The following is a 115343-nucleotide window of genomic DNA, read 5'->3' as shown; positions in this document are numbered from 1 at the left end:
CCAGGCGACCCGGCTGACCGAGTCGGAGGCGCGCGCGGTCCCCCTTTCGCTGGAAGCCGTCGCCATGCTGGGACTCCAGCCCGGGGCGACAGCGACGGTCGAGGCACTGAGCCTGAACCCGCTGGAGACACTCTGCCTGGTGCTGACCTTCCCGGACCGGTTCCCCCACACCGTGGCGTCGCTCAACGATCTGATCAACGGCGGCACCCCTGCCCCCGCTTCGAGCCCCGCCCCGGGCGCTGCGGCGGAGGCGGACTCGCCGACGCCTGAACATGCGTAGCGGGCGACCCGCGACTCGGGACCGTCGCCGTCTTGAGCGACGAGGACGGGCCTGGTCGTGTGCGGGAAGCCGGCCTCTCGGACAAGCAGGCACAGCAGGCCGAGGTCGACAAGGCGATCGAGCAGGCCGCCGGGGAAGCAGGCGTGCCGGTGTCCGCCTTTGCCTCCGACCCGACCGCGGGAAGAGCCGCAACGGAGAAGTCTGCCCATTCCGGAACCGGTGTTCCCGCCGCTCGCGGTCCTGCCCGGAGAAACGCATTTCCTGCCCGGGCAGACTGGCCTGTCGTGGCACCTGCACGCTCGTGAGCTGCTGCGCAGAACCGACCGGGAGCGCCGCGCGATCCCCCTGCGTGAACTCCTGCCCGAGAGGGACTGGACCGTCACCCCGAGGCAGAGGGGCTGCTGGTGTATCCGTCCCCGGCGGGTGAGCACCACGCTGCGTACACACAGTTCACCGTCGGTGTCCCCATCGGCGGGGTGAGCCATTTGTCGGCGCTGGTACAGGACCGACTCGGTGCGTCTGATGATCTGGCGAACGCAATGGCCTCGTCCCGCGAATTCGCTGAAGACCTCACAGCGCGGCCTCGCCTCCGGCATGCTGGGCCGAGATGTGAGAGCGATGCAGCTCCCCTACCTGTCCCGGGTCGCCGGGGTGGACGAACTGTACGGCTATGCCTGGCTGATGTTCAGCCACGTGTCCGCGTACCCCCTTGCGCAGCGGTTCTTCCCAGGCCTTACGAAGAACATGCTTCCAGCGGCGCTGCGGAATCCCTTCTCAACGCTGCGCACGTCGCTGAGCCGACCTGTCAGGTCCTTCCTGAAGAGGAACGAGCTGTTCATCGTCGAGCGGTTCGAGCAGGTTCTGCGGAGGACGGTGGCCGAACACCGGGAAGACCTGGGCGTACGGGCCAGCACGCGCAACATCATGGACGAGACCGCAACGGGCGGGGTGAAGGCCGACGTTCGCGTAGGGGCGGTAAATCGGCCCTAGCGTGCTGCTGCCCTCGTACAACCAAATCGGGAAAGCTCACAGGTGGTTCACAGCGCGGACGTCCTGTAACAGCCGTGTCGCCTGCGGGTGTGCCCGACGTCCTTGCTGACGGATTTCCACGCCGCCCCATCCGTGCTCGTATCCCAGGAATGTGAGCGGGTGTCCGGCCGCATTTTTGCCGTCGCACAATAGTGTCGATGACTAACTTGGAAACTGAACTATGCGACGTGGAGGGGCAGTCGGGCAGCACATCGTGCCCTAGAGATCTCAAAGCGAACCGCTCGCGATACGGGTGTTGGGTTCAGGCGGTCGACAGGCCCTGGTCTCCACGCGGGCCGGTGGCGCCCGCTGCAAGCTGGACCGAGACAGCTCCGCGCTCTGACAGCGGTGTTGGATGCCGGTCCGTCCGCTTCCGGCTGGAGTGACCAGTGCTGGACGACGGCGAGAATCGCCGAGATCGTGCGCCTCCGGTTCGGCGTCGACTACACCGTGGCCGGGCCGGACCTGCTGCTGCACCGGATCGGCTGGAGTGCGCAGGTCCTGTCCCGCACGGCCACAGGGCGGGATGAGGCGATTATCGCCCTGTGGAAGGACGAGCAGTGGTCCGTCATGAACAGAGGGCGGCGGACTTGGGCGCCTGGCTCTGCTGCGAGGACGAGGCCGGCCAGCGCTTGAAGCCGCCCAAGGGCCGAACCTGGGGCCGACGACCACACCCCGGTGGTGCGGGTCACCGCGACGGGCACCGAGCGTGTCTCGACGGCCGCACTGTCTGCACCAAGCCCGGCCACCGGACACGGCTGATCTACTGCGGCCACCTCGACCGCGGTCCCGCCAGAGGCCGATGCGGCCTCCTCTTGCCGTGGCGTGAGACGCGTGACCTGCGGACTCAACAATCGTCACTGGCATGACGATGAAGATTCAGTGCTTTCGCCCTGCGCGTTACCAGCGGGACCGTGTTGTAGGTGCTGGGGTGATCTCGTAACCGTCGAGCTCTATGTCGGTGGAGTACGCCCAACACAATTCACCATTGGGTTTAAGGTAGGGGACAAGATCTCCCACAGAGTCCCCGAATTCCAAGGCCTCTGCCACCTGGAATAGATACGCCTCCAACGAGGGCCAGCCCCAATCGCCATCGAAATTCCCATTACCGTCCAGAAGTGCCAACCCAATTCTGCCCTGTCCTGGACCTGGCCGCATATCAATAACCTGCGCGTCACCGTCGGTGGCGGCCCATGGAATCCATAGCCGGTGCCACCAGTGTTCTTCGTCTTCATTGAGTGATTCAGTTGGCTCCTCCTTCCTTTCGATGATGGTCATTCGCGTGCGCCAGAAATCGACGATCCCCGCCAATGAGAGAGGAGTTTCCTGAGGAAGCGCGGTGGTGTATGGCTCTGCCCCGTTGTGGCAGTCCAAAGATTCCAAGAGGCCTGCAGGAAAACGCAGTCCCATTTCTTTCTGTGCCAAGTCGTATTCATGTGGGTCCGCCGGCGGAGCCAGTTGGGCGAATGTCGCTGGGGCGTGGTGCTGCAGCCACGCGTCGATGCGGGCCCAGGAGGTTCGGACAGAGGTATGTGCGTACGTCATGTACACGATTCTGATACACCGCATACACCTTTGGTGCCGCTTCTCAAAGCGGTGGGTGCATTAGGGCAGTGTTCTTGGTTCTCACGGGCACTGCGGCGGACACGGTAGTGGATAGGAGTGCTTCCAGGCTGTGAAGAATGAGGGTGGCATGGACGAGTACGAAAGCCGCCGCCGGGCCATCGCTCGCCGCTGTCATTACCGACGACGCAGCTCGGGACACGACACGCTGCGAGAGTACTGAGGGGCATTGCCTGAAACCTTTTGTGGCAGGGCTTCGTAGTTCCGTGCCAGACGGCGGTGCGGCGTTGGTCAGCCGAAGGTCCGCTCGATCACTCACCGCTTTGGCGGCGGCTCGAACCCCTTCGCCATTAAAGCGTGCTGCAGAAGGCTGAGTTCAGTGCCTCTCCCTTGTAAGGCCGGGCTGTTGAGGGCTGAGCGGGTGTGGGTGGAGACGTTCACGGGCCTGCGGGTGGATCAGTTCGGGCGGCTGTTGAAAGCGGTCCGTTAGCGTGGTGGCGAAGGCTGTGGACGGGGACGCCCGTGGCGGCTGACGCTGGCCGAGCGGGTGCTGCTGGCGGTCTACTACCGCACGCATCTCACGATGCGGCAGCTGGCGCCGTTGTTCGGCGTCTCGCCGGCGACCGTGTGCCGGGTGACCCAGTGGGTGGGCCGATGCTGGCACTCGAGCCGGTCCGGTCCCCTCATGAGGGGGTCGAGCGGTGTGGATCGTCCAGCACGCCGTGACGGCGCTCGTGTCAAGGGCCGATGGGTCCTCTTCCGGCCCGATCAAAAGGGCACCCGACCTCGTGACGGATCACAGTGGCCACCACAGGCGCTAGCCTCCGAAGCAGGAGTGCCCAGCTGGCCTGGTGTGCATCGCGGAGGCCGCAGTGTCACGTACCAGGGCCCTCCCACCCCGCTGTAACCCTCACATCTCTTGAGGCCCGGTGTCTGCCATCGAACTCAGGATGTTCCAGTACACACGCCAGTTCACGCGAAGGAGCATGAATGTCCACGGAACCCTCGGCATCCCCCGGGGCTTCACCCGACGGGGCGTCCGCCGAGGCTCGTTCGTCCTTGTCCGCAGCCGCCGCGCGGTTGGCGCGGCTGTCGGCTGAGCTGAGCACCGACAGTTCCTCGTCCTCGCCCGCCGTGCCGGAAGGGGCCGCCCGCACGTCCCCAGGGGGTGCCTCCACGACAGCGGCCGAGGGCACCGGTGGCGCCACCGGGACCATGCCGGATCCGGACAGCCGGGAGCCCGCCTCCGGTGGATCCACCTCGGCGAGGCCGGGTCGACCGTCGTCCGGCTCCGGAGACTCCGACTCCGCGGACGGCGACTCCGCGGACGGCGACTCCGCGGACGGCGACTCCGCGGACTCCGACTCCGCGGACGGCGAGTCGGCGGACGGCGAGTCGGCGGACGGCGAGTCGGCGGACGGCGAGTCGGCGGGCACCGGTTCCGGGGAGAGCCGCCGACGAGGCCGACGGTTCTTCGCCCTTGGCCTCCACAGGAATTCCGAGCCGCAAACGAGCGCTGACGCGGTCGGAGAGGCGGACGGCCGCGACTCCGCCGCTGCCGCCGCTGCGGCGGGGGAGAGCCAGGCAGCAGCGTCGGCCGACGCCTACGCCGCCGGTGACCTTGCGACCGCGAGCAGCACGACCGCGGACGATCCCGCACGGGTCAGGAAGAGCCTCCTGGCCGGCGCCGCCATCGCCGGCGTAGGCCTGATAGCCGTACCGTTCCTGGTCAGCGGAGGCAGTGACGAGACCCGAAGGACCTCGTCCGCGGCGCCGACCGACGGGACGGTCCTCAGCGGAGGCGCGGCCGGTGTCGCTCCGGCCGATCTCGGCTCCGCCGCACCCACTCGGCACGGCACGCCGGGCAGCGCAGATGGGGCGGGCGCGAAGGCCGGGAGCCCCGGCTCCTCCGGCAACCCCGACCACTCCGGCAACCCCAGCGGCGAGGCCGGTGACAAGACAGCACCGGGCGGCCGGAATCCCGCCCCGGGGCAGAGCGCGACGCCGTCGGCCACGAGGACGGCCTCTGGGAGCGCTCCTGGCGCGGGCCAGGCGTCCGTGCCGAACGCGCAGAGCACGACGGAGGCCCCTCCTAAGGTCGCGGGAGTCACCGTGTTCAGCCACGACTCCAACCGGTGCATCACGGTCAGCGGCGGCACGAGCAGGGACGGTGCCCCCCTCCAGGTCTGGGACTGCAACGGTTCCGCCGCTCAGAAGTGGGAGTTCAAGTCCGACGGCACGGTCCGCTCCATGGGCAAGTGCATGGACGCGGCCGGGGCTTCCACGCAGAACGGCACTGTGATCCAACTGGCCACCTGCAACGGCGGACCGGCCCAGCAGTTCCGGCTGAACGCCGCCCACGACCTGGTCAACCCGCAGGCCGACAAGTGTGTGGACGTCAGGGACCTGGGGACCGCGAACGGTACGGGGCTCCAGCTGTGGAGCTGCGCCGGCACCGACAACCAGAAGTGGAGCAAGCGCTGACCACCGCCGCGTGAGCGACGGCCCGTCCACACCCTGGGCGGGGACGGGCCAATTGCGCTGTACGCGCGTTCGGAACGGACCGGCGCTGTGCGGGACACGCATGGTCGCGGCACGAGCGACGGGCATGTACCCAACTCCGTTGCCGATGGGCCAGTGGATCGACACCGTCCAAGCCATCGCCGGCCTGGTGTCCCATCAGCAGACCATGGACTGCGCGGAACTCGCGCCCGTACTCGACAACAAACTCCCACTCCTCGTCGTCTTCACACTCGTCCCGAGTAGTGGTCGTCACCACCAGTAGCGGCTGGTCGACGGCCTCCATCGTCAAGCGGTCGGCGAGGAAGACGACTCGAAGGTGTTTGCGCAGCTCTTCGTCCGCGGCGACAGCGGCCAGGACGTCGTCGACACTCGCGCCGTCCCACTGGGGGTCGTCGACGAAGCAGGGGACGTCGGTGTCCGCATCCTGCGCAGGCGGCAGCAGCAACTGCTGCAGGGCATCCCACGCACGGTCGTCGCCGTAGTGAGTCCTCACGATGAGCGGGTCCAACTCGTCGCGGTCACTGAGGTTCGGCAGGGTTCTCCTTGCGTGTCCTTCCTGTTGACCGGCGCGCAGGTCGCCGGAAGCGCCGTGTTGCGGCGGTCGGACCTCGGGCCGTCGCCGACGCGCGGGCGGCACGGCGCGATGGTGTGGAGTGCCGGGTTCAGATCTCCAACGTGCCCCGATGCCGTGCTTGCCGGCATTCCTGCTCCTCGAAATGGGTCCGATGAGCAAGTGCCGTAAGGGCAAGGAAAAGGACCGAGCGGACATCCCCGGTGACGCCTGCCCAATCCCACCAACCTGATGAATGCGAGGCGCCCGGTGGCGGGTGGTCGGCGGGGTGATGCACCGACAGCGCATGACGTGGACGGCCGTCCGGCGACGGCTCCGCACTCCGCAAGGGCGCTGGAAGGACATCGAGCTGGACGGGATCAGACTGTTCTCCCGCGGGGCCGCCGCATCCTTGCCTGCCTCCGCGCCGCAGGACGTCCCTGAACGCCCGCGCCGTCACCGCACCGGATGAGGAGCAGGGCTTTGGGATACGTCACCGGCGAGGAATGGGGAGCAGCACTACGCGGACGGCGGGGCTTTCGACCGTTGGGCATGACGAGCGGGCCCTCCTCGCCGAGTACACCCCGGCCCGCAAACGAGAGGTTGCTCGAGTGCGCATCTTCTCCACCGGAGGACACGTAGATCTTCACCAAGTCGCGGCTTGAACGAGCTACTTGACGGTCCGTCAGCTAAGCCGAGTGGTATGATCCTGGCACTTGCCAAGCGGGCCACGGGTCCGTGACCCTGCTGGCTGGCCCACCGAGCACTGCCGCCTGCCGGGACACATACGGCAGGTTTTCGGCTACTGGGCTTCAGTCGCTTGAAGAGAGTCATATGACGCAATACATGCTGGATCCTGCGGTCTGGGCGCTCGTTGCCGGTACCCCTGCCGCAGCTACGGTCATTGTTCGCCAGCGAAAGGCGATACGCGGGTTAAGGAAGGGAAGCGACGAGCTCCAGGCCTCGAACGCCCAGTTGGAGGGCGGCTACGCTGAGGTCGTCCGACAGGCCGAAGAGCGGGCCGAGGACGCAACGAAGACGGTGCTCAAGTCCGCCATGCGGACGCTCCAGGGACTCGCTGCCGAGCAGCAGCTGGTCATCTCCGAGCTGCAGGCGAAGTACGGAGACTCGCTGATTCTCCAGGATCTGCTGGAGATCGACCACATGAACTCCCAGTTCGGGAGGCGGGCTCAGTCCATCGCTGTCCTGTGTCAGGGTTGGCTGGGCCGACAGCGCGATCCTGCTTCGGTGTACGACGTGATCCGTAGCGCGCAGGGACGGATCCGCCACTTCCAGCGGGTCGAGATCCTCTCGCAGGTCGACTTCGCCATCACGAGCCGGGCCGTCGAGCCTGTTGCCCTGGCCATGGCCGAACTGCTCGACAACGCGACGAGCTATTCGGCTCCGGAAACCGTGGTCGAGATCAATGTTCGGTCTGTGCCCAAGGGCATCTGCATCGTGGTTGACGACGCGGGTGTCGGCATGAACGAGGAGGAGAAGGCCAAGGCAGGGGAACTTCTGTCCGGCGCGCGCGCCGCGGGCGTCTCCGGGCTGGGGAACCCTCCGCAGTTCGGCTTTGCGGTGATCGGTGCGCTTTGTGAACGCTACGGCTTCACCGTCTCCGTCGACTCCACATCTCCCTATGGGGGTGTCCGCGCGGTGGTGCTCGTCCCGGAGGAACTGCTGACCAGCATGCCGGAGCCAAAGAAGCCGATGGCGGCTCTCCAAGAAGGAGATGGCTCGGAGGGGGCCGATGCCAACGCTCCGGCGACAACGGCCGACGGGCTGCCCAAGCGCCGGCGCAAGCAAAGGCCCATGGCTGTTGTGCCGAGCAGCCCAGGCAGACAGCGCCAGCCTGCCCGCTCCACTGAGGAGACCGCGTCGATCATGGGCGCCTTTCAACGGGGGACCGAGACCGGCCGCGCCGCACCGCTGGACGCGATGCGCCGATCGAGCCAGGAAGCACGCAAGGGACCGGAGACCTCCTCGTGAAGAACGACCTGTCATGGATGCTCGACAGTGCCCTGGAGATTCCCGGGGCCCTTCATGCGGTCCTGGTCTCGGCCGACGGTCTGCTGATGGCCCGTACGAAAGATCTCGGGCGGGACTCGGCCGACACGGTCGCCGCCGCGATGAGCGGTGTGCAGTCACTCAGCCGGAGCCTGGCCTTCTTCTGCGACGGTGAGGACCTGCAGTGGCGCCAGACCCTGGTCGAGTTCGACGGCGGCTGGGTCTTCCTCATCTCTGCCGGTGAGGGCGCCTACCTCGCGGTCTCGGCGGCTGCCGACATCGACATGGCAGACATCACGTTCCGTATGCAGCAGCTGGTCGGCCAGCTGGGCAAGGAACTGGCGACTTCGCCCCGCGAGGACATCGGTCACCTCTCATGACTGACAACACCCCCGATGAGCCTGAAGCCGCAGAATTAGTACGGCCCTACGTCATCACCCGCGGGCGTGGTCTGCCTGCCGAGGACCAGTTCTCCCTGATCACTCTCGTGACGACGGCCAGCGACCAGCGGCAGCGCCCCAACCGGCTCTCCCCCGAGGAGCAGACGGTGCTGGACATGTGCTCCGGCGGTTACCTCTCCGTCGCCGAGCTCGCCGGCCACACCGAGCTCCCGCTGGGTGTGGTGAAGATCCTCCTCAGTTCCCTCGCAGAGGGGGGCTACCTGATCACCCGAGCGCCCGTGCCCCGGGCGCGTCTCGCTGACGCACAGCTTCTCCAGGAGGTGCTGGATGGACTCCACGCGCACTTTGGATGAGGCCGCCTATGTCCGGGGCGGCGCAGAGCAGACCGCGGTGAAGATCCTGGTCGTCGGTCACTTCGCCGTCGGCAAGACGACCATCATCCGCACCCTTTCCGAGATCCCGCCGCTGTCCACCGAGGAGAACATGACGCGGGTGGCGGAAGCGGTCGACGATCTCAAGGGAGTGCAGGGCAAGACCACGACCACGGTCGCAATGGACTTCGGGCGCCTGACCATCAGCGACCAGGTGGTGCTCTACCTGTTCGGCACGCCCGGGCAGCAGCGGTTCATCCAGATCTGGGAGGACATGGCGCGTGGCGCCCTGGGAGCCCTGGTTCTGGTGGACCCTGAGCGGCTGGCGGACTCCTTCGCCGTCATCGATCTGATCGAGCAGTACGGGCTGTCCTACGCCATCGCCGTCAACCGTTTCGATGGCACGCCGGTACGCACCGAGGCTGCGCTGCGAGAGGCGCTCGACCTGCTGCCTGACACCCCGGTCGTCGTCATCGACGCTCGCGACGAGAGGTCATCGGCGCAAGCGCTGATCACTCTCGTTCGATACCTACACGCACGCGCCGCTCTGGAGCACGCATGACCAGCGAACCGACCCCCGTCCCGCCGCCCGGCTGCCCCGCCCACGGCAGCGGTCAGCCGATCCCCATGTACACATCGGAGTTCGCCGCCGATCCTCACTCGTACTACGCCTACATGCGCCATCACGGCCCGACGGCACCCGTCGAACTGGCCCCGGGTGTGGAAGCGACTCTGGTGACGGACTACGCGGCGTCGCTGGACCTGCTGCAGAATCCGGGTGACTTCCGCAAGGACGCGCGCCAGTGGCGGGATCTCAACGAGGGCAGGATCAGCCCGGACAGCCCCGTCCTTCCCCTGCTTGCCTACCGGCCCAACTGCATGTTCACCGACGGCGCCGAGCACCTGCGGCTGCGCCAGGCCGTAACCGAAAGTTTCGCGCGTGTCAGCAGCCACCGACTGAGCCAGAACGTCGATCGGGTCGCTCGCTATCTCATCGCCCAGTTCAGCGCCCGCGGCTCCGCCGACTTGTTGAACGATTATGCCAAGGAGCTTCCGCTCCTTGTCTTCAACGAGCTCTTCGGCTGCCCGGCGGAGGTCGGCGACCGGGTCATGTTCGGCATCTCCGGCATCTTCGACGGCATCAACGCCGAGAAGGCCAACGAGGTCCTGTTCCAGGCCGTGAGCGAACTGGTGGCTCTCAAGCGGACGCAGCCAGACGACGACGTCACGTCCTGGCTGATGCAGCACCCAGCCCAGCTGAACGACCAGGAAATGGCCCACCAGCTGGTACTGCTGCTCGGCGCCGGCGCGGAGCCGCTGCGCAACCTCATCGCCAACACCCTGCACCTGCTGCTGACCAACGACCGGTATACACAGAGCGGGCTGGTGGAAGAGGCACTCGACGACACGTTGTGGCACAACCCGCCCATGTCCAACTACGCGCCTCACTACCCGGCCAGGGACATGGAGTTCGCCGGGCAGAAACTCAGCGCCGGCGATCTGGTGCTGGTCAGTTTCCAGGCCGCCAACGGCGCCTCGGCGCGGTCCGCAACCGGACAGGGCAGCAACCGGGCCCATCTTGCCTGGAGCGCAGGGCCGCACGCCTGCCCCTCCAAGGAACCTGCTCGGCTGATCACTCTGGCAGCCATCGAGCACCTGTTCAACGAGCTGCCCGATGTCGAACTCGCCGTCCCCGAGGAGAGCCTGACCTGGCGGCCCGGCCCGTTCAACCGGGCCCTGGCACAACTGCCGGCCCGCTTCACCCCCGCCACGCCGCGGCACAGCGCACAGCCGCAGCAGGCGCAGGCAGTGCAGCGCCCGGCATCCCCAGCGGCCCCGACCAAGGAACGCGGCGGCATGTGGAGCTCCTTCCTCACCTGGCTGAGGACGTGAGACACACTGCGACATGGGGTGACACAGGTCATGGGGTGGCAGCCACCGCCTACTGCATGAAGGTTCAACCGCTGGGGTAGAGCTGCGCAGGGTACCTGAGTCGTCACACGGTAAAGGAGGGACAGTGGAGCCGAACGCCGCTTCCACTCTCACTCAGCATTCCACCCCCCGGCCGCTTCACCCGTTCTCCCAGGAGGAGATCTTCCTCATAGGTACTGAGACAGGCAGGCCGAATGGCCGGATACCCGCCCTCACCGGCGGGTATCTTTTTGCCCCTGCCGAGACCGTCCCCTCGCGCGCTCCTCGCCGCCCCGTGCTCCAGGGGGCCCGATGAGTACGGCGCCGGCGACCGACACACCGGCCACAGACGCACACAGCCTCACACTCGGCAACCACGTCGTCGGTCAACTGCTGCGCCTGAGCGCTGTCGTGGGCCTGACGGACACGGACGCGGCACTTTACGCACAGATCCTGGTGGACTCTCTCGGGAGCGCGTCCGGGCGTCCGTTGGCCCTGCCGCCTCCCTCGCCGAGCTTCATCTCCGATGACCACACGCCGGTCGAGTTCTCCCTGACCTTCCGTCCGGGCGCCGCCCCCGCCCTGCGGGTACTGGTCGAACCCGGCTGCACCGCCGCCGGCATGGCCGACAACGGGCGCCACGGGCTCGCCGTCATCCACGATATGGCCCGCCGCTGGCACTTCTCCACCGCCCAACTCGACTGCCTCGAGGACCTGTTCCTGCCCCCCTCCCCCCAAGGGACCCTGGCCCTCTGGTATGCGCTGGACTTGCGCCCCGGCGGCATCCCAGGGGTGAAGATCTACCTGAATCCCGCCGCGTCCGGCCCCGAGCAGGCCGCCGCCACGGTGCAGGAGGCACTGCACCGACTTGGCCACCGCCAGGCGTTCGCCGCGCTCCCCGACACGGCCGCCTATCCCTTCCTCGCCCTCGACCTGGGCGCCTGGGAAACCCCCCGCGTCAAGGTGTACACGACTCATCCCGGACTCTCGGCACCCGACGCGTGCGCGTTGAACCGCGCGGAGCCCGGCCCCGCACCGCAAGACGTGGCGACCTTCTTCCGTATCGCCGCAGGAGGACGCCGGCCCACCGGAGCGGGCAGCGAACCCGAGACACGACTGGGCAGGCGGCCGGCGCTGGCCTGCCACTCCTTCACCGACAGCGCATCCGGCCGACCGAGCGGTTTCACCCTGCACATCCCCGTCCGCGACTACGTCCGCAACGACGAAGAAGCCCTCGCCCGCGCCACCGCCCTGCTGACCCACTTCGGCATGGACCCCTCGGTACTGCGCCGCGCCCTGGCCGCCCTCACCACGCGGCAATTGTCCGACGGTGTGGGTCTGATCGCCTACCTGGCGCTGGCTCACGAGCGCGACCGCCGACCCCGCATCACCGCGTACGTCTCCTCCGAGGCATACGCGGTGCGCCCCCCGCTGCCGCACCTCCCACGGCCAGGCGCCGACTAGTGACCGGCCGGCCGCGGCCGCCACTCAGCCCCCCCACGCAGTGATCCACGGAACGTCAGAAAGAAGGACCAGTGGAGCCTTACCGCATCAAGGTCGTCGAGCCCATCCCCCTCACCACCCAGCAGCAGCGTGAGGAAGCCCTGCGACGGGTCTCCTACAACCTGTTCGATCTGCGCGCCGACGAGGTCACCATCGACCTGCTGAGCGACTCGGGAACCGGCGCGATCTCGGCCGCCCAGCTCGCCGCCGGCATGGACGGCGACGAGTCCTACGCCGGCTCCCGCTCTTTCTACCGCTGGCACGAAACGGTCAGCGAGCTCACCGGGTACCCGCACCTCCTGCCGGTCCACCAAGGACGCGCAGCCGAACGCATCTTGTTCTCCTCGCTTCTCACACCTGGCAGCACCGTCCTGTCGAACACGCACTTCGACACCACCCGCGCCAACGTGGAGTTGGCCGGCTGCCTGGCCCGTGACCTTCCCTGTCCCGAAGCCAAAGACCTCGACAGCCAGCACACCTTCAAGGGCAACATCGACCTGCAGGGCCTGCGGCACGCACTGGAGAGCGCCCAGGACTCGCCTGTGGCTGCCGTGGTGATGACCATCACCAACAACGGCGGCGGCGGGCAGCCGGTGTCCATGGACAACCTGCGGCGGACCGCCGAGTTGTGCCGCCGCCACCGCGTTCCCATGATCCTCGATGCCGCGCGGTTCGCAGAGAACGCCTGGCTCGTGACCCGTCACGAATCCGGCTACCAGGACCGCACCCCCCGCCAGGTCGCCGAAGAGGCCTTCCGCCTGGCCGACGGGTGCATCATGAGCGCCAAGAAGGACGGAATCGTCCACATCGGCGGCTTCATCGGCCTCAAGGACCCCGAACTCGCCCAGAGGTGCGAACGCCTCCTCATAGCGACCGAAGGCTTCGCCACCTACGGCGGCCTGGCCGGACGCGACTTGGACATGATGGCCCAAGGGCTCGTGGAGGTGACCGAGCCCGCCTACCTGGCGGAGCGCGCCGACATCGCCGGACACCTCGCCGACCGCATCAGGACCGCCGGCGTCGACATCGTGGAGCCCGCCGGCCTGCACGCCCTCTACCTCAACGCCGGGCGGCTCCTGCCCCACGTACCGCCCCACCAGTACCCCGGCCACGCATTGGCCTGTCAGCTCTACCTCCGCGGAGGCATCCGCTCAGCAGAACTGGGATCCCTCTACCTCGGCGAGGAAGACGATCAGGGCAATCCCATCAAGTCGGCTCCCTACGAACTCGTGCGCCTGGCGCTGCCCCGTCGGGTGTACACCCGCAGCCACTACGATCACGTCGCCCAGACTCTGGCAGACATCGCCAAGGAACCCAGCTCCGTGCACGGCTACCGCATCGTCGACCAGTCCCCGATCCTCCGTCACTTCAGCATCAAACTGGAGCCGGTCAAGCCCAGCGGGTTCTGAAGGACGCCGCATCCACGAGACAGGAGGACAGACGACGCGGCGACTGGAAGGGAGCCGCGTCGTCGGCGCCGGGCATGGCTGCGAGGAAACTCGTGGCCAGGGAGTGTGACCGGCGCCCGTACCGTGGACCCTCAGCACTGCCTGGCATGTCGGGTCGGCTTACGGTGTGGCGATCCACTGGGCGAGATCCTTGCCCTTGACGGCGGCGTCATGCGTGGCCTTTGCCCAGGACGCCTCGGCCAGGGGCACGAGTTCCGCCATGGCCGGATTGGAGGACGCAGCGGTCAGCTCGGGGGCGATGAAGTCGAGGTCGAAGCCCATGTACTCGCCGAGGATGGCCTGCAGATGGTTCTGAACATACTCGTGGTGCTCCCGAGGGGTGCCCGGGGCGTAGGACCCGCCGCGGCTCGCGACGATGGTGGCCGGCAGACCCTTGACGCTGGAGGCGTCCCCTGCGGTACGGCCGACCAAAAGCACGTGGTCGATCCAGCTCTTGAGTGTCGAGGCGATCGTGGAGTTGTACATCGGAGCGCCGATCAGCACGGTGTCCGCCCGCTCCAGCTCCTCGATCAGCTTCAGACGCCCGGCGAACCCCGCGGCCTGCTCGGGAGTGTGGACGAGCTGTCCGTCGGCGCCGCAGAAAAGGCGTGCACGTCCATACAAGGCAGTTGGTTCGCTGCGAGGTCGCGGTAGACCACCGTGCCGTCGGGATGCTGTTCCTGCCACGCGTCGCGGAAGGTCAGCGCCACGGTCCGGGAGGCGGAGTCGGAGCCCGGGAAGAGGGAGGAATCCAGGTACAGCAGAGTTGCCATGGTGACTTCCAGGTATCTAGGGGGATGTTTTCGTGCGTCGTTCTGGCACGGAACCGTCGGCGTGCTCTCGGCGCCCATGCCACGGGCCCAGCGTCCAGAAGCGACACCGCAGGGCGTCGGGCTGGGTCGTGCGGCTTGGTGCTCGGCCCAGCGGCGGGAGGCACACGTACACGATCCGACAGCGGTGTCCGCCTCCCCAAGCGGGCAGTTAGACACTAATCAAAGTAAGTTACTTCGGATGTTGAGGTATCTGCGTCGCAGAGCCGTGAAGGGCGGCTCTGTCGGGGCCGGTCGGGCCAGTTACCGACGGCATCGGTCGAGCCTGTGGGACTGGATCCATCCGCCGCCACTCACGGGTTGAAGGCCTGGAGTGAGTCGGTCCGCCGTCGAAGTCGCGACGGCGAGGACTGTGCCTGGGGCTGATCCGGGTTGGGCGAAGGGCTTACGATAAGTAAGTAAACGACCCCCGGCTTGGAACGGGGTGCAATTGTGGCAAGACTCGACGCGCGAGCAACGTGTGGAAAGCTCAGGGGAGGTACGGCGCTCACGAGTCGGCCGGACCCGAACGCCGAAGCTCTGGCCGATGAAGCGTCTCGGGTCACGTCCGCTTGCTCCTATGCCAAGCAGCTGCTGCAAGGCGGGCTTTGGCGAGGAGTTCGCGGCCCATGTAGCGGCGGCTTCGGTCCATTCGTCGTTCTGCTCGGCCAGGACCGCGCCGACGAGCCGGATCAGGGCGGTGCGGTCGGGGAAGATGCCGACCACGTCGGTGCGGCGGCGGATTTCCTTGTTCAGCCGCTCCTGCGGGTTGTTCGACCAGACCTGCCGCCAGATCTCGCGCGGGAAGGCGGTGAAGGCCAGCAGGTCATGCTGGGCGGCGTCCAAGTGGGCTGCGGCTTTGGGGAACTTGGCCTCCAGCGCGTCCAGGACATGCCGCATCTGGGCTTGGACCGCGTCGGCATCGGGCTGTTCGAAGACGGTCCGCAGCAGCGTGGCCACCCAGGGCTGGGCCGACTCGGGGACCTGGCTCAGCAGATTTCTGGCGTAGTGAGTGCGGCAGCGCTGCCAGGAGGCGCCGGGCAGTACCGCGCCGATCGCGTCGACCAGGCCGGCGTGGGCGTCGGAGACAACCAGCCGGACGCCGGACAGGCCGCGGGCGATGAGCGAGCGCAGGAAGGCGAGCCAGCCGGCGCCGTCCTCGGCGGTGGCCACGTCCAGGCCGAGGATCTCGCGGTGGCCGTCGGCGTTGACGCCGACCGCGATCAGGGCGTGGACGTTGATGATGCGGCCGCCTTCTCGGACCTTCTGGGTCAGGGCGTCGACCCAGACGAACGCATACGGCCCGGTGTCCAGGGGCCGGTTGCGGAAGGCGGCGATCTGCTCGTCCAGATGCCGGGCCATCGCGCTGAACTGGGACTTCGACAGTTGGGTGACGCCTAGTAGGGCTTTGTTAGGTACCCCGATTGATCATCGTCAGGTAGATTGTGATGTTCTGTCAGGTGTGACACCTGAGGAGATGGAGACGGTCCGCCCGCGCCTGGAGGCGTTCGCGGCGGAGATGCTCGGTTCGCTGGCGCGTCGGGACCAGCGGGCCAAGGGCGAGCTGTATCTGCGCGGGCTGATGCTGGACGGCAAGCGCAAGTCCATGCAGTCGATGGCCGAGCGCCTGGGCGTGGACCACCAGCAGCTGCAGCAGTTCGTCTCATCGTCCACCTGGGACTACTCCAAGGTCCGTGAGCGGCTGGCCCGTTGGGCTGCCGCGCACATTTCTCCCGAGGCGTACGCGATCGATGATGTCGGCTTCCCCAAGGACGGCTACGACTCACCGGGGGTGGCGCGGATGTACTGCGGCGCCCTGGGTAAGCGCGGCAACTGCCAGGTCGGCGTCAGTGTGAACCTGGTCAGTGACCGTGCGTCATCGGCTGTCGACTGGCGCCTGTTCCTGCCCGAGAGCTGGGACGACACCAAGTACGGCGAGGACGCGCTGATGGCCGAGGCGATCCGGCGCCGCCGCGCCAAGGCGGGAATCCCGGACACCGAGCGGCACCGGGAGAAGTGGCGCCTGGCGCTGGACATGCTCGACGAGGTGCGCGACAACTGGGAGTTGCCCGACCTTCCGGTCGCCGCCGACGCCGGATACGGCGACGCCACCGGCTTTCGCGAGGGCCTGACCGAGCGCGGCCTGACCTACGCGGTCGCGGTCAAAGCCACCACGACCGCGCACCCCGGCAATGCCACACCCCAACGCCCGCCGTACTCCGGGCAGGGCCGCCCTCCCGTGTCCGCCTACCCCCAACCGCACACCACCCTGCGCGCCCTGGCCCTGGCCGTCGGCCGAGCGGCCACCCGCACCGTCACCTGGCGCCAGGGCAGCAAGGCCACCAGACGCAACCCGAACGCCGAGATGCGCTCGCAGTTCCTGGCCCTGCGGGTCCGACCGGCCAACCGCACCATCCGCCGCGCCGCCGACGGCTCCCTGCCCGACTGCTGGCTGCTCGTCGAGTGGCCACCCGACTCCGCCGAGCCAACCGACTACTGGCTCTCGACGCTTCCCGCCGACACCCCACTGCGCGAACTGGTACGAATCGCCAAGATCCGATGGTGAGTTGAGCACGACTACCGCGAGCTCAAGGACGGTCTGGGCCTGGACCACTTCGAGGGCCGCAACTACCTCGGCTGGCACCGCCACGTCACCCTCGCGTCCCTCGCCCAGGCCTTCTGCACCATGCTCAGGCTCGACCCAAAAGCCCCTGCGCCGGCCTGACCCTCTACGCGGTCCTCCGCGAACTCCAGGCCCTCCTGGCCACCTGGACCGGCGCCTGCTCGATATGCGGCCAACCCGCACCAGCACCCGAACCCCACCACAGGACCTAACAAAGCCCTACTAGGGACTCGGCGAGTTTCTCGACCCTGCGGGTGGAGACGCCCAGCAGGTAGGCGGTGGCGACCACCGAGACGAGGGCCTGCTCGGCCCGGCGGCGCCGTTCGAGGAGCCAGTGCGGGAAGTAACTGCCGCTGCGGAGCTTGGGGATGGCAAGTTCGACGGTGCCTGCGCGGGTGTCCCACTCGCATGGGCGGTAGCCGTTGCGGTGGTTGACGCGTTCGTCGCTGACCTGCCCGTATTCCGCGTTGCAGAGGGCGTCGGCCTCGGCGGACATGAGTGCGTCGGCGAACGTCTTGACCATGGCGCGCAGCAGATCGGGACTCGCCGCGGCCAGGTTGTCTTCCGCGAGGGCGTGCAGGGGCACACTGTCAGGTGCGGTCATCGTGCTGATCTCCTTCGAAGACTTGGTCGTCTTGAAAGATCAGCCGGTGGCCGTTCACCTATGCGGACCTCATCCCGATGCCGGAGAAAACCCCTGGATCAGGTCGAACCCGTACACCATCTCGATGGACGCAACCCTCTGCCCCGCCAGCGCGGCTTGACCGAGCAGGCGGCCGATGCCGCCATCGACACTGCCTGCCGCATGCTGCGGCTGCCGTCGATCCGCAAAGAGTTCTCCGACATCGCCGAGCGGGCGCTGAAGGAACAGATGAGTTACCGGGGCTTCCTCGCCGAGCTGCTGATGGCCGAGTGCGACGACCGGGCACGCCGCCGTTCGGAGCGGCGGATCAAGGCGGCGAACTTCCCGCGTGAGAAGTCCCTGCGAGCCTTCAACTTCGACGCGAACCCCAACATCGACGCAGCCACCGTCCACACCCTCGCCAGCTGCGAATGGATCAAGCAAGGGCAGCCGCTGTGCCTGATCGGCGACTCCGGCACCGGCAAGTCGCACATGCTGATCGCTCTGGGCACCGAGGCGGCCATGAAGGGCTACCGCGTTCGCTACACCCTCGCCACGAAGCTGGTGAACGAGCTGGTCGAGGCCGCCGACGAGAAGCAGCTGACCAAGACCATCGCCCGCTACGGCCGCGTCGACCTTTTGTGCATCGACGAGCTCGGTTACATGGAGCTCGACCGCCGCGGCGCCGAACTCCTGTTCCAGGTTCTGACGGAGCGGGAGGAAAAGAACAGCGTCGCCATTGCCTCCAACGAATCCTTCGGCGGTGAAGTAGGCCGCCGACGAGGTTCCCCTGGCTGGGGTCCTTTTCCGACGGCCCCTTCCCGAACGGTACGGGCGCCTTTCAACGCATACCGCTCTCCAGTGACGTTATCTCCGGGTTGAAACTGTGGCCCGTCCTCTACGGATGTCCCAATGGCAGTCGTGACAGACCACGAGGGTCTTGCGTCGACGCTGCGCCATGAGCCTTATCCAGGGCGAGGGTTCGGGCCGACCAGGCCGGTTGAGATCTGCCATCTTACGGATGTGGTGGACTTGCATACCATTCCGCGACCCGCAGATCTCGCATTGCCCCGCCAAGAGCCGGTGGATCAGCTCGTTGCTGCCGGTGTATCTCGTTGACGGTTTTCTGTCGACCAGGTCAGCAAAGCGTTGCCGTTTCAGCGGAATTCCGCCGAAGCGAGCGACCAGTGGTTTCCTTCCGTCACTGCGCCTGACTATGACTTGCATGCACGTCCGTGGTCCGTCGGGCGTTTGGACGGTCGCCCTGTGTCGGCGAGCCATCCTGGAGACGGTGGACTGATGCTTCCTGGCCAAAGTCTTGAGCATGGACGATTCCATGACCCAGTGCAGCAGGCCCAGACGTCCCACGTCTTGGGCCAGAAGGTAGTACTGGACGATTCCCCGGTACTCCGCTTGGTACTTCGCCACGATCGAGAAATCCTGATCGTGAATCAGTGCCCCGCGGAACGCCGGTTTCCCGCGCTTCATATACAACGCGCACCGTTTCCGGATCACATCCCGTGGCACGTACAGGCCGATGCAGCCATTGACCGCTCGACGCCCGCGAGTGATCTTCGTGTCGGCAAGCTGGGTTCGCAGCTCGTAGCCGAGGAAGCGCGACGCCTGGCTGGCGGCGTGCGTGATCAGGGTTTTGGATTCGGAGAGTTCCAGCTTGAGTTCGTCATGCAGGAACTCCTTCATCCGTTCCTTGATCTCCAGGGATTCCCGCTTTGGCCCAGCGAAACCGAGCAGCCAATCGTCGGCATAGCGGATGTACCGCAGCCGCCGGTAGTCCGGATCATCGGGATCGGCACTGGGTAGGCGTCGCAGCTGCTGCCGAAGCGCATGCACCGCCGCCTTGTCCCCGCGCTGACTTGCCCGCTTGATCCTCGCCTCGACGCGCCAGTACTCCCGGCTCCGCCGGCGCAGCCTGCCCCGGTTGTAGTCCGGTAAAAGGTGCTGTTCAACGAACTGATCCAGCCGGTCCAAGTAGATGTTAGACAGGATCGGGGAAGCCACGCCGCCCTGCGGCGCACCGCTGAGCGTGGCCTGCCATCGCCAGTCCTCCAAATACCCGGCCTTGAGCATCTGGCGGATCAGCCGCAAAAATCGCCCGTCGTGGATCTTCTCTCCCAGGATCACGAGCATCACCTCATGATCCAGACTGCCGAAGCAGTCGGAGATGTCTCCTTCGACGAACCAGTGTGTTCCCTTCCAGACTTCCACCACCTCATTGAGCGCGGTGTGACATCCCCGGCCAGGGCGAAATCCATGGGAGTGGCGGGAGAACTGGACGTCGTAGTGTCTTGTGATTCTGTTTGTGGAACCTGAGGCCTCTGTGATCGTTGAGTCTGGTATGGATCTCTCCTCTGAACAGATTGCTGAGCTGCGGGAGTTGGCGGGTTCGCGGCATGTGCCGGCTGTCGTGGCGCTTCGCGCGCGGGTCGTGTTGTGGTCGGCCGAGGGGCGGCGCCGAAAGGGCATCGCCGAGCTCGCCGGTGTGGCTCCGCTGACGGTGGACCGGTGCAAGTCCCGCTATGCCGAGCGTGGTGTTGCCGGGCTGGAGGACAAACGCCGGGGCGGGCCGCGGACTCAGGTGCCGCCTCGGGTGCGGGCGCGGGTGATCGCCTTGACGAGGATGTCCCCGCCGGCGGATTCCGGGCTCTCGCACTGGTCGACGCGAACGCTGGCCGACCACTTGAAGCGGCGCGAGGGCATCTCGGTGTCCTGGCATTACGTTGCCCGCATCTGGCGTGAGGAGAATCTGAAACCGCACCGTTCGGGCACCTTCAAGATCTCGAAGGACCCGGCGTTCGCGGAGAAGGTCGCCGATATCGTCGGCCTGTACCTGGCCCCGCCCGGTGGCGCCGTGGTGCTGTCGGTCGACGAGAAGACGCAGGTGCAGGCGCTGGACCGGACCCAGCCGGTGCTGCCGGTGGCCTTCGCGGCCACCGAGCAGCGCACCCATGACTACGTCCGGCACGGCACCACGAACCTGTTCGCCGCGCTGAACGTCGCGACCGGTGAGGTGCTGGGCGAGTGCAAGCCGAGCCGGAACGGCGCGAACTTCCTGGCGTTTTTGAAGAAGGCCGTCAAGCCGCATGCGGGAAAGGAGATCCATGTCGTCCTGGACAACCTGTCCACGCACACCACCCCGGGCGTGAAGGCGTGGCTGGCGAAGAACCCGCACGTCCACTTCCATTTCACCCCTGTCGGGTCCTCGTGGCTGAACCAGATCGTGCGACACGAAAGCCGCTTGAGAAGAGCGGACTCACCGAAGGAGGATCGACTGATGTCGAAGGTGTAGCTCCCGAGCCAGTGCACAGGGCTCGTTCCCGCCTCAGCGTGCGTCGTGAGTAATCGCGGGGTGCGAAGCCTGGGGAAATGCCCAAGGATCCTCGTTCCATCCGGGGGTTACAGGCTGGGAAATGCCGGACGGGTGAATGCGAATGAACCCTTGATGATGCCTCGTCATGAGCACTCTCGCCGATGGGTCGTTTCAGCGAGAGATAGGGACTGGCCGCTGGAAATCGGCAGGCGCCGACTGGGGAAATCTGGCCAGTCGGGAGTGCACCGCCGTCCCCGGGGTGCAGAGGGCCCCCTCACCGGCAGCATCTCTCTCATGCGGAACGTGACAACCCCGATGGAGTCCAGGCAATGCAATTCTGACCTGGTAAGCCAACCGCAAGGAAGGCCCAACTCTCCAGCGGGCGCAGGAAGACCCAGCAAGCGAATGCCGGTCGCCGAAAGGCAACAGGAAACCGGGAACCATGCGCTGACACCTCCGTCGGTGGTCCCCGCATAACTGGCCGGATAGGGGCCGATGTCCCGGCCTGAAAGGGCGCTGACGTGGGTCTGGTGAGCCCGTGAAGAAACGATGACCAAAGACACCTGAACCGAAGGGCAAGTTGGACGCCGTGACGACACACGTGGCTGGGGCGGCGCAAGCCGCTGCGACCGCAGCCGGCATGGCGAACGGACCGGAGGACGAGATCACCGACTGGCCGTCGATCGACTGGCGGACCGTCGAGGACGACGTACGGCGTCTGCGGCAACGCATCTTCACGGCATCGCAGGCAGGAGACCTGGCCAAGGTCAGGAATCTGCAGAAGTTGATGCTCCGCTCCCGCGCCAACACACTCGCGAGTGTGCGGCGGGTCACGGAAGTCAACGCTGGCCGCAAGACGGCGGGCATCGACGGGAAAGTCGTCCTGCTGCCCCAGGGAAAGGCCGAGTTGGCCGACTGGGTCCAGCATGGCGCGGCCCCGTGGAAGCCCAAGCCCGTCAAGCGGGTGTATATAGCCAAGGCGAATGGGAAGCAGCGCCCACTTGGAATTCCTGTGATCGCCGACAGATGCCTTCAAGCTCTGACGCTGAATGCACTGGAGCCCGAGTGGGAGGCACGGCTGGAACCGAAGGTCTACGGTTTCCGTCCAGGCCGTGGCTGTCATGACGCGATCGTTGCCATCCACACGACGGCGAGCGGCAAGAACGCCAAACGCTTGTGGGTGCTCGACGCGGACTTGAAAGCGGCATTCGACCGAATCGACCACGATCACCTGCTCGCGTCATTGGGCTCCTTTCCCGGGAGGGGAATGATCGCCGGATGGCTGAAGGCGGGTGTGGTCGAGAAAGGTTGGTTCACCCCCACGGTGGAGGGAACTCCCCAGGGCGGGGTGATCAGTCCCGCGTTGTTGAACATCGCCTTGCACGGCATGGGAAAGGCTGCTGGAGTCCGCTACCAGAATCTCGGCAGTGATGCCACGATTCTGGCGCGCGATTCTCCGGTTCTGGTCGTCTACGCCGACGACCTTCTCGCCCTGTGTCATTCTCGGGAACAGGCCGAGCAGGTCAAGGCGCGGCTGACTGTGTGGCTCGCGCCCCGGGGCCTGGCCTTCAACGAGGACAAGACGCGCATTGTCCACCTCGATGAGGGCTGCGACTTCCTGGGGTTCAACATCCGACGCTACCGCAGCAAGCTGCTGACCAAACCGAGCAACGCGGCCTTGCGGCGGATCCGGGAACGGCTTGCCGCCGAGGTGCTGGCCCTGCGAGGGGCCAACGCCGACGCGGTGATCGCCAAGCTCAACCCGATCATCAAGGGCTGGGCTGCCTACTACCGGATCGGGGTGTCCAAGCGGGCGTTCAACTCGCTGGACGCCTACGTGTGGAGACTGGTCTACAAGTGGGCCAAGTTCTCCCACCCGAACAAGCCGATGCGCTGGGTGACTGCCCGGTACTTCGCCATGTTCAACCCGTTCAGGCAGGACACATGGGTATTCGGGGACCGCACCAGCGGTTTCTACCTCTACAAGTTCGCCTGGACGCCGATCGTCCGGCACCGGATGGTGCCAGGGAGGGCGTCAACCGACGATCCCGCCCTGGCCGACTTCTGGGCCAAGCGGTGCCGCCGCGGCAAACTCCCGCTGGGCAAGGGCACCTTGCATCTGTTGCAGATGCAAGACGGCCGATGTCCGCTCTGCGGAGGGCTGCTGCTGCACGCCGACCACGAGCCGCAAACTCCCGACCAGTGGGAGCAGTGGCTCAAGGTCACCCGCATCGCGATCCGCAAACACGCGGTCACCGCCGAAGCGGGCAACGGCAAGCCGGACAAACCCGCCGCCTCACGCCTGATACACACCCACTGCCGGCGTCGGCTGGCCACTGGCCCCGGCCGGTGACCAGCACTTCTGTTCGCCCGCGAGCCCAAGGGGCTTGCTTGAGCCGGTTGCCTGGAAAGCGGGCACGGCCGGTTCTGAGGGGGGACCGCTGCAGCAATGCAGCGGTCCTACCCGACGAGATCTGGTTCGGGATCATCACCCGGCAGTCCATCCGCCGTGGCACGTTCTCCAGCGTCAACGTCCTGGTCAAACAGATCCGCGACTACATCAACTCCTGGAACGAGAACGCGAAGCCCTTCACCTGGACCGCCACCGCCGACGAGATCCTCGCCAAGGTCCGACTCGTCCAGACCAGCGTGAAGAAACTCGTCAATAACAACTCGAAGTAACACAATCAGGATCACGAGACAGTAGTACGCCTCCAGCAGGAGACGGACCACCTCGGCGACCAGCTTGTCCGACCAGGTGGGCAGTCCGAGCGGACGTTTCTTCCCGTTCTTCTTCGGGATATAGGTCCGCCGCACTGGAGTCCACCGGTACGTCTCGGCGCGTAACCGGCCGATGATCGCGTCGATTTTCTCCAGGGACATACCATCCACGGTCTCCCCGGTGACCCCAGGCGTCATCGCACCCTTGTTGGCGTAGATGCGCCCGTAAGCCATCAGGAACAACTGCGGGTTGAACAACTGCCGATACAGCCTTTCCAGCGGCAGACCTCGCCTGCCGCGTTCCCGGAGGACGTCCAGCACCGTTGCGGCGTTCTGCATTACGCATACCTCCCATCGCCGGACGCCTCAATCACCTGTGCCCCTTCGCCCTGTGACCGGCTTTCCCGGCCTCCCTGGCAGGTCGTCACGCCTGCGACTACTACGAGCACTCCGTCGCCATAGGGCTCGCGCCCCGTAGGCGATCCCGTGGTACGTCTTCGTTGTACGTATCGAGCGCGACGTAGGCCGCCCATTCATTCCCTTGGCCGCCCTCGCTGGGAGGCGCTCTACGCCATGGAGGTTGCCCCGGCCACCAACCGAGGACGAGGCATGGCGTGACGTCGATTATCAGGCGTCATTTCGACGGGTGTCTTTCGCACCGCTGGGAATTGGGCTTCAAGCAATCAAGCCTTAGCCATATCGCTCGGGTCTTGCGGCACCCCGCCCTGGACGCCTCCGGACGGACACCACTTTCCGGGCATGCTGTTGTCCCCTCACGCTTTCGCGCTCAAGTAAGCCCGGCGACCCAAGAACCTCCCTCCAAGTTCATCCCGACTGCGTCGGGGATACAACGAAGCGCCTCACGGCGCACGCTGGTCCAAAACCTTCACCGACCCGAGGCTCTGCGCGGCGATCGTGGACCGGCTCACCTTCAACGCCACCCTCATCGAGACCGGCACCGACTCTTACCGCCTCGCCTCCACCCGGGCACGAGCCGAGGAGCCCGCCAAGACCGGCTGACCCAGAGAGCTACCTGCCTCGATTGCCAGCCGCCTTGGCAGGCGGCCGGCAATCCCATATTCGCCGTGCTACCGCCAGGCACTTCCGGTCCAGGCCGCGCTCGGCCACCGCGTTGTGTCAATGGACCTCAAGAATCGAGCACGGCGGCGACGGCCTCAATCTCGACGAGCTGGTCCTTATAGCCGAGGACAGTGACGCCCATCAAGGTGCTGGGGACGTCATGGTCAGCGAACGAGTCCCGGACTACCTGCCAGGCAGACACCAGGTCCTCCCGCCGGGCCGATGCGACGAGAACCCTTGTACTGATGACGTCCTGGAGTGACGCGCCAGCGGCAGCGAGAGCAGCCCGCATGTTCTCGACGGCTTTCAGCGCCTGACCCGCGTAGTCCCCGATCGCTGCGGTCGAGCCGTCGTCGTTCAGGGGACACGCCCCGGCGAGGAAGATCAGGCGGGAGTCGGCGGGCGCCGTAGCTGCGTAGGCGTACTCGGCGACGTCGGACAGGGAGGCGGAGCGGATCAGAGTGATGGCACGAGCCACGGTCGTGGGGTCCTTTCCCATCGAGTGTTGAGCGTGGACATCCTGCCAACGGCCCGTTGGCACCCGCCTTCCCTTTTTCTCGCCGCGCCCACGGCAACGCCGTCATTTCTGGTCGACACTCGTGGTGAAGTTTCCCCGTGATCTTGGACACGGTTCTGTCACGCGGCGAGGGCGTGCTCTGGTTTCGTTCCGTGGTGGCGCTGGCGGGTCTCGTGGGGCGTGAGGTAGCCCCAGTCGGGATGTCTGCGCAGGCGCCTGCGGTTGTAGTAGGTCTCGATGAATGTGAAGATGTCGGCTCGCGCGCTCGCCCGGTCATTCCAGATGCGGGTGCCGATCTCCTCCTTGAGGACGGCGAAGAAACTCTCGGCAGCGGCGTTATCGAAGCAGATCCCGGTCCGCCCCATGCTCTGCCGTAGCCCCAACTCGCCCAGCCTGTCCCGGAATTGGGCCGAGGTGTACTCCGATCCGCGGTCGGTGTGGATGATGCAGCCGTCCTCCAGGAGGCCCAGGCCGGCAGCCATGTCCAGGGCGTCGACGACCAGGCCGGCGCGGTGATGATCTGCCATGGAGTAGCCAATCACCTCACGGGTCGCCAGATCGAGCCAGGTCGCCAGGTACAGCCAGCCCTCGGCGGTAGGGACATAGGTGATGTCGCCGACCACCCGCAGGCCCGGGGCGGTAGCGGTGAAGTCGCGCCCGATCAGGTCCGGAGCGGGAGCGGCCTTGCGGTCGGCGCGGGTGAGGCTGCGACGCCCGGTGCGGCGGCTGTGACCGGCGATGCGGTGTTCGCGCATGAGCCGCTCGACGCGCTTGCGGTTCACCAGGCGCCCCCGGCGGCGTAGTTCGGCGTGCACCCGGGGAACGCCGTACGTCTTCTTCGACGCGACGTGGATGACGGTGATCTCGTGGACCAGGGCGAGGTCCTCGCGCTCGCGTACCTCGCGGGCCTGCTCTCCGGCTTCCCAGGCGTAGTACGAGGAGCGGGCCACGCCGAGGACGGCGCACAGCAGGACGACGGTGAAGTGGGCCTTCTCCACGCGGATGAACCGGTATATCTCGCTCACCGGTCGCTCTCCTTCGCGAAGAAGGCCGTCGCTTTTTTCAGAATCTCGATCGTCTTGGCCTGGTCGGCGGCGAGCTTGCGCAGTCGCTTGAGTTCCTCCCGCTCGGCCGCATCCAGCCCGCTCCCGGCGGCCACCAACGTCCCCGCTCCGGTCTGCCCGGTGCCGTTCGTCTTCTTCACCCAGCCCCGCAGACTCTCTGGTCTTGCCCCCAGTGTTGGCCTTCTGCTCGCGAGCCTTCTGTTTCTTGATCGCCTCAGCTGCCCTGGCGGTGCGCTTCTTCAGCGGTGTGATGGTGATGGTGGCGTCGCCGGCCTTGGTCGTCCTCTGCTTCGGGGAGAGCAGGGCGGGCGCGTCCTGCTGGACGGTGCCCGAGCTGGTGACTGTGTTCCAGCCGTCCCAGCCGAACGCCGGGTAGGGGTTGTTCCAGTCGGCCGGATCGACCGCGGCCGGGTCTGGCTTGTTCAGGGTGATGTCGACCTTGTGGGCCCGGGTCGCCGGCGCAGTACCCGCAAGGAACCCGTACTCGTTGGTGGTCCCGACATTGTCGGCACGGTCGATGGCCCGGGTCTCGATGTGATGGGCGCCGTCGGTGGTGGGCGTCACCGCGAACGAGCCGGTCGTACCAGAGGTCGTCGAGGTGGTGTTGACCGTCTGCCATGTACCGCTTCCGGTTGCACCCGCGTCGGGGTCGGGGTCCTCACCATCCACTCGGTACTGGAGCCGGTTCGCATCATTGACGGTGGTTGCCGTCCACGTTCCAGCTTGTCCGGCGCCGCCACTGTAGCTGCCCTCGGGGTACTGGGCGGACGTCACCGGGGACGGCTCCCCGGGCGCCGTGGTGTCGACGAGGAACTGCGTCCACGGTGACCAGCTGAGGTTGTAGTGGGTGCCGTCGTAGGCGTTGGTGCGGAACTTGTAGGTCTTGCCGTCCTGGAGTTGGCCCGCGGGCACGACCACGCTGACCGGCTGTCCCTCGGGGCCGAAGTCGGAGACGATCAGGCCTTCGCCGGCCGGGGTGGTGATGGGTGTGTTGGTGGCGGCGTCGTAGACCTGGAAGGTGCCGTTGACCGTGTCGCCGTCGGGGTCGGTGAAGGTGTCCCGCAGTGTCGGGGTCGTCGTGTTCACCGCCCACACACCGGCATAGGACTTGAACGGCGCGCCAGCCTGGCGGTCGGTGCTGTCCGAGGGACGGTAGTTGTAGGTCACGGTCAGCTTCGGCTGGTTCGTGGTGGCGTTGCCGGAGTTGACGCGTTTCCAGGCGCGGGTGTCGTCGGTGGCCGCGCGCAGGCCCATGAAGCCGCGGGTTACCTTGGCCGAGGCCCAGGTCTGTACGAGGGTGTCGACGTCGGCGTTGATCCATCCGTCGGGCTGCGTGCCGGTGCAGCTGGGGTTACCGCGAGTCTGGGTGGAGGAGTGGTACTCCTGGTTCCAGGTGGGCTGGTTCGTCCACCGCGAGGAGGTGGAGGCCTGGGTGGTGTCCCAGATCGTCCACTCCTGGTTGGTGCAGTCGGTGTTGCCGGAGTGGAAGTTCCACAGCGCCAGGTTCGTGTCGATGATCAACGCGTCCTGGATGGGCGTGGTGTTCCAGTGGATGAAGGACCGAGCCACGCGGGTGGTGCCGTCCGGGTTGGTGGTGCCCGGGTTGCCGAAGTCGAGTTCGGTGTCGGCGGACCAGTCGACCGTCTCGCCGCGCTGCACGTAGGTGTCGAAGGTGGAGGCCAGGGCGGAGGTCGAGGGGTCGACCGTGACCGGGTACTGGGTCTTGGGGTCGGCGAGGAAGTCCGCGCTGGGCGTGACGACCAGGTCGATGCGGCCGGTGCCCTTGTTCACGACCTTCATGGCGACGCGGGCCCGGCGGGTGTGCTCGCCGGACTGCTTGTCCACCGAGGCGTCCCACATGACCGGGGCGGGCATCGTCGCGCGCCGTTCACCGGTCTCGGCGTCGGTGAACGTCACCGACCCGTCCTCGTTCGCCTTGGCCTTCAGCCCCTTGGCTTTGACCGGCAGCGTGTAGGAGTAGGCGCCGGAGGGCTTCTTGTCGATCTCCACGAACTGCTCGAAGCCGGTCCGCGTGGCCTCCACGATGACGTCGGCGCCGGGCACGGCCTCCCGGTAGCGGGCCGTTGTGCCGTCCAGCTCCGGCGCGGGAAGACCGCCCTTCCACTGCAGCGTCACCGACTGGTCGCCGGTGCCGAGGGTGACGAGATCGCGCGGGGCGGCGTCCTGCGCGGCGGCCAGCGAGCGCGGGGCGGTGCCGCCCTTGCCCGCCAGGCGCAGCCCGTGGGGGTGCTCCTTCGCCTTCACGGTTCCGTCGCCGGCCCTGGTCAGGGTGGCGTCGACCTTGCGCCACTTGCCGGCCCGCCAGACCCGCTCAGGGCCGGAGGTCAGGTCGGTGGTGAGGGTGCCGTCGGGGTTGGCCACGGTGTACGAGGTGGCCGTCGTCTCGTCGTAGGCGACGACCTTCTTGCCGGTCTTCTTCGCCTCCCGAATCGCCCACGCCTTCGAGCCCTTGGCGTGCCGAGCGGCCCACTGCATGTCGGCCTTGAGGATCTCCGCCTTGGAAGGCTGGGAGACGTTGGCCGGCCCGCTGCTGCGCTCCGGGGCGGGAGCCGCGGCGGCCTGGCCGGTGACGGCGATACCCGCCTCGGCGATCAGCAGCAGCGCGGCGGCCGCCGCGAGCCGGTTGCGTCGTCTGCGTCTTGGCGTGGTCGGTTGTGTGGATGGATACACGAAGTGCCGTGTCCTTCCTGATAGGTCAGCTCAAACGCCTGTGCGAGACCGCACAGACGGGCAGGACCCTAGTGTCTTGTGATTCTGTTTGTGGAACCTGAGGCCTCTGTGATCGTTGAGTCTGGTATGGATCTCTCCTCTGAACAGATTGCTGAGCTGCGGGAGTTGGCGGGTTCGCGGCATGTGCCGGCTGTCGTGGCGCTTCGCGCGCGGGTCGTGTTGTGGTCGGCCGAGGGGCGGCGCCGAAAGGGCATCGCCGAGCTCGCCGGTGTGGCTCCGCTGACGGTGGACCGGTGCAAGTCCCGCTATGCCGAGCGTGGTGTTGCCGGGCTGGAGGACAAACGCCGGGGCGGGCCGCGGACTCAGGTGCCGCCTCGGGTGCGGGCGCGGGTGATCGCCTTGACGAGGATGTCCCCGCCGGCGGATTCCGGGCTCTCGCACTGGTCGACGCGAACGCTGGCCGACCACTTGAAGCGGCGCGAGGGCATCTCGGTGTCCTGGCATTACGTTGCCCGCATCTGGCGTGAGGAGAATCTGAAACCGCACCGTTCGGGCACCTTCAAGATCTCGAAGGACCCGGCGTTCGCGGAGAAGGTCGCCGATATCGTCGGCCTGTACCTGGCCCCGCCCGGTGGCGCCGTGGTGCTGTCGGTCGACGAGAAGACGCAGGTGCAGGCGCTGGACCGGACCCAGCCGGTGCTGCCGGTGGCCTTCGCGGCCACCGAGCAGCGCACCCATGACTACGTCCGGCACGGCACCACGAACCTGTTCGCCGCGCTGAACGTCGCGACCGGTGAGGTGCTGGGCGAGTGCAAGCCGAGCCGGAACGGCGCGAACTTCCTGGCGTTTTTGAAGAAGGCCGTCAAGCCGCATGCGGGAAAGGAGATCCATGTCGTCCTGGACAACCTGTCCACGCACACCACCCCGGGCGTGAAGGCGTGGCTGGCGAAGAACCCGCACGTCCACTTCCATTTCACCCCTGTCGGGTCCTCGTGGCTGAACCAGATCGTGCGACACGAAAGCCGCTTGAGAAGAGCGGACTCACCGAAGGAGGATCGACTGATGTCGAAGGTGTAGCTCCCGAGCCAGTGCACAGGGCTCGTTCCCGCCTCAGCGTGCGTCGTGAGTAATCGCGGGGTGCGAAGCCTGGGGAAATGCCCAAGGATCCTCGTTCCATCCGGGGGTTACAGGCTGGGAAATGCCGGACGGGTGAATGCGAATGAACCCTTGATGATGCCTCGTCATGAGCACTCTCGCCGATGGGTCGTTTCAGCGAGAGATAGGGACTGGCCGCTGGAAATCGGCAGGCGCCGACTGGGGAAATCTGGCCAGTCGGGAGTGCACCGCCGTCCCCGGGGTGCAGAGGGCCCCCTCACCGGCAGCATCTCTCTCATGCGGAACGTGACAACCCCGATGGAGTCCAGGCAATGCAATTCTGACCTGGTAAGCCAACCGCAAGGAAGGCCCAACTCTCCAGCGGGCGCAGGAAGACCCAGCAAGCGAATGCCGGTCGCCGAAAGGCAACAGGAAACCGGGAACCATGCGCTGACACCTCCGTCGGTGGTCCCCGCATAACTGGCCGGATAGGGGCCGATGTCCCGGCCTGAAAGGGCGCTGACGTGGGTCTGGTGAGCCCGTGAAGAAACGATGACCAAAGACACCTGAACCGAAGGGCAAGTTGGACGCCGTGACGACACACGTGGCTGGGGCGGCGCAAGCCGCTGCGACCGCAGCCGGCATGGCGAACGGACCGGAGGACGAGATCACCGACTGGCCGTCGATCGACTGGCGGACCGTCGAGGACGACGTACGGCGTCTGCGGCAACGCATCTTCACGGCATCGCAGGCAGGAGACCTGGCCAAGGTCAGGAATCTGCAGAAGTTGATGCTCCGCTCCCGCGCCAACACACTCGCGAGTGTGCGGCGGGTCACGGAAGTCAACGCTGGCCGCAAGACGGCGGGCATCGACGGGAAAGTCGTCCTGCTGCCCCAGGGAAAGGCCGAGTTGGCCGACTGGGTCCAGCATGGCGCGGCCCCGTGGAAGCCCAAGCCCGTCAAGCGGGTGTATATAGCCAAGGCGAATGGGAAGCAGCGCCCACTTGGAATTCCTGTGATCGCCGACAGATGCCTTCAAGCTCTGACGCTGAATGCACTGGAGCCCGAGTGGGAGGCACGGCTGGAACCGAAGGTCTACGGTTTCCGTCCAGGCCGTGGCTGTCATGACGCGATCGTTGCCATCCACACGACGGCGAGCGGCAAGAACGCCAAACGCTTGTGGGTGCTCGACGCGGACTTGAAAGCGGCATTCGACCGAATCGACCACGATCACCTGCTCGCGTCATTGGGCTCCTTTCCCGGGAGGGGAATGATCGCCGGATGGCTGAAGGCGGGTGTGGTCGAGAAAGGTTGGTTCACCCCCACGGTGGAGGGAACTCCCCAGGGCGGGGTGATCAGTCCCGCGTTGTTGAACATCGCCTTGCACGGCATGGGAAAGGCTGCTGGAGTCCGCTACCAGAATCTCGGCAGTGATGCCACGATTCTGGCGCGCGATTCTCCGGTTCTGGTCGTCTACGCCGACGACCTTCTCGCCCTGTGTCATTCTCGGGAACAGGCCGAGCAGGTCAAGGCGCGGCTGACTGTGTGGCTCGCGCCCCGGGGCCTGGCCTTCAACGAGGACAAGACGCGCATTGTCCACCTCGATGAGGGCTGCGACTTCCTGGGGTTCAACATCCGACGCTACCGCAGCAAGCTGCTGACCAAACCGAGCAACGCGGCCTTGCGGCGGATCCGGGAACGGCTTGCCGCCGAGGTGCTGGCCCTGCGAGGGGCCAACGCCGACGCGGTGATCGCCAAGCTCAACCCGATCATCAAGGGCTGGGCTGCCTACTACCGGATCGGGGTGTCCAAGCGGGCGTTCAACTCGCTGGACGCCTACGTGTGGAGACTGGTCTACAAGTGGGCCAAGTTCTCCCACCCGAACAAGCCGATGCGCTGGGTGACTGCCCGGTACTTCGCCATGTTCAACCCGTTCAGGCAGGACACATGGGTATTCGGGGACCGCACCAGCGGTTTCTACCTCTACAAGTTCGCCTGGACGCCGATCGTCCGGCACCGGATGGTGCCAGGGAGGGCGTCAACCGACGATCCCGCCCTGGCCGACTTCTGGGCCAAGCGGTGCCGCCGCGGCAAACTCCCGCTGGGCAAGGGCACCTTGCATCTGTTGCAGATGCAAGACGGCCGATGTCCGCTCTGCGGAGGGCTGCTGCTGCACGCCGACCACGAGCCGCAAACTCCCGACCAGTGGGAGCAGTGGCTCAAGGTCACCCGCATCGCGATCCGCAAACACGCGGTCACCGCCGAAGCGGGCAACGGCAAGCCGGACAAACCCGCCGCCTCACGCCTGATACACACCCACTGCCGGCGTCGGCTGGCCACTGGCCCCGGCCGGTGACCAGCACTTCTGTTCGCCCGCGAGCCCAAGGGGCTTGCTTGAGCCGGTTGCCTGGAAAGCGGGCACGGCCGGTTCTGAGGGGGGACCGCTGCAGCAATGCAGCGGTCCTACCCGACGAGATCTGGTTCGGGATCATCACCCGGCAGTCCATCCGCCGTGGCACGTTCTCCAGCGTCAACGTCCTGGTCAAACAGATCCGCGACTACATCAACTCCTGGAACGAGAACGCGAAGCCCTTCACCTGGACCGCCACCGCCGACGAGATCCTCGCCAAGGTCCGACTCGTCCAGACCAGCGTGAAGAAACTCGTCAATAACAACTCGAAGTAACACAATCAGGATCACGAGACACTAGTGATCCCTCTCCGTCAGTGGCGCCAGCTGAGTCGCCTAATTTCGCCCGCCTCGACGCCTACCCCACTGGCAGACCTCTCGCCCGCACCCGAGTCTCACCCTTCGCAGCAATCCGTCCCGCCGGATGAGATCCAGCGGGACGGATTTACCAACAGCGTTGGGAACATCCCGACGGGGCTTTTGCGGAGTTCGTCGTGGCCGCCGGTGACCTGTCGGCCTACGCGGACGCCGGTCCTGGCCTCCGCGGCCGGGAGCGCATCTGCTCGATGTCGGTCGGGCGCGGCGGCCCGTGGCGAGCAGCAGCCGTTCCTCCTGGGCGGCCTCTTCGTCGCCGTGCAGGGGCTTGTGCGGGGATGCGGGGCAGGGATCCGGAGCGAGTCGGGAAGGACGCGGCGATGGCGTCCACGACGGAGGCGAGAGCGTCGGCCTCGGCCTCGGCCAGTGTGGTAGGCACGGGGTGCGGGAGGCGTCCCGTACCGGGTGCATCGGGTGCGCGGCGGCCTCGCGCAGGCGGCGCCGGGCGTGTTCGGCCACGATGATCCGCGTGTACGTGGGCGTGTGCCGGGGCGATTCGGCGGCAGTGACGTGGCCGATCGGGGCCTGGGCGAGGGGTTCCGGGGAGCGGTGCAGGAACGCCTGCGCGAGCAGCCGACCCGCCGCACGACGGCACTTCCCGGTGCGAAATACTCTCCCGATGAGTTCACGCACTTCCCCGGTCAGCCAGCCGGTCACGATACGGAGGGCGGTCGCGCGGGATGCCAAACGGCTCACGCGGCTCGTGCGTGGCTCAGGCGCCTATGAGGGTAAGTACGCAGCCGCAGTCGCGGGCTACCGGGTCGGTCCTGATTACATCGAGGCCCACCGCGCCTTTGTGGCCGTCGGCGCCGACGAGCATGGAGGCCGGGTCCTCGGGTTCTACTCGCTCGTTCTTGCTCCACCGGAGCTCGACCTGCTGTTCGTCGCCGACGAAGTGCAAGGACGGGGTATTGGACGGCTGCTTGTGGCGCACATGCAGTCCGAGGCCCGTGCTGCCGGGATCGACCGTCTCAAGGTCGTGTCGCACCTTCCCGCCGAGGACTTCTACCACCGCGTCGGTGCAGTGCGGACCGGGACCGCGCTCGCGAACCCGCCCGCCGTGCCGTGGGACCGTCCCGAATTCGAGTTTCGCATTCCTTCGGAATGACGCGGTGTGCCGGTTCGCAGGGCACCGGCTTCGCCTGCATGGAGGGTGGCCGGCTTGCAGGAGCCGCTGGGCGCCGCGCGCTCCGTGCGTGCCGTCTCCTCTGCCCTGGCGCCGTGATCACCTGCGCCAGCGGTCTGCCCCCCAAGGCCCGGACGTCCCAGGCCAGGGCCCGGGCGGGATCTTCGTGAGATCTGCCAGGTAGTGAGCGAGAGAGCAGCGGTGAAGCGGGTCGCCCGTGACACCGACCGCGGACCACAGGGTCAGAAGCTTCTGGCGGGCAGAAGCGATGTCACCGGCTCGGCCTTCGGTGACGGCTTGCCTTATGGCTTCCATGGTCGGGGCTGGCGGGTGCGGTGGTCGTGGATGTTCCTCGTCGTCTTTCTCAGGCGGAGCGGCGGGGCTTGATGGGCATGGCCAGGGTGGTGAGATCGCCGCGGTCGGCGGAGCGGATCGTGACGGGCTGGTCGTTTCCCCTCAGGTCGGGCATCACGTCGGGGCTGATCGCGGTGCTCACGGCGGGATAGAGCGTGGTCAGCTCGAAGCAGATCTGGAGGGCCTGCCCCGTCGCGGTAGCCGGGAGCGGGATGTCGGGGTGCTCGTCATCTGCGGACACGACGTCCACTCCCTGGGCGGCAACGTGCAGCGCGATGCGCTCGCCGGGGTGTTCTTCCAGGGCTCGCAGGAGCAGTTCCTAGACCGTCACACGGGTGGTGACTCGCTCAGTGACGCGAGCATCAGCCGATAGTCGGGGAACTCCTCGAGCAGCAAACGGCAATGCCGGTCCTCCCGGTCGGCCACGCGGAGCCCGATCCCGTGCGGCAGTCGCACCAGCCCGCAGCGGCGGATCTCGGCGACCGCGGCCCGCATCTCATCGCCGTTGACCGTGCCGGCCCACGCCTGCCTCGGTGGTTCAGTCGGCACCAGGGTTCGGGTGGAGAGCCGGTATCGGTCAGTCGCGGTCAGCGTGACCGCCTCATGACTCGCCTCGATACGCAGGCCAGCAAGCACCGGCATGCCGGGCTCGCGTGCGGGCGCGGTCAGGACCTGCTCGACCGCATCCGCCAGCACGGGACCCTTCAGCGCCGTGATCGGAAGACCCGGCACGTTCCCGAGCGCGGACTTGATGACAGCAGCCTTCTGCTGTGCCGCCGCCGCGTCTCCCGCGTCCGGCTTGCTGACCTGCACCCGCAGCAGGGGCCTGCTGACCCGCCCGGCGCCCCGCTCGTAAGGCTCGATGCGTGGCTCGACAGCTCGCCCGTGGGGTGGGGCCGTTCTTCAAGGGGAACGGTTGTTCCATGCCGACCCGCTGCCAGCACCCGTACACAGGGGCGATCGGTATCAACGGCGCGAGGTTATGCCATGTGTTAGTCTCACGCGTTTGCGTGGTCGTCGCGGTGGGCGATTCTGCCTGTTCCGTTCGGCTTGTGCGTGGGCTGTTCAAACCTGCCGGGCCTTCCTCGGTACGTTCCCTTGCGGAAGGCTGTTTATGAAGCATCCCAATTACTCCGGCATCGCTCACGGCAGTCCCGCCCAGCCCGGGGCAACGACCCCGGCGCTGCTCCCGGCCGTCACCTTCGCCGGTCTGGAACTGCCGACGGAGGTGCTGCGGACACTGAGCGAACTCGGGGTGCGCGAACCCTTTCCGATCCAGGCCGCCACACTGCCCGATGCCCTGGAGGGGCGCGACATCCTGGGACGCGGGCGCACCGGATCAGGCAAGACGCTCGCCTTCGGCCTGCCGCTGCTGACACGTACAGCCGGGCGGCGCGCCGAACCGAAGCAGCCCCTCGCTCTGATCCTTGTGCCCACCCGGGAGCTGGCCCAACAGGTCACCCAGGCGCTGGCGCCGTACGCCGAGGCACTGCGGCTGCGGATCGCCACGGTCGTCGGCGGAACGTCGATCGGCCGGCAGGTCACCGCGCTGCGCCAGGGAGCCGAGGTGGTCGTCGCCACCCCCGGACGCCTGCACGACCTGATCGAGCGCAACGCCTGCCGCCTGGGACGGGTGAGAATCACCGTGCTGGACGAGGCCGACCAGATGTGCGACTTGGGATTCCTGCCGCAGGTTGCCGACGTGCTCGACCAGGTGCACCCCGACGGTCAGCGGATGCTCTTCTCGGCCACTCTCGATCGCGACGTCGATCAACTGGTCCGCCGCTACCTCCACGACCCCGTCGTCCACTCGGTCGACCCGGCCGCGGGCACGGTCACGACGATGGAGCACCACGTTCTGGTCGTCCACGGCCCTGACCGCTACGCCGTCACCACGGAAATCGCCGCCCGCGACGGCCGCGTACTGCTGTTCCTCGACACCAAGCACGCCGTCGACCAGCTCACCCGGCATCTGCGGGCCAGCGGGGTGCACGCCGGGGCCCTACACAGCGGCAAGTCCCAGCCACAGCGCACACGGACCCTGGCGCAGTTCAAGAACGGCCAGATCACCGTTCTGGTGGCGACCAATGTCGCGGCCCGTGGCCTGCACGTCGACGACCTCGATCTCGTGGTCAATGTCGACCCGCCCACCGATGCCAAGGACTATGTGCACCGGGCGGGCCGCACCGCCCGCGCTGGTGGGTCCGGCAGCGTGGTCACGCTCGTGCTGGCGGGCCAGCGCCGCGAGACGAGCCGCATGATGGCCGGGGCCGGCATCGAGCCGACCGTCACCAAGGTGTGCTCGGGCGAGGCGGAACTGAGCCGGATCACCGGCGCCAAGACTCCCTCCGGGATCCCGCTCGACGGCGGGCCCGCCGTCCCCCGACCCAAGAACACCAACGCTCCCTTCCGCGGCCTCGGCACCAGCAAGGGCACCTCCCGCGGCGCCGGCGGCAAGTCCCGAAAGGCCGGCGAGGCCCGCAAGCTCGCCGAGGCCCGCAGGGCCGCCCTCGTGCGTCGCAACGGCTGAGAGCCGTTGCCCTGGCAGCCTGGCCACGGGATCGACAACCCTCGGTCCGGCCCGAAGCCGTCCTGTGCGCCTCACCTACGAAGTCAACGCCTTTGGCCGCGAGAGGGATGCCCGCCGAAACGGAGCAGGATGACGTTGTCGGGGCCTCGCACTGCGCTCGGCATGACAAGCTGTGCTTGCCCATCCCCGAACCCAGGAGGTCACCATGACCGCAGAGCCCGTATCTACGGAAGGTTCGGAGCCGGCTGCCCCGGAGACGTCCCCTTTGGCGCCGGACAGCGACGGCAACTACGACCTCAAGCGGAAGTTCCGTGAAGCCCTGGCGCGCAAGCGCGGTGCGCAGGCGGACGCCGCTGATATTGCCGCCAAGTCCGATGCGTCGAAGGTGCGTTCGGCGCACGGCCCGGCTGCGAGCCAGCGGTCGTTCAGGCGCAAGAGCGGCGGCTGAGTCGATGAGTCCCGCGATCTAACCGCTTCACCGGCACTCGCGCTATCCACTCGCGCGTCCCGTGCAGTGGCCCGCGACGTGCGCATGCCCGTGCGCACGTTGCGGGCGGAGCGTAGCCGGCGGACTTGCCTGGGGGAATGGCCCAGATGCGGTTGGTTCGGGTTGGTGGCGCCGCCGAACTGGAATTCCGGGATGAGGGCACTGCCTTGTCCGAGGGTGCACGGCCGGTGTTGCGCGCCTTGCGTGCCCCTGTACCGCTGTGAAAATCGACTGCGGTTGTCCGGGGTGACGGTAGGCATCCGCGTGGCGTTCCCCGTCCTGCTGCGGCTGATCGACACACAGTCGGTCGCGTTCCCGGCAGCGGTCGCCTTCGTGCCCAGCCACGACGTGCAGTGCCGACCTGCCCCGAGTGAACGCTGTCCGATCTGGTGCAACATCTGGGCGGGGTGCACCGCCGCCATGTCACCCGGTCCTCCCGCGGCTTCGGCCGCGAGTTCGCGCAGGCGGCCCTGGAGCGCGGCGACAGGGCCGTCGCCCGCAACACCGACTCCCTCGCGGACCTGCTGGCCGCCCACGGCGAGGCGATCCGCCTCGTCGAGCCCGGCGGCTTCGCCACCGTCCGGTCCGGGCGTGCCCGACCTCGATGCTCGCGGGGCCGCGACCGGAATCGGCGACCGTGCTGCCGGGCTGTGGCTCAGGCGTCGATGATGACGGGGATGATGAGGGGCCGGCGGCGGTGGGTGCGGAACGCCCAGTTCGCCACGGCGCGGGCGAGGAGTTGTTCGAGTTGGCGCGCGTCCCCGACGCCTTCCTCGGCCGCGGTGGCCAGGGTCTTCTCGATGACGGGGATGACCGGCTCGAAGGTGGTGTCGTCGTGGACGAAGCCGCGGGCCAGGAAGTCGGGGGCCTCGGCGAGGGCGCCGGTGTCCGCGTCGACGATCGCCACCACCGTGACCACGCCTTCGGCGGCGAGGGTGAGGCGGTCCTTGAGGGACGCTTCGGTGGCGCCGCCGACTTCCATGCCGTCCACGTAGACGTTGCCGGCGGGGACCTTGCCGGTGATGGATGCGCGCCCGTCGACCAGGTCGACGACGACGCCGTCCTCGGCGATGACGACGCGTTCGGGGTCGACGCCGGTACGGATGGCGAGGTCGCCGTTGGCCCGCAGGTGGCGCCATTCGCCGTGCACGGGCATGACGTTGCGGGGCTTGACGATGTTGTAGCAGTAGACGAGTTCACCGGCGCTGGCGTGCCCCGAGACGTGCACCTTGGCGTTGCCCTTGTGCACCACGTGGGCGCCCCACCGGGTGAGACCGTTGATCACCCGGTAGATGGCGTTCTCGTTGCCGGGGATCAAGGAGCTGGCGAGCAGGACCGTGTCGCCCTTGCCGATGCGGATCATGTGGTCGCGGTTGGCCATCCGTGACAGCGCGGCCATCGGCTCGCCCTGGGAGCCGGTGCACACCAGAGTGACCTTGTGGTCCGGGAGCTTTTCCAGCTCCTTGGTGCTCACGACCAGACCGGACGGGACCTTCAGATAGCCCAGGTCACGGGCGATGCCCATGTTACGGACCATCGACCGGCCGACGAAGGCGACCTTGCGGCCGTGCTGGTGGGCGGCGTCCAGGACCTGCTGGATGCGGTGCACATGGCTGGCGAAGCTGGAGACGATGACCCGGCGCGGCGCGGTGCGCATCACCTGCTCGATCGCCGGGTTCAGCTCTCGTTCGGAGGTGGTGAAGCCGGGTACTTCGGCGTTGGTGGAGTCCGTGAGGAACAGGTCCACGCCCTCCTCGCCGAGGCGGGCGAAGGCGCGCAGATCGGTGATGCGGTCGTCGAGAGGGAACTGGTCCATCTTGAAGTCGCCGGTGTGCAGCACCATCCCGGCCCGGGTGCGGATCGCGACCGCGAGGCTGTCGGGGATGGAGTGGTTGACCGCCACGAACTCGCAGTCGAAGGGCCCGAAGCCACGCCGGTCGCCCTCCCGCACCCGCACCGTGCGCGGCCGGATGCCGTGTTCCTTGAGCTTGGCCTCCAGGAATGCCAGCGTCAGCTTGGAGCCGACGACTGGAATGTCGGACCGCTCGCGCAGCAGGTACGGCACGCCGCCGATGTGGTCCTCGTGGCCGTGGGTGAGTACCACGGCCACGATGTCGTCCAGCCGGTCCCGGATCGAGGTGAAGTCCGGCAGGATCACGTCCACGCCGGGCTGGGTCTCCTCGGGGAACAGCACGCCGCAGTCGACGATGAGCAGCTTGCCCGCGTGCTCGAAGACGGTCATGTTGCGGCCGATCTCACCCAGGCCGCCCAGGGCGACGACCCGCAGCCCTCCTTCGGGAAGGGGCGGGGCGGCTTTCAGCTCGGGGTGCGGATGACTCATACCCTGACGGTACCCGGAGAGCGGGACGGGGTGATCCGTGGAATGAGAACGGCCCGCGGAGCGACCTACGATCGTCTGTCATGGGTGTATACGCGAGCCGGAATCGGACGGATGCGGCGCCGAAGCGGGCGGCCGAGCCACAGGCCGAGTTCTTCGAGAGGGTCGCCGGTCCGTTCTGGGACCAGGTTCGGGATGTGATCAACGAATGGTGGTCGCGCTTCCCTGACCAGGCTCAACCCGGCCTGCTCAGCCGGCTGCGGGACCGAAACTCCGACACGAACGTCTACTCTGCGCTGTGGGAATTGTACCTGCACCAGATGTTGCTCGGTTCCGGTTGCAGCGTGGAGGTTGAGCGGCAAACGGGAACAGGTGGCTATAAGCCCGACTTCCTGGTTACGCGCGGTAACGAGCAGTTCGTCGTCGAAGCGATCTGGAAGGCTCAAAAGCGCGACGCTGGGCCTTACTCGCTCCCACCGCAGTTGAGCGATGCCATCGATCGCTTGCCGAGTCCGAACTTCTTCGTATCGTGCGAACTCCATAGCGCCGGTACGGCAACGCCGCCGCAGAGACGGCTGAAGTCCGGGCTCACGCGATGGCTTGCAAGCTTGGACCCCGACCAGGTCATCGCCGACCATGAGCGCAAGGTGCCGCTTCCCAGTCACACTTGGCAAGAGGCTGGCTGGTGCCTCAGTTTCAAGCGATCCCCCGCAGCCCAGGCAAACGTGGCAATCCATCCAGCAGGACAATCGGCGTCTACCCCTCGGCATGGGTGGTCGAGGACGGATCGGAGCGAGTGCTCGACGCCGTCACACACAAGGGTGGGAGGTATGGTGACCTGGAGCTGCCATTCATCGTGGCGGTAGGCCATGCAGCCGACTTCCCCGAAGATGAGGACCTCGAGAGAGCGCTGTACGGGAGTACGGTTGAGTACGCCTACGACAGCGGATCGACCTTCAGCCGAAAGCCTGATGGCTACTGGACTGCCACCTACGACCATGCCCACAGCCGTGTCAGCGGCGTGCTCGTCGTGAACAACCCAGCACCCTGGACCTGGACGAAAAACACTCCCGTTCTCTGGCAAAGCCCGGATCCCGCCTCGCTTCCTGCCCCCATCTTCTCTACCTGGGCAACCGCGCAACTGGCTGGGAACCAGGTCGAGCGCCAGCCCGCGATTCGCTCCGTCCACACCGCTCTTGGTCTGCCGGAACGCTGGCCGACCGGCGACGCCTTCCCCCGGAGTGACCCGAGATGACGGCAGCGGCACCGTCAGTCTCGACAGCGGCACCCCGGTGAGATCACCTCATGCGCACGGCAGCGTTCGGTGGGGGCCTCTGCGTGGACTGGGGAGGCCGCTCGACCGGGTTCGGGGAGCATCCGTCGTGCACCGGGTGGACGCCCTGATCGGCCAGCCGACGCTGTGCTGCATCCGAACGAAGTGGCCTGCGGCCGCGGGCCGAAGGCTGGGAGGTGGATGTGGCTTGCGGGCGGGTTCTCGCCCGCCGGGCCGCGCTTTTAGCCGATCAGAGCGGGTGCCGGAATCCGGCCAGCGCGACCGGGTGCCTGGCCGTCAAGGGACGCATCCCGTCGTGTCGCCGGCCACGTCCTGCGATGGCGCAGCAGGGTCTTGGGGGTAGCTCTGCGGCGCATTTCGATGGGGTGTGGGGTGACCGTGTCGGGGGCCGGCAACTGTGAGGTGGCGTGGGGGTGGCGGGTCTCCCGATGCCCGCTCAGAACAGTGCGAGGCCCTCGCCGCTGGTGTCCGCGATAACGGGCCGGGACTGGGCGGGGAGGCCGTCCAGGCGGTCGGGGCCGGCCGCGGCGGCCACGGCAGGGGCCGTCTCGGCCAGCCAGACGCGAAACCGCTCGGCGGCTTCGCGGTAGGGGACTTGTGCCAGCACATGGTGTTCGCCGGAGGGACAGAAGTCGACGGAGACCGTGAGCAGGCAGGAACGGGGCGCATTCTGACTGCCCGTCCAGGACACGCGCAGCACACCGCAGGGCTTGCGCCCGCGGGAAGCGCGGTGGGTCGGGCGCAGCGACCGGCAGGCTATGTGGGCGGTCCACGCGGCGAGGTGCGGCAACGGGAGGGTGGTGCGTGCGCGGCAGCCGGGGCAGCGATGCCAGTGGTGGAGCCAGGCGTCGGTGTCGGTGTCGAAGAGGCGTGTGTAGTGGTTGGCCACGCGGATGTCGTTGCTGTACAGGTGGTCGGGGCGCTCTTGTGTGTTGCAGGACTGGCAGACAGGGGCGCGGACGTAGCCGTGTTCGTGGCAGTGGTCGAGCACGGTGGCGGGCGCAGTGCCGCAGACGGCGCACATCCACCCGGCCACTCTGCGGGAGGTACCGGGCTTCCGGCTGAGCACCGAGTACAGCTGGCGCTCCAACTCCCCGTTGTACGGGCACAGTGAGGCGGTGGGGCCCTCGGGGCTCACCGTCTGCCGAGCGTCGGCGTCTCGGGCCTGCCTGGGGAGGGAGGGCGGTTCGGTGACGGCAGCGCTTGCCCGGCGGGTCCGCGCGGCGTGCACCCACTGCGTTTCGGCGTGCTCGGCCGCATCCAGCAGCCTGACCACAGCGCGCGGCAGCCACCACGTCCGCTGCGTCCCGTCGCGGGTCTGCTCCACGAGCATCTGCCGCCAGTCGATCCCCGCCAGATGGTACGGCCGGCCCACTTCACGTCGTGCTGCCCGCTCGGGGCCGCCCAGCTCCTGCAGTTCCCCCGCGATGCGCTGGCGCCAACGCAGCGGCGTTTCCTCATGGCCCTCCTGCCTCGGCGCCCCACGAAACGGACCGATGCGGACCAGGTCCTGCCGATCCATCCCCACCGCGTTCAGTTCCGCGGCCGCCCGGCGCACCTCAACCTCGCGAACAATCCACTGACCGCTGCTCGCCCTCACCGTCGCCACTACACGGCCACCGAGCAGGACGTACCCCACCCCGGCATGGGCAGGAGAGCAGGTGAATGCCCCAGAAGCCGTCGGCACAGCACTGCCGGCCGTCAAATCGACCCACAGTGCATTCGCGGCACCCAGGGTGATCAGGCCGTCCGTGCGACCGGGCATGACACGCTCCGACATACCGACAGGCTAACGGCCTGCAACACGGCAACGGGTCTCCAAGCACCTTGGTCAGCCGGGCCGCCGCCCACGCCGCACCCGCCGCCCGCAACTCCTATTCACGATCCGGGGATGTCGGCACCTGCCCGCTGTGGAACGTCTATGAGGCGTTCGCCGCCCCCGGACGCATCCACGTGCAGATCGCCGAAATGCTGGACGGACAGCTCTACTTGTGGACCGCCTGGGCCGTCACCTGCCACCGCGCCAGCTGGGGCGAGCCCGGCAAGACCTTCGCCGTCGGCCTTTGCTTGCTGCGAGGTCCGCCACGCCCACCGGCTCTTCTACTCCGACGGCCTCGACCTCGGCCGCACCGCGGCCGCCACCCCCATCGGGATCGGCTACCGGGTCTGCGGACGCTTCGAGTGCCCACAGCGGGCGGCGCCGCTGCTCGGCTACCCACTGCGGATCGGACCCGATCGCCGGCACGTTGGTGCGCTGCCCCGTGGTGCAGACAGCCGTGGAGAAGCCGCCCCGGTCGCGAAGCGACCTGAACAAAGATGCCGGCTTCTGTGCCGTATAACGATCGGCAGGAGCCAGATCCAGGATGTGCCAAGGGCTGGGACTGAGCATGCTCAGTGTTTCTAGATGGGGGTGCTGTGACGGGCGGGAGGATGGGTGGGTGCTATCCCGGGTCCGGGGTCTGACTCATGACATGCCTGACCAAAGTGTCCCGATCACACAGTGTCGGCCGTTGGCCAGGGATGGTGCGTTGTCGGTACCGGGCCGACGGAGCGTGTCCCGATAGGGGCCTGCCGATCGTTGTTGCGTCCTCACGATTCTGACCGCCCGACGCGGCCCGGTACCGGCAACGCGACGCGCCATCGGACCGGAAAGGGGACCGGGCATGTCCAGATCGACCATGTCCAGTACGCCGCCTGCTGAGCGGGCCCGCCGTCGCCGCCCTGCGGGGGAGGTGGTGCTGGGCGTGGACACGCACCGGGATGCCCATGTGGCTGCGGTGCTCTCCGTGACGGGGACAGTGCTGGCCACCGGCGAGTTCCCGGCCACCGTGGCGGGATACCGCGATCTGCTGAAGTGGGCCAGGAAGTTGGGAGCTGTCAGGCGGGCCGGCGTGGAGGGGACCGGCTCCTATGGGGCGTCCCTGTCCCGCTATCTGCTGGCCCAGGGCGTGGACGTGTTTGACGTGAATTGGATGGATCGGGCGGATCGTCGGCGGCGCGGTAAATCGGATCCGCTCGATGCCCAGAATGCGGCGCGATCCGTGTTGAGCGGGCGGGCCCGTGCCCGGGCCAAAACGGGCGACGGGCCAGTGCAGATCGCGAGAATGTACAAACTCACGAAGGCGTCGGCCGTCAAAGCCCGCACCCAGGCCGTCAACCAGCTCAAGGCCGTACTCGTCACTGCGGACCCCGTCTTGCGGGAGGAACTGGCCGGACTGGGCAATGCCGAACTCTTCCGTATCTGCGCACAGTTCACCGATGCGCGTGGTCGCGAAGAGGTCGGCGCGGAGCCGGTGGTGCAGGCCACCCGGATCACGCTGGGCGTGCTGGCTCACCGGATAGGCCAGCTCTCCGAGGAGATCCGGGACGTCGAGGCTCGTCTTGCCCGGCTCGTGGAATGCCATGCCCCGCAGCTGCTCGACGTGGTGGGGATCGGTCCGGATACGGCGGTCACGTTGCTGATCACGGTGGGGGACAACCCGGAACGGCTCGACAGTGAGGCGTCCTTCGCTGCGTTGTGCGGTGTCAGCCCTGTCGAGCGCTCCTCGGGACGCCGGCAGTACCGTCGCCTCAACCGCGGCGGCGACCGGCAGGCCAATGCCGCGCTCCATCGCATCGTGTTCACCCGTCTACGGGTCGACCCGCGCACTCAGGACTACTACGAGCGCCGGATCAAAGAGGGCAAGACCCGGCGCGAAATCGTCCGTTGCCTCAAGCGCTACGCTGCTCGGGAGGTCTTCCACCTGGTCAAACAGCTACAGTCAGGACCCCGCTTATAGGGGCTGTCGTGACAGATGAGAGGCTCAGGCGGGTGAGTGAGACACCACCGAACACCCTGCAATACCGCTTTGACGGGCCAGAAGACGCTCCGGTCCTGATCTTGGGTCCCTCACTGGGTACCACATGGCACATGTGGGACCGCCAGGTCCCGGAGCTGACCAAGCAGTGGCGGGTCTTCCGGTTCGACCTGCCCGGACACGGCGGCGCCCCCGCCTACCCCGCGGGCTCCGTCTCCGACCTCACCGACCGGCTGCTCGCCACGCTCGAGGGTCTGGGCGTGCAGCGTTTCGGCTACGCGGGCTGCGCCTTCGGCGCCGCGGTCGGCGTCGAACTGGCCCTGCGCCACCCCGAGCGCCTCGCCTCGCTCGCGGTGATCGCCGCCTCGCCGCGTTTCGGCACGGCCGACGAGTTCCGCCAGCGCGGCGTGATCGTGCGGACGAACGGGCTCGACCCGATCGCCCGTACCGCACCCGACCGCTGGTTCACCGCCGGGTTCGCCGCCGCCCAGCCGGCGATCACCGAGTGGGCGGTGCAGATGGTGCGCACCACCGACCCCGGCTGCTACATCGCCGCCTGCGAGGCACTCGCCACGTTCGACGTACGGCCGGAACTCGGCCGCGTGGGTGTGCCGACGCTGGTCCTGGTCGGCTCGGAGGACCAGGTCACCGGCCCCGCCGAGGCCCGTACCCTGGTCGCCGGCATACCGGACGCGCGTCTCGCCGTCGTACCCGGCGCCTCCCACCTGGTTCCCGTGGAACAGCCCGCGGCGGTCACGGACCTGCTGGTCACCCACTTCTCCACCGCCTGGCAGCCCGGCTTCGACGCCACCGGCCAGATGGCCATCGCGGCGGCCCCCGTCAAGCCGGTCCTCACCGCGGTGCCCCCGCAGACCGCGCCCATCGCCGAGATCGCCCCGGCCGCCGCGGAGCCGCTGGTCGCGGGGCGGCCGGACCCGTACGACGCCGGGATCAAGGTGCGCCGCGAGGTGCTCGGCGACGCGCACGTCGACCGCGCGCTGGCGCAGGCCGACGAGTTCTCGGGGGACTTCCAGGAGTTCATCACCCGCTACGCCTGGGGCGAGATCTGGGGCCGGCCCGGCCTGGACCGCCGTACCCGCAGCTGCATCACCCTCACCGCCCTGGTCGCGGGCGGTCACCTGGACGAGCTCGCCTTCCACGTCCGCGCCGCCCTGCGCAACGGCCTCACCCCGGCCGAGATCAAGGAGGTGCTGCTCCAGGCGGCCGTCTACTGCGGCGTACCGGCGGCGAACAGCGCGTTCAAGGTGGCCCAGCAGGTCATCCGGGAGGAAACCACGCCCCAGGAATGAGCCGGGGGTGGCCGGTGGCCGAGGCCCGCAGCGCCGGACCGGGGCAGGATGGGCCCATGAAGCTCACGAAGAAGTCGCACGCCTGCGTCCGGCTCGAGAAGGACGGGCAGACGCTCGTCCTCGACCCCGGTGGATTCAGTGAGGCGGACGCCGCGGTCGGCGCGGACGCGATCCTCGTCACACACGAGCACCCCGACCACTTCAACGAGGAGCGGCTGCGGGCCGGCCTGGAGGCCAACCCGGCCGCCGAGATCTGGACGCTCAGGTCCGTCGCGGAGAAGATCGCGGCGGCGTTCCCGGGCCGCGTCCACACCGTCGGCCACGGCGACACGTTCACCGCAGCGGGCTTCGACGTCCAGGTGCACGGTGAGCTGCACGCGGTGATCCACCCGGACATCCCGCGCATCACCAACGTCGGCTATCTGATCGACGGCGGCCGGGTCTTCCACCCCGGCGACGCCCTCACCGTCCCCGAGCAGCCCGTGGAGACGCTGATGCTGCCGGTCATGGCCCCGTGGAACAAGATCTCCGAGGTCATCGACTACGTACGTGAGGTCAAGCCGCAGCGTGCCTACGACATCCACGACGCCCTCCTCACCGACCTCGCCCGCCCGATCTACGACAACCAGATCGGCGCCCTGGGCGGCGCGGAGCACCTGCGGCTGGCGCCCGGAGCCTCGGCGGACGTCTGACGACGACCGGGCGGGCCGCGTTGTCGGACCCACCCGGTACGTTGTGAGACATGCGCATCGCGACCTGGAACGTCAACTCGATCACCGCCCGCCTTCCGAGGCTGCTGGCCTGGCTGGAGAGCAGCGGCACCGATGTGCTCTGCCTGCAGGAGGCCAAGGTCGCCGAGGAGCAGTTCCCCTTCGAGCAGCTGCGAGAGCTGGGCTACGAGGCCGCGGTCCACGCCACCGGCCGGTGGAACGGCGTGGCGGTGCTCTCCCGCGTCGGCCTCGAGGACGTCGTCAAGGGCCTGCCCGGCGACCCCGGCTTCGACGGCGTGGTCGAGCCCCGCGCCATCTCCGCGACCTGCGGCCCGGTCCGCGTCTGGTCGGTGTACGTGCCGAACGGCCGTGAGGTGGAGCACCCCCACTACGCCTACAAGCTCCAGTGGTTCGAGGCCCTGAAGGCAGCCGTCGCGGGCGACGCGGGCGGCAGCCGCCCGTTCGCCGTGCTGGGCGACTACAACGTGGCTCCGACGGACGACGACGTCTACGACGTGGCCGCGTTCGAGGGCAGCACCCACGTCACCCCCGCCGAGCGTGCCGCCCTGGCCTCCCTGCGCGAGGCGGGCCTGTCCGACGTGGTCCCGCGCCCCCTGAAGTACGAGCACCCGTTCACGTACTGGGACTATCGCCAGCTCTGCTTCCCCAAGAACCGCGGTATGCGGATCGACCTGGTGTACGGCAACGAGCCGTTCGCGACGGCGGTCAAGGACGCGTACGTGGACCGGGAGGAGCGCAAGGGCAAGGGCGCCTCGGACCATGCGCCGGTCGTGGTCGACCTGAACGTGTAGCGGCCCTCACAGCAGCGTCAGGTCCACCGAGTGCGCGAGCGCCGCGAGCCCCGCGTCGTTCGGGTGCAGGTGGTCCCCGCTGTCGTAGGCCGGAGCCAGCCGCGTCGGCTGCTGCGGGTCCCGTACCACCGCGTCGAGGTCCAGCACCCCGTCGAAGACGTCGGTGTCCCGGAGCCACGCGTTGACGGCGGTCCGCTCGGCTTCCACGGCCGCCGTGCACCCGGCCTGGCCGCCGCACGGCAGGAGTGTGCCCGCCAGCACCCGAAGCCCCCGTGCGTGCGCGCGGTCCGCGATCTCCTGGAGCCCGGCCGTCACCTCATCCGCGGTCGAGCCCGACAGCAGGTCGTTGACGCCCTCGAAGGCGATCAGCGTACGCACCGACGTCTGGGCGTGTACGTCCCGGTCGAGTCGGTTGAGCGCGCTCACCCCGCCCGTATCCCTGGAGACTCCGTCCCCTGGGTAGCGGTCGGTGACCACGCGGTTGCCCCCGATGCCCTGGTTGAGCACCCCGTAGTGCGGGACCACGTTCTGCGAAAGCAGTCGGGCGGCCAGCACATCGGGCCAGCGCCGGTTGGCGTCCACCGTGGACCTGTCGCCGTCGGTGATCGAGTCGCCGAGCACCACGACGGACCCGGGCCCGCCGCCGACGTCCACCCCGGTCAGCAGTGGCCAGTTCGTCAGGACCGTGGTGTACGCGGCCGCCGAGCCGTCCGCGGCGTGGTCGCCCGGTTCGCTCAGATACGACCGCTGCTGCGCGAGCCGGTGCACGGGCGCCGCCGGAACCGTCCCCGGCAGATGAAAGCTGACCAGCAGATTGGCGTCGGCAGGCACGTCGAAGGCGAGCGGGTCGCTGTACACCTGTGCCCCGGCCGGGACCTCGACGCCCGCCGCTCTCCCGAAGGTCACCGGAACCGGCGTGCCCCCCGCCGTCGCTCCCGCCCGCTGCACGGCCACCGTCGCGCTCCCGATCCGTACCGGAACCGCCGCGAACGTGTTGTCGAAGCGCAGCCGCACCATCGGCCCGCCCGCCGAGGTGTGCACCACCAGCCGCAGCGTCCGGTCGGTCCACGGCCCCACGGCCTGATAGCCGGACGTCGCCGTCGCCCAGCTGCCCGTCCAGCCGGACGCGGCCGTCCGCACCGACAGGGCGAACACATGCAGGTCGGTCGCGCGGGGCAGCTGCACGGAGGCGAGCGGGCGCCCCGGCACGATCGGTACGGTCACGACGTACAGCCGTGCCTTCTCGGCGAGTTGGCCGCCGGGCGTGTTGACGTGAGGGAGGGCCACCGCCTTGGTGGCGAGCGGGCCCCGTCGCCAGTCGGGCGCGCCGAGCACATACGTCGACTGGCTCCCGTCGGCGTACGAGACCGTGCCCGAGCCGGTGACCTCGTCGCCGGCGGTGCTCGCGACCAGGAAGGCGAGCGCGTCGCCGGTGCCGTACAGCCACACGCGCTGGCCGTCGGCCCGGACGTTGTCCGGCTCGCCCGGCGCCCGGTCCGGCCAGGTCAGCGTGGCGCTCTGCACGGTCAGCGCGCGGCCCGGCGTCCAGCCCGCGGCGTTGAGGTCCTGGGCCGACAGGGAGGTGCCCGAGCCGTCGAAGTCGGCTTCGGCGGGACTGGTGTCATCGCTGACGGCCGTGTTGTCGAAGAGCTGCTCCAGCGGCACCGGCGCGGATGTCTCCTCGACGGTGGCCTGTGCCGAGGTCATGAGCAGCACGGATCCGAAGAGGATGAGGACGGCTGCGAGCCCCCGGACACCTCGGCGTACCAACCGACCCTCCCTGTTCTTCGGTGATCCGCACTGACCGCACTGACCGCACTGACCGCACTGACCGGACTGACCGGACTGACCGGACTGACCGCACTGACCGGACTGACCGCACTGACCGGACTGACCGCACTGCTCCGGACTGACACGAACGACGCACGTGAAGCTAGAAAGGAGGCAGTGGGCCGGTCAACGAACCATGCGCGAACACCGCATGAAACCGCCCGGACGACCGGACACGACCACCCGCGCGCCTGTGGTGCGCACGCGGGTGCGAATGACAGGCTGGACGTATGAACATCCCTTTCCTCGGCCACCGCCGCCAGCGGCCCCCGATCCCCGACCCCACGGGCATCGCCGAGCTCCTGGCCGAGTGCGAGCTGCTCCGCTCCCAGGCGGGCCGGGCGGGCGTCCGACTCGACGACACGTCAGCTTCGTTGGAGGCGCTCGACCAGCTGCTGCCGCGCTGGCGGGACGACGAGGAGATCCTGCCCTGGCTGGGCAACGACGCCGGTCTGTATCTGGGCACCGTCATCGTGCGCACGGTGCCGGGCGCGGCCTGGAAGATCTGGCCCGACGGCCAGCCGGTGGTGCGGCTGGAGTCCGGCCGCGAGTTCGACGTGGTGGCCTCCGGTCACGAGTGGGCCGCGAATGGTGTGCCGGAGCTGTCCCAGCTGTACGCCGAGGTCGCCGAGTCCTGACCCACCCGCACCGAGCGGGGGACCGGCTCCCGCCCCCATCTGCTGTTCGACACCGGCTTGTTGACGCAGTCCGAACCTGTGTCCCCCCGACCGGCCGGAGGCCGGGTCCCTGCCCTGCCCCCACCGGTCGGGCCATCGCTGCGCACCTCGACTACTATGTGCCGTTCATCCCGTAGGGGGCAGCAGTACCCCGAGCCAGGCCCGCCCGGCAGCGGCCGCAGATCACTGCTTGCGCAGCGGAATCGACACGTACGACGGGTCGTTCGCCGGCGAGGAGAAGGTCAGCCGCCCGCCGGAGGGGTTGTGCTCGATGTAGAGCGGGTCGACCGTGTCGACGACCAGGGCGAGACGGTGCCCTGCCGGGACGTCGTAGGCCGTGGAGAACAGCTCCAGGTCGACGCCGAACGGCTTGCCGGGCGTCTGCCCGTGGAAGGTGAACGGCGCGTTGCTGACCAGCTTGCCGAGGCCGAGCGGGCCCACGTCGTAGAGGTACGCGACGAGGGTTCCGCTCTCCTTGGTGGGCGTGATGGTCGTGTGCAGCTTCGCCGTACCGCGCACGTGCTGGGTGGTGGCGTACTTCTCCGACTGCCAGACGGCGGCCCAGCGGCGCGGGAGCAGGGGGATCGAGGCCATCGGGGGAACCTGGGCGACCTGGTCGAGGATGCTCGACAGGAAGATGATCCCGCCGTCCGCCCCGGAGTTGACGTTCGTGTGGATCGTGGTCGTGTCCGCGAGGGCGATCTTCCGGCTCGTCGCGGTGACCGACTTCCAGTCCGGGTAGTCCTCGTAGCCGCCCCCGGAACGGGACTTGAGGCGGACCGGCTGTTCGCGGTCGATGCCGTTGTCCGCGCCCTTGAGGTGGTGGTCGAACCAGCGCCCGGTGTCGGTCCACACGTCGTTGGGCAGCCCGAACAGTCCCGTCACCTCGGCGGTGGCGTGGTCGCCGGGGCGCAGCTGAAGCCTCTTGGGGACGGTCAGCTTCTCGTAGAAGTCCGCGTACTGGTTGGGCGGGAAGATCGTGTCGCCCCAGGCGTTGGCGAGCATGACCGCGGTGCCGTTGGCGTTGAAACGGTCGACGTAGGTCGCGGGGGAACGTTTCTTCCCCCAGGTGATCATCTCGTCCTCCCGGTCCAGATCGGAGGCGAAGAAGTCCTTGAAGATCTGCTGGAGTTCGGGGCTGGGGCGGCCGGTGAGCGTGCCCGCGCCGTTCAGCAGGGCGGCGGCCTGGGAGTGCTGGGTGCGGCCGGAGTAGATCGAGTCGATCAGGTCGGCCCAGCCGCTGAGCGCGGCGACCGCCCGGACCCGTTTGTCGTGCGCGGCGGCGAGCAGGCTGATGCCGGCCCCGTACGAGACGCCCGCCATCCCGATGTGCCCGGCGTCGGACGGGGTGTTGGCGAGCGCCCAGTCGATGACCCTGGACGCGTCGGCGACGTCGGGCGGTCCGGCGACCTCGATGTGTCCGCCGGACTGCCAGAAGCCGCGCACGTTGTAACTGACCACGACGTATCCGGCGTCGGCGAGCTGCTGGGCCTGGGCGAGGTACTCGATCTGGGGCAGGCCCCAGCTGGTGGGCAGGACGAGCAGCGGATAGCGGTCACCGGCATCGGCGCCCGCGGGCGTGACGACGTTCGCCTTGAGGACGGTGCCGCCGTCGCCGGTGATGTCGACGAAGCGGACGCTGTTCGGGGCCGCCTGGGCGGCGGGGGTGAGCCCGAGGGCGCTACCGGCGACCAGGGTCGCGGAGACGGCGCCCACGGCGGTCGTACGCAGGGCCTTGCGGGGCAGTCCCACGGGTCACTCCTCACTCGTGTCAGTGCAAAGTGACCCGACGGTAACCGCGCATCCTTACCGTAGGTAACCCGTCGGTAAGTTACGTGGCAGTAACGATTGAGCGCTGAAGTTCTTCCGACGTGCGTCCGACCTCGGCCATACACAGCGCTGCGGGAGCCCGCAAACCGGACATAGGCCTGAACGCGGCCCGCCTTGCGGGGTCATGGAGCGGCCCGCAGGCTGGACGCGTCCAGCACGTCGGGCGATGAGAAAGGAGGCGTTGTGACGGAAGTCCTGCCGGCCTCGGAACAGCCGGCGTCAGCGATGTCCGCCGAGGTGCGGCCGATCACGCTCGACGCAGCGGGCGTCTCCCTGTCCGGACTGCTGGCCGAGCCGGAGCGGAGTGCGCCCCGTGCGACCGTGGTCGCCCTGCACGGCGGCGGTATGAGCTCGGGTTACTTCGACGGGCAGGCGCATCCCGACCTGTCCCTGCTCGCGTTGGGAGCGCGGCTCGGTTTCACCGTGCTCGCCCTGGACCGCCCCGGCTACGGCCACTCGGCCGTCCGGCTCCCGGACGGGCAGACGCTCGCCGAGCAGGCGGTGACGGTGAGCTCGGCGATCATGGAGTTCGGCGAGCGGTGTCCGACCGGTGCCGGTGTGCTGCTCGTGGGTCACTCGTACGGTGGAAAACTGGCCCTGCACCTGGCCGCCGACGGGTCCCTCGAGAGCCTCCTCGCCGTGGACGTGGCCGGGATCGGCCACCGGTTCGCCGTCGACCCGGGCAGCCTCGCCCAACTGCACGGCGTGCGGCAACGGCGGTTGAACTGGGGCCCGTTGACTCTGTATCCGCCCGGCACCTTCCTGGCGAGCGAGCGGGTGGTGGCGCCGATGCCGCGCCGCGAGGCCGAGGGGGTCAGGGACTGGCCCCGGCTCTGTGACACATTGCTGCCCCGGGTGCGGGTGCCGGTACGGCTGACCTTCGCCGAGCACGAGGCCTGGTGGCGGAACACCGACGACGACCTGGCCGACCTCGCCGGACGGTTCACGGGCGCGCCCCGCGTCCTGGTGGAGCGGCTGCCGGGCGCCGGGCACAACAGCAGCCTGGGGTGGGCGGCACGGGCGTACCACCTGCGGGTGCTCGCCCACCTGGAGGAGACGCTGACGCCGCCGAGGCGGCTGCCCTCAGGGGGCGCGGTGTGAGGTCCGTGCAGGAGCGGCCTCCGTGGACGGCAGGGGAGCCTGCGCGGCCCGGGTCACGTCGGCGACCAGTTCGACCACGTCAGGGCCGTACGCCTGCGAGTTGACCACCTTCAGCAGCAGGACGAAGGTGTGGTTGCCGTGCTTTCTGGCGAGCCGCTCGTGATTGCGGGCCAGGTAGCGGGTCGCGGCCTGGTTGGTGATCGCGCGCTGGCCGCAGAACAGGAACACCGGGCGTGCGCCGTCCCTGCGGCCCGCGGTGAGCCTGGCGAGTAGCACATACTCGCTCTTGCCCGCCTCCAGCCGGTAGCGCTCGCTGCCTATCTGGAACGCGCCGCGGTCCGGCCCCGGTTCCGCGTCGACGTTCACCCGTATACCCGGCAGAAGGCTGTGCAGGTGTGCGGCCATACGGCGATTCGAGGCCGGTCCGCCCACGCAGAACTCGGTGCGCTCGCCGAACCCCTGCTGGGCCGCGTCGTGCGCCACGACCTGGGCGTTCGCGTTGCAGTCCTTGATCAGCGCGGAGAGTTCCAGCAGGGCGAAGACGTCGTGACGCATCACCGTCAGCTCCGTGCCGCCCGCGTCGCGGTTCACCACCAGCAGCGACTCGGAGTTGTCGGGCAGTCCGAAGAAGGCCTGCTTGCGGCGCAGTCGGCGCTTCCAGAAGTAGGTGCGGGCCAGCCAGCCGATCGCGGCACTGAGGCCGGCCGCGATCACACCCAGGACGATGTTGCGCACGTCGTCATCCATGGGCGCGCATGGTAGCGGGCGCAGGGAAACCGTGTTCGAGATGAGACCGGCACACAGGTGTGTGATCCTGACGAGAGCATGGCAATGGATTAGGCTGCGCGAACCGGTTCCTGACTGGAGGTGCGGATGCGTCGCCCTGTCGTGCGGAAACTGACGGTCCTGGTGGTGTCCGCCGCCGTGGTGTCCGTGGGGGCCGCGGCGCCCCCGGCCCCCACGACGGCACCGGCCGAGAAGGTCCCGGTCGCCGTCGGACACGGCGGCGCGGTCGCGAGCGTCGACGCGGACGCCTCCGCCGCCGGCATCGAGGTGCTGAGAAAGGGCGGCAACGCCGTCGACGCGGCCGTCGCCACCGCCGCCGCGCTGGGCGTCACCGAGCCCTACTCCGCCGGCATCGGCGGAGGCGGCTACTTCGTCTACTACGACGCCAGGTCCCGTACCGTGCAGACCATCGACGGCCGCGAGACCGCGCCGCTGACCGCCGACTCGGAGCTCTTCCTGGAGAACGGCAAGCCGCTCGCCCTCGCCGACGCCGTCAGCAGCGGCCTCGGCGTCGGCGCCCCGGGCACGCCCGCCACCTGGCGGACGGCACTCGACAAGTGGGGCAGCAAGCGGCTCGCCACCCTGCTCGCGCCCGCCGAGCGGCTGGCCCGCGACGGCTTCACCGTCGACGCCACCTTCCGCGCGCAGACCGCCGCCAACGAGACCCGGTTCCGCTACTTCCCCGACACCGCCGAGCTGTTCCTGCCGAACGGCGAACTCCCCGTCGTCGGCTCCACCTTCAAGAACCCCGACCTCGCCCGCACCTACGCGGAGCTGGGCAGGAAGGGCGTCGGCGCGATCTATCGCGGCGACATCGGCGACGACATCGTCGACACGGTCAACAAGCCGCCGGTGGACCCGGCCTCGGGCTGGAACGCCCGTGCAGGCGAGCTGTCCGAGAAGGACCTGGCGGCCTACGACGCCAAGCTCCAGGCGCCCACGAAGACCACGTACCGCGGACTCGGTGTCTACTCCATCGCTCCCTCCTCCTCCGGCGGCACCACGGTCGGCGAAGCCCTCAACATCCTGGAGAGCACCGACCTTTCGAAGGCGAGCGACATCCAGTACCTGCACCGCTCCATCGAGGCGAGCCGGATCGCGTTCGCCGACCGCGGGCGCTGGGTCGGCGACCCCGCCTTCGAGGACGTACCGACGCAGGAACTGCTGTCCCAGCGGTACGCCGACTCACGCGCGTGCCTGATCAAGGACGACGCCGCGCTCACCAGCCCGCTCGCACCCGGCGATCCGCGGAACCCGGCGGCCTGCGCCGCGGGCGGGACGGCGGCGCCGACGACGTACGAGGGCGAGAACACCACCCATCTGACGGTGGCCGACAAGTGGGGCAACGTCGTCGCCTACACCCTCACCATCGAGCAGACCGGCGGCAGCGGCATCACGGTCCCCGGCCGCGGGTTCATCCTCAACAACGAGCTGACCGACTTCTCCTTCGCCCCGGCCAACCCGGCCGTGCACGACCCGAACCTGCCCGGTCCGGGCAAGCGGCCGCGGTCGTCGATCTCGCCGACGATCGTGCTCGACCGGCACAACAGGCCGGTGGTGGCGCTGGGTTCGCCCGGCGGCGCGACCATCATCACCACCGTGCTGCAGACCCTGACCGGCTTCCTCGACCGCGGGCTGCCGCTCGTCGACGCGATCGCCGCGCCGCGCGCAAGTCAGCGCAACCAGACCACCACCGAGCTCGAACCGGGCCTGTACGACAGCCCGTTGAAGGCGCGGCTGGAGTCCATCGGGCACGGCTTCCGGCTCAACCCCGAGATCGGCGCGACCACGGCTGTGCAGCGGCTGCCGGACGGCAAGTGGCTGGCCGCCGCCGAGAAGGTACGGCGGGGCGGCGGCTCGGCGATGGTGGTGCGGCCGTCGTCGTAGCGTTCACAGCTCGGGAGCGGGCGGCAAGTCCTCCGTACGGAAGGCGAGCCGCCCGTCCTCCATGTCCACGGTCACCCGGCCGCCCTCGCTGACACGGCCGTCCAGAAGCATCCGTGAGAGCTGGTTGTCGACCTCCCTCTGGATCGTGCGGCGCAGCGGGCGGGCGCCGTACTCGGGCTGGTAGCCGCGCTCGGAGAGCCAGTCGACGGCCGCGTCGGTGAAGTCGACCGAGACGCCCTGGGCCCGCAGCAGGCGGCGGGTCTTGTCCAGCAGCAGGTTGGTGATCCGTTCCAACTGGTCGTGGGTCAGCTGGCGGAAGACGACGATCTCGTCGATGCGGTTGAGGAACTCGGGCCGGAAGTGCTGGCGCAGCGGCCGCAGGATCTGCTCCTGTCGCGCCTTCTCGTCGGCCTCGGCGTCGCCCGTTCCGAAGCCGATCCCGGCCCCGCCCCGGGAGATCGCCTCGGAGCCGAGGTTGCTGGTCATCACGATGACCGTGCTGGCGAAGTCGACGGTCCGGCCCTGGGAGTCGGTCAGCCGCCCGTCGTCCAGGACCTGGAGCAGGATGTTGAAGACGTCCGGGTGCGCCTTCTCCACCTCGTCCAGGAGGAGCAGTGAGTACGGGTGCCGGCGTACGACCTCGGTGAGCTGACCGGCCTCCTCGTGCCCGACGTAGCCGGGCGGGGCGCCGATCAGACGGCTGACGGTGTGCCGTTCCTGGTACTCGCTCATGTCCAGGCGGACCATGCGCTCCTCGCTGCCGAACAACGCTTCGGCCAGCGCCCGGGCCAGTTCGGTCTTGCCGACGCCGGTCGGGCCGAGGAAGAGGAAGCTGCCGATCGGCCGGTCGGGGCTGGCGAGTCCGGCCCGGGAGCGCAGCACGGCGTCGGAGACGACGCGCACCGCCTCGTCCTGGCCGACGACCCGCTCGTGCAGGTGCTCCTCCAGGCCGAGCAGCCGGTCCTTCTCCTCCTCGGTGAGGCTGCTCACCGGGATGCCGGTCTGCCGTGAGACGACCTCCGCGATCGCCTCCGCGGTGACCTCCAGATGCTGGCCCTCGTCGACCTCCTCCTCGCCGCTGGCCTCCGCGATGCGCTGCTTCAACTCGACGATACGGTCGCGCAGTTGCGTCGCCTGCTCGTACTGTTCGTCGGCGACCGCCTGGTCCTTGTCCCGGGTCAGCTGCTCGACCTCGCGCTCCATGGTCCGTACGTCCGTGCCCTTCGTCCGGGCGCGCAGCCGTACCCGGGCACCGGCCTGGTCGATCAGGTCGATCGCCTTGTCCGGCAGCCGGCGGTCGGTGAGATAGCGGTCGGACAGCTCCACGGCGGCGACGAGCGCCTCGTCGCTGTAGCGGACCTGGTGGTGGGCCTCGTAACGATCGCGCAGACCGCGCAGGATCTCGATCGCGTCCGCGGTGGTCGGCTCGGGCACCATGATCGGCTGGAAGCGGCGGGCCAGCGCCGCGTCCTTCTCGATCCGGCGGAACTCCTCCAGCGTGGTCGCGCCGACGATGTGCAGTTCGCCGCGGGCCAGGGCCGGCTTGAGGATGTTGCCGGCGTCCATGGACCCGCCTTCGCCGCCGCCTCCGGCGCCCACGACGGTGTGCAACTCGTCGATGAAGACGATCAGTTGGTCCGAGTGCGTGCGGATCTCGCCGACGATGTTGTTCAGCCGCTCCTCGAAGTCCCCCCGGTAGCGGGTGCCGGCGACCACACCGGCCAGGTCCAGCGCGAAGACCCGGCGGCCACTGAGCACGTCGGGCACGTCGCCGTCGGCGATCCGCTGGGCCAGGCCCTCCACGATCGCGGTCTTGCCGACGCCCGCGTCGCCGATCAGCACCGGGTTGTTCTTGCCGCGCCGGGAAAGCACCTCGACTGTCTGCTCGATCTCCTCCTCCCGCCCGATCACCGGGTCGATACGGCCCTGGCGGGCGAGGTCGGTGAGGTCGCGGCCGTACTTGTCGAGCGTGGGGGTGCCCGTGTCGACGCGCGACCGTTGGTCGGTGCCGGGGCGGGGCTGGGTGGCGTCGGGGGTCTCGGGCGGCAGGCCGGAGGGGGCGAAACGGGCCGCATTGAGGATGTGCCCGGCGGCCGAGTCGGGGTTCGCGGCGAGGGCGCTGAGCACGTGCTCCGGGCCGATGTAACCGGTGCCGCGCGCCCGGGCCAGGTCGTGCGCGTCCAGCAGGGCCCGCTTGGCGGCCGGCGTGAGGGAGAGCGACGTCGGCGGCGGGACCTCGCCCTGCGGGTGCTGGACCGGGCCCGACCGCTCGTCGATCTCCGTCGCCAGCGAGTCGGGGTCCGCGCCGGCCCGGCTGAGCAGACTCCGGGTCGGCTCCGCGGCGAGCGCGGCGCGCAGCAGGTGCTGGGTGTCCAGGTCACGGCTGCCGTGCTCGGCGGCGTACTGGGCGGCGCCGCGTACGAGCTCCCTGGCCGGCTGGCTGAGCAACTGGCCGATGTTGATCTGGCGTGGGCCGGGGCGGGGGCCGCCGAAGAAGCGGGCCAGGAACTCGCCGAAGGGGTCTGAGTTGAAGCCCTCGGGGCCGGGGAAGCCGCTGGTCATCTCAGTTCCGTTTCGCTGATCGACATGCCGGTGTGCACGGGTTCCCGTGCGCTGCGCGGCTACACCTGGGGTGCGCTTCTAACACCCTGGCACGATCGGGGGTGGGCGGCATGTCCGGGCGCCTGCGGTCCGGGGGCTCGATCGTGTCAGTGCGCGTGCGGGCCGGGGGTGGTTGCTCGCGCCCACTCGGCGGAGCCGCACAATGTCACAGCCCCGCGCCCCCAGGTTTCTCACCTTGCCGTGAGGATGCGAGGCCCTGTCTCCGTGATCGCCACCGTGTGCTCGGTGTGGGCTGCGCGGGAGCCGTCGTTGGTGCGGAGGGTCCAGCCGTCGGGGGACGTGTGGTAATCGTCCTTGCCGCCTGCGATCAGCATCGGCTCGATGGCCAGGACCATGCCGTGGCGCAGGGGGAGACCGCGGCCGGGGCGGCCTTCGTTCGGGACCGGGGGGTCCTCGTGCATGCGGCGGCCGATGCCGTGGCCGCCGAAGCCGTCCAGGATGCCGTATCCGGCCGCGCGGCACACCGAGCCGATGGCGTGGGCGATGTCGCCGATGCGGTTGCCGACGACCGCCGCCTCGATGCCGGCGTTCAGGGCCCTCTCGGCGGTGTCGATCAGTCGTAGGTCGGCCGCGCGGGGCGTGCCCACGACGAAGCTGATCGCCGAGTCGCCGACCCAGCCGTTCAGTTCGGCGCCGCAGTCGATGGAGACCAGGTCGCCGTCGCGCAGGCGGTGGCGGGTGGGGATGCCGTGCACGATCGCGTCGTTCACCGAGGCGCAGATGACGGCGGGAAAGGGCGTGGGTGCGAACGAGGGGCGGTAGCCGAGGAAGGGGGAGGTCGCCCCGGCCTCGCGCAGCACCTCGCGGGCCACCTCGTCCAGCTCCAGCAGGGAGACGCCGACGTCCGCGGCCGCCCGTACGGCGGTCAGTGCCCGCCCGACGATCCGGCCCGCCTCGTGCATGGCGTCGATCGATGTGTTCGTCTTCAGCTCGACCATGCCAATTACTATACCGGTATTAGAATGACGGCATGGTGCGCACCCCGTTGACCCCGGAAGAACGTGAACGCGGCGAGCGGCTCGGGCGGCTGCTGCGTGAGGCCCGCGGTGGCCGCAGCATGGCGGACGTGGCGGCGGACGCGGGCATCTCGGCGGAGACGCTCCGCAAGATCGAGACCGGCCGTGCCCCGACACCGGCCTTCTTCACGGTGGCCGCGCTGGCCGGGGTCCTGGGTCTGTCGATGGACGAACTGGCCGGAGCGTGTACGCCGGCAGTGGTGTGACGTCACTGTCGGGGGCCGGGTGATCTGAGGCTTCCGCGTCTCCGCCGAAAACTCCCCGTAGCGAGCCTGTAACACGACTGGTGTTGTCTACGGAACCGGAGTGCTCCGGTCTTGCGGGGGTTGAGCGATGACAGTGGATCAACTCCCCAGTCAGGTGCGGGAGTTCGCGAACTACCTGGACGGCCTGCTGGCGCGCCTGGATCAGGGTGGCGGGTGGTGTGCCGTGTTCTGGCAGCGCGACCCCGAGGGCATGCGGGCCTGCCTCGACGGGCGTGAGGTGCCGCCGTGGGACGTCGTGGAGGCGTTGCTGCAGGATCTCGCCGCGGAGTACGGCCCCGGCGTCGCCGGCCCGGAGAAGGAACAGGCCCGCTCCCTGCACGCCGCCGCACTCCTCGCGTACGACGCCACGCTCGGCGGCCGGGACGCCCTCGGAGACCGGCTCGACGTCATGCTCCGTGAGCAGCGCTACGCCGCCGAACGGCTCGCCGAGCTGGGGCGGTTGCTCCATACCGCCGCCACCCGGCAGGACGCCGACGCCATCCGCCTGGACCTCGCCTGGGCCCGCGACGACCATGAACGCGCGACCGCGCGGTGTGCCGAACTCCGGTCCCGTATGGAGGAGTTGGAGCGACGGGCGGTGGGCGGTCAGGTGCACGGGGTGCAGGCGATCCGGCCGCGGAACGCAGGGGAGGGACCTGTGCTGCACGCCGGGAGCGACTCGTACGGCTCCCAGGCCCCGACCCGCCCGCAGCCGGCCCCGTCCCCATACCCCACCTCCGGCCACCCGACCGCACACCCCGCCCCCGGCCACCCGGCCCCCACCCCGCCCCCGCAGCCCACGCCCTTCGACCAGGCCGCCGCCGCACCCCATCCCGCCCCGGCCGCGCAGCCCACCCCCTTCGACCAGGCCCCCACCACCCCTGCCGCCCCGGCCCCCGCCCCGCCTGATCCCCGCCCCACCCCCAAGCAGCGCAAACGCCGACGTGGCAGCGCGCGCTTCGCCGGAATGGTCGAGGAAGAGGCCACCCCCTCCGTCGTACCGCCGGAGGCACCCGCGCCGGCCGCCGCCCCCGGCCGTACCCCGCGCGGAGCCCGCTTCGCGGGTGCCGCCGCCGAGCCGGCCGAGCGGTCGCAGCCGCAGGCCGAACCGCTGGACGCGCCGGCGGGGCGGGAGACCGCCGGGATCGTCGAGACGCTGGTGCGGCTGCGCGGCGAGGGGCGCAGCGGGGAGGCGCACGCCCTGCTGGTCGAGGCCGCGTACTGGCCCGCCGCGCGCTTCCCGCTGCTCGCCGCCGAGATGGAGCGTGCCGGGCTCGGCGCCGACTGGGCGACGCTGCTGTGGGAGGCCGCCTCACTGCCCGCCGACCGGCTCGTCGCCGCCGCCGACGCGCTGGTCGCGGCAGGTCGGACCGTCGACGGGGAGCAGATGCTCCGGCAGGGCGTGGCCCGGCCCGCCGCCGAGATCGGCCGGTCCGTGCTCGCCCTGGCCGTCGAGGGCCGCCGCCGCGAGGTCCGCGCGCTGCTCGACGCCTACGTCCGCGTCCGCACCCCGGAGGAGGCGGCCCGCAGCGCCGAGCCGGACCCGCAGACCCTCGTACCGCTCCTGCTGGAGGCCGCGCAGGGCGTCTCCGACGACCGGCACTGGGATCTCGTGCACGCCCTCCGGGTGGCCGGGCTCACCTCCTGAGAACCCTGTCGATCACCCACAGGAGTGCGAAACGCGACCGACTCCGCGGGTTAACGACGATGGTCTTGGCAAGGTCTTCACTGAGGCATACGTTCGTGCCTCTACGGCCTGCGTCTACGGGCGTAGAGGCGCTGACGTCCCGTCGAAGGAGCAGCTCATGGCGAACGTCGTCCGTGCCGCTCTGGTCCAGGCCACCTGGACCGGCGACACCGAGTCCATGGTGGCGAAACACGAGGAGCACGCCCGCGAGGCAGCCCGGCAGGGCGCCGGGATCATCGGGTTCCAGGAAGTCTTCAACAGCCCCTACTTCTGTCAGGTCCAGGAGCCGGAGCACTACCGGTGGGCCGAGCCGGTGCCCGACGGGCCGACCGTGCGTCGTATGCAGGAACTCGCGCGCGAGACCGGCATGGTGATCGTCGTGCCGGTGTTCGAGGTCGAGCAGTCCGGTTTCTACTACAACACCGCGGCCGTGATCGACGCGGACGGCTCGTACCTCGGCAAGTACCGCAAGCACCACATCCCGCAGGTGAAGGGTTTCTGGGAGAAGTATTACTTCAAGCCCGGAAACCTCGGCTGGCCCGTCTTCGACACCGCTGTCGGCAAGGTCGGCGTCTACATCTGCTACGACCGCCACTTCCCGGAGGGCTGGCGACAACTCGGCCTCAACGGCGCCCAGTTGGTGTACAACCCGTCCGCGACGCACCGCGGTCTGTCGGCCTACCTGTGGCGGCTGGAGCAGCCTGCCGCCGCCGTCGCCAACGAGTACTTCATCGCCGCCATCAACCGGGTCGGTGTCGAGGAGTACGGCGACAACGACTTCTACGGCACGAGCTACTTCGTCGATCCGCGAGGGCAGTTCGTGGGGGAGGTCGCCGACGACAAGAGCGAGGGACTCCTCGTCCGTGACCTCGACTTCGACGTCATCGAAGAGGTGCGGCAGCAGTGGGCCTTCTACCGCGACCGCCGCCCCGACGCCTACGAAGGGTTGGTACAGCCGTGACCAAGGACCTGCTGGGCCGCCACCGGGCCGTGCTGCCCGACTGGCTCGCCCTCTACTACGACGACCCGATCGAGATCACCCACGGCGAGGGCCGGCACGTCTGGGACGCCGACGGAAACAAGTATCTCGACTTCTTCGGCGGCATCCTCACCACCATGACCGCGCACGCCCTGCCCGAGGTCACCAAGGCGGTGAGCGAGCAGGCCGGGCGGATCATCCACTCCTCCACGCTCTATCTCAACCGGCAGATGGTCGAACTCGCCGAGCGCATCGCCCAGTTGAGCGGCATCCCGGACGCCCGTGTCTTCTTCACCACCTCGGGCACGGAGGCCAACGACACCGCCCTGCTGCTGGCCACCACCTATCGCCGCAGCAACACCGTCCTCGCGATGCGCAACAGTTACCACGGCCGCTCCTTCAGCGCCGTCGGCCTCACCGGCAACCGTGGCTGGTCGCCGACCTCGCTGTCCCCGCTGCAGACGCTGTACGTCCACGGTGGCATCCGCACGCGCGGCCCGTACGCCTCGTTGAACGACGCCGACTTCATCGCGGCCTGCGTCGAGGACCTGAAGGACCTGCTCGGCCACACCCGCACGCCCGCCGCCCTGATCGCCGAGCCCATCCAGGGCGTCGGCGGCTTCACCTCACCGCCGGACGGCCTGTACGCGGCGTTCCGCGAGGTCCTGAACGAGCGCGGCATCCTCTGGATCGCCGACGAGGTGCAGACCGGCTGGGGCCGCACCGGCGAGCACTTCTGGGGCTGGCAGGCACACGGCCGCAGCGGCCCGCCGGACATCGTCACCTTCGCCAAGGGCATCGGCAACGGCATGTCCATCGGCGGGGTCGTCGCCCGCGCCGAGATCATGAACTGCCTGGACGCCAACAGCATCTCGACCTTCGGCGGCACCCAGATCACCATGGCGGCCGGCCTCGCCAACCTCACGTACCTGCTGGAACACGACCTCCAGGGCAACGCCCGGCGGGTCGGCGGGCTGCTCATCGAACGGCTGCGGGCGGTCGCCGCGCAGGTACCGGCCGTCCGGGAGGTGCGCGGGCGCGGGCTGATGATCGGCATCGAGATCGTGCGGCCCGGGACGGACGAGGCCGACCCGCAGGCCGCGTCCGCCGTGCTGGAGGCGGCCCGCGCGTCCGGGCTGCTCATCGGCAAGGGCGGCGGCCACAACACCAGCGCCCTGCGCATCGCCCCGCCGCTGTCCCTGACCGTCGCGGAGGCCGAGGAGGGCGCCGCGATCCTGGAACGCGCTCTGCGGAGCATCAGCTAGCACCAGGCCGATCAAGGGAACACCGCCATGACCATCGTCTCGGAGCCCTTGGAACCGCTGGAGTCCTTCGAACGCCCGGAACCGGCCCTGTCGGTCCGCCAGGTCCTCGCCCTGGAGCGGGTGCTTGCGGGGGAGCCCGAGGTGGTGGCCGGTGCGAGCCAGCTGGACCGGCCGGTGCGGTGGGTGCATGTCGCCGAGGCCGCCGACGTCGGGGTCATGCTCAGCGGCGGAGAGATGGTGCTCACCACCGGGGTGCTGCTCGCCGGTGACGAGACCAAGCAGGCCGAGTACATCCAGTCCCTGCACCGCGCCGAAGCCGCCGCCGTCGTCCTGGGGCTCGGCCGTGCCTTCCCGGCCCCGCCGGACGTCATGCGGCGCGCGGCCGAGCGCTGCGGGCTGCCGATGGTGGTGCTGCACCGGCCCTTCCCCTTCGCCGAGCTGACCGAGGAGGTCCAGTCCCGGCTGGTCCGGCGGAAGTTCGCCGCCGTCAACCTGTCGGAGGCGGTACGGACCGCGCTCACCGGACTGATCACCGCCGGTGCCCCGCTGCAACGGCTGCTCGACGAGGTCGCCCAGCACAGCGCCTGCCCGGTCGTCGTCACCAACCTCGCCCACCGCGTCCTGGCCACGGCGGGGGAGCGGTCGGCGGTGGACGACGTGCTGCGCGACTGGGAGCGGATCTCCCGACAGGCCGGTGGCCGCGAGGGCGACGGATGGATCCGCGCCGAGCTGGGTGGACGCGGGGAACGCTGGGGCCGGATCGTGCTGTGCGGCTACCGCGGCGACACCGCGACCGGACGGCTGCTCGCCGACCGCGCCGCCGAGGCCCTCGTCCTGCACCGCATGCTCGGCGGCAACGCGGGCTGCTCCTGGGAGGAGCAGTCCGCGCAGAGCCTGCTGACCGACCTGGTCAGCGGGGTCGTACCGGCCCGGCAGCTGCTGCCGCGCGCGCGTGCCGCCGGACTGCCGGTCAACCGGCGCACCTTCGTGCCGCTCGTCGTACGCGACGGCGACGCCGCCCAGCTCGACCGGGTGCTGCGCCTGCTGGGGATGGCCGGGCTCGTCGCCGAACTCGCCGACGGAGCCACCGCCGTGCTGCTGAGCCTCGCCCGGGACCAGGACGCGGAGGCGCTCGCGGCGCACTTCGCGGCCCGGCTGCGCTCGGAGTCCGGGGCGGCCTCGACAACCGTGGCCGCCGCCGATGCCCGCACCGCCTGGGACGACGTGCCCGCGGGCCTGCGCGAGGCGCGGCATGTCGCCGACGCCGTGGCCGACTCCTCCGCCGCCCTCGATCTCCCGGTCGTCGTACGCCTGAGGGACGTACATCTGCGGGGCCTGATCCGGCTGTTGCGGGACGATCCGCATGTGCAGTCCTTCGCGGAGCGGGAGCTGGACGGGCTGCTGTGCGGCGGCGAGGAGGATCTGCTGGCGGTGCTGCGGACGTATCTCGCCACCGGCCGCAACAAGTCCCGCACCGCCCAGCTCCACCACGTCTCCCGGCCGGCGCTCTACCGCCGCCTGGAGGCGATACAGGCCCGGCTGCGCGTCGACCTGGACGACTTCGAGCAGGCGGCCTCGGTGCACATCGCGCTCCTCGCGCACGACGCGCAACAGGGGTGAAACATGCGACGACCTGCGAAAACGGCGGTGAAACATGGGCCCACGGCAGGGTGACACGGTGGCACGCCGCGCCCCCGCAGACGTGACACGATGCAACTCAAAGAGGACCACCCGACTTCCTAGGCTCACCGCACACCGAGCTACCGGAGGTCCCGATGAGCAGAGTGATCCGCGCCGCCGTCTTCCAGACCGCCTGGACCGGCGACAAGGAGTCGATGATCCAGGTGCACGAGCAGGCCGTGCGCGACGCCGCCGCGCAGGGTGCTCAAGTCCTGTGCTTCCAGGAGCTGTTCTACGGGCCGTACTTCTGCCAGGTCCAGGACCCGGCCTTCTACGAGTACGCCGAGCAGATCCCCGAGGGCCCCATCGTCCAGCGCTTCCAGGCGCTGGCCCGGGAACTGGGCATCGTTCTCGTCCTGCCGATGTACGAGGAGGAGCAGCCCGGCGTCCTCTACAACACCGCCGCCGTGATCGACGCGGACGGCTCGTACCTCGGCAAGTACCGCAAGACCCACATTCCGCAGGTGAAGGGCTTCTGGGAGAAGTTCTACTTCCGGCCCGGGAACAGCGGCTGGCCGGTTTTCGACACCGCCGTCGGAAAGATCGGCGTCTACATCTGCTACGACCGCCACTTCCCGGAGGGCTGGCGTGCGCTCGGCCTCGCGGGCGCCGAGATCGTCTTCAACCCGTCGGCCACCTCGCGCGGACTGTCCGGCTATCTGTGGCAGCTGGAACAGCCGGCGGCCGCCGTCGCCAACGAGTACTTCATCGGCGCGATCAACCGGGTCGGGGTCGAGGAGTACGGCGACAACGACTTCTACGGCACCTCGTACTTCGTGGACCCGGAAGCCCAGTTCGTCGGCGAGGTGGCGAGCGACAAGGAGACCGAACTCGTCGTCCGGGACCTGGATCTGGCCAAGCTGCGCGAGGTCCGCGACCGCTGGCAGTTCTACAGGGACCGGGCACCGGGGGCGTACTCGCCACTGACGGCGCCGTAAACGCCGATAAGGGGCGCGGGGAACTGCGCGACCAGCCACAGACAAGCCGCACGTACCCACAGCGAGGAGCGACCAGGACATGAGCAGCCGTACAGCCATCCGCGGTGGCCTCGTCATCACCGCGTCCGACGAGATCCACGCCGACGTCCTGATCGAGGACGGCCGTATCGCCGCCCTCGCCGCCTCCGGCACCCCGGCCGCCGAGGCCTGGACGGCCGAGCGAAGCGAGATGGGGGCACCCCCGCCCGAAGGGTGGGGGAGGGTCATCGACGCCACCGGGAAGTACGTCATCCCGGGCGGCGTCGACGCCCACACCCACATGGAGCTGCCGTTCGGCGGCACCTTCGCCTCCGACACCTTCGAGACCGGCACCCGGGCCGCCGCCTGGGGCGGCACGACCACGATCGTCGACTTCGCCGTGCAGAGCGTCGGCCACACCCTGCGCGAGGGCCTGGACGCCTGGCACGCCAAGGCCGAGGGCAACTGCGCCATCGACTACGGCTTCCACATGATCGTCTCCGATGTGAACCAGGAGACGCTCAAGGAGATGGACCTGCTCGTGGAGGAGGGGGTGACCTCCTTCAAACAGTTCATGGCGTATCCCGGCGTCTTCTACAGCGACGACGGCCAGATTCTGCGTGCCATGCAGCGCTCCGCCGAGAACGGCGGGCTGATCATGATGCACGCGGAGAACGGCATCGCGATCGATGTCCTGGTCGAGCAGGCGCTGGCTCGCGGGGAGACGGATCCCCGCTACCACGGAGAGGTGCGGAAGGCGTTGCTGGAGGCCGAGGCCACCCACCGCGCCATCCGGCTCGCACAGGTCGCCGGCGCGCCCCTGTATGTCGTGCACGTCTCGGCGATGGAGGCGGTCGCCGAGCTGGCCAGGGCACGCGACGAGGGACTCAACGTCTTCGGTGAGACCTGCCCGCAGTATCTGTTCCTGTCGACGGACAACCTCGCAGAACCCGACTTCGAGGGTGCGAAGTACGTGTGCAGCACTCCTTTGCGGCCGCGCGAACACCAGGCGCAGTTGTGGAAGGGGCTCAGGACCAACGACCTCCAGGTCGTCTCCACCGACCACTGCCCCTTCTGCTTCACCGGCCAGAAGGAGCTGGGCCGCGGCGACTTCTCCAAGATCCCCAACGGGCTGCCGGGCGTGGAGAACCGTATGGACCTGCTCCACCAGGCCGTCGTCGACGGGCACATCTCGCGCCGCCGCTGGATCGAGATCGCCTGCGCCACGCCGGCCCGGATGTTCGGCATGTACCCGAAGAAGGGCACCATCGCCCCGGGCGGCGACGCCGACGTCGTCATCTACGACCCGCACGCCGAGCAGGTCATGTCGGCCGACACGCACCACATGAACGTCGACTACTCGGCGTACGAGGGCAAGCGCGTCACCGGCCGTGTCGAGACCGTGCTCTCGCGCGGCGAACCCGTCATCACCGAGCGGGAGTACACCGGGCACGCCGGGCACGGCGTCTACACCCCCCGCTCCACCTGTCAGTACCTCAACTAGGAAGGGGGCGATGGACGCCATGGATTTCGGACTCGTCCTGCAGACCGACCCGCCCGCCTCACGGGTCATCTCCCTGATGAAGCGCGCCGAACGCAACGGCTTCACGCACGGCTGGACCTTCGACTCCGCCGTGCTCTGGCAGGAACCTTTTGTGATCTACAGCCAGATCCTCGCCAACACCAGCAAGTTGACGATCGGTCCCATGGTCACCAACCCGGGCACCCGCACCTGGGAGGTCACCGCCTCCACCTTCGCCACCCTCAACGACATGTTCGGCAACCGCACCGTCTGCGGCATCGGCCGCGGCGACTCCGCGATGCGCGTGGCCGGCCGCAAGCCCAACACTCTGGCCCGGATCAGCGAGGCGATGAAGGTGATCCGCGCGCTGGGCAGCGGCGGGGACGCCGACCTCGGCGGCACGGTGATCCGGTTCCCGTGGATCAAACCCGGTGCCCAACTCCCCGTCTGGATGGCCGCGTACGGCCCCAAGGCCCTGAAGATGACCGGCGAGGAGGCCGACGGGTTCATCCTGCAGCTCGCCGACCTCTATCTCACCGAGTACATGGTCAAGGCGGTCAAGGACGCGGCCGTCGCCGCCGGACGCGATCCGTCCGAGGTGACGATCTGCGTCGCCGCGCCCGCGTACGTCACCGAGGACGACTCGCCCGAGGCGCTGGCCCACGCGCGTGAGCAGTGCCGCTGGTTCGGCGGGATGGTCGGCAACCATGTCGCCGACCTGGTCGCCAAGTACGGCGAGCACTCCGCCGCCGTACCGGACGAACTCACCGACTACATCAAGGCCCGCGAGGGTTACGACTACTCCCACCACGGGCGCAGCGGCAACCCGGACACCCAGTTCGTACCGGACGAGATCGTCGACCGGTTCTGCATCATCGGACCGGTCGAGAAGCACATCGAGAAGCTGAACGCCCTGCGCGAGCTGGGCGTCGACCAGTTCGCCGTCTACGACATGCACGACGCGCAGGAAGCGGTGATCGACGCGTACGGCGCGCAGGTCATCCCCGCGGTCAACGCCGCCTGACCGCCCGGTCCGACCCCCCACCTTGTCTCCCCTCCCCTCCTCCCCGGGGAGGGGCCCAAGGCCCCCGCACGGCCTCTCCTGTCCCCCTTTGTCGATTGGCCTGCCCATGACCGAAACAGTCCCCACGGGGTCGTCCGCCGCCCAGACCGTCGACGCCGACGGCCGGACAGAGCTCGCCCCCGAGGCCTACCCCGCCAACAGTCCCTTCGCCAACGAGGACCTGCGTCCCGTCCCGGTCGCCGAGCGCAAGTGGACGACGTACAACTTCGCGGCGCTGTGGATCTCCATGGCCCACTGCATCCCCAGCTGGACTCTGGCCTCCGGCCTGGTCGCACTCGGCATGGACTGGAAGCAGGCGGTCTTCACCATCGCTCTCGCCAACGTCATCGTGCTGCTGCCCATGCTGGCCACGGGCCACGCCGGCCCCAAGTACGGCATCCCCTTCCCGGTGCTCGCCCGCGCCTCCTTCGGGCTGCGCGGCGCCAACATACCGGCGCTGATCCGCGCGGCCGTGGCCTGCGGCTGGTTCGGCATCCAGACCTGGATCGGCGGCAGCGGCATCTTCGCACTGGGCTCCAAGCTCACCGGCGGTGAGTGGGAGAAGGCCGGGCAGATCGCCGGCAACCCGTGGCCGCTGTGGCTCTGCTTCATCCTCTTCTGGGCCGTGCAGATCGCCATCATCTACCGCGGCATGGACTTCCTGCGGCACTTCGAGAACTGGGCCGCGCCCTTCGTCATCGTCGGCGCCTTCGTGCTGCTGATCTGGATCGCCGTCCAGGCCGACGGATTCGGCGAGTTGCTGTCGCAGCCCTCGAAGCTCGGCTGGGGCGCGGACTTCTGGCCGGTCTTCTTCCCGTCCCTGATGGGCATGATCGGCTTCTGGGCCACCCTGTCCCTCAACATCCCCGACTTCACCCGCTTCGGCGCCAGCCAGCGCGCCCAGACCTGGGGCCAGTCCCTGGGCCTGCCCACCACGATGACCCTCTTCGCGATCCTCGCCGTGCTGGTCACCTCCGGCTCCGAGGTCGTCTACGGCGAGGCGATCTGGGACCCGGTCACCCTCGCGGCCAAGGCGGACAACGTCTTCGGTCTGCTCTTCGCGCTCATCACGGTGCTGGTCGCCACCATTTCCGTGAACATCGCGGCGAACGTGGTCTCACCCGCGTACGACCTGGCCAACCTCGCGCCGAAGTTCATCAACTTCCGTACGGGCGCGCTCATCACGGGCGTCGTCGGCATCCTGATCTTCCCGTGGAAGCTGATCTCCACGCCCGAGTTCTACATCTTCACCTGGCTCGGTGTGGTCGGCGGCCTGCTCGGCACGGTCGCGGGCATCCTCATCGCCGACTACTGGATCGTCCGCCGTACGGTCCTGCACCTGGCGGACCTGTACACGCCCGGTGGGCGCTACTGGTACTCCGCCGGCTGGAACTGGCGCGCCATCGTCGCCTTCGCGGTCGGCGGCGTCCTCGCCGTCGGCGGCTCGTACTCGACCGTGGGCGCGGACGGCACGAAGTCGGGTCCGTTCCCGGCCGACGGACTGATCCCGTTCCTCAAGCCGCTCGCCGACTACGGCTGGGCGGTGGGGCTGGCCGCCTCGCTGCTGTTGTACGTCGCGCTGATGCTGCCAAGGGAGCGGACCGCTTCCTGAGGCCTCGCCTCTCGGAGGGCGGCCGGCTCTACTGGCCGTCCTCCAGGGCCGCCACCGCCTCCTTGGCGGCCTTGATGGCGCCCTTGTTGATCTCGTCCGTGCTGGGCGCCTCCTTCGACTCGAAGTCGGAGCCGTTGTACGTGATGACCAGCAGCGCGTTGGCGGCGCGCACCAGCACCACACCCTCGCGCGTCTTCTGGTCGTCCTCGGTGGTGAGGTTCACGACGGAGTAGGCCGCGTCGCCGAGACCGGGCACGTCGCCGCCGCCGCTCTTCTCCTTGACCCGCTCCTTGTACTTCTTCGCCGCGCCGTCGTCGGAGTCGCTGATCTCGAAGGAGACGTCGAGCCAGCGGTAGTCGTAGCCACTGAGCGCGTTCCAGGAACAGGTGCGGCGGACCGACTTGTCCGTCGAGGCGATCTCTTTCCCGGCCGTCTTGGCATCCGGCACCAGCGAAGTGATCGTCTTCTTGGCCAGGCTGGTGCAGGGCGCCGGGGCGGAGGTGTACGTCTTCGGCACGGCGGTCGTGGACGGCGCGGAGGCGGACTGGGTCCCGGTCTTGCCGGTCGCCCGGTCCTGAGCGGCCGGCGCCGACGAGTCCGGGCCCGAACTGAGGACCCAGCCCGCACAGGCGAGCACGGCGACCGGAGTCAGGCGTGCGGTGAGAGCGAGCGGCAGAGGAAGAGAACGCACGACGCACTTCTCGTGGGGGACGGTGCGGAGGGGTCCGCACAGCGGACGGGACGCCAGTGTCACACGAGTCCCTGTGAGGCGAAAGCGCCAACTCGCTCCGTGCCTGCGCGGTAACTCGCGCCCCATACTGATGCGTTGAGTATCCCGTTATGTCCGCCGCCTGGTCTGAACGTGCGGTGAGGCCGCGGCAATCCCGGCTGCCATCACATGGCGTCCGGAGCCGCCTGATGATCGGATAATGTGCGCGAATGTCAAGCGCTCTTGCGTACGGCGCGTACCGGACAGGCCGCCTGTGGGCCGCGGCCGGCTTGTCGTTCGGCGTCCTGTTCGTCGGCTCGGGCTTTGCTCTGCTGAGCCTGCTCGAGTTCGACGAACGATGCAGTCACGGGATGGTCCAGGGCCCCGGACGACTGCTCGACGTGCGCAACCAGGCCTTCCCCCCGGCCGTCATCTGCGAGTTCGAGGGCGGAGACGTCTCCGCGGGAGGCACGGGGATACTCGGTGCGGTGCTCTGGCTCAGCCTGCTGTTCTTGGCTGTCAGCGTGGTCGCGGCCCTGCTCGCCGAGTGCTTCGAACCGCCCGCTGAGCACCCCCTTGCCGAACCGGTGTCCCGTGCGGACAAGCTGCGCCGCACGGGACCGGCCTTCTTCGTGACCGGCTCCGTGTTCCTGATGTTCTACGCGCTGGTGGCGTGGCCCCTGTTGACCGGTCCCTCGTCGTCCTGCTCGGCCGGTTCCGACTGGGGTTACAACCCGCCGAGGACGCTGGACTACAGCTTCTTCCCGCCGCAGGCGACCTGCCGGTACAGCAGCGGACTGACGAGGCAGATGGTTCCGGAGTGGGCACAGATCCTGGCCGTGGGGCTGGCCGTTCCCGCGCTGATCGCGGGAGTCGGGTTCGTGCTCGCGTGGCGCCGGTGGTGGTCGGAGCGACGGCGGCCGTAGGCCGTACCCCGACCTCGCGGTGAATCGCGGCGCGTCGGGTACACGGGCAGGAGCAAGTGGACGGCTCAACGGGAACCGCGTGAACCGGACCGAGGAGCGATTCTCATGAGGCTGCATTTCCTCGACCCCCTGTATGCCCGGCCAGGCCCGTATGCCTCCGTCTACGTGGACACCTCACGGGACATCGACGACCCGGACAGGGCGATCGAGCTGCACCGGCGCCACGCCCGCTCGGACCTCATCGAGCTGGGTGCCGACCCGGCCACCGCCGACGCCTCCGCCGATGCCGTCGGGACCGACGCCGACCTGCCCGGCCGCCATGGCCAGGCCCTCTTCGCCACCCACGGCGAACTGGTCCTCTCCGAGGAGCTGCCGCAACCTCCCCCCGCGGACAAGGCCGGCTACGCCCTGCTTCCCGACGCCATGCCCCTGGCGCTGCAGCATGCCCCCGACATCCCCTACGCCGCCGCCGTCCTCAGCCGCGTAGAACCGGAGGAGAGCAACACAGCTGCCGAAGACCTGCAGGTGAGGCTGCAAACCGGGCGCTGGCCGAGCAGCTCGGTGGCCCCCCGGTCCCTCATCCACCTGCGGGTACCGATCCGCGAGTGGCACCAGGAGGCCCAGCGGCTCGCCGACGAGCTGGCCCACCTCATCGACCTCGGTCACGCCGACACTCTCGTGCTCTGTGGGGACCCGTGGGCGCGTGGTGTCCTTGTCAACCGTTTGCCCGCCCCCCTACGCAGTCGCGTGGCCACCGTCCCAGGCAACGGACAGGACGGCGAGACCGGCCGGGCCCTGCTCGAGCCCCAGCTCGCTGCCCTCTTCCACGGCCGGCTCGCCGCCCACGACCGCGACCGGCTGGAGAGCTTCGCCGCCCAGCGTGCCCGTCACCCCGCCGGTGAGGGGCTGTCGGCCACCGTCGCAGCCCTGCAGCGTGGCCAGGCCGACGCCCTCCTGGTCAACCACCCCGTCGAGGAGTGGCCCCCGCTCTGGATCGGCACCGACCCCGACCAGATCGCCCTGTCCGCCGCCGACCTGCAGACCTTCGGTGCCACCGGCTACGAGAAGCAGCCCGCGGACGCCGCCCTGCTGCACGCCGCCGTCACCACCGGCGCCGAACTGGTGGTCGTCCCCCGGCAACAGACGCCACTGGAGGACGGGATCGGCGTGCTCCTGCGCTATTGACTGCGGGCTGATCCAACGCCGCAGCGAGGACATCGACACCGGCCAGCGCCCCCGGCTCTGCGGCCTCCGGTGGTTCACCTCTGCCCATTCACCGGAGAACCTGCGCGTCGGTCCCGGTAGCACACTGGAAAGTACTGGAAAGTAGAGGTTGAGGGTATGTATGACCACACTCTGGCGGCGGAAAATGCTGCGGCTGCTGTGGACGCGCGGGGCGTCGTAGCGGCGTGGAGCCGGGGTGCCCGACTACTCCTCGGGTACGAGCCTGGCGAGGCGATCGGACGGCCGGCGACCGATCTTCTTGCCGCTCGCCTTCCCGACTCGGCGTGGCGGAGCCTGTCACAGCAGGAGCCGTGGACCGGGCGGGTCGCGCTGCGCGACCGGGACGGCCACACGATCGAGGCCCATGTGCGGGCCTACCCGCTGGTAGGCGCCGATGACCACGTCGGCTGGTTCATCCACGCTGCCCCACAGGAGACCGACGGCGCGGACCTGGCCCTGCAGCGCCGCCTGCTTCTGTATCACCGGCCCGCGCAGCCGGCCGTGGAGACGGCGATGCGCTACCTGCCCGCGGATCCGCAGGCAGGTGTGGGCGGCGACTGGTTCGACGTGATCCCCCTCTCCGGCGCCCGGGTGGCTCTCGTCGTCGGCGATGTCGTCGGCCACGGCATCCAGGCGTCCGCCACCATGGGCCAGCTGCGCAGCGAGATCCGCACATTGGCCGATGTCGATCTTCCTCCCGACGAACTGCTGACCCACCTCGACGACCTCATCCTCGAAGAGATCGAAGAGGGCATCGAATCCGCCGGGGAGGTCGGCGCGACATGCCTGTACGCGGTCTACGACCCGGTCTCCCGCCACTGCACCCTGGCCAGCGCCGGCCACCCCGGCCCTGCCGCCGTCATGCCGGACGGCTCTGTGGACTTCATCCCCGTGGCCCCAGGCCCGCCTCTCGGGGTAGGCGGCCTCCCGTTCGAAGCAACCGACGTCCGCCTGCCCGAAGGCAGCCTGCTCGTCCTGTACACGGATGGACTCATCGAGGCCCACGACCGCGACATCGACACCGGAATGCAGGAACTCCTGCACGCCCTGGCCGAACCCACCCCATCGCTGGAAGCCACCTGCGACAACCTCATCACGACGCTCCTGCCCGAGCGACCGGACGACGACGTCGCCCTGCTCGTCGCCCGCACGAACGCTCTCGGTCCCGCCCACGTGGCCACCTGGGACCTGCCCGCGGCGCCCGTCATCGTCGCCGACGCGCGCCGCCGGGCCGCCGACCAGCTCACGACCTGGGGCCTGCAGGATGCCGTCCCGACCACCGAGCTGATCGTCAGCGAGCTGGTCACCAACGCCATCCGGCACGCTGAAGCCCCCATCCAACTGCGGATCATCCGCAACACCGCCCTGATCTGCGAGGTCTCCGACGCCAGCAGCACCGCTCCCCACGCACGCCGCGCCCGTGCCCTGGACGAGGGCGGCCGCGGCCTGTTCCTGGTCGGCCAGCTCGCCGAACGCTGGGGCACCCGTCACACCCCGACAGGAAAGACCATCTGGGCGGAGCAGCCCCGACCGCTCCCTCGCCCCCGGCCGCGGCGCCTGCCTGCCGGGAGACCACACACAGCGGATCACGTGGTGGGATCACACAGCACCCAGCGTGAGCACCCGGCGTGGCCGACCGACATCTCCCGCCCGGCCCGCCAAGCGTGCGGCGACGACGGGATCACGGTGAGGCCATGACCGAATCACCGGTGCCCGGTGGTCCGCCGCGGAGGGCCGGGAGCAGACCGCGGGGGTCGCCCCGGCGTCCGGTCAGCGTGTGGCGAGGAGTTCGAGCGTGTCGATCACGCGGTTCGAGAAGCCCCACTCGTTGTCGTACCAGGCGACCACCTTGACGTGGCGGCCGTCGACGCGGGTGAGGGCCGAGTCGAAGATCGACGAGGCCGGATGGCCCGTGATGTCGGACGACACGAGCGGGTCGTCCGAGTACTCGAGGATGCCGGCGAGCGGCCCCTCCGCCGCGGCGCGGTACGCCGCCAGCACGTCGTCGCGCGTCACGTCGCGAGCGACGGTCGTGTTGAGTTCGACGATCGAGCCCACCGGAACCGGCACGCGGATCGAGTCGCCCGACAGCTTGCCGTCGAGGTTCGGCAGCACGAGGCCGATCGCCTTGGCCGCGCCCGTCGTGGTCGGCACGATGTTGACAGCGGCGGCGCGGGCGCGGCGGGCGTCGCGGTGCGGACCGTCCTGCAGGTTCTGCTCCTGCGTGTAGGCGTGCACCGTCGTCATGAAGCCGTGCTCGATGCCGGCGAGTTCGTCCAGCACCGCAGCCAGCGGCGCAAGCGCGTTGGTCGTGCACGAGGCGTTCGAGATGATCGTGTGCACGGCCGGGTCGTACGCGTCGGTGTTGACCCCGAACGCAAGCGTGACATCGGCGCCCTCCGACGGCGCACTGACGAGCACCTTCTTCGCGCCCGCGTCGAGGTGCGTGCGGGCGGCCTTGGCCGATGTGAAGCGGCCGGTCGCCTCGAGCACGATGTCCACGCCGAGTTCGGCCCACGGCAGCTGCGCCGGTTCGCGCTCGGCGAGCACCGTGATGCGACGGCCGTCGACGACGAGGGCGTCCCCGTCGACGGTCACCGGGCGACCGAGCCGGCCGGCCGTCGTGTCGTAGGCGAGCAGCCGCGCGAGGGTGGCGGGCTCCGTGAGGTCGTTGACGGCGACGACCTCGAGGTCGCTGTCGCGTTCGAGCAGCGCGCGCAGCACATTGCGTCCGATGCGGCCGAATCCATTGATGGCGATGCGAGTCATGAGTGGTGTCCCTTCGGTTCGCCACCAGGTTCGCGGGCCGCATCCGCCCGTGACAGCGGCGAGATCGCCACGGTTCACAAGGATCGCGCCACGCCACGGCGGGCTAATCGCCCTGCGCAAAGGTGCGCCGGTACTCGCTCGGCGTGGTGCCGAGGACGCGCTGGAAATGCAGCCGCAGATTCGAACCGGTGCCGAGGCCGACGTCGGCGGCGATCTGCTCGACACTGCGTTCCGAACGCTCAAGCAGCTCACGGGCCACGTCGATGCGGGCCCGCATGACCCACTGCATCGGCGTGTACCCCGTGTCCTCGACGAAGCGCCTCGAGAACGTGCGTGGCGAGACCGCCGCGTGCCGGGCGAGCACCTTGAGGGTGAGGGGCTCGCGGAGCCGGTGCAGCGCCCACTCGCGAGTGGCGGCGAACCGCTCGCCGAGCGGCTCGGGTACGCTGCGCGGCACATACTGCGCCTGACCGCCGCTGCGGTAGGGGGCCGCGACCAGGCGCCGGGCCGCGTGATTCGACGCGGCCACGCCGAGGTCCCCGCGCAGAATGTGCAGGCACAGGTCGATGCCCGAGGCGGCGCCGGCAGACGTCAGCACGCTGCCCTCGTCGACGAACAGGACGTTCTCGTCGACCCGTACGAGCGGATGCTTCGCCGTGAGCGCCCGCGAGTAATGCCAGTGCGTCGTGGCGCGCTTGCCGTCGAGCAGACCGGTGGCGGCGAGCGCGAAGGCGCCCGTCGAGATGGCGGCGAGCCGCGCGCCCCGGCCGTGGGCGGCGAGCAGGGCGTCGACGACGGCTGGCGGCGGGTCGTCGCGGTCCGGGAACCGGTAGCCAGGGATGAAGACGATGTCGGCCCACGCAAGCGCGTCGAGGCCGTGGGCGACGTGGTACGACAGGCCGTCGCCGCCGGTCACGAGACCGGTTTCCGCACCGCACACCCGCACCTCGTACGGCATGCTCGCCCGAGTCGTGAACACCTGCGCAGGAATGCCGACATCGAGCGGCTTCGCACCCTCGAGCACAAGGACGGCGACGCGATGCAGGACGGAGGACGGCACGGGAAACAGGGTACGAGGGGCGTGAGGCCGACCGGTTCGTCCTTACGCTGTCGAGGGATCCGTCCGGTCAGGCATGATCCACGAGTTGCGCGAAGCCCTTCTGGCGGGCGCAGTGCGCACAGCAGAAGAACTGTCCGTCCGCTTGGAGACCGTGGCCGAGGATGCGGCACTGGCAGTTGTCGCAGACCGGTGCCATCTTCTGGGCGGCGCACTCGATGCTGTCGAAGGTGTGGACTGCTCCTCCTGCGGCGCGCACTTCGAACGACATCTCGTAGTCGTTGTGGCAGACCTCGCACACGGCCATGAATGGTCAACTCCTCGTTGTCTGGGGCATGGCAGGCTGGATCGCCTGTGAACGGCGTCCCTGGAAGGTAGCGACAAGACGCACAGCACCCGGGACGGCACGTTGGCCCGCGCCCGACCGGCATACACGGAATCACTCTGCTGGGCGCGGAGACGTCGTTGCGCTCCCCCTTGGCGTGTGCCGCTGGGCTGCGGGTACCCGTGTCATTCAGGGCAGTCTTCGCTCGTCCGCCGAAGAAGGTGGCAGGGATGCGAGTGCGCGATTCGGTGGTGGTGACGGAGGCGTCCAGCGGTATAGGGCGGGCGGCGGCGGTGGTGTTCGCCCGGAGACGCTGTGCTGTCGTGCTGGCCGCCAGGCGGGAGGAAGCGCTGGTGGCCGCGGCGGGTACCCGCCAGGGCGCCTACCTGTTCCGGCGGGGCCGTGAAGCGCGGAGGCCGCGGGAGTGACACGACGGAGATTTTGAACGGTGAGACCGGTGAATGAGACGTTTCGGCTCGGACACATCGCCGGCATTCGTGTCGGCGTCCACTGGAGCGTCCTGGTCATCTTCCTGATCATCGTGGTGGGCCTGTCGGAAGGCCGACTGCCCGAGGCCCACCCGGGACGGTCCCTGTGGCAGTACTGGCTGGTGGGCATCCTCACCGCCCTGGTGTTCTTCGCGTCGCTGCTGGCCCACGAGGTCGCCCACGCGGTCGTCGCCCGCCGCAACGGCATGGAGGCGGACAGCATCACGCTGTGGCTGCTCGGCGGCGCCGCCAGGCTGAAGGACGAGGCGCCCAGTCCAGGTGCCGAGCTGCGGGTTGCCGGAGTCGGCCCGCTGGTCAGCCTGGTCCTGGGCATCGTGTTTGCGGCGCTGGCGGCCGTGCTGGTGGGACTGGGGCTGTCCGGCCTCACCGTCGAGGCGGTGGCGTGGCTGGCCGGGATCAATGTGCTGCTCGCCGTGTTCAACGCCCTGCCGGCCGCACCGCTCGACGGTGGCCGACTGCTGCGGGCGTTCGTGTGGTGGCGTACCGGAAACCGGCTGCGGGCCACGTCGGTCGCCACCACCGCGGGCCGCGTGCTGGGCTGGGCCCTCGTCCTGCTGGGTCTCTACCAGGTTCTCCTGGGGGGACTCGGCGGGCTCTGGCTGGCGCTCATCGGCTGGTTCCTCATCGCCGCCGCGACGGTCGAAGGAGGGCAGGCACAGACGAAGGAAACGCTGAACCGGGTGTCCGTACGCCAGGCCATGACGCGCGATCCGGTGTGCGCCCGCGCCGGGCTGACCCTCGCGGAACTGCTGCAGGGGCCCGCGTTCCGCTACCGCCACTCCGCGTTCCCCGTGATGTCCGACGAGGAGGCGACGCCCGTGGGAGTGGTCACCGTCCACCGTGCCCAGGAGATCGCGGCACGGGACGGGGCGGACACCACCGTCGCGGACGCCATGTTTCCCATGGACGAAGTCGTCACCACCGGTCCCGACGAACCCCTGGGCGGCCTGCTGCTCGAACTGGAGTCCTCGCCCGCCCGCCGCGCACTGGTGATGGAGGAGGGCCGACTGGTGGGGATCGTGTCCTCGTCCGACATCAACCGCGTGCTCACCTGGCTCACCTCGGCGCCCTGGAACAGCGGCGTCGGCCACAGCCGCGGATACCCGACCTGACGAGGGTGCGAGGAGGTCACCCGCCGGCCGAGCCTGTGCTGCCGGCGAAGAGGACCTTGGCGAGTTCTTCATCCAGCGACTGGCGGATCTTGTCCGTCAGCGATCCCTGGGTTGCCTCTCCACGACCTCGATCACACACCGGGCCTCGTACACGGCCTTCGGGTAGTCCGCGCCGGCTCGCTGCGCGACGCGGTCGAAGAACTCCCGGCGGCTCATCCGGACGCCGGTCTGCGGAACGTCCGGCGCAGACGCCACCCGGCGCAGGTGCTCCCCCACCTCTGGTGGCAGCTGAGCAGCCAGGTTCTCCGCCAGTGAGGTCGGCAGCGCCGCGGCTGTCCGCCGGAGGCGGGGAAGAGGGGGCGCAGGGCGATCGATAGCCTGCCGGAGGAGCGGACGGAGGAGAGCGCTGACCCGAACTCCCCGGATTCTCCCCAGGACTGACCCTGAGCGCCCATCGGTCTGGCCGATGCGCGCAAGAGCGAGGTGAGAGGCCCGTATGTTCACCACCCGCCCCACCCTCCAAGGCACCTTCGGCATGGTGTCCTCCACTCACTGGCTGGCCTCGCAGTCGGCGATGGCGGTCCTGGAGGACGGCGGCAACGCCTACGACGCCGCCGTGGCGGGCGCCTTCGTGCTGCATGTCGTCGAGCCGCACCTGAACGGGCCCGCCGGTGAGGTGCCGATCCTGCTCGCTCCGGCGGGCGGCGAGGTGCGGGTGCTGTGCGGGCAGGGCGTGGCGCCGGCCGGAGCGACGGTCGCGCACTACAGGGGACTCGGTTTGGATCTCGTACCCGGTACCGGACCCCTCGCGGCGGCCGTCCCCGGTGCGTTCGACGCCTGGATGCTCCTGCTCCGCGACCACGGCACCAAGCCCCTCGCCGACGTCCTGAAGTACGCCATCGGATACGCGGAGCACGGGCACGCGCCCGTGGAGCGCGTCGGCGAGACCGTCGAGACCGTGCGCGAGCTGTTCGAGACCGAGTGGACCACGTCCGCCGAGGTGTATCTGCCGGGTGGCCGGGCACCCCGGCCCGGCCAGCTGCTGCGCAATCCCGCACTCGCCGCCACCTGGCAGCGGCTGCTCGCCGAGGTCGCCGGGGCGGGGGACCGCGAGGCGCAGATCGAGGCGGCACGGCAGGTGTGGCGCACCGGTTTCATCGCCGAGGCGCTGGTACGGCAGGTACACCGGCCCACCCTGGACACCAGCGGTAAGCACCACACCGGCACGCTCACGGCCGCCGACCTCGCCGACTGGTCCGCGACCTACGAGGCGCCGGTGACGTACGACTGGAACGGCTGGACCCTGTGCAAGGCCGGCCCCTGGAGCCAGGGCCCGGTCCTCCTGCAGCAGCTCGCGCTGCTCCCGCCCGAACTGCCCCCGTACGGCTCCGCGGACTACGTCCACCTGCTGATCGAGGGCTGCAAACTCGCCATGGCCGACCGGGAGGCCTGGTACGGCGACGCGGCCGAGGTACCGCTCGACGAGCTGCTGTCGGGCGCCTACAACGCGGCACGGCGGGAGCTCGTGGCCGACACGGCGTCGTACGAGCTGCGGCCCGGGAGCCCGGAAGGGCGCACCCCGCGGCTGTGCGCCCACGCGCGCGGCGCCGCCACCGGCGTGGCGGGCCTCGGCGCGCCGGGGGCCGGAGAGCCGACGGTCGCCAAGAGCCCGACGGCTCCGGTGCCGGGCGAACCCGACGTCGCCGCCGACGGCGGTACCCGCGGCGACACCTGCCATCTCGACATCGTCGACCGCTGGGGCAACATGGTCGCCGCCACGCCCAGCGGCGGCTGGTTGCAGTCCAACCCCGTCGTGCCCGAGCTGGGCTTCCCGCTCGGTACCCGGTTGCAGATGGCCTGGCTGGAGGAGGGCCTGCCGAACTCGCTCACCCCGGGGCGCCGGCCCCGCACCACCCTGACGCCGTCCATCGCCCTGCGGGACGGAACGCCGGTCATGGCGTTCGGCACGCCCGGTGGCGATCAGCAGGACCAGTGGCAGTTCCACTTCTTCCTGGCGGTCGCCCTGCGTGCCCCGGTACGCGGCGGCCTCGACCTCCAGGGCGCGATCGACGCTCCGAACTGGCACAACGACAGCTTCCCCGGCTCCTTCTACCCACGCGGGATGCGCCCGGGAAGCGTCACGGTCGAGGCGCGGACGGGCCCCGCTGTCGTGGCGGAGCTGCGGCGGCGCGGCCATGACGTCACGGTCGGTGACGACTGGTCCGAGGGCCGACTGTGCGCGGTGGCCCGGGACCCGGAGAGCGGCATCCTGTCGGCGGCGGCCAATCCGCGGGGGATGCAGGGATACGCGGTGGGCCGGTGATGTCCTGAATGTCCCTTGCCCGCGGTGGGGCGCGGCATCGGGAGTTCATGCCGATTCCACCCGTAGTGCACTGGCCGGGTAGGGATTGTCAGTGGCGCGTGCTCTCATGGAGGCATGATCGAAGACAGCGAAACCATCGACGAGTTTCTCGCCCGCCACTCGGCCGACGTGGAGGAGGCGGTCCGCAAGGCCGCCGCGGCCGAGATCCTGCCGCGTTTCCGTCAGCTGGCCGCCCACCAGGTCGACGAGAAGAGCGGCCCGCACGACCTGGTGACGGACGCCGACCGCCTGGCCGAGCAGTACCTCACCGTGGCGCTCGGCGCGCTCCTGCCCGGCTCCGTGGTCGTCGGCGAGGAGGCGGTGCACGCCAACCCCGCGTCGTACGAGGCGGTACGGGGCGACGCCCCGGTCTGGATCGTCGATCCCGTCGACGGCACCCGCCAGTTCGTGCACGGCGACGACGGCTTCTGCACCCTGGTCGCGCTCGCGCAGAGCGGCGTCCTGCTCGCCTCGTGGACGTACGCCCCCGCCCGCGACCAACTCGCCACGGCCGTACGAGGACAGGGCGCGTTCCTCGACGGCGAGCGGCTGTTCGCCGGCTCGCCCGCACCCGGACGGGACCTGAGGATCGCCACGTCCCACCCGGACTACACGACGGCCGAGGAGAAGCGCGCCCTGCTCGGCCTGTGGACGGACGGCGTCGCACCCCGCGACTGCGGTTCGGCGGGCCTGGAGTATCTCGCCGTCGCCCGCGGCGAGTTGGACGCCACGGCCTTCTCGTGGGAGGCGGCATGGGATCACGCGGCAGGCCTGCTGCTGGTCGAGGAGGCGGGCGGCGCCCACCTGACCCGCACGGGTGAGCCGTTCCGCATCACGGGCGGCAACGCCCTGCCGTTCACCGCGGCCCGCGACGCGGCGACGGCACGCCGGGTGGCGGGGCTGCTGGCGTCGTCGGTCTGAGCCTGGAGCATGCCGCCGGGGCCACCCCGTCGCCGAGCACTGTCAGTACCCCGGCATATCCTGATCCTCAGTGGCCATCGGCTGACGAAGGGGTCCGAAGGTGCCGTCGATGCTCGATGCGGTCGTGGTGGGTGCGGGGCCGAACGGACTGACCGCTGCCGTGGAGCTGGCCCGCCGCGGGTTCTCCGTGGCCGTCTTCGAGGCCCGGGACACGATCGGCGGGGGAGCGCGCACCGCAGAGCTCACCCTGCCCGGCTTCCGTCACGACCCGTGCTCGGCGGCGCACCCGCTCGGCATCAACTCACCCGCGTTCCGCACCCTGCCCCTGGACCGCTACGGCCTGGAATGGCTCCACCCCGAGCTGCCCATGGCCCACCCCTTCACCGACGGCACCGCCGCGGTCCTGTCCCGGTCGGTCGGCGAGACGGCCGCCTCCTTCGGCCCGCGCGACGCGGGGGCGTACCGCAGGCTGGTGGCGCCCTTCCTGCCGCACTGGGACACCCTCGCCCGCGACTTCATGTCCCTGCCGCTCACCGCGCTGCCCCGCGACCCGGTGACTCTCGCCCGGTTCGGCCTGGTCGGGCTTCCCCCGTCCACCTGGCTGATGCGGCGCTTCAGCGACGAACGGGCCAAGACGCTCTTCGCCGGTCTCGTCGCCCATGTGATGGCCCCGCTCACCGGTCTCGCCACCGGCGCCATCGGCCTGGTCTTCGCGCTCGCCGCGCACGCCCGCGGCTGGCCCGTGGCCCGCGGCGGCTCCCAGTCCATCTCGGACGCCCTCGCCGCATACCTGAAGGACCTCGGCGGCACGGTCCACACCGACTACGAGGTCAAGCGCCTCGACGACCTGCCGCCCGCCCGGGCGTACGTCTTCGACACCTCACCCACCGCCCTGGCCCGCATCGCGGGCTTCGGCCGCTACTACGAGGGCTACCGGTACGGCCCCGGCGTCTTCAAGGTCGACTACGCCCTGGACGGCCCGGTGCCGTGGACCGCCGAGGAGCCGCGCAGCGCCGGAACCGTGCAGATCGGCGCCGACACGGGGGAGATCGGCACCGCGCTGCGCGCCGCCTCGCGCGAGGGCCGCGCGCCCGACCGGCCGTTCCTCATCACCGTGCAGCCCAGCGTCGCCGACCCCACCCGCGCACCGGCGGGCCGGCATGTCTTCTGGGCGTACGGCCATGTCCCCAGCGGCTGGACCGGCGACCTCACCGACGCCATAGAACGCCAACTGGAGCGCTTCGCCCCGGGATTCCGCGACCGCGTCCTCGCCCGCGCCACCGCCGGCCCGCCCGAACTCGCCGCCCACAACGCCAACTACGTCGGCGGCGACATCGCCTCCGGCGCGGTGTCCGGACTCCAGACGCTGCTGCGCCCCAGGCTGTCCCTGTTCCCGTACAGCACCCCGCACCCGGCCGTCTTCATCTGCTCCTCGGCCACCCCGCCGGGACCCGGTGTGCACGGCATGTCCGGGCACAACGCCGCGAAGGCCGTCTGGAAGAGACTGAGGCAGACATGACCACCATCAGGCTGGTCCAGGGCGACATCACCCAGGAGAGCGCCGACGCGATCGTCAACGCGGCCAACTCCTCGCTGCTCGGTGGCGGAGGAGTGGACGGCGCCATCCACCGGCGCGGCGGCCCGGCGATCCTCGAGGAGTGCCGGGCGCTCCGCGCCTCCCGGTACGGCAAGGGCCTGCCCACGGGCCAGGCGGTCGCCACCACCGCAGGGGATCTGAACGCACGCTGGGTGATCCACACGGTCGGCCCCGTCTACTCCGAGCAGGAGGACCGCTCCGCCCTCCTCGCCTCCTGCTACCGCGAGTCCCTGCGCGTGGCCGACGAGTTGGGCGCCCGCACCGTCGCGTTCCCGGCCGTCTCCGCCGGCATCTACGGGTGGCCGATGGACGACGCGGCCCGCATCGCGGTGGAGACGGTGCGAGCCACGGAGACGGAGGTCGAGGAGGTCACGTTCGTCCTCTTCGATGAGCGAGCGTACGAGGCGTTCGCTGCGCAGCTCCGTTGATGGAACCGTGGTTCATCTCACCGATCGCGCCTTAGCCCCCTGCACACCTGCCGGACGTGTCGCCGTCTTGTCCGAGCCCCCCATCAGGAACACACAAACTCCGACGGGGTAATTGCTTCGGTTGTGTTCGAAGTTCTAGGGTGAGCCAGGCTGCAGCAGCCGACTCCGTCATCACGAACCGCGATCCGTAACGCCGTCAACTGCTGTCTCAGCACCGTGAGTTCACCGTGAGTTGAGCCGCTCCCAGTTCGTGCAGCGCACTGTTCGTTCCGAGGAAGGACACGGTCATGCCGCACCCGCACGCGTTTCCCGCCGATCAGCCGGCTCGCCCCGAGCAGCGGGCCTTCGTCAGTCGCCGTCGACTTCTGGAGTCCGGGGCCGCCGTCCTCGGCGCGCTCGCCCTGTCCTCGCCCGCCCGGGACGCCGCCGCGCACACCGCCGGCCGGAGCGCGGCGGCGGACGGCTCCCCCGAGTGGAACGGGAACATCGGAGTCTTCCGGCTGGGCACCGAGCCGCCGCACACCACCCTCATGCCGTACGCCGACGTCGAACAGGCCCTGGCCGCCGACCGCACCCGCTCGCCGTACCGGCAGAGCCTGGACGGACAGTGGAAGTTCGCCTACGCCGACCGCCCCGACGACCGGGACACCGACTTCCACCGCACCGACCTCGACGACAGCGACTGGGACAGCATCCCCGTCCCCTCCGTCTGGCAGATGCACGGCTACGACCGCCCGATCTTCGTCAACATCACCTACCCGTGGTGGGGACCCAACGGGCTCGGCGAGGAGGCGCAGCCCCCTGCGGCGCCGACGCGGTACAACCCGGTGGGGCAGTACAGACGGACCTTCACCGTGCCGCGCGGCTGGGCGGGCCGGCGGACCTTCCTGCACTTCGAAGGGGTCAAGTCCGCGCATTACGTGTGGATCAACGGGAAGTTGGTGGGGTACGCAGAGGACTCGTTCACCCCCGCCGAGTACGACATCACCCCGTACCTCACATCGGGCACCAACCAGATCGCCGTGGAGGTGTACCGCTTCTCCGACGGGGACTGGCTCGAGGACCAGGACATGATCCGGCTGAGCGGCATCTTCCGCTCGGTGTACCTTTTCTCCGCCCCGGTCGTGCACCTGCGCGACTTCAAGCTGGACACCCCGCTGAGCGACGACTACACGGCCGCCGAACTGTCCGTCACCGCGAGCGTGCGCTCGTACGGGGGGCGGAGCGAGGGCGGCTACTCCGTCGAGACGCAGCTGTACGACTCCCGCGGCCACGCCGTCTGGTCAAGGCCGCTCCAGCAGGCCGTCGACCTCGCGTCCTCCCCCGCCGACGAGGACGTGACCGTCCAGGCGAGCAGAGCCGTGCCCGCGCCCAGGCTGTGGTCCGCCGAGCACCCGAACCTCTACACCGCCGTGCTCCGCCTCCGCGACCCGGCCGGAAAGGTGATCGAGACGCTCTCGCACCGCGTCGGCCTCCGCGAGTTCGCGCTCAAGGACGGGCTGATGCGGATAAACGGCCAACCCGTGTCCTTCCGGGGCACGAACCGGCACGAGATGCACCCCGACAGCGGCATGGCGCTCACTCGTGCGCACATGGTCGAGGACATCGAGATCATCAAGCGGATGAACATGAACAGCGTCCGCACCTCGCACTACCCCGACAACCCGCTGTGGTACGAGCTCGCCGACGAGTACGGCCTCTACCTCGTGGACGAGACCAACCTCGAGACCCACGGCATCCGCGACGAGTACCCGGGCAACCACGCCGACTGGACCAAGGCGTGCGTCGCCCGGGCCCAGAGCATGGTCCACCGCGACAAGAACCACGCCTCGGTGGTCGTCTGGTCGCTCGGCAACGAGGCCGGGGGCGGCAGCACGTTCGTCGCCATGCGCGACTGGATCAAGTCGTACGACACCACCCGCGTCGTCCAGTACGAGGGCGACGACCGGCCGACGATCAGCGACATCCGGTCGGAGATGTACGACAGCCCCTCCCGCGTCGAGCAGCGCGCGAAGGACACGAACGACACCCGGCCGTACGTCATGATCGAGTACGCCCACGCGATGGGGAACTCGAACGGCAACCTCAAGAAGTACTGGGACATCGTCCGCCGCTACGACGTCCTCCAGGGCGGCTGGATCTGGGACTTCGTCGACCAGTCACTGAGCTGGCCCGTGCCCACGCGGAAGATCCTCACCGAGTCCGGGCCCGGCAGGCTGCCCGGTGAGATCCTCACCGCGAGCGGCACCTTCGACCGTGCCAAGGGCGTCTTCGGCGCCACCGTCTTCCCCCGCGACGAGCGCCTCGACCTCACGGGCTCGCTCACCCTGGAGGCCTGGGTCACCCCGCACTTCACCGGCTACCACCAGCCCATCCTCGCCAAGGGCGACACCCAGTACGCCCTCAAGCAGACGAACCGAACCCTGGAGTTCTTCATCTACGGCGGCGGTCAGTGGATCAGCGCGAGCTGGGCCCTCCCGGACGGCTGGACCGGCAGTGAGCACCACATCGCCGGTGTCTTCGACGCCGACGCCGGCACGCTGACCCTCTACGTCGACGGCGCGGTGAAGGCCACCCGGACCACCACGCGGAAGCCCAGCAGCAACACCGCGCCTCTCTCGCTCGCCACCGACGTGGACAACCCGACCCGGGAGTTCAGCGGCACGATCCGCCGCGCGCGCGTGTACGCCCGTGCGCTGAGCGCGGGCGAGCTCGGCTCCGACAGCCGCGGTCCCGGTGACGAGGGTGTGCGGTTCTGGTTCGACGCGGCCACCGTCGGACTCGCCGAGAAGAGGCCCCGCGACAAGACCTTCTTCCCGTACGGCGGTGACTGGGGCGACAACCCCAACGACGGCACCTCCAACGCGGACGGCATCGTCACCGCCGACCGCCGGCACACCGGCAAAGCGGCCGAGATCAAGCAGATATACCAGGCCGTGGGCGCGGCGCCGGCCTCCGGTGACTCACTGGCTCCCGGAGCCGCGGTCACCCTCACCAATGAGTACCTGTTCACCAACCTCCGTGATTTCGACGGCAGTTGGGCCCTCGTCGCGGACGGAGAGGTCGTGCAGCGCGGAAAGCTGAGCCGCACCCAGCTGGACGTCCCTCCGCTCAGCAGCAAGGACATCACGGTGCCGGTGAAGTTGCCGGAGGACCCGGGTCCGGGCGCCGAGTACTTCCTCCAGCTCTCCTTCACCATCAAGGAGTCCACCCCGTGGGCGAAGGCCGGCTTCGAGGTGGCCAAGCAGCAGCTTCCCCTCGACGCCGACAGCCCGGCCGTGACGCCCGTACCGCTGGAGAGCGTGCCGGCGCTGCGGTACGAGGAAGGGGACAACGACGTCACGGTGCAGGGCAAGGGCTTCTCCGTCACCGTCGACAAGGGCAGCGGCGTCATCACGTCGTACGAGGCCGGGGGCACCCGGCTCATCACTTCCGGGCCCGTGCCGAACTTCTGGCGGGCGCCCACCGAGAACGACCGCGGCAACGGCCAGCACACCCGCAACCAGACCTGGCGCGACGCCGGGGCCCGGCGCACCGTGACGGACGTGAGCGTGCGCGCCCTGCGCGACAAGGCCGTGGAAATCAAGGTCAGCGGGACGCTGCCCACCACCGTCGAGTCCACGTACAGCACGACGTACACGGTGTTCGGCAACGGCGAGATCAAGGTCGACAACACCCTCCACCCGGGCGCGGCGTCCCTGCCGTACATCCCGGAGGTCGGCACGCTGCTGTTCCTGCCGGGGCGTTTCGAGCGTCTGCGCTACTACGGCCGCGGGCCCGAGGAGAACCACTGGGACCGCAACGACGGCACCGACGTGGGCGTGTACTCCGGGACCGTCTCCGGGCAGTGGACCCCGTACATCCGCCCGCAGGAGAACGGCAACAAGACGGACGTCCGCTGGGTCGCGCTCACCGACCGGGGCGGCTCCGGTCTGCTCGTCTCCGGTGAGCCGCTGCTGGAGTTCAACGCCTCGCACTTCACCCCGGAGGACCTGTCGTCCGGGGTGCGCCACGACTACCAGCTCACTCCGCGGGACGAGGTCGTCCTGCGCGCCAACCACCGGCAGATGGGCGTGGGCGGCGACAACAGCTGGGGCGCGCACACCCACGACGAGTACAAGCTGTTCGCCGACCGCGACTACTCCTTCACCTACCGGCTGCGTCCCCTCACCGACGTACGCCGGGCGACGGCGGCGGCCCGTCGGCCCACGGCCGGGGACTTCTCCGGGTAGCCGCCGGTCCCGCCGGGCGACACCCGTGATCGTCGGTGTGTCGCCCGGCGCCCTGTGGAAACCCGTACCGACACAGGGCGAGACGAGCAGCAGGCAGGTGGTGGGACATGAGTTTCCGAGACCGCGCGCACGCCGGCCGGGAGCTGGCCGAGCATCTGCGCATCCTGCAGGAGAAGGGCACCCTCCCGGACCCTGTCGTGCTCGCCCTGCCCCGCGGTGGCGTCACGGTCGCCCGGGAGGTCGCACGGGCGCTCGGCGCCCCGCTCGACGTACTCGTCGTCCGCAAGATCGGCGCGCCTGCCCACGAGGAGTTCGGCGTCGGAGCGATCGCCGGCGACGACCCCCCGTTGTTCGACGCCCGGGCCCTGGACCAGCTGGGCCTGACCGAGGAGGAGCTCGCCCCGGTGGTGGCCCGGGAACGGGCCGAACTGCACCGGCGCGAGCAGCGCTACCGGCAGGGCCGCCCCGCCGCCGAACTGAAGGGACGTACCGCGATCGTCGTCGACGACGGGCTGGCCACCGGATCGACCGCCCGCGCCGCCGTGCAGGCCGTGCGCCGGCGCGAGCCCGAACGGGTGGTCGTGGCCGCGCCGGTCTGCTCGCACGAGGCGACCGACCTGCTGCGCGGCGACGCCGACGACGTGGTGTGCCTAATGCGGCCGAGCCCGTTCCACGCGGTCGGGCTCTGGTACGAGGACTTCGAGCAGCTGACGGACGACGACGTGCTGGACGCGCTGCACGGCAGCTGAGCCGGCCGTACCCCCAGGAGGTGTTCATGACCAGGCAGATACGCGACGTGATGTCGCCCGGCACGGCCTCGGTCGAGCCGATGACCACCGTGGCGCGGGCGGCGCGTCTGATGCGCGACCAGGACATCGGCGACGTCCTGGTGGCCTACGACTGTGATCTGTTCGGCGTCCTCACCGACCGCGACATCGCGGTCCGGGCCGTCGCCGAGGGCCTCGACCCGAACATCACCACCGTCGGCTCGCTGTGCACCCGGCCGCCCGTGGTGACCCTCGCGCCCGACGACACGACCGACCACGCCATCGAACTGATGCGCAAGCACGCGGTGCGCAGGATCCCCGTCGTCGAGCACGGCGGCTGCCCCATCGGCATGATCAGCCTCGGTGACCTCGCCACCTCCGAGGACCCGCACTCCGCCCTGGCGGACATCAGCCGGGCCGCCCCCAACCACTGAACCCCACGCCGCGGCTGAGACTCGCGTCATGTCATAGGGATCAGTGTGGCGAGGAGCAAGGCGGGGCGAAAGAATCAGAGCCTGTGTCACATCCCCGGCCGGGGATGTGACACAGGCTCTCACGCACCACACCCGGCCAACCGCTCTTCACCACACCGAAAGGGACCTCCGCATGGACGAGCAGGACGAGCGCTTCGACGTCGTCGTTCTCGGAGCGGGCCCCGGCGGGTACGTCGCCGCCATCCGCGCCGCCCAGCTGGGCAAACGTGTCGCCGTCGTCGAGGAGAAGTACTGGGGCGGCGTCTGCCTGAACGTCGGCTGCATCCCCACCAAGGCCCTGTTGCGCAACGCCGAGCTCGCGCACATCGTCACCCGTGAGGCGAAGACCTTCGGCATCAAGGCCGACGGACAGATCACCTTCGACTACGGCGAGGCGTTCCGGCGCAGCCGCAAGGTCGCCGACGGCCGGGTCAAGGGCGTCCACTACCTGATGAAGAAGAACAAGATCACGGAGTACGACGGGCGCGGCACGTTCGTCGACCCGAACGCCCTCCAGATCACCGGCTACGACGGCGAGACCCGCACCATCGGCTTCGACCACTGCATCATCGCCACCGGCGCCACCCCGAAGCTGCTGCCCGGCACCCGCCGCACCTCACGCGTGGTGACGTTCGAGGAGCAGATCCTCGCCGAGGAACTGCCGCAGTCGATCATCATCGCGGGCGCCGGCGCGATCGGTGTCGAGTTCGCCTACATCCTGCACAACTACGGCGTGAAGGTCACCGTCGTCGAGTTCCTGGACCGCGCCGCCCCCCTCGAGGACGCCGAGGTCTCCACCGAACTCGCCCGCCAGTACCGCAAGCTGGGCATCGACGTGCTCACCTCGACCCGCGTCGACGCCATCGACGAGTCCGGCCCGCAGGTCCGCGTCACGGTCACCGCGAAGGACGGCTCCCAGCAGATCCTCGAGGCCGACAAGGTCCTCCAGGCCATCGGCTTCCAGCCGAACGTCGAGGGCTACGGGCTGGAGAAGACGGGCGTGAAGGTGACCGAGCGCGGCGCGATCGACGTCGACGGCCGCTGCCGCACCTCCGTCCCGCACATCTACGCCATCGGCGACGTCACCGCGAAGCTGATGCTCGCGCACGCCGCCGAGGCCATGGGTGTGGTCGCCGCCGAGACCATCGCGGACGCCGAGACGATGGAGCTCGACTACGTGATGATCCCGCGCGCCACGTACTGCCAGCCGCAGATCGCCAGCTTCGGCTACACCGAGGCGCAGGCCCGCGACCTCGGCTACGACGTCAAGGTCGCCAAGTTCCCGTTCACCGCCAACGGCAAGGCGCACGGCCTCGGCGACACCACCGGCTTCGTGAAGCTGATCAGCGACGCGAAGTACGGCGAGCTGATCGGCGGCCACCTCATCGGCCCCGACGTCACCGAGCTGCTGCCCGAGCTGACCCTGGCCCAGAAGTGGGACCTCACCGTCCACGAGGTGGCCCGCAACGTCCACGGCCACCCGACCCTCGGCGAGGCGATCCAGGAGGCCGTGCACGGCCTGGCCGGCCACATGATCAACATGTAGGGGCGTTCAGCAGTCGTGACGCCGCCGGTACGTGCTACTCGGCGGCGTCGCTGATTCCGAGCCGCAGATGCTCCACGTGGTACACGGCCTGGTCGAGGAGCTGGGCGACATGGTCGTCGTGCAGCGCGTACACCACCGACCGGCCGCGACGCTCGCCCACCACCAGGCCGAGATTGCGCAACAGCCGCAGCTGGTGCGAGCACGCGGACTGCTCCATGCCCACCTCGGCCGCCAACTCGGTGGCGGGCAGCGGGCCTTCGCGCAGCCGCGCGAGGATCAGCAGCCGGGACGGGGTGGACAGGGCCTGGAGCGTGGTGGCCACCTTCGCGACGTTGTCCGCGTCGAGACGTACGCGTTCCGTGGTGTCCTGCGCGGCGGTGACGGCTCCATGACCCATGACCGCTATCCTACCCACCCCGCATGAACGAATGAACGAGTCTTCATGTGTTCCTGTATGGTGGCCCTGTGTCAGCGACTCTTGCGCCCCATCCGGCCCCCACCCGCACCTCGACGGCACCCCGCCGCCGCACTCGGATCCTCGCCCTGCCCGAGGCCCGCTGGGCCCTCGCCGCCCTCATGACGTTCCTGGCGGGACTCGCCCTGGACCTGGGCGGGGCCCCCGCCTGGGCGTTCGCCCCGCTGTACGCCGTCGCCTACGTCACCGGCGGCTGGGAACCGGCCCTCGAAGGACTGCGGGCCCTGCGCGACAAGACCCTCGACGTCGACCTGCTGATGATCGTCGCGGCGCTGGGCGCGGCCGCCATCGGCCAGGTCCTCGACGGCGCCCTGCTGATCGTCATCTTCGCCACCTCCGGCGCCCTGGAGGCGCTGGCCACCGCCCGCACCGCCGACTCCGTGCGCGGCCTGCTCGACCTCGCGCCCACCACCGCGACCCGCGTCACCGACGAGGGCACCGAGGAGACCGTGCCGACCGGCGACCTCACCGTCGGCGATGTGCTGCTGATCCGCCCGGGCGAGCGCATCGGCGCCGACGGCCAGGTCCTGGACGGCACCAGCGAGGCCGACCAGGCGACCATCACCGGCGAACCCCTCCCGGTCGTCAAGCGCCCCGGCGACGAGGTCTTCGCCGGCACCCTCAACGGAACCGGCTCCCTGCGCGTCCGGGTCGAACGGGACCCCGCCGACTCGGTCATCGCCCGCATCGTGACCCTGGTCGAGGAGGCCTCCCGCACCAAGGCGCCGACCCAGCTGTTCATCGAGAAGGTCGAACAGCGTTACGCGGTCGGCGTGGTCGCCGCCACGCTCGCCGTCTTCGCCGTACCGCTCGCCTTCGGCGCGAACCTCACCGACGCGCTCCTGCGCGCCATGACCTTCATGATCGTCGCCTCCCCGTGCGCGGTCGTCCTGGCCACCATGCCGCCCCTGCTGTCCGCCATCGCCAACGCCGGCCGGCACGGCGTGCTGGTCAAGTCGGCCGTCGCGATGGAACGCCTCGGCGAGATCGACACCGCCGCCCTCGACAAGACCGGCACGCTCACCGAGGGCGCCCCCGAGGTGACGGACGTACGACCGCTGCCGGACTCCGGCCTCGACGAGAACCGGCTCCTCGCCCTCGCCGCCGCGGCCGAGCATCCCAGCGAGCACCCGCTGGCCCGCGCGATCGTGGCCGCGGCCCGCGCCCGGGACCTGCCGATCGCGCCCACCGAGGAGTTCACGGCCGTCCCGGGCCGCGGGGTCACCGCCGTCGTCGGCGGGCACAAGGTGAGCGTCGGCCGAGCGGAGGCCCTGGCCGATCCCGAGGACGGTGCGACGGTCCGTGCGGAGGCCCTGGCCGATCGCGAAGACGGTGCGACGGTCGGCGCGGAGGCCCTGACCGGTCGCGAGGACGGCGCGACGATCGTCCTGGTCGTCCGCGACGGCAACCCCGTCGGCACGCTCGCCCTCACCGACCGCCTCCGCCCCGAGGCCGCCGCGACCACGGCCGCCCTCACCGCCCTCACCGGCACCGCCCCCGTCCTGCTCACCGGCGACAACGCACACGCCGCCGCCCGTGTCGCCGAGGCCACCGGCCTGACGGACGTCCGCGCGGACCTGCTGCCCGAGGACAAGGTGAACGCCGTACGCGACCTCCAGGACAGCGGCCGCAAGGTGCTCTTCGTCGGAGACGGCGTCAACGACGCGCCCGCTCTCGCCGCTGCGCACTCCGGCGTGGCGATGGGCCGCGCCGGCTCCGACCTGGCGCTGGAGACCGCGGACGCCGTCGTCGTACGCGACGAACTCGCCACCGTCCCCGCGACCGTACGGCTCTCCCGGGCCGCCCGCCGACTGGTCCTGCAGAACCTGGTCATCGCGGGCACGTTCATCACCGTGCTCGTGGTGTGGGACCTGGTTGGCCATCTGCCGCTGCCGCTCGGCGTCGCCGGACACGAGGGCTCGACCATCCTGGTAGCGCTGAACGGGCTCCGGCTGCTGCGCGAATCCGCGTGGCGATCCGGGCCGGTCCAGGACAGCCGAGGTTGATGTCGGATTCCCGCCAGCCCCAACCCGGCCGCTGGTCGATGCTGGACGCATGCAGAACGGGATGCACACCGACACCGAACGCTGTCTGCGCGCCGTCCAGTCCAAGGACGCCCGCTTCGACGGCTGGTTCTTCACGGCGGTCCTGACCACCGGGATCTACTGCCGCCCCAGCTGCCCCGTCGTGCCGCCCAAGCCGCAGAACATGGTGTTCCACCCGAGCGCGGCGGCCTGCCAGCAGGCCGGTTTCCGGGCGTGCAAGCGATGCCGCCCGGACACCAGCCCCGGCTCCCCGGAATGGAACCAGCGCGCCGATGCGGTCGCCCGTGCCATGCGGCTGATCGCCGACGGAGTCGTCGACCGCGAGGGCGTCCCCGGCCTCGCCGCCCGGCTCGGCTACAGCACCCGGCAGATCGAACGCCAGCTGCTCGCCGAGCTGGGCGCGGGCCCGCTCGCCCTGGCCCGCGCCCAGCGCGCCCAGACCGCCCGGCTGCTCATCGAGACGACCGAACTGCCGATGGCGCAGATCGCCTTCGCCGCCGGTTTCGCCTCGATCCGCACCTTCAACGACACGGTCCGCGAGGTGTACGCCCTGACTCCCAGCGAGCTGCGCACCCGAGCACCTCGCCCTCGGGGCACCCCGGGCGCACTGTCCCTGCGCCTGCCGTTCCGCGCCCCCCTCAACCCCGACAACCTCTTCGGTCACCTCGCGGCCACCGCCGTACCGGGCGTGGAGGAGTGGCGCGACGGCGCATACCGACGCACACTCCGCCTCCCGTACGGCCACGGCATCGTCGCGCTGACCCCGCACCCCGACCACATCGCCTGCCGCCTCACCCTCAGCAACCTGCGCGATCTGCCCGTCGCCATCAGCCGCTGCCGCCGCATGCTCGACCTGGACGCCGACCCGGTCGCCGTCGGCGACCTGCTGCGCACCGACCCGGTGCTGGCACCGCTGGTGGACAAGGCGCCGGGGCGGCGGGTGCCGCGCACCGTCGACGAGGCCGAGTTCGCCGTACGGGCGGTACTGGGCCAGCAGGTCTCCACGGCCGCCGCCCGCACCCACGCCGCCCGCCTGGTCCTCGCACACGGCGAACCCGTCGACGACCCCGAGGGCGGCCTCACCCACCTGTTCCCGTCCGTCGAGTCGCTGGCGTCCGTCGACCCCGAGTCGCTGGCGATGCCCCGCACCCGCCGGACCACCCTCACCACGCTCGTCCGCCAACTCGCCGACGGCACCCTCCACCTGGGCGTGGAGAGCGACTGGCCCGAGACCCGCGCCCGACTCCTGTCCCTCCCCGGGTTCGGCCCCTGGACGGCGGATGTCATCGCCATGCGCGCCCTCGGCGACCCCGACGCCTTCCTCCCCACCGACCTCGGAATCCGCCGCGCGGCAGGAGAGCTGGGCCTGCCGTCCACACCCGCCGCGCTCACCGCCCGCGCGGCGTCCTGGCGACCGTGGCGGGCCTACGCGGTCCAGTACCTGTGGGCGACGGACAGCCACCCGATCAACTTCCTGCCTGTGTAAGGACGTCCAGTGAAACAGCACACCGTGATCGACAGCCCGTACGGCCCGTTGACGCTCGTCGCCGAGGACGGCGTCCTGTGCGGCCTCTACATGACCGACCAACGCCACCGCCCGCTGGAGGAGACCTTCGGCATGGGGGTCCCCCCGCGCGAGCGAAGCCGAGCGTGGGGGAGCGCCGAGGAACCCTTCACGGAGACGGAGGAACAACTACAGGCGTACTTCGCGGGCGAACTGAAGGAGTTCACCCTCGAACTCCGGCTGAACGGCACGCCGTTCCAGCGCACCGTCTGGGATCAGCTCCGCAGGATCCCCTACGGCGAGACCCGCTCCTACGGCGAACTCGCCGACGCCCTCGGCAACCCCCATGCCTCCCGCGCGGTCGGCCTCGCCAACGGCAGGAACCCCATCGGCATCATCGTCCCCTGCCATCGCGTCATCGGCGCGAACGGCGGCCTCACCGGTTACGGCGGCGGCCTGGAACGCAAACAGCGCCTGCTGGACTTCGAGAGGGGCGAGGCCCTGTTCTAAGCGCGTATCCAGAAGTTCTGCGCGTAACGGGAGTTGAGGCCGTTGGGCGGGAGGCATTGACATGCCCTCGCCGGGCGTTCGATCGAGGTGTCAGCATCGCCCGCCCGGCGAGGTTGTGGTCAGTGTGCGCCCGCTCACCGTGTTCGCCAATGCGTCCGCCTGCGAGTGCGAGAGGTTACGCGGCCTGCTGCGGGGTCCATGGCGGTCGGCGTTACGGGCGGTGATGGTACTGCTGTCGCTGCACGGTCTGTCACCGGCGCAGATCGCCGTGCTGGTGGAGTGCGACCCGGCCACGGTGCGCCGCTGGATCGGCCGCTTCAACACCTGCGGTGTGGCGGGCCTTGACGATCGGTCCCGCAGCGGACGGCCCCGGCCGGGCGGCAGACGGCTGAGCGCGCGGATCGCCACGCTGCTTCAGCGGCCCGGACCATGGACCGTGCGCAGGTTGCACCGGTATCTGGGGCGGCCGCGAATGAGCCGCCGCACGCTGTATCGGCGCCTGCGGCAGATCGCCGTCTGGCGGCGGCCCAAGCTCATCGCCCGCGGCGATCCGGCCCGGGTTGCGGTGGTGGCCGCGATCGCGAAACGACTGCGCCTGCTGCTGGCGGGGACGGTGGTATGGGCCGCCGACGAGACTCACCTGCACCTGCTGCCCCACATCCGCTCCAGCTGGACGCTTCCCGGCCGCCGGCCGCACATCCCCACCTCGGGAAAGAACCGCCAGCTGACCGTGCTGGAGGTCACCACCCGCACCTTCTGCTACCGGCTGGGCCGCCGTAGCACGGCCGACTTCCTCGACCTGCTGAAGCAGGTGATCGCGGCCTTCCCCCACGCCCCGGCGGTCGTGGTGATCTGCGACAACGACCAGATCCACCATGCCCGCACGGTCCGCGAGTTCGTGGCCGCCCATCCCGGCCTGCACCTGTGGTACGGCGCCCGCTACAGCCCGCACGACAACCCCATCGAGCGGGTCTGGGCCGTGCTCAAGGCTTACCTTGCCAACACCGCCGTCTCCTGGCCGGTCCGCCGACGACAGGTCCACGCCTTCTTCCGCAGCCGCTCACCGGCCAGCTCCTGACCACCGCCGCGCCCTGGACCAGCCCCTGGTTCCCGACCAGTTACCGACAGAACTTCTGGAAAGCCGCTTAGAACGTACAGCAGAGACGAACGTGGGATCGCCTACGGGACGCGAGTCCTACGGCGACGGAGGCCCCGTAGTAGTCGCCGGAGTAACGACCGGCCAGGGAGGACGGGAAAGCCGTCCACATCGGGCGAAGGGGGCCAGGTGACTCGGACACACCAGACCCGGGAGGTATGCGAAATACAGGTCGCCGCAACGGTGTTGTGTGTCCTGCGCGAGCAGCCTGAATCGTTCACGCTGTAGTCACTGGAGAGCCGGATGATCGGGAAACCAACATGTCCGGTTCGGCGGGAGGCTGCGTGGAACAGGACCTGCCATGGCAGGCACCTCGCCGCGCGGCCGACCCAACCGCCTGGCTCCACGGCTACCGCCGCTCCGCATCCGCTGGGAGAGTCGAGCCGACATCCACGAAGCCTTCCTCAAACTGGCCTGCTGCCTGATCACCCTCCGACAACTCAGCTCGCTGCAGTGATCGTTGTCGACAGAGACATCGAGGATGAACATTCCCAGTTGTCCCGAGTAAGGCGTTGGCGAGCGAACCATCCCCGTGCATGATCGCGCTATGCATCCGTCCAGCACGCCGCCCGATCCTCTGAACACGTCAGCGGGGCTACGTCCGGGTCCGAGGACAGGTTCCCCACTGCGTGCTCCACGGCTCCGTCCCGGGGACCGAGTGCGGATCGTATCGCCGTCCAGCCGCCCGAGTCGCCGAGACGTTGAGAGAGGCGCGGCAGTCCTTGCGTCCTGGGGTCTGCGCGTGGAAGTCGGCGATCACGTCTTCGACCAATGGGGTCCCATGGCCGGCAGAGACTGGGATCGGCTGGCGGATCTCAACGCGGCCTTCGCGGACCCAGGGGTGCGAGTCGTCTTCGCCACGCGCGGGGGCGCGGGCGCCTACAGGATCGCCGATGGCCTCGACACAGACGCGGTACGACGCGATCCGAAGCCTCTGGTTGGATTCAGCGATGTGACTCACCTGCACCTCGCGCTGTGGCGGGAGTGCAGGCTGGCGACCGTTCATGGCCCGTTCCTCACACACGGCGACGACGTCCTCGACAGCGGGACCGTGCAGGCGTTGCGACACGCCTTGACTGAGACGGAACCGATCACACTGCACGCCGATCCGAACGAGGTGACCGAAGCCGTCACTGTCGATGGGACGGCGACGGGCGTCCTGATCGGGGGGCTCCTCACCGCCCTCAGCACCGAGGCCGGTGCTGGGCTGCCTTCTCTCGACGGGGCCATTCTCTTTCTCGAACACCCCTTGAGTGGCCTGCGCAACGTGGATCGGGCTCTGACCCAACTACGCCGCAGCGGGGTGCTGAATGGGCTTCGCGGCGTGGCTCTCGGTCAGTTCTTCGGGTTCGAAGGTGACGTGACAGCCTCCCAGGACGGCGGCTGGAGCATCGCTGATGTCTTGATTGAGCATTTCGGCGGCCTTGGCATCCCTGTTCTCGGCGGCCTGCCCGTCGGTCATCGGAATCGGCCGGCCACTCTGCCCCTGGGTGCAGAAGCCGTTCTCGACGGCACAGCAGGAACGCTCACAGTGGGCTCGGCGGTGACGTGACGGCGGGTTGAGAGCGAGGACAGCAGAACCCGCCCAGTCGTCTCACCGACGGCTCACTGACCGGGGCAATGGCGAGGCAGCCTTGCAGCCGGGCGAACACTGAAACCGTGGACCGTGTCCGGTACCTCATTGTGTTAGCCGTTATCAGGCCGGGGAGGAATCCGGCTTCCCACGTAGCGGGACAGGAGAAGCCGAATCGCCGCCGGGCGATTCGGCGTCCACTCCAGCGGCGCGGAGGCCGACCTCAAGCATGTACACCAGCTCGGAGTTGAGGGACCGCCGTTCGGACTTGGCGTGATCGCGTAGTCGGTCGCGGAGGTCTTCGGGGAGACGGAGGGTCATGCGGACTTCATCGGTCATGGTGCTATTATGAACGCATGATGACACCAACGGAAGCCGAGGACGCCGGGCACGCCCGGTGGACCTTCCGGCTTCGCGTGTCGTCTGCCGCCCGCTCCGCCCTGATGGGCGAGTGGGACCAGTGTCGCTGGGTGTGGAACGAGTGCGTGGCCAAGTCCAAGGCCGTGCATCTGTGCAACAAGGCAACCGGCCAGAAGGCCACGTGCGGCCCGGCGCAACTCGACAAGATGCTGACCGATGCCCGGAAGGCGACGCCGTGGCTGCGTGAGGGTTCGTCGGTTCCCCAGCAGCAGATCATCCGTGACTTCGGCAAGTCCCGCGCCAAGGCGCACAAGGACATCCGGGAACGCCTGCCGATGCGGCAGCGGGCCGGGATGCCGAAGTGGAAGACCAAGCGTGAGGCGCTGCCGACGCTGAACTACACCCGGCGCGGCTTCCGCCTCAAGGACGGCCGCCTGCACCTGGCCGGGGGCATCGCAGTGACGGTGGTGTGGTCGCGGGACCTTCCCGCCGAACCGTCATCGGTACGCGTGTACCAGGACACCCTGGAGCACTGGTATTGCTCGTTCGTCGTGCCCGCCGAGGTGCAGCCGCTGCCGGAGGCCGGCCGCGCGCTCGGTGTCGACTGGGGCGTGAAGGAGACCGCCACCACCACATCCGACGCCCACGACCTCCCCCACGCCGGACACGGCAGGAAGGCGAAGGAGAAGCTGAGCCGGTACGACCGGATGATGGCCCGCCGCAAACCGGCGAAGGGACAGGCCGCCTCGAAGGGCTACCGCGAGGCGAAGAGACTGCGGGCGAAGGCGCATAAGAAGATCGCCAGACAGAGGCAGGACACCGGCCGCAAGTGGGCCAAGCAGGTTGTCCGCGACCACGACGCCCTCGCGGTGGAGGACTTCCGTCCGAAGTTCCTCGCCAGGACCACGATGGCCCGCAAGGCCGCTGACGCAGCCATCGGCGCCACCAAACAGGCCCTGATCGAGATGGGCCGCAAGCACGGGCGGGACGTCCGCCTCGTCCACCCTGCGCACACCACGATGGACTGCGCGCACTGCGATGCGAGAACCAAGCATCGCCTGCCGCTGGGTGAGCGCACCTACACCTGCACCGCGTGCGGAGTCTCCTCCCCGAGGGACAAGAACTCTGCTCGTGTGATGCTCGTCCGGGCTGGTCTCAACCCGGCTGGTGCCGAGGGCGTAAGACCTCCTGGAGCGCTGCTCCAGGAGGCAGCCTGAGCCAGGAATCCCCTCCCATCCTCAGGGAGGGGAGGATTCAACCTCGAACTACGCCTGAACGGCACACCGTTCCAGCGCACCGTCTGGCAACAGTTGCAGCAGATCCCCTACGGCGAGACCCGCACGTACGGAGAACTCGCCGACGCCCTGGGCAACCCCAAGGCATCCCGCGCGGTCGGCCTCGCCAACGGCAGAAACCCCATCGGCATCATCGTCCCCTGCCACCGGGTGGTCGGCGCCGACGGCAGCCTCACCGGCTACGGCGGCGGCCTGGACCGCAAGCAGCGCCTGCTGGACTTCGAGCGGGGAGAGGCCTTCTTCTGACCGGCGAGGGTCACGTGACCCGCCGAAGGGCGTTAGTGGTCCCTAGCCACCCAACCCCCATCGCACCCCCGCCACCACCGCCAGCACCAAGGCAGGAGCCACCCACCCCCACCCCATGACCCGCCGTACCAACGGGTCTCAACGCCGCGCGTGGCGGATCTTCAACCGTCCGAACCCCATGGTCCCGGAGATCCGGATCCTCGGCCCGCCGGGGCGGGAACGGCGCCGGGGCTTGTAGAGCGTGTCCTTCCACCCGGTGTGCAGATCGTCGAAGTCGACGATCGCGTCGCGAGGCACCGTGATCTTGGCCCTGCCGGTGCCGAGTTGCAACTCGATGTCAACTACCGGATGCTCGATGACCGCCTGGGACAGGTCCAAGTACACCCTTCCGTATGCGGACGCAACCTTGAGGTTCCGAGGCACTCGCCATGCGCCGCGGCGCTTGATCCGTCCGCCAGCGGCGGCAATCGTGGACGTTGTGCCCGCATTCTCCTCCGGGAGCGAGACCAGAACCGACACAAGCTCGCTGTGCGTCTTGGCGGTGAGCACCTGGTGGAGGCGTTCGTCCATCTCCTCGTGCGAGATGTGCCCTTCGGCGTACGCCTCCTGCACGCGCTGCACGGCCGTGTCCCGGTCGGCTTCACTCAACAGCGGCGGCGGGTCTTCCGGCAGAGAAGTCACCGTTTCACCCTAATGCCGTGCCGGTGATGCGAACGCGCCAAGGTCCATAGCGGGCAAGGCATCCGATGGGGAGGCCGGCCGCTCGACATCATCGCCTTGAACGGCCCAACCCGGCGAACCCATGCGGTCAAAGCGCTAGCGTCGGGTCCATGATCGTATGGCTCAACGGCACCCATGGCGCAGGCAAGACGACGACCAGTCCACTTGTGCAGCAACTGATCCCGGATTCACGGGTGTTCGACGCCGAGAAGGTCGGCGAGACACTCATGGACATCACGCCGGGGCTGCCCGAGACGGACAACTTCCAGCACTGGCCGCCGTGGCGGCCGCTCGTCGTCGAGACCGCCCGCCGCGTACTTGACTACACCGGCGGCATTCTGGTGGTGCCCATGACTGTCCTGGTCGAGCAGTACTGGCGCGAGATCAGCACGGGCCTCGCCCAACACGATATTCCCGTACGGCACTTCGTCCTCCATGCCGACCAGGACACCCTCCGTGGGCGCATCGCGGGCGACACTGTTCTTGGCCCAAACTCCCCGTTCCGCCTCAAATACCTCGAGCCCTACGCCGAGGCGGCCCGCACGTGGCTGCACGACGAGGCCGAGGTCGTCGACACCACGCACCTCACGCCCGCCCAGGCCGCCCTGCAGATCGCAGAGGCCGTCAAGAGTTGAGGTCCGCCCGCCACGCGAAACCAGGCGCAGGCGGCAGGCACCGCGTACGCGCCGCCGCCCCTGAGCCGTTCGGCTCGATCCTGTGCTGCTCGTGTACGCCGCGGGGAATGCTGATCAGTTGCTCGCCGTGCTGAGCCGGCGCAGCAGCTTCGGCAGGGCCGTTCCGATCGGCTCCCGTACCACCTCGTCGGCGCGTTCGTCGTACGGTGTGGGCTCGGCGTTGACGATGATCAGCCGAGCCCCGTGGTCGGCGGCCACGCCCGCGAGCCCGGCGGCGGGCTGTACCTGGAGGCTGGTCCCGACGGCGATGAAAACCTGGCACGCCTTGGTGATCGCGATGGCCTCCCCCAGCACCACCGGGTCGAGCCGCTCGCCGAACATCACCGTCGCCGACTTGAGGATCCCGCCGCACTCCAGGCACGGCGGGTCGTCCTCACCGGCCTCGACCCGGGCGAGCGCGTCTTCCATGGGGCCTCGAGCATGGCACTTCGTGCAGACGACACCACGGGCGGTGCCGTGCAGCTCCAGCACCTTGCGGGCGGGCATCCCGGCGAGCTGGTGCAGCCCGTCCACGTTCTGCGTGATCACCCGCACCGGCACCCCGGACCGCTCCAGCTCCGCCACCGCCCGGTGCGCGGCGTTCGGCTCGGCCCGCAGCGTCCGGTTCTTCCGCCGCATCTGCCAGGAGCGGCGGCGGATCTCCGGATCGCCCATGTAGTACTCGTACGTCACGAGCTTCTCGGCCCCCGGATCCCGCCGCCACAGCCCGTTCGGCCCGCGATAATCAGGGATTCCGGAATCGGTGGAGATACCTGCGCCACTGAGGATGGCGACGGGTGGCCTGTTCATGGGCCGAGAGTAGGGCGCCTGTCCGCTCGGGGCGAACCGATATCCGGCGCACCCGGGCAGATGTGTAGCAGCGTGAACAGGTTGTATCGGCCTGGGGGAGCGGTCGAGCGCGCGGTCCCGTCACCGCCCCTCCTGGGTGGTGCCTCGGGCTACGGCGGCCAGGACGGGGAGGTAGCCGAGGGACTGGCCGGATGCCGTGGGGTGGTAGGACTCGGTGGGTGCCAGGAAGTGGATGCTGCGCAGCCACGGGTCGGGCGAGCAGATTTCGTGGCCGGTGAAGGCGGTACGGACGTCGGCGAACGTGAACCCGTGATCGGCGGCGCGTTTGGCGATCACGCGGTTGAGGTGGTCCACGGCGTCGTTGAGGGCGGAGCGCACCGTGTCCGGGAAGCCCGCCCGGCAGGTGCCGTGGAGTTGATACAGGTGGGGATAGCCGAGGACCACGACGTGGGCGGCGGGTGCCCTCCTGGTGATGGCTGAGTACAGGCGGTCGAGGTTGCCCGGAAGGGGGCCGTCCATGGTGGCGCGTGCGTCGGCGAGGGCGGACAGGCAGGTGGTGGTGCCGCGCAGTACGCACGTCGTCATGACGGTTCCGAAGCCCGCGTCGCTGCCGCCGACGGTGATGCTGACCAGGTCGGTACGCGGTGTGAGCGGACCGAGCTGGAGTGCCATGACGTCGCTGGTCCGGGCGCTGTTGCACGCGGTGAAGCTGAAGGACGAGGGTGCGTGGGCTGCAGTCCACAGGGCGGCATAGGACCTGCCGCTGCGTTGGCAGCCGGCGCTGGAGGAGAGGTAGTCGCCGGCTCCGACGCCGGCGGAGTACGAGTCCCCCAGGGCCACATAGTCCGTGGCTGCCGTGTGCGGCGCCGCTCGGGCCGTCGTGGGCCCGGCCGTGGGGCCGGCTGTGGGCCCGGCGACGGTGCAGGCAGCGGCGAAGAGGAGGGCGGAGGTACATGCCGCGATTCGGGACTGTCTCATGGAATTCCTTTATCGCGGCGCGCGACCGACCTTGCCTGCCGTGGTCGTTCCGGCTGCTCGGCCGTGTTGACAAGGGTCTGCGATCGTGCCGTTTGTGAAGCGCCGCAGTATCAGGGATCCGTCGGCCGGAGTCGGCGGCGTAGCGATGTGGCGCCGTACGGGTGGACGTTACCCGGTGGGCCGTCAGTCGTTCGGATGTGTCTGTGTCACGGCTGCTCCCGGGTGCGCTGTTCCGAGACGGGGCCGGGGCGGCGAACGAATAATCGAGTCCCGGCGGAGCGCTGGTGTTAGAGTCCGCGCATGGCCAAGGTCAATGTCACGCTCGACGCCGAACTTGTTGTGGAAGCCATGGTGCTGGCGGGCGTCGGCAATCCCCAGAACGCCGTCGAGCTCGTGCTGCGCGACTACATCGAGCGCGGACACCGTACGGAGGCCCGGGTCGCCGAGCGGGACGAGGCGCTGCGCGAGGTGGATGCCAAGCCCCGGGACGTGGAGGGCTGAGCGCCCGCCGGGCCCCTCGCCCGGTCAGCCCACTCGGTGGCCGTTCTCCAGCTCGGCCGTCCCCGAACCGTCCGCGAGGATGTCCAGCGCGGCCTGCACACGGCGGCCCAGGGCGCCTTGCAGGAAGTCGGTGAGGTCCTCGCGCGGTACGAGCCGCCAGGACAGCAGTTCCTCCTCCTGCAACCGGATCGCCTTGAGGTCCTCCTCGCCGAGCACCCCGCCGTCGTACAGATACGCCACCAGTGGCGGCCGGGCCGTCCCGTGCACCCAGTCCACGGCGAGCAGCCGCCCGAGCTCCCGGTCCAGGCCGATCTCCTCGGCGGTCTCCCGGCGCGCGCCCTGGCGCGGGGTCTCGCCGTCGTCGGACTCGATCGTGCCGCCCGGAAGTGCCCAGCCGTCACGGTAGTTGGGCTCGACGAGCAGCACCCGGCCCTCGGTGTCACGGAAGAGCGCGGCCGCACCGGCGATGACGCGGGGCAGGCCCGCGATGTACGTGGCGAAGTCAGGAGTGGTCATCCAGGAAGGGTAACCAGGGCGGGCCCAGGGCCTGTCCTAGCAGTCGGCGTGGTCGGCCTCCGTCCGGGCCAGTCGCAGGGTCCGTTCCGCCAGCTCGCTGATCCGTACTCCGTCGAAACCGAACACCGCGCTGCGCACCGTGTCCTCCAGCGGGTCCGTCCACTGGGCCGGGATCGCCTCCGCACCGGTCAGGACACCGGCCACCGAACCGGCGGTGGCGCCGTTGGAGTCGGTGTCCAGGCCGCCGCGGACGGCGAGCGTGATGGTGCGGGTGAAGTCGCCGTCGCCGTACAGCAGCCCCGCGGTGAGCACCGCCGCGTTCGGGACGGCGTGGATCCAGCCGAGCCCGGCGGTCTCCTCGGTCAGCGTCGTCAGCGTGTCCTCCCAGGTCATCCGGGTCTCGTGGAGCGAGGCGACGCGGCGCACCGTGCGGGCCAGCCGACTGCTCGCGGGGATGACCGCGAGCGCCTCGTCCACGGCGTGCCGGACGGTGGGCGCCGTGAACGCGGCCGAGATCAGCGCCGCTGCCCACATCGCCCCGTACACGCCGTTGCCGGTGTGCGACAGCACCGCGTCCCGGCGGGCCAGCGACGCGGCGCGGGACGGGACGCCCGGGCAGGTCCAGCCGTAGATGTCGGCGCGGATCAGGGCGCCGATCCACTCCTGGTACGGGTTGTCGTACGTCGCCGTGAGCGGCGGCTTGAGTCCGTTGGCGAGGTTGCGGTAGGCCGCCCGCTCCGCCGTGAACGTCTGCAGGTACGGCAGCCGCAGCAGCCACAGGTCGCCGACCTGCTCGGTGCTGAAGTCGAAGCCGTGGGTTTCCAGCAGGTCCAGGCCGAGGACGGCGTAGTCGACGTCGTCGTCGCGGCAGCTGCCGTGGATGCGGCCGCGGACGCACTGGCGCCACTCCGGGCGCAGCTGGGGGCCGTCGCCGTCGGGGGGCGGCTCGGGGAGGTAGTCGGTGAGGGGCAGGGCGGAGGCCTGGCGCAGGTAGCGGTCGATGCGGTCGCGCGTCCACAGATCGCCCTGCTCGACCGGTTTGCCCAGCATGTTTCCGGCGATCCGGCCCAGCCAGCCCCCGAGGATGCGGTCGGCGAGCTCCGGCTCGGTGCCCACAGGGGTCATAGGAAGGGTTTACCCGATTCCGGCGGTCGTCACAGGTGGTTCTCAGGGGCTTTCCAGGGTGTTCCACAGTCCGGTCAGGGGCATGACGGCAGGGCTGTGCTGCGGTTAGGGTCGCAGCGGCGCGACTGGCCCTGACGTGTGTGGGGCTCGGAGAGCAAGGGGAAGACAAGGTGGCTGACGCTGTGGACGGTGCCCGTCGGGTGCTCATCGCCGCGGACAAGTTCAAGGGGTCGCTGACGGCCGTGGAGGTCGCCGAGCGGGTGACGGCCGGACTGCGCCGCGTCGTATCGGACGTCGACGTGGAGGCGCTCCCGGTGGCCGACGGCGGCGACGGAACCGTGGCCGCGGCGGTCGCGGCCGGGTTCGAGCGGCGTGCGGTACGGGTTGCGGGGCCCCTCGGCGACGAGGTGACCGCCGTCTTTGCGCTGCGCGGCGACACTGCCGTCGTGGAGATGGCCGAGGCGAGCGGGCTGCAGCGGCTGCCGGCCGGGGTCTTCGCGCCGCTCACGGCGTCCACCTACGGGTCGGGGGAGCTGCTGCGGGCCGCGCTCGACGCGGGGGCGCGGACGATCGTGTTCGGGGTCGGGGGGAGCGCGACGACGGACGGCGGTGCGGGAATGCTGGCCGCGCTGGGGGCGCGGTTCCTGACGGCGGAGGGGGAGCCGGTGACGCCGGGCGGCGGAGGGCTGGCCGACCTCGCGTCCGCGGACCTGTCCGGCCTTGACCCGCGGCTGGCGGACATCGAGTTCGTCCTCGCCAGCGACGTCGACAACCCGCTGACCGGGCCGAAGGGCGCGCCGGCCGTGTACGGGCCGCAGAAGGGCGCCTCGCCGGACGACGTGGCGACGCTGGACGCGGCGCTTGCGCACTTCGCGAAGGTGCTGGAGGAGGCCGTAGGGCCGAAGGCCGGGGAGTACGCCGTGTCGCCGGGCGCCGGCGCGGCGGGCGGTATCGGGTACGGAGCGCTGATCATCGGGGCCCGGTTCCGTCCCGGTATCGAGGTGATGCTCGACGTCCTGGGCTTCGCCCCCGCACTGTCCCGGGCCGATCTGGTGATCACCGGTGAGGGCTCGCTGGACGAGCAGACGCTGCACGGCAAGGCTCCGGCGGGGGTCGCGGCTGCCGCGCGGGCCGCGGGCAAGGAGGTCGTCGCGGTGTGCGGGCGCCTCGCGCTGCCGCCTCAGGCGCTGGGCCGGGCCGGGATCCGGCGGGCGTACCCGCTGACGGAGGTCGAGCCGGACGTGGCGAAGTGCATCGCGGAGGCGGGGCCGATCCTGGAGCGGGTGGCGGAGCGCATCGCACGGGACTACCTGCGCTGAGGCGGGGCTTTTCGCGCCCGCCTCTCGTCCGACCGAGTCGGGTGGTGGGTGGGCGAAGGCCGGGAGTCTGGGGGCGGAGCCCCCAGCGGCGTCCACCCCAACGCCGGGCCCCCGAAAAGCGAAGGGCCCCGAACCCAACCCGGTCCGGGGCCCAAGCCGAGCGCCAGCGCTACGGCAGCTGCGCCGCCCGCGCCTCCCGCCGGTTGTCGCGGAAGTTGTTCACCCGGCGGGCCGTGGCGAACAGCGGGATCACCGCGCCCATGACCAGCTGCAGCGCGCAGCCCGTCTGGAGGAGGAGCTGGCCGCTGGGGGCGCCGAAGGCCCAGGCGACCAGCAGGCCCATGCTCACCACGATCCAGCCGAGCATCGCACCGGCGAGGCGGCCCCGCGGCTTCGGGTACTCGACCCGGCTCACCATCAGCCACGCGGTGCCCAGGATCGCCAGCAGGGTCGCCACGAAGGGCAGCTCCAGCAGCACGATCGCGACGACCGTCAGCGCACCGAACGGGCTGGGCATGCCCTGGAACATGCCGTTCGTCGGCGTCACACAGGAGAATCTCGCGAGCCTCAGCACCACGGCCAGGAGCACGACGATCGCCCCGACCGCCGCCACCCGCTGGTGCGCGTCGTCCGCGACCATGCCGTAGACGAGGACGAAGTACGCCGGCGCCAGGCCGAAGCTGATCAGGTCGGACAGGTTGTCCAGTTCCGCGCCCATGGGGGAGGAGCGCAGCTTGCGTGCCACCAGGCCGTCGAACAGATCGAAGACCGCGGCGCAGAGCATGAGGATGACCGCCGTGGCCGCGCTGTGGCGGGCCATGCCGGTCTCCTGGCTGCCGGTGAGGTGCGGGATCAGGATGCCGGTGGTGGTGAAGTACACCGCCATGAAGCCGCACGTGGCGTTGCCGAGCGTGAGGGTGTCCGCTATCGAGAGGCGCAGAGAGAGGGGCATCTCCTCCTCTTCGTCGTCCTCCGCCGCCTCCGGGACCCAGCCCGACTGCGTATCAGGGTCAATCACGGTCAATGCGAGTCACCCCTGCCACGGTCTTCTGGCCGACCTCGACCGCGACCTCGACGCCCTCGGGCAGGTACAGGTCGACGCGCGAGCCGAAGCGGATCAGACCGATCCGCTCGCCCTGCTCGACCTTGGTGCCCTGCGGGATGTAGGGGACGATACGGCGGGCGACCGCGCCGGCGATCTGGATCATCTCGATGTCACCGAGCTCGGTGTCGAAGTGCCAGACGACCCGCTCGTTGTTCTCGCTCTCCTTGTTGAAAGCCGGAACGAAGCCGCCGGGGATGTGCTCGACCGACGTCACGGTGCCGGCCAGCGGAGCGCGGTTGACGTGGACGTTGAGCGGGCTCATGAAGATCGCGACGCGGGTACGTCCGTCCTTCCACGGCATGATGCTCTGCACCACGCCGTCGGCGGGCGAGATCACCCGGCCCTGGGTGATCTCGCGCTCGGGGTCGCGGAAGAACCACAGCATCCCCGCCGCGAGCGCGGTGGCGGGGACGGCGACGGCCTTGGCGGCACCGGAGCGGCGTGCGCGGGCCAGGCTGAGGGCTGCGGTGGCGACGGTCGGGAGGAGCCACGGCGATGCTCCGCGCGCGAGGCGTGTGCCGACCAGGCTGTCGCGTGGTGCAGAGGTTTGGCTGTGGGGCATGGATGACCTTCGTAGCGGATGATGCCGCGCTCTGAACGGGGGACGGCGGCTTTCTCGCGATCGTAGCGGCTAAGGGCCGTAACTGGGTAAGCCAGGAAGCCGAGTCGGTGGCCGGGGAGTGCCTACGGGGTGTGATCTTCTTCTCGAAGAAAACACCCCGTTTCCGGACATTCAGCCCTGGAATCGATACTCTTCGAGCAGCCTGCGGCCGATGATCATTTTCTGGATCTCGGCGGTACCTTCACCGATCAGCAGCATCGGAGCCTCGCGGTAGAGGCGCTCGATCTCGTACTCCTTCGAGAAGCCGTAGCCGCCATGGATCCGGAAGGCATCCTCCACGACCTCCTTGCAGTACTCGGAGGCGAGGTACTTCGCCATCCCGGCCTCGAGGTCGTTTCGCTCCCCGGAGTCCTTTTTGCGTGCCGCGTTCACCATCATGGCATGGGCCGCCTCGACCTTGGTGGCCATCTCGGCGAGCTTGAACTGGATCGCCTGATGCTGGGCGATCGGCTTGCCGAAAGTGTGACGCTGCTGGGCGTACTGGACACCCAGCTCGAAGGCGCGCTGAGCGACGCCGCAGCCGCGTGCCGCAACGTTGACGCGGCCGACCTCGACCCCGTCCATCATTTGGTAAAAACCTCGGCCGGTGGCGCCGCCGAGCACCCGATCGGCCGGAATGCGCAGGCCGTCCATGATCAGCTCGGTGGTGTCGACGCCCTTGTACCCCATCTTGTCGATCTTGCCCGGGATGGTGAGGCCGGGACGGACCTCACCGAAGCCGGGCTCCTTCTCCACCAGGAAGGTCGTCATCGACTTGTGGGGCGCGGTGCCCTCGGGATGTCCTTCGTCACTCCGGACGAGGACGGCGACGAGGGAGGACGTACCGCCGTTCGTCAGCCACATCTTCTGACCGTTCAGGACGTACTCGTCGCCGTCCCTGACCGCCTTCGACGTGATCGCCGACACATCCGAGCCCAGACCCGGCTCCGACATCGAGAAGGCGCCACGGATGTCACCGGCCGCCATCCTCGGCAGGAAGTGGTCCTTCTGCTCCTGCGTGCCGTGCTGCTTGAGCATGTACGCCACGATGAAGTGGGTGTTGATGATGCCGGAGACCGACATCCAGCCGCGGGCGATCTCCTCGACGCAGAGGGCGTACGTCAGGAGCGACTCGCCCAGACCCCCGTACTCCTCGGGGATCATCAGGCCGAACAGGCCCAACTCCTTGAGGCCGTCGACGATCTGCTGCGGATACTCGTCGCGGTGCTCCAGCTCGGTCGCGACCGGGATGATCTCCTTGTCCACGAAGTCGCGGACGGTGGAGAGGATCTCCTGCTGGATGTCGGTCAGACCGGCGGTCTGGGCGAGTCGCGCCATTGCTACTTCCCCTGTTCCTTGAGCTCGGGGCGGCCCGGCTGCTCGCCGCCGCGCTCCTTGATGTACGTCTCGGTGGGGACCATCACCTTGCGGCGGAACACGCAGACCAGCGTGCCGTCCTGCTTGTAGCCCTTGGTCTCGACGTGGACGATGCCCCGGTCGTTCTTCGACTTCGACGGCCACTTGTCGAGCACGGTCGTCTGGCCGTAGATCGTGTCGCCGTGGAAGGTCGGCGCCACGTGCTTCAGCGACTCGATCTCCAGGTTGGCGATCGCCTTGCCGGAGATGTCCGGGACGGACATGCCGAGCAGCAGCGAGTAGATGTAGTTCCCGACGACGACGTTCTTGCCGAAGTCCGTCGTCTTCTCCGCATAGTTGGTGTCCATGTGGAGCGGGTGGTGGTTCATGGTGAGGAGACAGAACAGGTGGTCGTCGTACTCGGTGACCGTCTTGCCCGGCCAGTGCTTGTACGTCGCCCCGACCTCGAACTCCTCGTAGGTGCGCCCGAACTGCATGGCCTTACGCCTCCGGAATCTCGAACGTGCTGGTGCGCTGCATGCCGGCGGCGCGTCCCTTGCCCGCGATGACCAGCGCCATCTTGCGGCTGGCCTCGTCGATCATCTCGTCGCCGAGCATCGCGGAGCCCTTCTTGCCGCCCGCCTCGGACGTGTAGTAGTCGTACGCGTCCAGGATCAGCTCGGCGTGGTCGTAGTCCTCCTGGGAGGGCGAGAAAATCTCGTTGGACGCCTCGACCTGGCCCGGGTGCAGCACCCACTTGCCGTCGAAGCCGAGGGCCGCGGCGCGCTGCGCGACCTCGCGGTAGCCGTCGACGTTGCGGATCTGCAGGTAGGGGCCGTCGATCGCCTGGAGGTTGTTGGCGCGGGCGGCCATCAGGATCTTCATCAGGATGTAGTGGTAGGCGTCCGCCGGGTAGCCGGGCGGCTGCTCGCCCACGACCAGCGACTTCATGTTGATCGACGCCATGAAGTCGGCCGGGCCGAAGATGATCGTCTCGACGCGCGGGGAGGCCTGCGCGATCTCGTTGACGTTGTTCAGGCCCTGGGCGTTCTCGATCTGCGCCTCGATGCCGATACGGCCGACCTCGAAGCCCATGGTCTTCTCGATCTGGGTGAGGAGGAGGTCCAGGGCCACGATCTGCTGGGCGTCCTGGACCTTCGGCAGCATGATGCAGTCGAGGTTCGGACCCGCGCCCTCCACGACGGTCACGACATCGCGGTACGTCCACTCCGTCGTCCAGTCGTTGACGCGCACGACCCTCGTCTTGCCCGTCCAGTCGCCCTCGTTGAGGAACTTGACGATGGTGTGCCGCGCCTCGGGCTTGGCGAGCGGCGCGCAGGCGTCCTCGAGGTCGAGGAAGACCTGGTCGGCCGGGAGGCCCTGCGCCTTCTCCAGGAAGCGCGGGTTGCTTCCGGGGACCGCGAGGCAGGAGCGTCGCGGACGCAGACGGTTGACGGGCGTGGTCATGCGGGGACCTCCAGGGGGTCGAGCTTGTTCGCTTTGCGGATCTCGTCGACGATGCGGCCGATGATCCCGGTGATGTCGAAGTCCTTCGGGGTGAAGACCGCGGCGACTCCGGCGGCCCTGAGCTGCTCGGCATCACCGTTGGGGATGATGCCACCGGCGATCACCGGTATATCTGTGGCACCGGCCACACGGAGCCGCTCCAGTACATCCGGCACCAGCTGGGCGTGCGAGCCGGACAGGATCGACAGGCCCACCGCGTGGACGTCCTCGGCGAGGGCCGCGTCGATGATCTGCTCGGGCGTGAGCCGGATGCCCTGGTAGACCACCTCGAAGCCGGCGTCACGCGCGCGTACGGCGATCTGCTCGGCGCCGTTGGAGTGTCCGTCCAGGCCCGGCTTGCCGACCAGGAAGCGCAGCTTGCCGACGCCGAGGTCACGGGCGGTCTCCTCGACGCGGCGGCGGACGAGCGCCATCGCGGTGCCCTCCTCGGCGGTCACCGCGACGGGTGCCGACGAGACACCGGTCGGCGCGCGGAATTCGCCGAACACCTCGCGCAGGGCCCCGGCCCACTCGCCGGTCGTCACCCCGGAGCGGGCGCACTCCAGGGTGGCCTCCATGAGGTTCGCGGTGCCCTTGGCGGCCTCCTTCAGGCGCTCCAGCGCCTTGCAGGGGCGCGGGTGGTTGAAGGGCGGCTGGTAGCGGGTGTCGCGCCAGCGCTGGAGGCCTTCGATGACACGGGCCTCGACGGCCGGGTCGACCGTCTGGATGGCCGTGTCCAGGTCGGCCGTCAGGGGATTGGGCTCGGTCGTCTCGAAGATGTTGACGCCGACGATCTTCTCCTGACCGGACTCGATACGAGCCCGCCGCTCGGCGTGCGAGGCGACGAGCTGCGACTTGAGGTAGCCGGACTCGACGGCGGCCATCGCGCCGCCCATCTCCTGGATACGGTCGATCTCCGCGAGGGACTCCTCGACCAGCTCGTCGACCTTCGCCTCGATCACCTTCGAGCCCTCGAAGATGTCCTCGTACTCCAGCAGGTCGCTCTCGTGGGCGAGGACCTGCTGGATGCGCAGCGACCACTGCTGATCCCAAGGGCGGGGGAGACCCAGGGCCTCGTTCCAGGCCGGGAGCTGGACGGCACGCGCGCGTGCGTCCTTCGAGAGGGTCACGGCCAGCATCTCCAGGACGATCCGCTGGACGTTGTTCTCCGGCTGCGCCTCGGTCAGACCGAGGGAGTTGACCTGGACGCCGTACCGGAAGCGGCGCTGCTTGGGGTTCTCGATGCCGTACCGCTCGCGCGTGACCTTTTCCCAGATCCGCCCGAACGCCCGCATCTTGCACATCTCCTCGATGAAGCGGACGCCCGCGTTCACGAAGAAGGAGATACGGGCCACGACGTCCCCGAACTTCTCCTCGGGAACCTGCCCCGAGTCGCGTACGGCATCGAGAACCGCGATCGCGGTGGACATCGCGTACGCGATCTCCTGGACCGGTGTGGCGCCCGCCTCCTGCAGGTGGTAGCTGCAGATGTTGATCGGGTTCCACTTCGGGATGTGGGAGACCGTGTACGCGATCATGTCCGTCGTCAGCCGGAGTGAGGGCCCCGGCGGGAAGACGTGTGTCCCCCGCGACAGGTACTCCTTGACGATGTCGTTCTGGGTCGTGCCCTGGAGCTTGGTGATGTCCGCGCCCTGCTCCTCCGCGACGACCTGGTAGAGCGCCAGCAGCCACATGGCCGTGGCGTTGATGGTCATCGAGGTGTTCATCTGCTCCAGGGGAATGTCCTGGAACAGCCGGCGCATGTCACCGAGGTGCGCGATCGGCACGCCGACCCGGCCCACCTCGCCGCGGGCGAGGATGTGGTCGGAGTCGTAGCCGGTCTGCGTCGGCAGGTCGAACGCCACCGACAGACCCGTCTGCCCCTTGGCGAGATTGCGCCGGTACAGCTCGTTGGACGCCTCGGCCGTGGAGTGACCGGCGTAGGTGCGCATGAGCCACGGCCGGTCCTTCTGACGCTCAGTCATGCGACGCCTCTCAGATGTTCCGGAAGCGGTTGATGGCGTCGATGTGCTTGGCGCGCTTCTCGTGGTCGCGCACGCCCAGGCCCTCCTCGGGGGCCATGCACAGCACGCCGACCTTGCCCTGGTGGAGGTTGCGGTGCACGTCGTAGGCGGCCTGGCCGGTGTCCTCCAGGGAGTACACCTTCGACAGGGTCGGGTGGATCTTGCCCTTCGCGATGAGCCGGTTGGCCTCCCAGGCCTCGCGGTAGTTGGCGAAGTGCGAGCCGATGATCCGCTTCAGCGACATCCACAGGTAGCGGTTGTCGTACTCGTGCATGTAGCCCGAGGTCGAGGCGCAGGTGGTGATCGTGCCGCCCTTGCGGGTGACGTAGACGCTCGCGCCGAAGGTCTCGCGGCCGGGGTGCTCGAAGACGATGTCGATGTCCTCGCCGCCGGTGAGTTCGCGGATGCGCTTGCCGAAGCGCTTCCACTCCTTGGGGTCCTGGGTGTGCTCGTCCTTCCAGAACTTGTAGTCCTCGGCGGTGCGGTCGATGATCGCCTCGGCACCCATGGCGCGGCAGATCTCCGCCTTCTGCGGCGAGGAGACGACACAGACCGGGTTGGCGCCGCCCGCGAGGGCGAACTGCGTGGCGTACGAGCCGAGGCCACCGCTCGCGCCCCAGATGAGGACGTTGTCGCCCTGCTTCATGCCGGCGCCGTTGCGGGAGACCAGCTGCCGGTACGCCGTGGAGTTCACGAGCCCGGGGGCCGCGGCCTCCTCCCAGCTCAGGTGCTGGGGCTTGGGCATCAGCTGGTTGGACTTGACCAGGGCGATCTCGGCGAGGCCGCCGAAGTTGGTCTCGAAGCCCCAGATGCGCTGCTCGGGGTCGAGCATGGTGTCGTTGTGGCCGTCGCTGGACTCCAGCTCGACCGACAGACAGTGCGCGACGACCTCGTCGCCCGGCTGCCAGGCGTTGACGCCGGGGCCGGTGCGCAGGACGACACCCGCGAGGTCGGAGCCGATGATGTGGTACGGCAGGTCGTGACGCTTGGTGAGCTCGCTGAGCTTGCCGTAGCGCTCCAGGAACCCGAACGTCGGCAGTGGCTCGAAGATCGAGGTCCACACCGAGTTGTAGTTGACCGAGGAGGCCATGACGGCCACCAGGGCCTCGCCCGGGCCGAGTTCAGGCACCGGCACGTCGTCCAGGTGGATCGACTTACGGGGGTCCTTGTCGCGGGTACTGAGGCCCGCGAACATCTCCGTCTCGTCCTTGTGCACGGTGATCGCGCGGTACGACTCGGGGAGGGGCAGAGCGGCGAAGTCGGCCGGCGTCGAGTCCGGCGACTGGATCGCGTCCAGGATGTCCTTCACGGTCACGGTGTTGCCTCCGGCGATACGCGCCCCGAGGGAAGGGCGCTGAGGGTTACGTCGGTGCTGCTGAGAGGGTTGGGTTGCCGTCGGTTCGGCGGGTGGTGCTGTTCGGCAGCGCTTTGTGGCGCGGGAGGTTGCCTGTGACGCAGGCGTCCGGGCGCGCAGGCCGTCGGCTTGCGGGGACAGCCGGCGTACGAAAGGTCGCTGCACGCCGGCCGCCCGGACAACATCAACGTATG

The 115343-nt window shown here is 69.2% G+C and carries 87 protein-coding genes and 14 pseudogenes (1 of these 101 cut by a window edge); 65 read left to right on the top strand and 36 right to left on the bottom strand.

Annotation, left to right across the window (positions count from 1 at the left end; translation table 11 throughout):
- The 3 genes and pseudogenes from ACKTSN_RS09040 to ACKTSN_RS47535 form a co-directional block, all read left to right on the top strand.
- Nucleotides 1-280: the final stretch of a protein-glutamine glutaminase family protein gene (locus ACKTSN_RS09040; RefSeq protein ID WP_409468599.1), read on the top strand. 29186 nt of this gene lie to the left of the window's left edge; the window shows 280 of its 29466 coding nt (coding positions 29187-29466); its start codon lies beyond the left edge, outside the window; it ends in the stop codon at nt 278-280.
- Between the two features lie 513 nt (nt 281-793).
- Nucleotides 794-1270 carry a hypothetical protein gene (locus ACKTSN_RS09035; RefSeq protein ID WP_409468598.1) on the top strand — a complete coding sequence of 159 codons (477 nt, stop codon included), beginning with the start codon at nt 794-796 and terminating at the stop codon, nt 1268-1270.
- Nucleotides 1271-1559: 289 nt separating this feature from the next.
- Nucleotides 1560-2112, top strand: a pseudogene (locus ACKTSN_RS47535) (winged helix-turn-helix domain-containing protein); the annotation flags it as partial.
- A gap of 97 nt (nt 2113-2209) precedes the next feature.
- Here the strand turns inward: ACKTSN_RS47535 and ACKTSN_RS09025 are convergent.
- On the bottom strand, nt 2210-2854 hold the full coding sequence (locus tag ACKTSN_RS09025) for an SMI1/KNR4 family protein (RefSeq protein WP_409468596.1): 645 nt from the start codon (nt 2852-2854) through the stop codon (nt 2210-2212).
- 397 nt (nt 2855-3251) lie between these two features.
- On the opposite strand from ACKTSN_RS09025, the pseudogene ACKTSN_RS09020 reads away from it, so the two are divergent.
- Nucleotides 3252-3633 (top strand): annotated as a pseudogene (locus tag ACKTSN_RS09020) (helix-turn-helix domain-containing protein); the annotation flags it as partial.
- Nucleotides 3634-3862: 229 nt separating this feature from the next.
- Nucleotides 3863-5356, top strand: a complete 1494-nt coding sequence (locus ACKTSN_RS09015) for a ricin-type beta-trefoil lectin domain protein (RefSeq protein WP_409468595.1) — start codon at nt 3863-3865, stop codon at nt 5354-5356.
- On the opposite strand, the gene ACKTSN_RS09010 is transcribed toward ACKTSN_RS09015, so the two are convergent.
- Nucleotides 5271-6164 (bottom strand): DUF6924 domain-containing protein, encoded by an 894-nt coding sequence (locus ACKTSN_RS09010; RefSeq protein WP_409468594.1) that lies wholly within the window; start codon nt 6162-6164, stop codon nt 5271-5273. The genes ACKTSN_RS09015 and ACKTSN_RS09010 overlap by 86 nt on opposite strands.
- Nucleotides 6165-6779: 615 nt before the next feature.
- On the opposite strand from ACKTSN_RS09010, the gene ACKTSN_RS09005 reads away from it, so the two are divergent.
- From ACKTSN_RS09005 to ACKTSN_RS08975, 7 genes are all read left to right on the top strand, one after another.
- A complete protein-coding gene (locus ACKTSN_RS09005) occupies nt 6780-7937 on the top strand; it encodes a sensor histidine kinase (protein WP_409468593.1) in 1158 nt (385 codons plus the stop codon).
- Nucleotides 7934-8335 (top strand): roadblock/LC7 domain-containing protein, encoded by a 402-nt coding sequence (locus ACKTSN_RS09000; protein WP_224738841.1) that lies wholly within the window; start codon nt 7934-7936, stop codon nt 8333-8335. Before ACKTSN_RS09005 ends, ACKTSN_RS09000 begins: the two co-directional genes overlap by 4 nt.
- Complete coding sequence (locus ACKTSN_RS08995; RefSeq protein ID WP_224738842.1) at nt 8332-8709, top strand: DUF742 domain-containing protein; 378 nt, start codon at nt 8332-8334, stop codon at nt 8707-8709. Before ACKTSN_RS09000 ends, ACKTSN_RS08995 begins: the two co-directional genes overlap by 4 nt.
- Complete coding sequence (locus ACKTSN_RS08990; RefSeq protein WP_409468592.1) at nt 8684-9289, top strand: GTP-binding protein; 606 nt, start codon at nt 8684-8686, stop codon at nt 9287-9289. The genes ACKTSN_RS08995 and ACKTSN_RS08990 overlap by 26 nt, the downstream gene beginning before the upstream one ends.
- The gene (locus tag ACKTSN_RS08985; RefSeq protein WP_409468591.1) at nt 9286-10620 is read left to right on the top strand and encodes a cytochrome P450; all 1335 of its coding nucleotides are present in this window, start codon (nt 9286-9288) and stop codon (nt 10618-10620) included. The genes ACKTSN_RS08990 and ACKTSN_RS08985 overlap by 4 nt, the downstream gene beginning before the upstream one ends.
- Nucleotides 10621-10950: 330 nt before the next feature.
- Nucleotides 10951-12102, top strand: coding sequence for a tryptophan dimethylallyltransferase family protein (locus ACKTSN_RS08980; RefSeq protein ID WP_409468590.1), 1152 nt, complete (start codon nt 10951-10953; stop codon nt 12100-12102).
- Nucleotides 12103-12173: 71 nt separating this feature from the next.
- On the top strand, nt 12174-13550 hold the full coding sequence (locus tag ACKTSN_RS08975; protein ID WP_409468589.1) for a tryptophanase: 1377 nt from the start codon (nt 12174-12176) through the stop codon (nt 13548-13550).
- A gap of 159 nt (nt 13551-13709) precedes the next feature.
- Here the strand turns inward: ACKTSN_RS08975 and ACKTSN_RS08970 are convergent.
- Both ACKTSN_RS08970 and ACKTSN_RS08965 read right to left on the bottom strand, forming a co-directional pair.
- Nucleotides 13710-14362: pseudogene (locus tag ACKTSN_RS08970) on the bottom strand (FMN-dependent NADH-azoreductase).
- Nucleotides 14363-14960: 598 nt separating this feature from the next.
- Nucleotides 14961-15799, bottom strand: a pseudogene (locus ACKTSN_RS08965) (IS256 family transposase); the annotation flags it as partial.
- A 61-nt stretch (nt 15800-15860) separates the two neighbouring features.
- Between ACKTSN_RS08965 and ACKTSN_RS08960 the strand changes: the two are divergent.
- Nucleotides 15861-17123 (top strand): annotated as a pseudogene (locus ACKTSN_RS08960) (IS701 family transposase).
- A gap of 121 nt (nt 17124-17244) precedes the next feature.
- Here ACKTSN_RS08960 and ACKTSN_RS08955 read toward each other — a convergent pair.
- A pseudogene (locus ACKTSN_RS08955) lies at nt 17245-17625 on the bottom strand (transposase); the annotation flags it as partial.
- Nucleotides 17626-17763: 138 nt separating this feature from the next.
- Between ACKTSN_RS08955 and istB the strand changes: the two are divergent.
- Entirely contained in the window at nt 17764-18525 is a 762-nt protein-coding gene (gene istB, locus ACKTSN_RS08950; protein WP_431197162.1) for an IS21-like element helper ATPase IstB, read from the top strand.
- Here istB and ACKTSN_RS08945 read toward each other — a convergent pair.
- Complete coding sequence (locus tag ACKTSN_RS08945; RefSeq protein WP_409474780.1) at nt 18511-19956, bottom strand: reverse transcriptase/maturase family protein; 1446 nt, start codon at nt 19954-19956, stop codon at nt 18511-18513. The genes istB and ACKTSN_RS08945 overlap by 15 nt on opposite strands.
- 43 nt (nt 19957-19999) lie before the next feature.
- On the opposite strand from ACKTSN_RS08945, the gene ACKTSN_RS08940 reads away from it, so the two are divergent.
- Nucleotides 20000-20950: an IS630 family transposase gene (locus ACKTSN_RS08940; RefSeq protein WP_409468585.1), complete on the top strand. Its 951-nt coding sequence runs from the start codon at nt 20000-20002 to the stop codon at nt 20948-20950.
- Between the two features lie 661 nt (nt 20951-21611).
- Entirely contained in the window at nt 21612-23324 is a 1713-nt protein-coding gene (gene ltrA / locus ACKTSN_RS08935; RefSeq protein WP_409467920.1) for a group II intron reverse transcriptase/maturase, read from the top strand.
- A gap of 350 nt (nt 23325-23674) precedes the next feature.
- Here ltrA (ACKTSN_RS08935) and ACKTSN_RS08930 read toward each other — a convergent pair.
- Nucleotides 23675-24031: pseudogene (locus tag ACKTSN_RS08930) on the bottom strand (maturase); the annotation flags it as partial.
- 534 nt (nt 24032-24565) lie between these two features.
- Here ACKTSN_RS08930 and ACKTSN_RS08925 point away from each other — a divergent pair.
- A pseudogene (locus tag ACKTSN_RS08925) lies at nt 24566-24712 on the top strand (ATP-binding protein); the annotation flags it as partial.
- A 127-nt stretch (nt 24713-24839) separates the two neighbouring features.
- Here the strand turns inward: ACKTSN_RS08925 and ACKTSN_RS08920 are convergent.
- Together ACKTSN_RS08920 and ACKTSN_RS08915 are read right to left on the bottom strand one after the other, a co-directional pair.
- Nucleotides 24840-25250: a RidA family protein gene (locus tag ACKTSN_RS08920; protein ID WP_409468587.1), complete on the bottom strand. Its 411-nt coding sequence runs from the start codon at nt 25248-25250 to the stop codon at nt 24840-24842.
- A 158-nt stretch (nt 25251-25408) separates the two neighbouring features.
- Nucleotides 25409-29044, bottom strand: coding sequence for an IS3 family transposase (locus ACKTSN_RS08915; protein ID WP_409468586.1), 3636 nt, complete (start codon nt 29042-29044; stop codon nt 25409-25411).
- A 126-nt stretch (nt 29045-29170) separates the two neighbouring features.
- Here ACKTSN_RS08915 and ACKTSN_RS08910 point away from each other — a divergent pair, with 126 nt between their 5' ends.
- The 4 genes from ACKTSN_RS08910 to ACKTSN_RS08895 all read left to right on the top strand — a co-directional run bounded on the left by ACKTSN_RS08910 (nt 29171) and on the right by ACKTSN_RS08895 (nt 34031).
- Nucleotides 29171-30121 carry an IS630 family transposase gene (locus tag ACKTSN_RS08910; RefSeq protein WP_409468585.1) on the top strand — a complete coding sequence of 317 codons (951 nt, stop codon included), beginning with the start codon at nt 29171-29173 and terminating at the stop codon, nt 30119-30121.
- 661 nt (nt 30122-30782) lie between these two features.
- Nucleotides 30783-32495 carry a group II intron reverse transcriptase/maturase gene (gene ltrA, locus ACKTSN_RS08905; RefSeq protein WP_409467920.1) on the top strand — a complete coding sequence of 571 codons (1713 nt, stop codon included), beginning with the start codon at nt 30783-30785 and terminating at the stop codon, nt 32493-32495.
- 38 nt (nt 32496-32533) lie between these two features.
- Complete coding sequence (locus ACKTSN_RS08900; RefSeq protein ID WP_409467919.1) at nt 32534-32824, top strand: hypothetical protein; 291 nt, start codon at nt 32534-32536, stop codon at nt 32822-32824.
- A 718-nt stretch (nt 32825-33542) separates the two neighbouring features.
- Entirely contained in the window at nt 33543-34031 is a 489-nt protein-coding gene (locus ACKTSN_RS08895; protein WP_409468476.1) for a GNAT family N-acetyltransferase, read from the top strand.
- 382 nt (nt 34032-34413) lie between these two features.
- Here the strand turns inward: ACKTSN_RS08895 and ACKTSN_RS08890 are convergent.
- Nucleotides 34414-35189 (bottom strand): annotated as a pseudogene (locus ACKTSN_RS08890) (MerR family transcriptional regulator); the annotation flags it as partial.
- Nucleotides 35190-35517: 328 nt separating this feature from the next.
- On the opposite strand from ACKTSN_RS08890, the gene ACKTSN_RS08885 reads away from it, so the two are divergent.
- Complete coding sequence (locus ACKTSN_RS08885; protein ID WP_409468475.1) at nt 35518-36933, top strand: DEAD/DEAH box helicase; 1416 nt, start codon at nt 35518-35520, stop codon at nt 36931-36933.
- A gap of 205 nt (nt 36934-37138) precedes the next feature.
- A complete protein-coding gene (locus ACKTSN_RS08880; RefSeq protein ID WP_409468474.1) occupies nt 37139-37381 on the top strand; it encodes a DUF5302 domain-containing protein in 243 nt (80 codons plus the stop codon).
- A 694-nt stretch (nt 37382-38075) separates the two neighbouring features.
- Here ACKTSN_RS08880 and ACKTSN_RS08875 read toward each other — a convergent pair.
- A complete protein-coding gene (locus ACKTSN_RS08875; RefSeq protein WP_409468473.1) occupies nt 38076-39761 on the bottom strand; it encodes a ribonuclease J in 1686 nt (561 codons plus the stop codon).
- Nucleotides 39762-40554: 793 nt separating this feature from the next.
- On the opposite strand from ACKTSN_RS08875, the gene ACKTSN_RS08870 reads away from it, so the two are divergent.
- A complete protein-coding gene (locus ACKTSN_RS08870; protein WP_409468584.1) occupies nt 40555-41013 on the top strand; it encodes a hypothetical protein in 459 nt (152 codons plus the stop codon).
- Nucleotides 41014-41488: 475 nt separating this feature from the next.
- Here the strand turns inward: ACKTSN_RS08870 and ACKTSN_RS08865 are convergent, their stop codons facing one another.
- Entirely contained in the window at nt 41489-42832 is a 1344-nt protein-coding gene (locus ACKTSN_RS08865; protein WP_409468583.1) for an endonuclease domain-containing protein, read from the bottom strand.
- Nucleotides 42833-42927: 95 nt separating this feature from the next.
- On the opposite strand from ACKTSN_RS08865, the pseudogene ACKTSN_RS08860 reads away from it, so the two are divergent.
- From ACKTSN_RS08860 to ACKTSN_RS08840, 5 genes and pseudogenes are all read left to right on the top strand, one after another.
- Nucleotides 42928-43279, top strand: a pseudogene (locus ACKTSN_RS08860) (short-chain fatty acyl-CoA regulator family protein); the annotation flags it as partial.
- A gap of 451 nt (nt 43280-43730) precedes the next feature.
- Nucleotides 43731-44831 (top strand): IS110 family transposase, encoded by a 1101-nt coding sequence (locus ACKTSN_RS08855; protein ID WP_431197161.1) that lies wholly within the window; start codon nt 43731-43733, stop codon nt 44829-44831.
- A 32-nt stretch (nt 44832-44863) separates the two neighbouring features.
- Nucleotides 44864-46159: a 4-carboxymuconolactone decarboxylase gene (pcaC, locus tag ACKTSN_RS08850; protein ID WP_409468581.1), complete on the top strand. Its 1296-nt coding sequence runs from the start codon at nt 44864-44866 to the stop codon at nt 46157-46159.
- 56 nt (nt 46160-46215) lie between these two features.
- Nucleotides 46216-46851, top strand: a complete 636-nt coding sequence (locus ACKTSN_RS08845) for an MBL fold metallo-hydrolase (protein WP_224737034.1) — start codon at nt 46216-46218, stop codon at nt 46849-46851.
- 50 nt (nt 46852-46901) lie between these two features.
- Entirely contained in the window at nt 46902-47681 is a 780-nt protein-coding gene (locus ACKTSN_RS08840) for an exodeoxyribonuclease III (RefSeq protein ID WP_409468580.1), read from the top strand.
- A 6-nt stretch (nt 47682-47687) separates the two neighbouring features.
- On the opposite strand, the gene ACKTSN_RS08835 is transcribed toward ACKTSN_RS08840, so the two are convergent.
- Entirely contained in the window at nt 47688-49388 is a 1701-nt protein-coding gene (locus ACKTSN_RS08835) for an SGNH/GDSL hydrolase family protein (RefSeq protein WP_409474779.1), read from the bottom strand.
- A 353-nt stretch (nt 49389-49741) separates the two neighbouring features.
- On the opposite strand from ACKTSN_RS08835, the gene ACKTSN_RS08830 reads away from it, so the two are divergent.
- Entirely contained in the window at nt 49742-50149 is a 408-nt protein-coding gene (locus ACKTSN_RS08830; RefSeq protein ID WP_409468579.1) for a DUF6278 family protein, read from the top strand.
- 222 nt (nt 50150-50371) lie between these two features.
- Here the strand turns inward: ACKTSN_RS08830 and ACKTSN_RS08825 are convergent, their stop codons facing one another.
- Nucleotides 50372-51940, bottom strand: coding sequence for a CocE/NonD family hydrolase (locus ACKTSN_RS08825; protein WP_409468578.1), 1569 nt, complete (start codon nt 51938-51940; stop codon nt 50372-50374).
- A gap of 303 nt (nt 51941-52243) precedes the next feature.
- Between ACKTSN_RS08825 and ACKTSN_RS08820 the strand changes: the two genes are divergently transcribed.
- The gene (locus tag ACKTSN_RS08820; RefSeq protein WP_409474778.1) at nt 52244-53119 is read left to right on the top strand and encodes an alpha/beta hydrolase; all 876 of its coding nucleotides are present in this window, start codon (nt 52244-52246) and stop codon (nt 53117-53119) included.
- On the opposite strand, the gene ACKTSN_RS08815 is transcribed toward ACKTSN_RS08820, so the two are convergent.
- A complete protein-coding gene (locus ACKTSN_RS08815) occupies nt 53102-53866 on the bottom strand; it encodes a hypothetical protein (protein ID WP_409468577.1) in 765 nt (254 codons plus the stop codon). The two genes, ACKTSN_RS08820 and ACKTSN_RS08815, sit on opposite strands and share 18 nt — an antisense overlap.
- Before the next feature lie 126 nt (nt 53867-53992).
- Here ACKTSN_RS08815 and ggt point away from each other — a divergent pair, with 126 nt between their 5' ends.
- The gene (gene ggt / locus ACKTSN_RS08810) at nt 53993-55792 is read left to right on the top strand and encodes a gamma-glutamyltransferase (protein ID WP_409468576.1); all 1800 of its coding nucleotides are present in this window, start codon (nt 53993-53995) and stop codon (nt 55790-55792) included.
- Between the two features lie 3 nt (nt 55793-55795).
- On the opposite strand, the gene ACKTSN_RS08805 is transcribed toward ggt, so the two are convergent.
- Together ACKTSN_RS08805 and map are read right to left on the bottom strand one after the other, a co-directional pair.
- The gene (locus ACKTSN_RS08805) at nt 55796-58354 is read right to left on the bottom strand and encodes an ATP-dependent Clp protease ATP-binding subunit (RefSeq protein ID WP_409468575.1); all 2559 of its coding nucleotides are present in this window, start codon (nt 58352-58354) and stop codon (nt 55796-55798) included.
- Between the two features lie 230 nt (nt 58355-58584).
- The gene (map, locus tag ACKTSN_RS08800; protein ID WP_409468574.1) at nt 58585-59352 is read right to left on the bottom strand and encodes a type I methionyl aminopeptidase; all 768 of its coding nucleotides are present in this window, start codon (nt 59350-59352) and stop codon (nt 58585-58587) included.
- 32 nt (nt 59353-59384) lie between these two features.
- Here map and ACKTSN_RS08795 point away from each other — a divergent pair, with 32 nt between their 5' ends.
- The 9 genes from ACKTSN_RS08795 (at nt 59385) to ACKTSN_RS08755 (ending at nt 70439) form a co-directional block, all read left to right on the top strand.
- Nucleotides 59385-59636 (top strand): helix-turn-helix domain-containing protein, encoded by a 252-nt coding sequence (locus tag ACKTSN_RS08795; RefSeq protein ID WP_409468573.1) that lies wholly within the window; start codon nt 59385-59387, stop codon nt 59634-59636.
- A 127-nt stretch (nt 59637-59763) separates the two neighbouring features.
- A complete protein-coding gene (locus ACKTSN_RS08790) occupies nt 59764-61323 on the top strand; it encodes a hypothetical protein (protein WP_409468572.1) in 1560 nt (519 codons plus the stop codon).
- 157 nt (nt 61324-61480) lie between these two features.
- Entirely contained in the window at nt 61481-62323 is an 843-nt protein-coding gene (locus ACKTSN_RS08785; protein WP_409468571.1) for a nitrilase-related carbon-nitrogen hydrolase, read from the top strand.
- Nucleotides 62320-63606, top strand: coding sequence for an aspartate aminotransferase family protein (locus ACKTSN_RS08780; protein ID WP_409468570.1), 1287 nt, complete (start codon nt 62320-62322; stop codon nt 63604-63606). Before ACKTSN_RS08785 ends, ACKTSN_RS08780 begins: the two co-directional genes overlap by 4 nt.
- 27 nt (nt 63607-63633) lie before the next feature.
- The gene (locus ACKTSN_RS08775; RefSeq protein ID WP_409468569.1) at nt 63634-65226 is read left to right on the top strand and encodes a PucR family transcriptional regulator; all 1593 of its coding nucleotides are present in this window, start codon (nt 63634-63636) and stop codon (nt 65224-65226) included.
- 155 nt (nt 65227-65381) lie between these two features.
- Complete coding sequence (locus ACKTSN_RS08770; protein WP_409468568.1) at nt 65382-66224, top strand: nitrilase-related carbon-nitrogen hydrolase; 843 nt, start codon at nt 65382-65384, stop codon at nt 66222-66224.
- Between the two features lie 79 nt (nt 66225-66303).
- The gene (gene hydA / locus ACKTSN_RS08765; protein ID WP_409468567.1) at nt 66304-67746 is read left to right on the top strand and encodes a dihydropyrimidinase; all 1443 of its coding nucleotides are present in this window, start codon (nt 66304-66306) and stop codon (nt 67744-67746) included.
- Nucleotides 67747-67765: 19 nt separating this feature from the next.
- Nucleotides 67766-68788, top strand: a complete 1023-nt coding sequence (locus ACKTSN_RS08760; RefSeq protein WP_409474777.1) for a TIGR03842 family LLM class F420-dependent oxidoreductase — start codon at nt 67766-67768, stop codon at nt 68786-68788.
- Between the two features lie 106 nt (nt 68789-68894).
- Nucleotides 68895-70439: an NCS1 family nucleobase:cation symporter-1 gene (locus tag ACKTSN_RS08755; RefSeq protein ID WP_409468566.1), complete on the top strand. Its 1545-nt coding sequence runs from the start codon at nt 68895-68897 to the stop codon at nt 70437-70439.
- Nucleotides 70440-70467: 28 nt separating this feature from the next.
- Here the strand turns inward: ACKTSN_RS08755 and ACKTSN_RS08750 are convergent, their stop codons facing one another.
- Nucleotides 70468-71130 carry a hypothetical protein gene (locus ACKTSN_RS08750; protein ID WP_409468565.1) on the bottom strand — a complete coding sequence of 221 codons (663 nt, stop codon included), beginning with the start codon at nt 71128-71130 and terminating at the stop codon, nt 70468-70470.
- A gap of 248 nt (nt 71131-71378) precedes the next feature.
- Here ACKTSN_RS08750 and ACKTSN_RS08745 point away from each other — a divergent pair, with 248 nt between their 5' ends.
- The 3 genes and pseudogenes from ACKTSN_RS08745 to ACKTSN_RS08735 form a co-directional block, all read left to right on the top strand.
- Nucleotides 71379-72074 (top strand): hypothetical protein, encoded by a 696-nt coding sequence (locus ACKTSN_RS08745; RefSeq protein WP_409468564.1) that lies wholly within the window; start codon nt 71379-71381, stop codon nt 72072-72074.
- A 105-nt stretch (nt 72075-72179) separates the two neighbouring features.
- On the top strand, nt 72180-73259 hold the full coding sequence (locus tag ACKTSN_RS08740) for a hypothetical protein (RefSeq protein ID WP_409468563.1): 1080 nt from the start codon (nt 72180-72182) through the stop codon (nt 73257-73259).
- A 180-nt stretch (nt 73260-73439) separates the two neighbouring features.
- Nucleotides 73440-74831 (top strand): annotated as a pseudogene (locus tag ACKTSN_RS08735) (SpoIIE family protein phosphatase); the annotation flags it as partial.
- 237 nt (nt 74832-75068) lie between these two features.
- Here the strand turns inward: ACKTSN_RS08735 and gap are convergent.
- The 3 genes from gap to ACKTSN_RS08720 form a co-directional block, all read right to left on the bottom strand.
- Complete coding sequence (gene gap, locus ACKTSN_RS08730) at nt 75069-76067, bottom strand: type I glyceraldehyde-3-phosphate dehydrogenase (RefSeq protein WP_409468562.1); 999 nt, start codon at nt 76065-76067, stop codon at nt 75069-75071.
- 103 nt (nt 76068-76170) lie between these two features.
- A complete protein-coding gene (locus ACKTSN_RS08725; RefSeq protein ID WP_409468561.1) occupies nt 76171-77127 on the bottom strand; it encodes a GlxA family transcriptional regulator in 957 nt (318 codons plus the stop codon).
- 67 nt (nt 77128-77194) lie between these two features.
- On the bottom strand, nt 77195-77431 hold the full coding sequence (locus tag ACKTSN_RS08720) for a hypothetical protein (RefSeq protein ID WP_385514315.1): 237 nt from the start codon (nt 77429-77431) through the stop codon (nt 77195-77197).
- Nucleotides 77432-77679: 248 nt separating this feature from the next.
- On the opposite strand from ACKTSN_RS08720, the gene ACKTSN_RS08715 reads away from it, so the two are divergent.
- Together ACKTSN_RS08715 and ACKTSN_RS08710 are read left to right on the top strand one after the other, a co-directional pair.
- Nucleotides 77680-77877, top strand: a complete 198-nt coding sequence (locus ACKTSN_RS08715) for a hypothetical protein (RefSeq protein ID WP_409468560.1) — start codon at nt 77680-77682, stop codon at nt 77875-77877.
- 29 nt (nt 77878-77906) lie between these two features.
- Entirely contained in the window at nt 77907-79070 is a 1164-nt protein-coding gene (locus ACKTSN_RS08710; protein WP_409468559.1) for a site-2 protease family protein, read from the top strand.
- Between the two features lie 96 nt (nt 79071-79166).
- Here ACKTSN_RS08710 and ACKTSN_RS08705 read toward each other — a convergent pair whose 3' ends face one another.
- Nucleotides 79167-79607 (bottom strand): DUF2267 domain-containing protein, encoded by a 441-nt coding sequence (locus tag ACKTSN_RS08705; RefSeq protein ID WP_409468558.1) that lies wholly within the window; start codon nt 79605-79607, stop codon nt 79167-79169.
- Between ACKTSN_RS08705 and ACKTSN_RS08700 the strand changes: the two genes are divergently transcribed.
- The 8 genes from ACKTSN_RS08700 to lpdA all read left to right on the top strand — a co-directional run bounded on the left by ACKTSN_RS08700 (nt 79567) and on the right by lpdA (nt 91396).
- Nucleotides 79567-81393 carry a gamma-glutamyltransferase family protein gene (locus tag ACKTSN_RS08700; protein ID WP_409468557.1) on the top strand — a complete coding sequence of 609 codons (1827 nt, stop codon included), beginning with the start codon at nt 79567-79569 and terminating at the stop codon, nt 81391-81393. The genes ACKTSN_RS08705 and ACKTSN_RS08700 overlap by 41 nt on opposite strands.
- Nucleotides 81394-81507: 114 nt before the next feature.
- Complete coding sequence (locus tag ACKTSN_RS08695) at nt 81508-82353, top strand: inositol monophosphatase family protein (RefSeq protein ID WP_409468556.1); 846 nt, start codon at nt 81508-81510, stop codon at nt 82351-82353.
- A gap of 109 nt (nt 82354-82462) precedes the next feature.
- Nucleotides 82463-83872, top strand: coding sequence for a phytoene desaturase family protein (locus tag ACKTSN_RS08690; RefSeq protein WP_409468555.1), 1410 nt, complete (start codon nt 82463-82465; stop codon nt 83870-83872).
- Nucleotides 83869-84378: an O-acetyl-ADP-ribose deacetylase gene (locus ACKTSN_RS08685; RefSeq protein ID WP_409468554.1), complete on the top strand. Its 510-nt coding sequence runs from the start codon at nt 83869-83871 to the stop codon at nt 84376-84378. Before ACKTSN_RS08690 ends, ACKTSN_RS08685 begins: the two co-directional genes overlap by 4 nt.
- A 287-nt stretch (nt 84379-84665) precedes the next feature.
- The gene (locus ACKTSN_RS08680) at nt 84666-88610 is read left to right on the top strand and encodes a glycoside hydrolase family 2 TIM barrel-domain containing protein (protein WP_409468553.1); all 3945 of its coding nucleotides are present in this window, start codon (nt 84666-84668) and stop codon (nt 88608-88610) included.
- A gap of 107 nt (nt 88611-88717) precedes the next feature.
- Nucleotides 88718-89359, top strand: coding sequence for a phosphoribosyltransferase (locus ACKTSN_RS08675; protein ID WP_409468552.1), 642 nt, complete (start codon nt 88718-88720; stop codon nt 89357-89359).
- A 26-nt stretch (nt 89360-89385) separates the two neighbouring features.
- Nucleotides 89386-89811 carry a CBS domain-containing protein gene (locus tag ACKTSN_RS08670; protein WP_409468551.1) on the top strand — a complete coding sequence of 142 codons (426 nt, stop codon included), beginning with the start codon at nt 89386-89388 and terminating at the stop codon, nt 89809-89811.
- Between the two features lie 172 nt (nt 89812-89983).
- Entirely contained in the window at nt 89984-91396 is a 1413-nt protein-coding gene (gene lpdA, locus ACKTSN_RS08665) for a dihydrolipoyl dehydrogenase (RefSeq protein ID WP_409468550.1), read from the top strand.
- A gap of 34 nt (nt 91397-91430) precedes the next feature.
- Here the strand turns inward: lpdA and ACKTSN_RS08660 are convergent, their stop codons facing one another.
- Nucleotides 91431-91793, bottom strand: coding sequence for an ArsR/SmtB family transcription factor (locus ACKTSN_RS08660; protein ID WP_129800329.1), 363 nt, complete (start codon nt 91791-91793; stop codon nt 91431-91433).
- Between the two features lie 68 nt (nt 91794-91861).
- Here ACKTSN_RS08660 and ACKTSN_RS08655 point away from each other — a divergent pair, with 68 nt between their 5' ends.
- The 6 genes and pseudogenes from ACKTSN_RS08655 (at nt 91862) to ACKTSN_RS08630 (ending at nt 98638) form a co-directional block, all read left to right on the top strand.
- Complete coding sequence (locus ACKTSN_RS08655; RefSeq protein WP_409468549.1) at nt 91862-93877, top strand: heavy metal translocating P-type ATPase; 2016 nt, start codon at nt 91862-91864, stop codon at nt 93875-93877.
- Nucleotides 93878-93926: 49 nt separating this feature from the next.
- Entirely contained in the window at nt 93927-95402 is a 1476-nt protein-coding gene (locus ACKTSN_RS08650) for a DNA-3-methyladenine glycosylase 2 family protein (protein WP_409468548.1), read from the top strand.
- A gap of 9 nt (nt 95403-95411) precedes the next feature.
- Nucleotides 95412-95930 (top strand): methylated-DNA--[protein]-cysteine S-methyltransferase, encoded by a 519-nt coding sequence (locus tag ACKTSN_RS08645; protein ID WP_409468547.1) that lies wholly within the window; start codon nt 95412-95414, stop codon nt 95928-95930.
- 124 nt (nt 95931-96054) lie between these two features.
- Nucleotides 96055-97079: pseudogene (locus tag ACKTSN_RS08640) on the top strand (IS630 family transposase).
- Nucleotides 97080-97421: 342 nt separating this feature from the next.
- Nucleotides 97422-97543 (top strand): annotated as a pseudogene (locus ACKTSN_RS08635) (IS5/IS1182 family transposase); the annotation flags it as partial.
- 90 nt (nt 97544-97633) lie between these two features.
- Entirely contained in the window at nt 97634-98638 is a 1005-nt protein-coding gene (locus ACKTSN_RS08630) for a S66 peptidase family protein (RefSeq protein WP_409468546.1), read from the top strand.
- A 144-nt stretch (nt 98639-98782) separates the two neighbouring features.
- On the opposite strand, the gene ACKTSN_RS08625 is transcribed toward ACKTSN_RS08630, so the two are convergent.
- Nucleotides 98783-98998, bottom strand: a complete 216-nt coding sequence (locus ACKTSN_RS08625) for an Arc family DNA-binding protein (RefSeq protein WP_409468545.1) — start codon at nt 98996-98998, stop codon at nt 98783-98785.
- Between the two features lie 20 nt (nt 98999-99018).
- Here ACKTSN_RS08625 and ACKTSN_RS08620 point away from each other — a divergent pair, with 20 nt between their 5' ends.
- Nucleotides 99019-100236 (top strand): RNA-guided endonuclease InsQ/TnpB family protein, encoded by a 1218-nt coding sequence (locus tag ACKTSN_RS08620; RefSeq protein ID WP_409474776.1) that lies wholly within the window; start codon nt 99019-99021, stop codon nt 100234-100236.
- A 36-nt stretch (nt 100237-100272) separates the two neighbouring features.
- Nucleotides 100273-100560, top strand: a pseudogene (locus ACKTSN_RS08615) (methylated-DNA--[protein]-cysteine S-methyltransferase); the annotation flags it as partial.
- A gap of 138 nt (nt 100561-100698) precedes the next feature.
- On the opposite strand, the gene ACKTSN_RS08610 reads toward ACKTSN_RS08615, so the two are convergent.
- On the bottom strand, nt 100699-101241 hold the full coding sequence (locus tag ACKTSN_RS08610; protein ID WP_409468544.1) for a DUF1707 SHOCT-like domain-containing protein: 543 nt from the start codon (nt 101239-101241) through the stop codon (nt 100699-100701).
- A gap of 149 nt (nt 101242-101390) precedes the next feature.
- Here ACKTSN_RS08610 and ACKTSN_RS08605 point away from each other — a divergent pair, with 149 nt between their 5' ends.
- Nucleotides 101391-101915 carry an ATP-binding protein gene (locus ACKTSN_RS08605; RefSeq protein ID WP_409468543.1) on the top strand — a complete coding sequence of 175 codons (525 nt, stop codon included), beginning with the start codon at nt 101391-101393 and terminating at the stop codon, nt 101913-101915.
- A 114-nt stretch (nt 101916-102029) separates the two neighbouring features.
- Here the strand turns inward: ACKTSN_RS08605 and ACKTSN_RS08600 are convergent, their stop codons facing one another.
- Together ACKTSN_RS08600 and ACKTSN_RS08595 are read right to left on the bottom strand one after the other, a co-directional pair.
- Nucleotides 102030-102764 (bottom strand): SIR2 family NAD-dependent protein deacylase, encoded by a 735-nt coding sequence (locus ACKTSN_RS08600; RefSeq protein ID WP_409468542.1) that lies wholly within the window; start codon nt 102762-102764, stop codon nt 102030-102032.
- 120 nt (nt 102765-102884) lie between these two features.
- Nucleotides 102885-103742 carry an SGNH/GDSL hydrolase family protein gene (locus ACKTSN_RS08595; protein ID WP_409468541.1) on the bottom strand — a complete coding sequence of 286 codons (858 nt, stop codon included), beginning with the start codon at nt 103740-103742 and terminating at the stop codon, nt 102885-102887.
- A 300-nt stretch (nt 103743-104042) separates the two neighbouring features.
- On the opposite strand from ACKTSN_RS08595, the gene ACKTSN_RS08590 reads away from it, so the two are divergent.
- Entirely contained in the window at nt 104043-104243 is a 201-nt protein-coding gene (locus ACKTSN_RS08590) for a type II toxin-antitoxin system VapB family antitoxin (protein WP_409468540.1), read from the top strand.
- 24 nt (nt 104244-104267) lie between these two features.
- On the opposite strand, the gene ACKTSN_RS08585 is transcribed toward ACKTSN_RS08590, so the two are convergent.
- A complete protein-coding gene (locus ACKTSN_RS08585; RefSeq protein ID WP_409468539.1) occupies nt 104268-104759 on the bottom strand; it encodes an NUDIX domain-containing protein in 492 nt (163 codons plus the stop codon).
- A gap of 36 nt (nt 104760-104795) precedes the next feature.
- Nucleotides 104796-105884, bottom strand: coding sequence for an ADP-ribosylglycohydrolase family protein (locus ACKTSN_RS08580; RefSeq protein ID WP_409468538.1), 1089 nt, complete (start codon nt 105882-105884; stop codon nt 104796-104798).
- Between the two features lie 182 nt (nt 105885-106066).
- On the opposite strand from ACKTSN_RS08580, the gene ACKTSN_RS08575 reads away from it, so the two are divergent.
- On the top strand, nt 106067-107203 hold the full coding sequence (locus tag ACKTSN_RS08575; protein ID WP_409474775.1) for a glycerate kinase: 1137 nt from the start codon (nt 106067-106069) through the stop codon (nt 107201-107203).
- A 169-nt stretch (nt 107204-107372) separates the two neighbouring features.
- On the opposite strand, the gene pssA is transcribed toward ACKTSN_RS08575, so the two are convergent.
- From pssA to ccrA, 7 genes are all read right to left on the bottom strand, one after another.
- On the bottom strand, nt 107373-108227 hold the full coding sequence (gene pssA / locus ACKTSN_RS08570; protein WP_224737433.1) for a CDP-diacylglycerol--serine O-phosphatidyltransferase: 855 nt from the start codon (nt 108225-108227) through the stop codon (nt 107373-107375).
- The gene (locus ACKTSN_RS08565; protein ID WP_409468537.1) at nt 108214-108870 is read right to left on the bottom strand and encodes a phosphatidylserine decarboxylase; all 657 of its coding nucleotides are present in this window, start codon (nt 108868-108870) and stop codon (nt 108214-108216) included. Before ACKTSN_RS08565 ends, pssA begins: the two co-directional genes overlap by 14 nt.
- Nucleotides 108871-109041: 171 nt before the next feature.
- Nucleotides 109042-110247, bottom strand: coding sequence for an acyl-CoA dehydrogenase family protein (locus ACKTSN_RS08560; RefSeq protein WP_409468536.1), 1206 nt, complete (start codon nt 110245-110247; stop codon nt 109042-109044).
- Between the two features lie 2 nt (nt 110248-110249).
- A complete protein-coding gene (locus ACKTSN_RS08555; protein ID WP_224737430.1) occupies nt 110250-110762 on the bottom strand; it encodes a MaoC family dehydratase in 513 nt (170 codons plus the stop codon).
- Nucleotides 110763-110766: 4 nt separating this feature from the next.
- Nucleotides 110767-111732 (bottom strand): HpcH/HpaI aldolase/citrate lyase family protein, encoded by a 966-nt coding sequence (locus ACKTSN_RS08550; RefSeq protein ID WP_409468535.1) that lies wholly within the window; start codon nt 111730-111732, stop codon nt 110767-110769.
- A complete protein-coding gene (locus ACKTSN_RS08545; protein ID WP_409468534.1) occupies nt 111729-113756 on the bottom strand; it encodes a protein meaA in 2028 nt (675 codons plus the stop codon). The genes ACKTSN_RS08550 and ACKTSN_RS08545 overlap by 4 nt, the downstream gene beginning before the upstream one ends.
- 10 nt (nt 113757-113766) lie before the next feature.
- Complete coding sequence (gene ccrA, locus ACKTSN_RS08540; RefSeq protein ID WP_409474774.1) at nt 113767-115104, bottom strand: crotonyl-CoA carboxylase/reductase; 1338 nt, start codon at nt 115102-115104, stop codon at nt 113767-113769.
- Nucleotides 115105-115343: the final 239 nt, after the last annotated feature.

The organism is Streptomyces flavusporus, assembly GCF_046267975.1.
GTDB lineage: Bacteria > Actinomycetota > Actinomycetes > Streptomycetales > Streptomycetaceae > Streptomyces > Streptomyces flavusporus.
The sequence above is the reverse complement of the archived record's forward strand: the minus strand, read 5'-3'. Positions and strand labels throughout refer to the sequence as shown.

Excerpts from the sequence above, each read along its gene's own strand:
- ACKTSN_RS08895 (WP_409468476.1), top strand. The coding sequence starts at position 33,543 with ATGAGTTCACGCACTTCCCCGGTCAGCCAGCCGGTCACGATACGGAGG.
- ACKTSN_RS08700 (WP_409468557.1), top strand. The coding sequence starts at position 79,567 with ATGTTCACCACCCGCCCCACCCTCCAAGGCACCTTCGGCATGGTGTCC.
- ACKTSN_RS08605 (WP_409468543.1), top strand. The coding sequence starts at position 101,391 with ATGATCGTATGGCTCAACGGCACCCATGGCGCAGGCAAGACGACGACC.
- ACKTSN_RS08560 (WP_409468536.1), bottom strand. The coding sequence starts at position 110,247 with ATGGCGCGACTCGCCCAGACCGCCGGTCTGACCGACATCCAGCAGGAG.
- ggt (WP_409468576.1), top strand. The coding sequence starts at position 53,993 with ATGCGTCGCCCTGTCGTGCGGAAACTGACGGTCCTGGTGGTGTCCGCC.
- ACKTSN_RS08785 (WP_409468571.1), top strand. The coding sequence starts at position 61,481 with ATGGCGAACGTCGTCCGTGCCGCTCTGGTCCAGGCCACCTGGACCGGC.
- ACKTSN_RS08545 (WP_409468534.1), bottom strand. The coding sequence starts at position 113,756 with ATGACTGAGCGTCAGAAGGACCGGCCGTGGCTCATGCGCACCTACGCC.
- ACKTSN_RS08770 (WP_409468568.1), top strand. The coding sequence starts at position 65,382 with ATGAGCAGAGTGATCCGCGCCGCCGTCTTCCAGACCGCCTGGACCGGC.
- lpdA (WP_409468550.1), top strand. The coding sequence starts at position 89,984 with ATGGACGAGCAGGACGAGCGCTTCGACGTCGTCGTTCTCGGAGCGGGC.
- ACKTSN_RS08580 (WP_409468538.1), bottom strand. The coding sequence starts at position 105,884 with ATGACCCCTGTGGGCACCGAGCCGGAGCTCGCCGACCGCATCCTCGGG.
- ACKTSN_RS08695 (WP_409468556.1), top strand. The coding sequence starts at position 81,508 with ATGATCGAAGACAGCGAAACCATCGACGAGTTTCTCGCCCGCCACTCG.
- ACKTSN_RS09010 (WP_409468594.1), bottom strand. The coding sequence starts at position 6,164 with ATGTCCGCTCGGTCCTTTTCCTTGCCCTTACGGCACTTGCTCATCGGA.
- ACKTSN_RS09015 (WP_409468595.1), top strand. The coding sequence starts at position 3,863 with ATGTCCACGGAACCCTCGGCATCCCCCGGGGCTTCACCCGACGGGGCG.
- ACKTSN_RS09005 (WP_409468593.1), top strand. The coding sequence starts at position 6,780 with ATGACGCAATACATGCTGGATCCTGCGGTCTGGGCGCTCGTTGCCGGT.
- ACKTSN_RS09025 (WP_409468596.1), bottom strand. The coding sequence starts at position 2,854 with ATGACGTACGCACATACCTCTGTCCGAACCTCCTGGGCCCGCATCGAC.
- map (WP_409468574.1), bottom strand. The coding sequence starts at position 59,352 with ATGGTCGAGCTGAAGACGAACACATCGATCGACGCCATGCACGAGGCG.
- ACKTSN_RS08795 (WP_409468573.1), top strand. The coding sequence starts at position 59,385 with ATGGTGCGCACCCCGTTGACCCCGGAAGAACGTGAACGCGGCGAGCGG.
- ACKTSN_RS08660 (WP_129800329.1), bottom strand. The coding sequence starts at position 91,793 with ATGGGTCATGGAGCCGTCACCGCCGCGCAGGACACCACGGAACGCGTA.
- ACKTSN_RS08990 (WP_409468592.1), top strand. The coding sequence starts at position 8,684 with ATGGACTCCACGCGCACTTTGGATGAGGCCGCCTATGTCCGGGGCGGC.
- ACKTSN_RS08675 (WP_409468552.1), top strand. The coding sequence starts at position 88,718 with ATGAGTTTCCGAGACCGCGCGCACGCCGGCCGGGAGCTGGCCGAGCAT.
- ACKTSN_RS08670 (WP_409468551.1), top strand. The coding sequence starts at position 89,386 with ATGACCAGGCAGATACGCGACGTGATGTCGCCCGGCACGGCCTCGGTC.
- ACKTSN_RS08835 (WP_409474779.1), bottom strand. The coding sequence starts at position 49,388 with ATGACCTCGGCACAGGCCACCGTCGAGGAGACATCCGCGCCGGTGCCG.
- ACKTSN_RS08885 (WP_409468475.1), top strand. The coding sequence starts at position 35,518 with ATGAAGCATCCCAATTACTCCGGCATCGCTCACGGCAGTCCCGCCCAG.
- ACKTSN_RS08715 (WP_409468560.1), top strand. The coding sequence starts at position 77,680 with ATGCGAGTGCGCGATTCGGTGGTGGTGACGGAGGCGTCCAGCGGTATA.
- ACKTSN_RS08630 (WP_409468546.1), top strand. The coding sequence starts at position 97,634 with ATGCATCCGTCCAGCACGCCGCCCGATCCTCTGAACACGTCAGCGGGG.
- ACKTSN_RS08690 (WP_409468555.1), top strand. The coding sequence starts at position 82,463 with ATGCTCGATGCGGTCGTGGTGGGTGCGGGGCCGAACGGACTGACCGCT.
- ACKTSN_RS08680 (WP_409468553.1), top strand. The coding sequence starts at position 84,666 with ATGCCGCACCCGCACGCGTTTCCCGCCGATCAGCCGGCTCGCCCCGAG.
- ACKTSN_RS08880 (WP_409468474.1), top strand. The coding sequence starts at position 37,139 with ATGACCGCAGAGCCCGTATCTACGGAAGGTTCGGAGCCGGCTGCCCCG.
- ACKTSN_RS08555 (WP_224737430.1), bottom strand. The coding sequence starts at position 110,762 with ATGCAGTTCGGGCGCACCTACGAGGAGTTCGAGGTCGGGGCGACGTAC.
- ACKTSN_RS08595 (WP_409468541.1), bottom strand. The coding sequence starts at position 103,742 with ATGAGACAGTCCCGAATCGCGGCATGTACCTCCGCCCTCCTCTTCGCC.
- ACKTSN_RS08840 (WP_409468580.1), top strand. The coding sequence starts at position 46,902 with ATGCGCATCGCGACCTGGAACGTCAACTCGATCACCGCCCGCCTTCCG.
- ACKTSN_RS08790 (WP_409468572.1), top strand. The coding sequence starts at position 59,764 with ATGACAGTGGATCAACTCCCCAGTCAGGTGCGGGAGTTCGCGAACTAC.
- ACKTSN_RS08985 (WP_409468591.1), top strand. The coding sequence starts at position 9,286 with ATGACCAGCGAACCGACCCCCGTCCCGCCGCCCGGCTGCCCCGCCCAC.
- ACKTSN_RS08650 (WP_409468548.1), top strand. The coding sequence starts at position 93,927 with ATGCAGAACGGGATGCACACCGACACCGAACGCTGTCTGCGCGCCGTC.
- ACKTSN_RS08865 (WP_409468583.1), bottom strand. The coding sequence starts at position 42,832 with ATGTCGGAGCGTGTCATGCCCGGTCGCACGGACGGCCTGATCACCCTG.
- ACKTSN_RS08600 (WP_409468542.1), bottom strand. The coding sequence starts at position 102,764 with ATGAACAGGCCACCCGTCGCCATCCTCAGTGGCGCAGGTATCTCCACC.
- ACKTSN_RS08875 (WP_409468473.1), bottom strand. The coding sequence starts at position 39,761 with ATGAGTCATCCGCACCCCGAGCTGAAAGCCGCCCCGCCCCTTCCCGAA.
- ACKTSN_RS08815 (WP_409468577.1), bottom strand. The coding sequence starts at position 53,866 with ATGGATGACGACGTGCGCAACATCGTCCTGGGTGTGATCGCGGCCGGC.
- ACKTSN_RS08775 (WP_409468569.1), top strand. The coding sequence starts at position 63,634 with ATGACCATCGTCTCGGAGCCCTTGGAACCGCTGGAGTCCTTCGAACGC.
- ACKTSN_RS08980 (WP_409468590.1), top strand. The coding sequence starts at position 10,951 with ATGAGTACGGCGCCGGCGACCGACACACCGGCCACAGACGCACACAGC.
- hydA (WP_409468567.1), top strand. The coding sequence starts at position 66,304 with ATGAGCAGCCGTACAGCCATCCGCGGTGGCCTCGTCATCACCGCGTCC.
- ACKTSN_RS08590 (WP_409468540.1), top strand. The coding sequence starts at position 104,043 with ATGGCCAAGGTCAATGTCACGCTCGACGCCGAACTTGTTGTGGAAGCC.
- ACKTSN_RS08550 (WP_409468535.1), bottom strand. The coding sequence starts at position 111,732 with ATGACCACGCCCGTCAACCGTCTGCGTCCGCGACGCTCCTGCCTCGCG.
- ACKTSN_RS08705 (WP_409468558.1), bottom strand. The coding sequence starts at position 79,607 with ATGCCGAAGGTGCCTTGGAGGGTGGGGCGGGTGGTGAACATACGGGCC.
- ACKTSN_RS08855 (WP_431197161.1), top strand. The coding sequence starts at position 43,731 with ATGTCCAGTACGCCGCCTGCTGAGCGGGCCCGCCGTCGCCGCCCTGCG.
- ACKTSN_RS08585 (WP_409468539.1), bottom strand. The coding sequence starts at position 104,759 with ATGACCACTCCTGACTTCGCCACGTACATCGCGGGCCTGCCCCGCGTC.
- gap (WP_409468562.1), bottom strand. The coding sequence starts at position 76,067 with ATGACTCGCATCGCCATCAATGGATTCGGCCGCATCGGACGCAATGTG.
- ACKTSN_RS08755 (WP_409468566.1), top strand. The coding sequence starts at position 68,895 with ATGACCGAAACAGTCCCCACGGGGTCGTCCGCCGCCCAGACCGTCGAC.
- ACKTSN_RS08745 (WP_409468564.1), top strand. The coding sequence starts at position 71,379 with ATGTCAAGCGCTCTTGCGTACGGCGCGTACCGGACAGGCCGCCTGTGG.
- ltrA (WP_409467920.1), top strand. The coding sequence starts at position 30,783 with ATGGCGAACGGACCGGAGGACGAGATCACCGACTGGCCGTCGATCGAC.
- ACKTSN_RS08995 (WP_224738842.1), top strand. The coding sequence starts at position 8,332 with ATGACTGACAACACCCCCGATGAGCCTGAAGCCGCAGAATTAGTACGG.
- ACKTSN_RS08760 (WP_409474777.1), top strand. The coding sequence starts at position 67,766 with ATGGATTTCGGACTCGTCCTGCAGACCGACCCGCCCGCCTCACGGGTC.
- ACKTSN_RS08565 (WP_409468537.1), bottom strand. The coding sequence starts at position 108,870 with ATGCCCCACAGCCAAACCTCTGCACCACGCGACAGCCTGGTCGGCACA.
- ACKTSN_RS08820 (WP_409474778.1), top strand. The coding sequence starts at position 52,244 with ATGTCCGCCGAGGTGCGGCCGATCACGCTCGACGCAGCGGGCGTCTCC.
- ACKTSN_RS08845 (WP_224737034.1), top strand. The coding sequence starts at position 46,216 with ATGAAGCTCACGAAGAAGTCGCACGCCTGCGTCCGGCTCGAGAAGGAC.
- ACKTSN_RS08620 (WP_409474776.1), top strand. The coding sequence starts at position 99,019 with ATGACACCAACGGAAGCCGAGGACGCCGGGCACGCCCGGTGGACCTTC.
- ACKTSN_RS08625 (WP_409468545.1), bottom strand. The coding sequence starts at position 98,998 with ATGACCGATGAAGTCCGCATGACCCTCCGTCTCCCCGAAGACCTCCGC.
- ltrA (WP_409467920.1), top strand. The coding sequence starts at position 21,612 with ATGGCGAACGGACCGGAGGACGAGATCACCGACTGGCCGTCGATCGAC.
- ACKTSN_RS08805 (WP_409468575.1), bottom strand. The coding sequence starts at position 58,354 with ATGACCAGCGGCTTCCCCGGCCCCGAGGGCTTCAACTCAGACCCCTTC.
- ACKTSN_RS08830 (WP_409468579.1), top strand. The coding sequence starts at position 49,742 with ATGAACATCCCTTTCCTCGGCCACCGCCGCCAGCGGCCCCCGATCCCC.
- ACKTSN_RS08940 (WP_409468585.1), top strand. The coding sequence starts at position 20,000 with ATGGATCTCTCCTCTGAACAGATTGCTGAGCTGCGGGAGTTGGCGGGT.
- ACKTSN_RS08740 (WP_409468563.1), top strand. The coding sequence starts at position 72,180 with ATGAGGCTGCATTTCCTCGACCCCCTGTATGCCCGGCCAGGCCCGTAT.
- ACKTSN_RS08720 (WP_385514315.1), bottom strand. The coding sequence starts at position 77,431 with ATGGCCGTGTGCGAGGTCTGCCACAACGACTACGAGATGTCGTTCGAA.
- ACKTSN_RS08910 (WP_409468585.1), top strand. The coding sequence starts at position 29,171 with ATGGATCTCTCCTCTGAACAGATTGCTGAGCTGCGGGAGTTGGCGGGT.
- ACKTSN_RS08685 (WP_409468554.1), top strand. The coding sequence starts at position 83,869 with ATGACCACCATCAGGCTGGTCCAGGGCGACATCACCCAGGAGAGCGCC.